Here is an 89,796-nt window from a genome sequence, read left to right on the forward strand (position 1 = left end):
CTTTGCAGTCTAGGAAGGACGAGTACCGGAGCGGAGCGAATTTGAGATTCGTGAGCACCGGCACGCAGGACTGACACAGAATGCGAGGGTTTGTCTACACGCTGAAAGGTTCCTCTCCATGGAGGAACCTTTTCATGTTATAGGATAATTGCCGCAAACCATCCGAATAGGACAAGCGGAATATTATAAAAGACGAATGTTGGGACACAAGTACCCCAAATATGGTGATGCTGTCCATCCATATTCAGCCCAGATGTCGGTCCAAGCGTACTGTCACTTGCAGGTGAACCTGCATCCCCAACAGCCGCAGCTGAACCAATGATTGCAATGGTTGCCATTGGACTAAATCCTAAGTGTAAACAAAGTGGAACAAAGATGGTCGTAATAATCGGGATCGTTGCAAATGATGACCCGATCCCCATTGTCACAAGCATTCCAACCAGTAGCATTAAAATCGCCGCTACACTTTGACTGTTTCCGATGAACTGAGAAGAAGCTTTAACTAGTTCTTCAATATCTCCTGTTTTCGTTAATACGTTGGCAAATCCTGCCGCTACAAGCATCACAAAACCGATAAATGCCATCATATTCATTCCAGAAGTAATAAGCGCATCTGCTTCATCACGTTTCATCATCCCTGTGACAAACAGAACAAGAAGTCCTGCCAGTGCACCAAAAATCATTCCTTCGACTCCAAGGCTTTGAGATAAATAGAGCTGGACGATGAGTGAGACAAGGATCGCAAGCCCAGCAAAGAACAAGCTCTTTTTCGTGTAAGCTGATTTTTCTACATCCGTAATGTCACGATTCTCATATGCTTTTGGCTTACGATACACAAAAAGTGAAACGATTAACCCAAGAACCATGCCCCCTACAGGAATCAGCATCGCATACGGAATGTCTGCTAAGTTCACTGTCAAACCCGCTTCCTTCATGTTGTCACGAAGCATCCCATGGAAAATCTGTCCAAAACCGACTGGAAGTAAAATATATGGTGCAGTGAGTCCGAAGGTCATGACGCATGCTAGCAGTCTGCGGTCAATCTGAAGCTCGTTAAACACCTTTAATAATGGCGGGATCAAGACCGGAATAAAGGCAATGTGAACAGGAACGACGTTTTGTGAAAAACAGGATACGATCAAAATGACAAGAATGATGAGCACTTTTGATAATGTTTTTCTTCTTGAGTCGCCTTCTTTTCCTAGAAGTTTCACTGCTCCTTCGACCATGGCATCTGGAAGACCCGTTTTCGTCAGCGCCGCTGCAAAGGCTCCTAAAAGCGCATAACTAATCGCCACTGTCGCATTTCCACCGAGCCCGTCAGTAAAGGCTTCAACCGTTCCTCCAAGACCTAATCCGCCTACAAGGCCACCCGCTAAAGCGCCAAGTGCCAGCGCAATAACCACATTGACTCGCAGCAAGCTTAATATCAACATTAAAATAACCGCTATAACAACTGCATTCATGGTGAAACCTCCGAAATCCTTTAGTTTACTAATGTAGTAGATAATTAAAGTACCAACGTATGTTACCATAGAAAAAAAACTTCGTCAAATGGCGTATGTCCTACATAAAAAAAGCCCCGCCATCTGGCAGAGCCCTATCCTTTATTTCTTTGCTTCGAATCGTTCCACAAATGTCGCCAATGATCTCACCATCACGCCTGTTGCCCCTGTTGGCCCAAAGCATGAAGGTTTTTCTGTTGTCGCTGTACCTGCAATATCTAAGTGAACCCAAGGGGTTTCCTCAGCGAATTCACCAATGAAAGCACCTGCCATGATCGCATGACCATCTCGGCCTGGAGAGTTATTGAGATCAGCCATTTTGCTGTTTCGTACTCGTTTTTTATCTTTTTCAGTGATCGGCAGCTGCCAAATCATTTCACCGCATTCTTCTGATGCTTCTTTAAACTGGGCATACAGTTCATCGTTATTGGTCATGACACCTGTTGTCTCATTTCCAAGCGCCACAACGACCCCGCCTGTTAATGTTGCAATGTCTACAAGAACAGAGGCACCATGCTGCTTCGCATACGTTACCCCATCTGCTAAGACGAGGCGGCCTTCTGCATCGGTGTTGAGTACTTCGATTGTTTTACCGCTCAGTGACACAATCACATCATCCGGCTTCATTGCGTCTGCCGAGATCATATTATCTGTTGAGGCAATGACAGCAATCACATTTTGCTCTGGGCGAAGCTCACCGATGATTTCCATCGCGCCTAAAACAGAGGCTGAGCCGCCCATATCCGTTTTCATGCCCACCATACCTGCTCTTGGCTTTAATGAATATCCACCTGTATCATACGTGATGCCTTTACCGACAAGACCGATGACATCTGTCCATTCTTCCTTGCCTTGGTATTTCAACACAATGAGCTTTGGTGGTTCTGTTGAGCCTCTATTGACGGCTAAAATACCGCCCATCCCAAGCTCTTCCATTTGTTCTTTATCTAAAATTTCAATCTCAAATTCGTATTTATACGCAAGCTCTGCCGCATAGGAAGCAAGATCAGAGGATGTCAGCATGTTCGGCGGCATATTCACAAGAGTGCGGGCCGAATTCACTGACTGTCCGTAGACTTCGCCTACTTTCAGACTTGCCTGAATTTCAGCTGTGTCATGATCCGTCGTTGCATAGACAAACTCGATAAAGCGATCAGGTTCATTCGTTTTATGTTTAAAATCTTGTAATTCATATGTAGCTAAGAGGCAGCTTTCAGAAAGGGCATGGGCTGCATCATGCACAGGCAGATCCTTTCCTACGAACGTATCAAGCAAGACCGAAACCGCTTGCTTTTTATCTTGATGAAGCTTTTTAAATAAATGCGCAAAGACTTCTTTTGCCTCTTCAAACGTGTAATCTGATTCCTTCCCAAGCCCGACAAAATAAATGCGTTTGATGCCTGTTTCAGGGGACGGGAAAAACTTCGAAAGCTGATTCCTTTTGGATGAAATATCGCCTTCTTTTAATAACTCAGTGATTCTTCCTTCAAGTAATTCATCTATTTCTTTTGCTTTTCCTGATAATTGGCTCTTTTGAAAAAGTCCGATGGCCAGTGTATCTTTATGTTTCAATTCATTTGTCGAGAAAAACATATTTATCACACGCTCCTTCAATGAACTCCATTTTTCACATTGGAACTTTTATTATATCAAAATTTGCGTGCCTATACGATCATTGCCAGCCTGCCTTCTCTTGAATGAGCATTTATATTTTGACACGCGGAAGGGCATCATGAGAAAGTAACGGCGATCGATAGCAGTCTGTCCATGTTCTCCTCGTTCCACATCTACTTTCTTTAATGTTATAATGAACATGGACTTGGCAACATTTCTTACTGCTATTATTTTTTTCATCTTACTAGGGGTAAACAGACAATCATTTCGCACGATATTTTTTCTTACAGAGAGGATGTTTCTTGTTCATGAGCGTACTGACGAATTTTCCGCTGCTTGCCAGCCTTGCAGCCATCTTTTTTGCACAATTTGTAAAAGTACCCATTCAATTTATCATTTCTAGACGCCTAGATTGGTCGCTCATTACAAGCACAGGCGGAATGCCAAGTTCACACTCCGCAGCAGTAACAGCACTCTCAACAGCAGTTGCTTTAGAGCACGGGCTAGGAACATCTATTTTTGCCATTTCCGCCATCTTTGCTATTATTACGATGTTTGATGCGACGGGTGTTCGCAGACAGGCAGGAGAACAGGCGACTGTTCTCAACAAACTGGTGACAGATTTCAACCATTTTGTTGCCGAAGCAAAGAATTTCCCAAGTGCGGAAGAAAAAGAGAAGCAAAAGAAATTGAAAGAGCTTCTTGGGCATAAGCCGATTGAAGTCTTCTTCGGCGGCTTAACAGGGATCTTGCTGACACTCATCTTAGATTATTACTTCATGTAGAAGCGAAAAAGCTTTGGACCTCAAATGGCCCAAAGCTTTTTTATTCTTTATTGGCTTGAAACTGCTGCCGGAAAACTTGCATCGATTCCGCTTCATTCAGCTGATTTAAGTCTTTTTCTGTTAAAGTCCCTTCGCCCTTTTTGATAATATAGACATCCAGCACTTTTTTACCCCATTCTCTATATACATCATCAACGGTTTCATAGTATAAATCAAGCTTATGACCTTTAATGGCTTTACCTGTATCTGCTACCACACCGTAGCCATAGTTTGGGATAAACAGCACGGTTCCAATTGGAAAGACAGATGGGTCCGCTGCCACTGTTGAATATAAATCACGTTTCACTTTGACGCCTGAATATGTAATGCCATATGCATGATGTTCCTTCGTTTTACCTGTTGATTCCACACCTGCTGTATAGCCTGTGGCAACGACCTTTTGCTTTGGATAGTCATTCCAATTAAACGCTTCTTCGAGAGAAGCAGCTCGCAAGTCATCGCTTTTGACCGCCATCGTTTGCCTTTTTTGATGTTGAAAAAAAGAAGATACTTGCGTGCCTACATCGGTCTCTTTCACCCATGCAGCTAGATCACTTGGTTCTACACCAGATATGCCCGTGAAGCTCGTCATCAATGCAAGCATAAAAAGGACTGTCATGAACAATCGTTTCATCCATGTTTTCATCTCTATTTGTCACTCCTCTACCCATCTATTTGTTTCCAAACCAAATGGAAACTATGCAAAGGAAAAACAAAAAAACCCACTTGCGTGTAAACAAGTGAGTTAAAACATTTGATACCCTCTTTTTCGAAGTGCATTGATGACAAAACCTGATGTAATGGCACCAATTAAGCCGCTTAATAAAATGATGATATCTGCCGCAGCGAGTGAGACGATGCGGTCTCCTATCCCTGAAAAGGCGATGCCAGGCTCTCTTACATATGTCACCATCTTTTGATTATTGATAATGAAAAGGCATACAATTGGATATAAAATTGCCATAATCCATGACATTCTTAGCAGCATATTCAGCAAAAAGCCAATGCCGAAAAATAACACGAAAAATAAAATAACTGAAATGATAACAACTGGTAAACTGATCACTTCATCTCCACCCCCAAATATCCCATCATTAGTTTAACTTGGAAATAGAGATGAAGTCAATCAATGGAAAAAGCAGATAGATTAATGCTTCTTTCCTGTCCCTTTACATTCCTCACATGTTTCAGAGCCGCCGAGCAGTAGCTGAAAATATCCTTTTCCTGAACAATATTGACAGGCTGACGTCTTTTCTTTTGTTTGTGCCTTCATATGGCTCACCCCTTAGTCTAAATTTTCTGATAATTTATCATAACACATTTTTCTGTCCAGTACCAAGTGAGAAAATATTCCGTATTTCATAAAAAAACGTGTATCACGAGGATACACGTTTTCGTCTATTACGATTTAGAAGAACTTGAACTTTCCTTTTTTCAGAACAAGTCCTGGTCCGCCAACCATGAATAAAGAACGGTTGTCGATGATTTTCTTCATTGCAGAAGCTTTTGTCCCTTGAAGTTTTTTACCAAATGCAACACCTACAGCGTCGTGTTCACCAAGAGATGCAACTGTTCCTTTGATGTCTGGCTTAAAGCTTTCAAGTGTTCCACCTTTTACTAGTGCTGCAAGGTTTTTCGCTACTGTCTCACCTTGCTGCATTGCAATTTGTGCTGTTGGTGGGTATGGACGGTTGATTTCTTCATTGATGATCAATGAGCAGTCACCAATGATGAATACATCTTCATTCTCTGGTACACGAAGATCTGGAGAAACTTTTACGCGACCGCGCATGTTTTCAAATCCAGCTTCTTCAACGATAGGGTTACCGCGTACACCTGCAGCCCAAACAACGGTTTCAGCTTTGATTTCTTCCGTATCATCGTCTTTTCCAACAATGATGCCTTCAGGCGTACATTCTTTGATCGCTGTACCGATTTTGAACTCAACACCTTTACCTTGAAGGTAGTTCATCGCATAGTCGATCAATTCAGGATCGAATCCTGGCAGAGCTGTTGGCGCAGCTTCTACACAGATAATACGTACGTCTTTTTGATCAATATCATATTCTTTGCACAGCTCTGGCACACGGTTTCCAAGCTCACCAAGGAACTCAATACCTGTGAAGCCCGCACCGCCGACAACGATTGTCAGACGCTCTGGACGCTTTTCAGCTTCAGTGTTATACGTCGCAAATTGAAGCTCAATGTGCTCACGAAGCTGACGAGCAGAGTTGATGTTAGAGATGGAGAATGCATATTCTTTCAGTCCTGCGATGCCAAATGTTTCAGGAACAGCACCAAGCGCGACAACAAGGTAGTCGTAAGAAAGTTCGCCATCTGATGTCACAACTTTCTTTGCTTCCTTATCAATGCTTTCAACTGTTGCTTGTACAAAGTTGACACGGGAACTGTTAATCACATCTTTGATTTGATAACGACAGCGGTCATGATGAAGTGTACCTGCACTTGCTTCATGTAGCCATGTCGTTTCGTAATGATAATTATGCTTGTTCACAAGAGTAATGTCCGCATCATTTGTGCCAAGCTGTTTTGTTAATCTTGTTACAGTCATTAATCCGCCATAACCTGCACCTAATACAACGATTTTCGGTTTATTCACTGGAATCACATCCACCTTTTTTAAATTTGCTGTAAAACGGATAAAGAATTACATATCGTTATTCTCAACCGCTTTCCGGCATTTTATGAAATTTAAACAAAAAAATATGTATGTGAAAATCTGAACTTTCACCTACAAAAAACGAAAGCATTTGACCGTATCCGACAAAAATTCATAAAAAATTAATATTTAGTTCCCTTAACAATAATAGCGAGTTCTGCTCCTTTTTTCAAGGCTTTAAACTGAAAATCCTTATGATAAACGGTCTTTCTCACTTTTTCCTCTTTTTCAAAGCACCGGCATCAAAAAACGACAAGTTTTTCAAAACAAGTCAGACGACGATATGTGGTATGATATGATATAGTGATAACAATTTTCATTTGGGAGGATTAAAGGAATGCAAGAAGATTCTAAGGTATATGACATTACCGTTATCGGGGGCGGCCCAGTTGGGTTGTTTACTGCATTTTACGGAGGCATGAGACAGGCAAGTGTGAAAATCATTGAAAGCCTTCCTCAGCTCGGCGGTCAACTATCCGCTCTTTACCCTGAAAAATACATTTATGATGTGGCAGGTTTTCCAAAAATCCGCGCACAAGAATTAGTTGATAACTTAAAGGAACAAATGGATAAATTTGAACAAACCATTTGCTTAGAACAAGCTGTTGAAACGGTTGAAAAGCAGGCAGATGGTATTTTTAAACTTGTCACAAATCAAGAGGTTCATTATTCTAAAACGATCATCATTACAGCTGGCAACGGTGCATTCCAACCGAGAAAGCTTGAACTTGATGCAGCAGAATCATTTGAAGGCAGCAACCTGCATTACTTCATTAATGACTTGAACCAATTTGCCGGCAGACGTGTCGCTGTTCTTGGCGGTGGAGACTCTGCGGTGGACTGGGCACTGATGCTTGAGCCAATTGCAAAAGAAGTATCCATTATTCACCGCCGCGATAAATTCCGCGCGCATGAGCACAGTGTAGAAAACCTGCACAACTCGAAAGTCAATGTGCTGACACCATTTGTGCCTACTGAACTCATTGGTGAAGACCGCATTGAACAAATTGTGCTTGAAGAAGTCAAAGGCGACAAAAAGCAAGTACTTGATGTGGACGATGTGATCGTCAACTTCGGTTTTGTTTCCTCCCTTGGACCAATCAAACAATGGGGCCTTGAAATCGAAAAGAACTCCATCGTCGTCAAATCCACAATGGAAACAAACATCGAAGGCTTCTATGCAGCAGGAGACATCTGTACGTATGAAGGAAAAGTCAAATTGATTGCCAGCGGATTTGGTGAAGCACCAACTGCTGTCAACAACGCAAAAGCATACATGGACCCAAAAGCCCGTGTACAGCCTCTTCACTCCACAAGCTTATTTGAAAACAAATAAGGACGGATTAAAAAAAGGAGTTCCACCAGCGGAACTCCTTTTACGTTTATTTAAAAACCCCAATATAGGCATTCGCCATCCCAAGTACCATTGCAGCAAGCAGCACCACAACAATCCCTGCCACAACCAAAATCACCCGATCCTTCACACGTTCCTTTTTCGGAAGCGGCTTGTCTATCCCGCAAGATGGACACGTTTTTGAACGATACGGAATCAGTTCATGACAGTTCCTGCAATTGATTTGTTCACTCAATCCTCAGCAACCTCTTTTCTGACTACAGTTTATGTTTGATTCTCATGATACTCTTTTCAAGTGGAAATAGCCAGTTGTGAGAGCAAGCTGTAACAAAATTGAGCGATTTGCAAGGTCAGGGGTTTTCGATAGTATTTCAAAAGAAACAGAATAAGCCTCCTCGATCACTTTGTTTAACAAAAACAAACGAACAAGTAGGCTTATCTTTATTCATGATCTCATGATTAACACTCTTCCGGCGAACCGGTATTCGTGGCTGTTCTGAAAGAAGAACCACATCCACATGACGCAATGGCGTTCGGATTGTCGATGGTGAAGCCGCCGCCCATTAGTGATTGTTTGAAATCAATGATGGTTCCGTTCATGATATCAAGGCTTTCAGAGTCGACAAGAACTTGGATCCCGTGCTGTTCAAACTGTGTGTCTTTCTCCGAGACTTCATGGTCAAAGCCCATGCCGTACGAAAGACCGCTGCAGCCGCCGCCTTTTACGCCCACTCTTAGGAACGCATTTTCTTCTTCATGCTCTTTCATCATATCTTTAATCTGCAGTGCAGCAGCTTCTGTAATGGTTACTGGTGTACTCATGATCATCCCTCCTTTTGACTGGATGTTTCTTTTCAATTATAAACATGATGGTGCCTTTTCTCAAATAAATGGTTTAGAGATAAAATGTTCCGTCACAAATGGTTTCAGCAGGTCCTGTCATGAGCACATGCCCATTGTCTTTCCAGCGAATGATGAGATCTCCACCTGCTAAATGAACCGTCATGTCCGTTTCTTTTTTCGCATGTCCATTTATAATGGTTGATACGGCCGCAGCACAAGCCCCTGTGCCACAGGCTTGTGTAATTCCAGATCCTCTTTCCCACACACGAAAATGCAGCTCCGTTTCACTGACGATTTCAACAAATTCCACATTGACGCCCTCTGGGAACGTCTCGTGCTTTTCAATGATCGGTCCAAGTGTATCGAGCGGAGCTTTCTCAATGTCCTCTAAATTAAAAACGATGTGCGGGTTACCCATTGAAACGGCCGTTCCATTTAAAGTCGCGGTGCCAAAATCAAGCGGCTCATTGATCGTTGTGCTGCCTGGCTCGCCCAGCATTGGCATCGCTTCTTTTTCGAAACGTGGTTTTCCCATATCTACTGTGACTAACTGAACGTGATCATCTTTGATATGGACAGTAGCTTCAACGAGTCCTGACAATGTCTCAATCTGGAACGTCGTGTCTGTCACAATCTGATGCTCATACACATATTTTGCGACGCAGCGCAGCCCGTTACCGCAGTTTTTCCCCTCTGATCCATCATTGTTGAAAATACGCATTTTCACAGGTGCAACATCTGATGGGCAAATGAGAATCATCCCGTCAGAACCGATTCCTGTATAAACAGAAGAAACACGGATCGCCATCTCTGATAGCTGCTCTTCTGGAAGCTGTTCCTTCATCTGATTGACGTAAATATAATTATTTCCTAGTCCGTGCATTTTCGTGAATTGAAATGATGTCATGAGCTTCCTCCATAAATGTTGTTTCTTATAGTATAAAAGGAGTCGATTCAGGAGACAATCTTATCATCCCCCGTTTTTCATACATAGAAGCTCTTTGCTGCCATGGCAAAGGGCTTTTATTATGCATATGCCTCTTTTTCAATCGTGTGATGCTTCATTTTGATGATATTTTATTAGCATAACATATTGGATGCGCTTTCTATTCATTCTCCTTAAAAATGGAAGCTGAAAAGTGTAAAAAAATGCACCTCATGACCCATGTGGTGCACCTAAAACATCTCATTTTCCTCTATAAAAGCATAAATACGCTCGACTAGCTGCTCTGCATTTTCTCCTGAAACAAATTCTCCATTCACAAGTGCGAATGGGGAGTCCATGCATTTGCCGCAGTAGCTTAAACAGCCGTATTCCATTACGTCTAGGTTTGGGTCTTTTTCAAGCTTCTCTTTTGCTTCTTGCGACCCTTGTGCAAGATTGCTTACACAAAATTCGATCAGTGGGAACACTTTGCTTCACCTCACATTGCTTTACCATCCTACCGAAATTCCTTCTATTAGTCAAAACATGAGCTCCACCTGTATCGTTACGCCTATTCCTCGTAAAATGTTTTACTATTTAGGACTAACTAATGAATATGTAGGTTATTTTGAAACAATTATTGTGGTTTCACAGTAAATTCGATATAATTTTATTTGGTATTTTAACTTAAAGTTTTTTAGTATAAGTGTTTTTCAATGTCTAGGGGGAAAAGGAGAATCGTCATGAAAAATTTAGTCTTGATCGGCGGAGGTTACGGGAATATGCGGGTTCTCCACCGCTTATTGCCAAATCAATTACCTGATGATGTTACTATCACATTAATTGATCGAAATCCTTACCACTGTTTAAAAACAGAATATTATGCACTTGCTGCTGGAACGATCTCTGATCATCACATTCGAGTATCTTTTCCAGAGCATCCGAAGCTGGATATTCAATATGGGGAAGTAGAAAAAGTTGATATTGAAAACAAACAGATCTTATTCAGCGACCGTGAACCCATTCCATATGATGACACGGTGATTGGACTCGGCTGTGAGGACAAGTATCATCATGTCCCTGGTGCAAAAGAACATACATACAGCATTCAAACCATTGATCAATCAAGGCATACGTATAACAAATTAAACAATTTGAGTGCGGGCGCAACGGTTGGCATTGTCGGGGCTGGACTTAGCGGGGTAGAGCTAGCCAGTGAACTGCGAGAAAGCCGCACCGATTTAAACATTATTCTTTTTGATCGTGGAGAACTGATTCTATCAAGCTTCCCAAAAAGATTAAGTTTATATGTGCAAAAGTGGTTTGAAGAAAATGATGTACAGATCATTAACTGCGCCAATATTACGAAGGTTGAAGAAGGCGTTGTTTACAACCATGACGACGCAATTGAAGCAGAAGTCATTGTGTGGACAGCAGGCATTCAGCCAAGCAAAGTGATAAGAGACATGGATGTTGAAAAAGACGCACAAGGCCGCGTCGTATTAACTCCTCATCACAATCTCCCTGAAGATGAGCATGTATATGTCGTGGGTGATTGCGCAAGCTTGCCGCATGCCCCAAGTGCACAGCTTGCCGAGGCGCAGGCAGAACAAATTGTCCAATCTCTACAAAAACGCTGGAAAAACGAGCCGCTTCCTGAGGCTTATCCTCAGTTTAAGCTAAAAGGGGTACTAGGCTCTTTAGGGAAAAAAGCCGGCTTTGGCTTAGTTGCGGATCGTCCACTTGTTGGCCGTGTGCCAAGACTCCTAAAATCTGGACTTCTTTGGATGTACAAGCATCACAATGGCTAAGCTCATGTGATTTTTTTCTCAAAGCTCCTTTCTTGAAGAAGGAGCTTTTTTCTATGAAACGGCATGTGCCGATGGATTGGTCAATTTGATCGGAGCAAGGGCAAGTATGCAGTCTTTACGAAAAGTTCTCATTGTCTTCTTCGATAAACAATACGCTTGTATGAGCTGTTCCGTTTGACGGTGTACAATGATTTTTCGCTTTGTGCACTCTCCGTTTTTCTTCATATAAATCATGTCAATCGGTATTTGCTGATGAAGAGATTGTTTCAGTAAATAATTCATGATGCTCACACTCCTTTTATTCCATTATATACGAACGAACGTTCTTTTTCAACATAAAAAGGAACACTTGTTCTATTTATTTTCTCAAAAAAAGAACAGCTTATTCACTGCTCTCTTTGTACCCGTATTTCTCCATTTCTTGATAAATGTCTTTTAATTTCGGATTGCCCTCTCCAACAATTTGATCCTCCACTAGGACAAGTGGATAAAAGAATTCATCATCAAGAATTCGTTCACACAATTCCTTTTGGCGTTCGTTTTCTGGCGGGTGCTCAATATCAATATATGTGATGCGAAACGGCTGATTCGGATATTTTCGTTTTAACGCTGCATCTAACCACTCAAATGTATCTTTTGAAGAAGGCAGATTCACGCAGCTAGCACACAGGACATCTCTTCCATATACATAAAGATCAACGGTTTGGTTCATTTGACAAGCCCCCTATTCTCCTTTATTTTAGCTGAATTTTCTGTATGAAAAAAGTCAAAATCACTTTTTGTTTCAAGGTGAGATTGTGCTATAATGAGAAGGAAACTTTGAAACCAATCAATAGATTTTTATCGTCCAGATGAATATAATGGTGATATGTTGTGAAAGGAGCGATTATATCTAATGACTGAAGTCGAAATGAAAGACCAAGTACAGGAAGTACTGGACAAACTTCGTCCATTTCTATTACGTGATGGTGGAGACTGTGAGCTTGTAGACATTGAAGATGGCATTGTCAAATTACGTCTTCTTGGTGCTTGCGGCAGCTGCCCAAGTTCAACCATTACACTGAAAGCCGGTATTGAGCGCGCATTATTAGAAGAAGTGCCTGGCGTTGTAGAAGTTGAACAGGTTTTCTAATTCATATATGACATGAAAACGACCCAAATCGGGTCGTTTTTTTCATTAGGATAACTTTTCTTTAAACCATTCTTGAATAAAGGTCAGTCTTTGAATGCGCTGTCCCGGGTGGCCGCTTCTGGATAAATCATGAGATGCCTTCGGGAATTTGACCAATCTTGTGTCTTTCCCAAGCTCCTTCAATGCCACAAAAAGCTGCTCTGCTTGATCGACTGGACAGCGATAATCTTCATCGCTGTGCAAGATGAGAAGCGGCGTGTTCACCTGTTTCACATATTTAAGCGGCGAACGATCCCATAGCTTATCAACCGAATCATAAATATCCCCATCAATCTGCCACCTTGTAAAGAAATAGCCGATATCACTGATACCATAAAAGCTAATCCAGTTCGAGATGGATCGCTGTGTGACGGCTGCACGAAAGCGGTCTGTCTGTCCCACAATCCAGTTGGTCATAAAACCCCCATAGCTGCCGCCGGTCACTCCGAGTCTCGTTTCATCAAGAAAATCATAGGCTTTTAGCACATGATCAACAGCCAGCATGACATCCTCATAATCAACATCACCATAGCTGCCTCTCACACGGTCGGTAAACATCTGTCCGTACCCATGACTGCCATGAGGATTGACATACACAACGGCAAAGCCTTCAGAGGCGAGCATTTGAAATTCATGAAAATACGTTTGACCATACATCGCATGCGGTCCGCCATGAATCTCTAGAATAAGCGGATATTTCTTCCCGTCTTCCATCTGGGAAGGCTTCATGAACCACCCATGTACATCGTCGCCCTCTTTCGACTGAAGCGAAAATGGCTCCGGTACTGAGAGGACATGCTCCTTGAGAAAGGTAGCATGCTCGAATGTGATTTGCTTTAGTGATGTTTCCCCTAATGTCAGCTCATACAGCTCACTTGGTGTGACGGGTGACAGCCGGCTCAGCAGCAATTTTGATTCATCTGGATGAAGGCTGAAGTTCGTAATATGTTCTGCCTCTAGTCGAACAGGGTAGGCTAAACCTTCAATGGAAAAATAATAAATTCCTGTACTTCCTTGATCAGAGACAAGCGCATAAAACCCTTGACTATCTTTTGTCCATTGGGGAAGCTGATTGGCTTCACCCATGACACTATCCCCTGCCATACAGTTGCCCACATACATATCGAGCATTTCTGATAGCTGGATGGCCCTTTCTTCCTTCAGGTCATACAGCCATAATGATGGGAAAGTTGCATTTTGAAATTCGCGCTCATGTCCAATGACCAAAAGGCTTTCTCCATTTGGAGAAAAAGATACGCTTGAGTAGGCGCCGGTTGATTGTGTGATTTTGCTTGATGTACCATCCTCTAATGAGAGAAGACACACATCACTTATATAAGGTATCTGAGGATTTGTTTGAATATAGGCGAGCCATTTTCCGCACGGAGAGACCACATGATTTATATGATGATGCTGCTGGCTTGTAACAGGCTGTACCTCGCCTGAACGGACATCCACTTGAACGATCTGCGTCAAACGCCCATCTAAAAATCCTCTTCCATCTGCCTTATAAGTCAACTCATCATATACTGCCGGAGCAAAGTCATCTCGCTCCTCCTTTTTTTCATCATGAACAGATTCTGTTTGTTTTAATGACACACCCGCATAAAGGAAAGTTCCATCTGGTGAAAATACAGGATGAGATACCCCGTAAGGAATATTCGTTAAGGTACGCACGCCGCCTCCTTGACTCTGCATGAGTGCCAGCTGAGGAACTTCCTTTGGCTTTTGCAACATAAAGGCAAGCTGCTTACCGTCTTTTGACCAAACAGGATGATGGTGCTTTCCATCCTCAAATGTCCATTGAGACAGCTCATCTGTCTCTTCATCTCGAACCCATAAATGGATATTGTAATCATCCTTTTTCTCATTCACAGTGACTTTTGTAAAGACCGCCCTTTTTCCATCTGGCGAATAGACCGGATGAGAAACAGAAACAATCTTCGTTATATCTTCAGCAGTTATCAATTTCTTCATGAATGTATCTCCCCCTTTTATGTATAAAAAATAGTTCGATCCTCTAAATAATAATCCCTGCTTCTGCCCTTAAAAACAAGTATAAAAAAGAACGTGCGTATTCACCGCACGTTCCAGATTGTTGACAAATGGCTAAAATGATCTTTATTTTAGCCATTTGTCTTCTTTTCAGCGTGATAGAAAGCCCTTGAAGTCTAGGAAGGACGAGTACCGGAGCGGAGCGAATTTGAGATTCGTGAGCACCGGCACGCAGGACTGACACAGAATGCGAGGGTTTGTCTACACGCTGGAACGTGCGTATTCACCGCACGTTCTACACTTGATTGACAGGATGATGTTCGACGACGACACCTTCTACTGGAACCGTCAGCAAATCTACTTCGCAATGAGGGAAATTTTGAGCAAGCTGCTCTTTCAGCGCGTCTCCCTTCCCTTTTTCAACTAAGGTAAGGATCGTCGGCCCGGCACCGCTTAAAGCTGTTCCATACGCTCCTTTTAATGAAGCGACATGCTCCACCTTCGACAGCTCTGGGACAAGCATGGTGCGATAAGGCTGATGAAACAAATCTTTATTCATCATTTCCCCTACAAGCGGCCAGTTCTGCGTCATTAAGGCGGCGACAAGGACGTTACTCACCGCACTCGCACTAACGGCATGCTTATAGGAAAGATCCTCTGGCAGGACATCACGGGCATCCTTTGTTAACACTTCATAAAAAGGAATTACGACCACTACATCTATGTCCACATGCTGCACTTTGACGGCATGTGTCTTTTCTTCTTCATGAAGACCGATGAGTAAACCACCAAATAGCGAAGCACCAGCATTATCTGGATGACCCTCTACCTCACTTGCAAAAAAGAGCTTCTGATCATCTGACAAATTTAATTCAAGCAGCTGATTGGCAAGCTCAATGGCGGCCACGATGGCGGCTGCACTGCTGCCTAGCCCCCGAGCCAATGGAATATCACTCCACACTTTGACATGAACAGGCGGGAGTGTTTTTCCAAAGTCATCTGCGACCTTTTTGGCTGTTTGATAAATCAGATTGTCGGTGCCTGATGGAATACCAGACACGACATCTGTTTCTGCTTCAAACAGCCAGCTATCATGGCCATAGACCGATAGCTTTAAGTAGCGGCTGAGCGCCATTCCGACTGAATCAAAGCCTGGTCCTAAGTTGGCAGTGCTTCCCGGTACTGTGATTGAAAAAAGCATGGAGGCTTCACTCATACGCGTGCGGCCTTTTCTAAATGTTCGAGAATTTGATCTTCATCTGCATCGAGTGTGACCGGTTTGATGTGTGAAATATCAATCGCCGTATTCGGATCTTTCAACCCGTTTCCTGTTAATACAGCGACCACTTTACTGCCTGGCTTGATTTCTCCAGATTTCACCTGCTTTAGTACGCCCGCAATGGACGCACATGATCCTGGCTCTGCAAACACCCCTTCTTCACGTGCAATCAATTGATACGCATGAAGAATTTCCTCGTCTGTCACTTCATCAATTTTTCCGTTTGATTCATCGGCGGCTGCCACAGCTTGCTTCCAGCTTGCTGGATTTCCGATACGAATGGCTGTTGCTACTGTTTCTGGCTGCTCAATTACTTCATTTCGAACGATCGCTGCTGCACCTTCTGCTTCAAAACCGCGCATCACAGGCAGCCCAGTACCTTTTTGCTCATGATATTCTTTGAACCCTTTCCAGTAGGCTGTGATATTCCCTGCATTTCCAACAGGAATCGCCAGTACGTCTGGCGCAGAGCCTAGCTGTTCACAGATTTCAAATGCCGCTGTCTTTTGTCCTTCAATTCGGTAAGGATTAACGGAGTTAACGAGTGCAATCGGCGCTTTTTCACAGATGCTGCGGACAATTTTAAGCGCATCATCAAAGTTGCCGTCAATGGCAATGATCTCTGCTCCGTACATCACAGCCTGCGCAAGCTTACCGAAGGCAATTTTCCCATCTGGAATGATGACAATACATTTCATATCAGCGCGAGCCGCATAAGCCGCAGCGGCTGCAGAGGTATTTCCTGTCGAAGCACACATGATCGTATCATTGCCTTCTTCTTTTGCCTTTGCGACTGCCATGACCATTCCTCGATCTTTAAAAGAGCCCGTTGGATTGACGCCCTCTGTTTTCACATGCAGCTCAATCCCTAGCTTTTCTGAAAGCTTGGCGAGGTGGATCAGCGGTGTATTCCCCTCATTTAATGTTAGTTTTGGTGTATGTTCGTTTACTGGTAAGAATTCTTGGAATTCTTCAATGAGTCCATTCCACTTCATCAGCTTAAACCGTTCCCTTCTACTCGGTACGTGCTCTTCACCTGAACCACCACGTCGAGATCGTTTAATTTTTGCAGGATATTTGAGAAATCTTCTTCTGAAGTCTGATGTGTAATAATCACAATTTCAGCCAGCTCATCATGCCCTTTCACAGGAAGCTGAAGGATCTTTTCAAAGCTGATGCCTCTTTCAGAAAAAATAGATGTAATCCGGGAGAATGCCCCGACTTGATCTCTAACATGGATTCTTAAGAATTGCTGAGCAAATACTTCAGATGATGATTTGATTTTCTTCTCAAATTGCGCCGCGATAAATCCGCTTCCGTTCACGCCAAGACGCATATTTTTCATCACTGCGACTAAGTCAGATACAACAGCTGTTGCCGTTGGCAGACTTCCTGCTCCAGGTCCGTAAAACATCGTTTCTCCCACAGCACTTCCGTAGACATACACAGCATTGAATTCATTGTTGACGGATGATAGTGGATGATGATCAGGGAGTAAAGTTGGCTGTACACTGACCTCCACTTTCTCTCCGTCTCTTTGGGCAATACCGATCAGCTTCATTGTATAGCCAAATCGTTTGCTGAAATTAATGTCCTCATCAGAGATTTCAGAGATGCCTTTGACCTTCACATCTTCTAAATCAACATTCATCGAAAAGCCAAGTCTTGCAAGAATGGCCATTTTCCTTGCCGCATCCAGTCCTTCTACATCAGCTGTTGGATCTGCTTCTGCAAAGCCGAGATCTTGCGCTTCTTTTAATACATCTTCATATGCGCTTTTATTGACATTCATTTTCGTTAAAATAAAATTCGTTGTGCCGTTCACGATACCCATCATCTTTGTGATTCGATCAGAGGCTAATCCTTCCTCCAGTGTACGAAGAATCGGAATTCCTCCGGCGACACTTGCTTCATAATAAAGATCACAGCCATTTTCTTTCGCAACATGCAAAAGCTCCGTTCCGTAAAGTGCCATTAAATCTTTATTGGCTGTAATGACATGTTTCTTCTCGTTTAACGCATCTATTAAATATTGTTTTGTATCTTCAATGCCGCCCATCACTTCAATAATGACGTCGACCTCTGGATCTCTAATTACATCGTATACTTCAGTTGTGAAGACCTCTCTTGCTACATCCACATCTCTTTTTTTGTCGGGATTGCTCACAAGCACTTTTTGTATTAATACGGGACAGCCGATCTGGTGCATTAATTTATCCTGATGATCTTGAATAATCTTAACGACACCGCTCCCCACTGTTCCTAATCCTAATAGTCCAACTCGAATTGCCTTCACCTGAAATTCCACCTTTCTCCGTAAATGTCCTCTCTAAAAAGACATTTGTTAACCTAACACAGACATTCAATGTACACACATTATAAAGGGGTATCCTCATTTTGACAAGGTAATAAAATATGAGAATGTAAGAATGAAACCGCTTAACAGCTATTTATATCAAGATTCTATATTTTCAAAATATTTTTGCGAGAAAAGCTCCCGAAAGTCGGGAAGCCTTAACATTATGGATGAACCGGCGTTTTGGCCTGCTGATCTTGTAAGACAAGCGCGATATTTTCAGCACATAAATGCATCATCGTTTTTCTCGTTTCAACACTTGCGCTTCCGATATGAGGAAGAACCGTCACGTTAGGTAATGTCGTTAACGGATGAGCCGGGCTGACAGGCTCCTGACTATATACATCGAGGCCTGCTCCTGCAATTTTCCCTGTTGTGACAGCCTTATATAAAGCATCCTCATTCACCGTCTGCCCTCTTGATACGTTGATAAAGTAAGCCGTGTTCTTCATCTGATCAAAAGCTTTCTCATTAAACATTTCTTTCGTTTCCGGGGTTAAAGGGGTCAGACAGACGATGAAATCAGACTGTGTGAGCAGTTCATCAAAGGTGGCATAGGTCACACCTAACTGCGCTTCTGCCTCTGGCTTTCTTGAACGGTTATGGTAAAGCACCTTCATATCAAAGCCCGCTGCCCGCTTGGCAAGTGCTGTTCCAATACTGCCCATTCCGACAATTCCAAGGGTTTTGTGATGAACATCGGCGCCGGCAAGAAGAAGCGGTCCCCAGCCTGTCCATTTTCCTTCTTTAATCCAATCACTCGCCTCAACAATCCGTCTAGCTGATGCCATCAGCAGGGCAAAGGCTAAATCAGCTGTGGATTCTGTTAATACGTCTGGTGTATTACACACTGTGATACCATGTTTTTTAGCTGCTCCAAGATCAATATTGTCATAGCCAACAGCAAGGTTCGCCACCACTTTTACATTCGGGGCATTTGATAAAAGTGCCTCGTCCACTTGATCTGACAGCATTGTGAGAAGCCCATCAGCCTTAGCAGATTGTTTTTCTAACTCTTCTCTTGGACATGGCTCCTCCTCGCTCGGCCACATCTCAATATGAGCGACTTCTTTTAATGGTGTAAGTGCTGCTTCATCCAGCTTTCTTGTGATATAGACATAAGGTTTCGTCAAGAAGAACACTCCTTTGGTTGATTTCTTTAAGCATAACGAAAAACGCCTCAAGAGAAAAGAGACGTTTCGTCTGTTCACTGAAACTTCAAATCAGCGGATGGTTGAATCCATCCAACAGCCGGAATGAGGCTCCCGCCGCTTCGCATGGCACTCATCTCTTGAAAGACCTTCAGAAAGTATTCATAGCGGTTGGCATCATTTAAGACGTAATCTAACCGCTCTTCATAATATGATTTTTCATTCTCTCCAGACATGTAGTAGCCTTCCACAATTTCAAAATAATGAAGCGGGAACAAAAGGCGGCTGTATAACAATCGCTTTGAAAAGGATGAAAGGGGTGTCACCTGCTCATATTGCTGCAGAAAGGAAAATCCTTCTTCAATTAAATCTTCCTTATGCTGTACAAAGGTTTCTCTTAAGTATTCGGCAATGTCCCGGGTTGGATGATCAAAGACCCAATCAACAGGTAAACGAAGCGGCTGCTCATGTGGCCATGTCTTACGTGAAAAGCGCTGATGACAAACAGTGCCTGAGTCACATTCTCTCGGTTCATCATCAAGCTCTGTATCAACTAAATATTGAATGGCATTTTCCGTTAACCCAAGATAATACGGAAAAGATTCAATGAATTTTTTTTCAAACCGTTCAAGCGGTTTTTGATGCATTTGCTGCATCCAAAAGCCTTCAAGCTGATCTAACCGTTTTGCCCATAATTCCTTCCAGGCTCCCACCCGTTTTGTTTCAGACACCTCATAAGGAAACCCTCTTCCCCTTACATGAAAGGCCGCCAGCTCTGACGCATGTTGAAACGAGCGGCTTGTAATCGGCGGTGCTGCCTTGAATAAGGCGTACAGCTCCTTTCCATGAGTAAAGGTCGGTTTCTCTTCATTCGTTAATTCAAACACAGCGACGTATGGGTCACCGTCATTCAGTAAATACTGACTAATATGATAAAGCTCTGTGAGTTCTTCTTCTCGCAAATGAGACACAGGAACAATGAGGAAGAGAGCCTTCGCCGTTTGAAAGCTCTGATAGCTGCCATATGGCATCAATTGACGAACATCAATACCAAATGTGTGATAAATGGTTTCTTTCATGTTTTCACCTGCATTCATATGATCAGTCCTTTATCATATCGTAGTCGCAGGTTGAGGGATTTATGAATACAATTTACTATCCGAAGCTTTTTCACACGTTGTGGACAAATTACGAGGATTGGGTGAGGAATACATGCCGCATCATCATGAGATGAACGAAGTAGAAAAAACAGCAAGACGCCGTTTACAAGAGCGAGGCGTAACCATTCAAGATATAGCAGACCTTGTCTACTTTTTACAGGAAAAGTATCATCCTGGCTTAGACATGACAGAGTGCATCCACAATGTGGAGCGTGTCATCGCAAAACGTGAAGTCCAAAATGCCATTTTAACAGGCGTTGAACTAGATGTTCTAGCGGAACAAAAGAAGCTGACCGAGCCTCTGCAATCGATTCTTGAAACAGACGAAAGCCTGTATGGCGTCGATGAAATTTTGTCCTTTGCCATCGTCAATATTTATGGATCGATCGGCTTTACGAATTACGGATATATCGATAAAGAAAAACCAGGAATCCTTGGAAAACTGAACGATAAATCCACAGGCAAGTGCCATACTTTTTTAGATGACATTGTTGGCGCCATTGCTGCGGCAGCATCAAGCAGGCTGGCGCATAGTTCGAGAAATGCGGAATAAACCAAAAAAGAGGACGCGCGCGTAACGCTTGTCCTCTTTTTTTATGATCATCGCTCGATCCACTCGGATAAAGAATCAATGACATAGGTTGGCTGTTTGTCATACTGCTGAAGCAGCTCTTTTGTTGTCACGCCTGTATGAACGAGCAATGTATCCATTCCTGCATTCATCCCTGCCATAATATCGGTATCATAGTTATCACCGACCATGAGCGTCTCAGACACATCTGTCCCGAGCACCCGCATGGCTTGTTCCATGATGATCGATTCTGGCTTTCCAATAAACGTTGGCTGGACCGTTGTGGTGACTGTCAGCACAGACGTTAAAGAACCGTTCCCTGGCAACAGCCCTCTTTCTGTTGGAATGGCAATATCGCCATTTGTTGAGACAAATTGTGCTCCTTGACGAATGGCAATTGCACCTACTGCTAATTTTTCATAAGTAATGCCTCGATCAATTCCAACAACAACGAAATCAGCGTCTTCCTGACCAAACGTCAGCCCTTTTTCTTCAATGGCCTGCCTGATTCCTTCTTCGCCGATGACGTAAACAGACGCATCTTTCTTTTGTTCCGCAATATAGTTTGCCGTCGCCATACTTGTTGTAAAGACTTGTTCTTCCGTTGCTGGAATATCGAAAGAAACAAGTTTCTCCGCTACCTGCTTCGGGGTGCGTGAAGAGTTATTTGTGACAAACAAATAAGGGATGTTCAACTCATTTAACTTTTGAACAAATTGACCCGCCTCTTCAATCTTTTCTGTTCCTTTATACATCGTCCCATCTAAATCAATTAAATAGCCTTTGTATTTCATGATGCTCACAACTCCAATGGTTTATTTAAACGCTGATACTGGTCCAAGCTCCTGCTCCAAATAGGTACGGATTCTGTTTGGAAATACTTGAAGCGCCTGTTCTACCTCACTGATCACCTGCAATAAGTCGTGATGATCCACTTCCTGATATTGCTGAACAAGCGTTTTGCGGCACGAGACAAGCTTTTTCAGCTGGCTGCCTTCCACTTCTGGTACGACCTTTTCATCGACAAGAATATCCATGATGTCATCATAGCTTCCTGGATCACGCATAATAAAGCCATCAATCATGTCATTCCCCGTATCAAGAATACATTCGACGAGCAGATGAACGATTCGTTCCAGCGCTTTTTTCTCTAGAGGACTTGTCCATGTTTGATGACTGCGCATCAAATCATATTGCTCCTCGAAAAAACGTAATGTCTCTTCAATCTTCTTTCTGTCTACGAAATACATCATGACGCTCCCCTTTGCGTTATTTTCTCATTCGTTTTAAGACAAAATAGGCACAGCCAAAATTACAGTATTCATAAATGTATTCATCGAGTGTGCTGATTTTTGTATCAAATGTGGCCTTTTGGTTTTGGTCATCAAAGAACCCTTTCAGCCTAAGCTGATTGTAGCCCCAATCTCCCACAATATAATCATACTTATTTAAAATATCTGAGTACCTTGCTTTAAACGCTTCCTCATCAAAGCCGTCTTTGATATCTCTCACAAGATCAAAGGTAGCATTCTGAATAACGATCATCTTCTCACCTCTTTTTAAACGATCCATCTTTAATGATAATTCATTGGAAGAACTCCATCAATTGCTAAAGCATGTTTTTTCCGTTTTAGCCGAAGCTAAAGAAAAAAGGAGGTCACATTTATGATGAAACAACTGACAGCCACTATTCTCCTCTGCATGCTTTTAGGCGGATGCGGCTTTCAATCAGGTATGAACAGGCAGGTGGATGAAGATTCTTCAAGTAAAACCATCCGGCTGTCTGATCGTCATGAAGGAAATAATTCCAACATGCCAGAAGCAGACACAAACAGAGCAGGATATGTTCGTTATCAGCGGCAGCAAGTAACGGATCAGAAAGAAAAGACACCTGCTTTAAATCGTGAGCACCTTGCCCACGTCATTACAAGTTTAGCTGTACAGCTGCCAAACATCAAAGATGCAGCGACTCTTGTCACAGATGAGGATGCACTGATTGTGTATCGAACAGGAAACAAAAACCGAGATGAATCAGCCGATCAAGTGAAGAAAACGGCGGTTTCCGTTCTCCCTCGTTATTATCATGTATACGTCTCTGATAACCCAGAGCACTTTCAATCCATTGCCAATTTTTCACGTCTTCAAACCAATTCACGTGATTTTGATCAAATTTTAACAAAAACGATTCAACAAATGAAATATTCCCCTCAAGGTGGGGATATTTCAAATCAAGAAGATGCAAATGGCATGACAAATTCCGACCGCACCATGAGAAGAAACGCCCCTTACGGCCAAAATTAATACGAGAAAAAACGCCAGAAAGCTCTGGCGTTTTCTTTGTTATGCTTGCGCCTGACGCTTTTTAGACGCTTCGTTTACTTGTTCGTCTGCATGGTAGGAAGAGCGGACAAGCGGCCCAGCTTCACAATGGCTAAAGCCTTTTGACATGGCAATTTCCTTCAGCTCTGCAAACTCATCTGGATGGTAGTATTTTTGAACTTTCAAATGCTTTTTCGAAGGCTGTAAATACTGACCAATCGCCATGATGTCGACGTGATTGGCAAGAAGATCATCCATGACTTCAATGATTTCTTCCTTCGTTTCACCGAGTCCAATCATAATGCTTGATTTCGTTGGAATGTCAGGCTGCATTTCTTTTGCACGACGCAAGAATTCTAATGAACGATCATATGTCGCACGTGCACGAACCCTCGGTGTTAACCTGCGTACTGTTTCAATATTGTGATTTAAAATGTCAGGTCGTGTATCCATCAACGTTTTCAAGTTATCATCATTGCCACCCATATCTGAAGGGAGAACTTCAATTGTGGTGAATGGGCTTTTCCTTCTAATGGCACGCACTGTTTCAGCAAATACGCCTGCTCCGCCATCTTTTTGGTCATCCCTTGCAACCGCTGTTATAACAGCGTGCTTTAAATTCATCAAAGCCACTGAATCTGCAACGCGTTCCGGTTCTTGCAGGTCAAGCTCAGTTGGAAGTCCAGTTTTCACCGCACAGAAACGGCATGCGCGCGTACAAACAGATCCAAGGATCATAAATGTAGCGGTTCTTCTAACTGCCCAGCATTCATGAATATTCGGACATTTCGCTTCCTCACAAACGGTATTCAGGTTGTTTTCCCGCATCATTTTTTTCAAACCGGTATAGTTTTCATTTGTATTCAGCTTAATTTTAAGCCAGTCCGGTTTTCTTACGTGCTCTTCCTTCTTTGCCAATTCCATCATCTCCATATGAATTCGTTAAAGGTGCATATACAAAAATCTTCCTGCTATATACGATGGATGCAGCCAGAAGCTGCAAAAAATTGAATCTTCGGCCTAAAGCCTTTTCTTTAGACACTTTAACATAGTACAGATTGAACAACAAGGGAATGAGCTGCAAAAATACCCAAAAGGCTCCTAAAAAAACAGAAGAAAATTACTAACATTTTCTTCTTATGAAATATAGCGATCTACCCACACTATACATTAGAAGATGATGCTCGAAGAAAGGAGATGGACGTTTGTGAAAGTGGTTTTAGCCATCATCATCGCTCTTTCAATAATACCTTTACCTATTCATGCAGAAGGGGCGAGCAAGCAGCCAGATGAGTTGAAGCAGCGAATGGCACTATACGAAAAAGTCGCCATCACGACACAGGTTCCATGGTATGTACTTGCTGCGGTAGATCAGTATGAACACAATATTCGAAAAAGCAGAAAAGATTTACCGAAACAAAAAGGCGTCATTGGCATCTACATTCCCCGGGAAATGTGGATCGGACCAGAAAACCCGAATAAGCAGGATACCTCCCCCTTAAGCATTAAAGTGTTTGACGGCATTGGGCTTGATGGAAATGGGGATGGTAAAGCTGAAATCGATAATGATGAAGATGTACTGTTCACGTTTGCTCAATACTTGCTTTACTACGGCAGCACCATTGACCAATTAAAAATTGCCTTATGGGACTATTATGGACGTGATCAAACCGTTGGAATCATTTCATCTTTTATGAAGCTCTATAAGCACTATGGCCATCTTGACCTCGGAAAGCATGCGTTTCCTCTTCCGGTCGGAGCTGACTACAGCTACAGGAGTACATGGGGTGATGCGAGAGGCTTTGGAGGGAGAAGAATCCATGAGGGCACTGATTTATTTGCCCATTATGGTCTTCCTGTTCGTGCGACATCATATGGCATTATTGAAATGAAAGGCTGGAACCGCTTTGGCGGCTGGCGGATAGGCATTCGAGATATTCACAATCATTATCATTATTTCGCTCACTTAAATGGATTTGCAAAAGGACTCAAGACAGGCCAAATTGTTGAACCTGGACAGGTTATTGGGTCTGTCGGAAGCTCCGGTTATGGCCCTCCCGGCACAGCAGGAAAGTTTCCTCCACACCTTCATTATGGGATGTATAAGGACAACGGACGAACCGAATGGTCATTTGATCCATACCCTCACCTGCGAGCGTGGGAAAGAGCCGAGCGGAAAAGCAAATCATAACAAACAGCCCAATTCTTTCATTGGGCTGTTAATCTTCTTTCTCCTTTTTCTCTGGCAAAACAATCGATGGAGCACCGGAATTTGTCCCGCTGCCATTATAATAATCTGGCACGTCCCCTTGAACGGCTTGTATGGAGACAGGAACAGAATTTTTGACGACGATGGTTTCAGATGCAAACGGAATGATGACTCTCACCTTCACCTCGATCAGAACACTAATATCAATCAAGGCATTGTTAATGCCATAAGGCTTAATGTTTTTTTCAACGTCCGTATGCGGATCACCAATGACACTAAATCGTACAGGCACTTTTGGTCCTAGGTTTGCGATCAGTGCATTTCCAGACGCTTGCCCAAGTGGAATATTGTATATAATGCCGTCATGGCCATCCGTTTGATCTTTTAATGCCTCTTTCGCTTCCTTTTGAAAATTCCCCTTTTCGATGTCCTCTAAATTTTTTTGAAGATGACGTGACAGGTCAGCCATTGCTTTCGATGTTGCTTGCGCATTGAAATCGATGGTCGTTACTTTACCGTTCTCACTTGTATTCATGACCACCATATCCTTCATATTCTCCTGATCGTCTGCAAAATCTTGAACAGAATATTGAATGAGATGATTGGCTATTCGCTCTGTTTCTAGTTCAGCAATGTGAATCAGGGTTGGTTTAATAGAACGGTTAATGAAAAATAGACTAATGACAGTTGAGAGCACAAAAAATAATATGGCAAGCAGCATCACGTAACGAAACGGCAAAGGGCCCTTTTTGTAGGGGCGATAACGGCGGTTCATTCTCAATAAAAAATCCCCCCTTCTCCATTACAAGTGTATGCAGACAGGCGGGGGGATAGGAATCATCTCTTCATTTTATTTCACCATTTTTAATAATGCGTCTCTGCCGATTGTTCCAGCTGGAATGCCCAGCGCTTCAGCGGCGTATGTCACAGATTCTAAAGGCGCATCGAGCAATTGCTCGATGGTTCTCACACCGACCGCTCTTCCTGCGATGATTCCTCTATCTGCAAGCTTTTCATTTAAGAGCCCGACATCAAGTGCACCGCACATAATATAACCATGCTCGTTTGTCACTGCCATAAAATTGGTCTTCGGCAGTTTGACGGTGACGGCTGTAAAGGAATGGCCATCAATTGTAATCGGTGTTAAATTCACCAAATCCCTTCACTCCTCTCACCCACAATCTATGTGAAGAGAGGGCGAGTGTTGTTAGGCTGAAGCGGATTTCATCTTGCTTCCTTTAAGCGCCAGCTCAGCACATCACGTAAAAATTCCGGCATGAAATAGTCAATATGTTCATGGTCACGTATATGAGGAAACAGGGAGCCGAGTGTATACATATCTACTGTGCCAATCGTATATGAATCATCCTCTTTGATTAATTGACCATGGACAAAGACTTCTTTCACCCGTTTGTTTTCGCCTTCTTCTAATGTATAGGTGAGTCCGCTGTATAGCATTTTCCCCATCAATTCACCTCTAAAGCCGAAGCCTTTGATGCGCAGCTGTTCCATTTTTTCTTCACATGCCCGCTGAACGGTTTCTAGCAGCTGTTTACCGGTAAGCGTCACTCGAATTGGATTAATTGGATGCGGACATATCCGGTGGATCTCTTCTCTTGTCACGGCCCCAGCCTCTAATGAATCAAGCACCATGCCTGCATTCATCATGCCGATATCTGCCCCGCACCAATCTTTAATGGCATCTGTTAACAGCTGAGGAAGCGGAGATTCATCGAACCATTTTGTTTCAAGCTTCGTCTCGATCGTCGCCACTTTTTCCTGCATCAGTGATTTTGCTCTTCTTTCAGCTTGCTGTAAGGTGGTGATGGCTTCATCCGATTCACTTATGAGCTGGTCCACTGATTGCACTGTCGCCTTTTTCTCTATGAGCTCGTTGCGCGTTGTGTCAATGGTCAGCTCTACACAGCCAATGTAATGCCCATACTTTTCAGCACATGCAAGCAGCACACCATTGTCCATCTCACCATGTTCTAAAAGATGATGCGTGTGCGCGCCTAAGATGATGTCAATTTCGGGAAAATCTTGGGCTACCTCCCGATCATGGATGATACCAAGATGGGAAAGGAGCACAATCACATCAGCCTGTCCCTTCACTTCCTGCAGCATGTCCCGTATGCTGTCAAACGGGTCTGTAATGTCCCAGCCCAGCTTTTCATATACAGGTGTATAAGCAATCGTTACCCCTAAGAGGCATATCTTCAGTCCATTTTTCATTGTGATCATATGATAAGGCTTTGCCCACGATGGTCTTTTGCCTTTCTCAAATAAATTAGACAAAATCACTGAAAATTGAGCCTCTTTGTATAATTGATCCAGTTGATCATGAGGCAGCGTAATGCCCTCATTATTCCCAATCGTGACCCCATCATAGCCGAGCTGATCGAGGAGCTTGACGTTTACCTTTCCATAATCAGCTTCTGACACTAGGTTCACTCGGTCCATATGGTCGCCAATATCAAACAAAAGCATCTCATCGTGAACTTGACGCTTTTCTTCAATATAAGCGGCGATTTTTGGCCAGTTCTCAAAGTGGCTGTGCAAGTCGTTTGTATGATATAATCATAGCTTCTGCAGCATGTTGATCTCTCCCTCAAGTTGTCACTGAACCGTTTCATTCAGCTTGAAAGCCGCAGCTCTCATTTAACTAAAAAAATCTAACTGCTTCGGGGATAAGCTTGAATAGGTAATATCCAGCAAATCAATCATTTGCTGGCCATTCGCCGCTGCATCTCCGCCGGAGTTATTATTAAACACAACATATACATCTTTCGATTGCTGATGCAGGATGTCGAGATTCTTTTTCCATTCCTTTAATTCAGCTTCATTATATAAATATAAGTAACGCACTTCTCGCCAATTCTCATGGTCTGCCGGGTGAAGCCAGCCCTGTTTATTTCTTCCGTGAAAACGGACCAATGTTTTATCACGGTGTGTGGCTTGTATGACTGGCGGAATGGACCCTTCTCCGACTTGTGGTTCATCACAGACGGAATGAATCCACCCTTCTTTCTCCATAAAGGACAAGGTTTGCTTATAAAATTCGTTTGAAAACCATGTCCGGTTTCGGAATTCGAGGGCACACGGAATGTCACCCATCTTTTCCTTACACCATCTTAAATATTGGACATGCTCTTTTTTACAATCAAACCATGGTGGAAATTGAAACAGGACCATGGCCAGTTTCCCTTCTCGAATGAGCGGAGTCAATGAGAGGATAAAAGCGTCAAACATTTCTTCCTTCGAAGCAAAAGGAATCTCGCCTCTTTGATGTCCGGTCATTCCTTGGTATGCTTTCACGACAAATTGAAAGGTGTCCGGTGTGTCCTTTATCCACTTTTCATGATTGCGCTCAGGCTGAACAGCATAAAAGCTTGCATCCAGTTCCACAATAGGGAACGTTGACGCGTAGTGAAACAGCTTTTGAGAGCTTCCTATTTTCGGCGGGTAAAGACTGTCATGATCCCCCCAGCCAGTTAATCCGATATAAATCATGTATCTCACCTCTTGCCACTTATGGGTATAGGCGGCTTTCCCACATCAAAGCCTTTGTCTCTTGGGATACCCATATTTCTGAAAGAAATTCTTCTGTCTACAACATATCACATTTGCCCGTAATTCTGAATGAAGATGACTGTTGGCACGCGATTGTGTCCTATCCACCCTGTTTGCTTGTGATATTAGTTGACAACTTTCTATGTAAAATGATTTTAGCTGATAACATAATGCATATCAGAGATGTTAACAGCGCTTGTCCATTTTTTTATTCATCTTCACCAACAGCTTTGGCTCTTAATAAAGGAGATGGAGTGGATATGAACATGGCCAATCATCATTTTGAAGCATTACAAAAAATGACCCAAAGGATTCACAGACCTGTCTATTTACTGAACCGGTATGGACAGATTCTCTACACCTCGCACACAATGATGACAAGCCCAGAATTGATTCAAGTCCTCCATTTTTTTCAGAGCACGACAAGCCATTATTTTTCTATGGTACATGGTAAGCAAACCTTTTCCGTCTTTCCCATTTATATCACCGAACATACATGTGATTATTTAGTGGTCCTTTCCTTCATTCCACCACAGGAAAAAGAACTGCATGTGATGATTGAACACGCTGTAAATGAATTGTCAATTGCACGAATGAGGCAACATGCCATCGAACAAACGGCCAAGCGGGCCCGAAATGAAGGGTTTCGCAGATGGATAGAAGGTGCAGTGTCTTCCGAGCAAGACGTTGTCCGACTTGCACAGACGTTTGGATTAAGCACAGGGAGCACCTATTTATGTATGGTCTGTCAGTTTGATCAGAGTAGTGATTCCACATGTTTGATTGAGCAGCAAATCGTTTTAGATCAAGTGGTTGATTTGCTTGAATGCGCACTTCCAAGCTGTCCATTTCCCGCCTTTCTTTTTGTCAAAGCGGATATGGGCATTCTATTGATGGAAGAGACAGGCAGCTGGTCTGAGGTAAGCGACATGCTCATCTCTTTTTTAAAACAATTGCAGCTGCTCGTGAAAAAACATATGAATGACACCATTTCCTTTGGTGTGAGCCTGACGGGACACCTCATCACCCATCTGATTGAAGGTTACAGCGAAGCATTCGATGCTCTTCAAGCAGGCCGGCTCTCATCGCGCACTGAATACATTCAGTTCTATCAGGCAAAGGATGTGCCAGATTTACTGAAGCTGATTCCAAGAAAGGATTTAGTCACGTTCCACCAACTGCACCTTCACCCATTATATGAACCATCACTAGTCGACCAAAGCCTCCTCCACACCTTATCTGTGTATTTAGAGACACATTGCCACATTTCAGAAACAGCCAAGCGTTTGTATGTTCATCGCAACACTGTCATTTATCGACTGGAGAAGTGCGAGGAATTGCTTCGAATCAGCTTAAAAGACCCTGACGCAACACTGCGGCTCCGCTTAGCTTTACGCATTCAAATGCATTTCTCATCCCATTCTTATTGAATCTTTTTTTCTAGAACTTCATATAGTTTGGAGGAGAAAAAGTGAGACTTGAGGAGTGGTGACAAATGGAAGGTATCTGATCCATACGGCAGTATAGAGGTCGAGATTGATATTACCATTGTGAAAAATGCCAATCAACCATTTTTTACACAAAATGTATAATGCAGTATTTCATTAACAACTTTTTAAAGGTTGAAAAGATCTAAATCTATTGTTTTCCTCTCCTCTAATTTTCACCTAGATAACATGTATACTATTTCTAGTTGGAATTTTTCTAAATAGATTTCATTCATTAAAAAAAGACTGTAGATCAACTACAATCTTCTTGGCATCGCGTGAGTATGCTCTACTTTTTTCGCCCATATGATAGACGCTATGAAACTGGCGCAAAGCACAAGTGTCCCAAACATAAAAGGAAGCTCAATATTCACATCAAATAAAATTCCCGCAAGGCTTGGTCCGACGATGTTGGCAAGACTCATAAAGGATGTATTGAGACCGCCTGCTAACCCTTGCTGATTCCCGGCCATTTTGGACAACAATGTATTGAGGGCTGGACGAACAAAAGAGGTAGCCGACAAAAATAAAATCGAACCTGTAAAAATCCACCAAAAAGACGGCGCAAAACGGCAGGCGATCAGCATGATAGCTGCACCTAGCAGCGCATAACGCACGACACGCATCTCACCAAATCGTTTCACACAGGTATTCACTAACGCACCTTGGACAAGTACTCCGGCAAGTCCGGCCACCGTAATGACAAATGCAATATCCTTCGGTGTAAATCCGTGTTTTTGGTCTACATATAAACCGAAAATCGATTCAAAATGAATGATTCCAAAATTGAGGACAAAGGCCAATATAAACAAAAAGCCATAGGATGTCTTTAAAGCTTGAGTCATCTGCACTAAAGGATTGAAATGAATGTCTTTGTTCAACCGCGCTTCTTCCTGCTTTTCCTTTGTTAGTGTTTCAGGTAAAAACAGGATGGATAACAGGGTAGATAGTGCTGCAAAAGAACCTGCGATGAGAAAAGGAAAAGCGATCCCGAACTCAACCAAATATCCGCCTACGCCCGGTCCAATGACAAAACCTAGTGTCATCGCTGCACTAAATAGGCCCATCCCTTTCCCCCGGTCCTTTTCACTTGTAATATCAGCGATGTATGCAAACATGGCCGGCATCAGCAAAGCTCCTGCAGCCCCGCCTAAAAACCGAGACACAAACAGCATCCAAAGCTGATCGGCAAACGCAAAAATAAATTGGGCAATGGTAAAGCCAGCAATCCCGGCAATAATCAATTTTCTCCGTCCAAATCGATCGGTCAGTACGCCGGCGATCGGTGATAACGCAAATTGTGTCAGACCCGTTGCAGCAACGAGAAAACCAAGTGTTTTTCCTGTTGCCCCAAAGGCTTCAATGTAACTCGGCATGACAGGAACAATGAGGCCAAAGCCAAGCATGGCAATAAATATATTGAGCATCAAAATATATAATCTGCCCATTTTCTTCATATCAAAAAACCTCTTTCTGCAAATAAATGAAAATGATGACAAAAACGATAAGAACTTCTCCAGTATAGCGATACCGCCGCCTATAAGTCTAGTTTTTCAAAAATTAGTGTTCTTTTCCAAATAAAAAATACCCGCAGATTGCGAGTATGAGAAATCACTTTATTCAGCTTGTTCATAGATAGAAAGAGCCGCCTGTAGTCCAGCTCCGCATGTAATGGCCGCGCCGTATTTGATCAACATCGCTTCAAGTCCTGCTAAAACAAACAGGACATTTTCCTTTCGGCAGCTATAGCCCATTGTGCCGATTCTCCATATACGCCCCGCAAGCGGTCCAAATGAACTCGCAATTTCAATCCCAAAATGATGGAGCAGATCGGCACGTACCGCTTCGCCATCAATACCATTTGGAATCAGAACACATGTCACAACCGGCATTTTACAACTCGGATCGCCAAACAATTCAAGCCCCATCGCTTCAAGACCTTTCATCAAGGCTTTCTCATGATATGCGTGACGCTGAAAACGTTCAGCCAGCCCTTCTTCCAGCACAAGGCGAACCCCTTCTCTGAGTGCATAAAGCATAGTTGTCGCTTCCGTATGATGATTTAATCGTCTTGGACTCCAATAATCCTGGAGCTGGCTCAGATCAAAATAATTGCTTTTGATTGGAGAAATATCTATCTGTTCTTGCAGTTCGTCCTGTGTCGCAATGCCTTTTTCTACTTTCTTTCTCGATTCAACGACAGCCGCCACCCGGTCATTATATGTGATAGGTGACATGCCTGATGGAACAGACAAGCATTTCTGTGTGCCGCCAATTGCCGCATCAATCTTCCATTCGTCCACTTTGACCTCGACACCGCCAATTGTTGCCACAGCGTCTACAATGAACAGAGCATCAAGTGCTCGGCACGCTTCACCAATTTGCTGCAATGGCTGCAATCTCCCTGTGGATGTTTCACCGTGGACCATCGCGACGATTTTAGGCTTGACCTGATTCATTTCAGCGATGATGTCGCCAGGATCAAAAACCGTTCCCCATTCACATTCCATTGTATGTACCTCAGCACCGTAGCGCTGTCCTATTTCAATGAGCAAATGACCGAAGCGGCCAAAGACAGGAACAAGCATAATGTCTCCAGGCTCGATCACACTGGCAAGCACAGCTTCAAGCCCTGAACGGGACGTACCATCAATTGGATAAGCCCATTCATTTTCTGTTTGAAAAAGAGACCGCAATAAGGTCATGGTTTCATTCATAATCTGTGTAAATGCAGGGTCAAATTGACCAAGAATCGGTGTACTCATCACGCGGAGCACTCTCGGGTCTACTTCAACAGGTCCTGGTGTCATAATGGTTCTCGAAGGTGTTTGCAGTTCTTTCACGTTATCCATCCTCTCCCTTGCTGTCCATCCTTATAAGCCCACTTATACAGCAATGCTTCTAAAATAGCAATCTCTTTTCCCACGAATTGATTACATAAAATTTACGATAAATCCATTTATTTCTTCATAACAATATGATAGAAATAAAGAGAATACATTCTCTATCAAGGAGGAAATAGAATGAAAAAAACATTATTTGGAACCGTGGCCGCCGGGATCATGATTTTCGGCACACTAGCCACTCCGCTGCCTCCAGCTGCGAATGCTCAAGGCTTCTCTCTAAATGAACCGAGCCAAACGATCACCTTTTCCCCGTTACAGCTTCAAAACGAAACATCTACACAACAAGCGCAAACTAACGCCACAAGCCAAATCAATTCCTATTATCAATCTGCTAATGGCAAATCAGGACCCGCTCTTAAGAAAGCTTTACACGATATTATTGATGATCATACGCAGCTATCCTACAGTGAGGTATGGAATGCATTAAAGAAAACGGATGAAGATCCAAATCAGCCAAACAATGTTCTTTTGCTTTATAGCGGAGTCTCCCGCTCAAAGCAAGCGAGTGGTGGAAATGTCGGCCAGTGGAATCGAGAGCATGTGTGGGCAAAGTCTCATGGCAATTTTGGGACAAGCCAAGGACCTGGGACAGATCTCCATCACCTTCGTGCGACAGATGTGCAAACGAATAGCACACGCGGAAATTTAGATTTCGACATGGGCGGAAATGAATACAAAGGAGCGCCTGGCAACTTCTACGATAGCGACTCTTTCGAACCTCACAGCCGGGTCAAAGGGGATGTGGCGAGAATGCTCTTTTATATGGCGGTTCGATACGAAGGCGATGACCGCTTTCCAGATTTAGAATTGAACAACAAAGTGAATAATAGAAGCGCCCCTCTTCACGGCAAAATGTCCGTGCTTCTAAAATGGCACAAGCAAGATCCAGTCGATCAAATCGAACGGAATCGCAACGAGACCATTTATCAAATATATCAGCACAACCGCAACCCTTTCATCGATCACCCTGAATGGGCAAGCGCGATTTGGGAATAAAACGAAAAGGCACTGCTACGAGCAAGCAGTGCCTTTGTTTTTTTCAAGCGGGCAGACGAGACAATAATCGAGACTCTCCGATTTTTTCTCAAGCTGATAATACATACAGCAAGTCTTCCGTTTGGATGTTTCAAGTAAACTGTCATCTAAGTTTAAGCTGTGCTGAAATGGATTTTGCTGAGCTCCAAATACTTCCCCAGCCGCTTGCTTCAGAAAAAGATAATCCTCCTGAACGCGCTGTTTCACCGCAGTCTCTTCTACTTCCCGCATCATGCTGCGGTAAAGAGAGTTGATACGAACCGCTACATTCTCCCACAAAATAGTATATGGAAGTCTTGATGTGCGGTTCAGCACGTCTAAAAGAGGTGTGACACACTGCGTAAACAGCGTGCGTACAACCTGCTCTCTCCATTCATGACGATCTCCATCCAGTTGAACAAATGAACATAGCGTTTCATCAAGCGCGATTTTCCGATCCTCTCTAAATGCACAGGCCGCTGGTGAAAACTGATAGACGCCATCATACATTGTCATCAAGTACAAAGTGGAACTAACAGCTAAGTATGCATAGCGCTTTGAAAACATAGAGGCCGCCACTGCTAGATTTGGTGCGTGCATGGCTGACTTTTCAGCTTCCAATAAACGCTTGACGGATTCTTCTGAAAAAAGCGCACCAAGTGTGCGATCAGATGTCATTGCTCCCTTTGTGATGTGTACCCCGAAATCAAGTAATTCTCTCTCAACCCACTCTGGCCTCATATCAAAACCCCTCTTTCGTTTATCGATTTCGCTGTTGATATAACAAATAGATAAAGAACGGTGCACCTATTGCCGCCGTGAATACACCTGCTGGTACATCTAACGGTAGAAAAGCAGTTCTTGCAACAAGATCTGCCAGCATCACGAGAATACTTCCAACAAGCGCAGAGGCTGGGACAAGCGCAATGAAGGAACGGCCGATGATCATCCTTGCGACATGCGGCGCCATGAGTCCGACAAATTCAATGCCGCCTGCAAATGCCACCGCAATACCAGCTAATGTCACACTCATCAGCAAGAAGAATAACCGCTTGGCCTGTACCTTTACCCCAAGACCTGTTGCAAGATCATCCCCAAGCTCCTTCACATTCATCGTTCTTGCTAACACCATGACGATCGGTAAAATGATCATCACCCAAGGAAGCATCGTGGTGACGTCCTTCATCGTAGAACCATATAAACTGCCCGTCAGCCATATGTATGACTTTGTCGTTGTCATCGTATCGCTGAGAACAAGCGTAAACGTCACACACGCCTTCATAATGGCGGAAATACCGATTCCCATCAGGACAAGCGTGATGGGTTTGACCCCTTTTTTCCATGAAAGCAAGTAGATCAAACACGATACCGCAAAAGCACCTGCAATGGCCCATAATGACTGATAAGCAATTGGCACGGTGCCCATCCAAAAGACGATGAACATAATCGCACCAAACGAAGCACCACTCGTAATTCCAATGATGTCAGGTGATGCAAGCGGATTACGAATTAACCCTTGTAAAATGAGCCCCGATACCGCTAGTGCCGCCCCCACTAAGACAGCAAGCAGCGTTCTTGGGATTCTCAGCGTATTTAATACAAAGGTATTTCCCTCTCCCTGCCCGATTAAATGAAGCAGCACATCCATCGGCTGAATGAATCGGCTGCCCATACAGAGACTAAGAATAAATAAGCCAAAGGCAATAGCCGTCAATAAAAGTAAAATGAGAAAAGTCCGCTTTGAAAATTGAAATGAAATGCGTCCACCCTTTGAACGCACAGTATATGTTTTAGCCACCTGTCTTCAACCCCTTGCGCACGAGATAAACAAATAGAGGAGCTCCTGCTACCGCCGTCATGACACCAATCGGCACTTCCTGCGGCATGATCAGAAAACGAGCCGCAAGATCTGCGACAAGTAAAAGCGACGCCCCCACGACGGCACAATACGGCAGTACCCAGCGGTGGTCAGGTCCGACAAGCTTTTTCACAATATGTGGCACAAGAAAACCAACAAAACCAATCGAGCCTGCAACAGCAACGGAACCTCCTGCTAAAAACACGACCAGCACCCCCATCGTGATTTTCAGCAGCAGCGTACGCTGACCGAGCCCTTTGGCAATATCATCTCCCGACAAAAGAACATTGATCGAGCGACCAAGAAGCAGTGCCACAACAGTAGCACCTACAATATAGGGCAAAACAGGAAGCAGCATATCAATACTTCTTCCTGACACCGAACCAGCCATCCAAAACAGGATACTTTGAATCGACTGTTCATTCACGATTAAAAGACCTTGAGTAAAGGATGCAAACAATGCGGATATGGCAGCACCTGCGAGCACAATTTTAACCGGCGTCAGTCCATCTCTCCCAATGGAGCCCAATAGAAAAACGAGCATCCCTGCAATCGCAGCGCCTAAAAAAGCTGTCCACATATAGCCTGTTAACGACTCTGTTGAAAAGAAAACAATCGAAATCACGATAAAAAATAGTCCACCCGCATTAATTCCTAATAAATCAGGCGCAGCAAGCGGATTTCTCGTCAATGCCTGCATCAGTGCACCTGAAATGGCTAGACTTGATCCAACGACTGCTGCAATTAAAGCTCTTGATAATCTGGATGTCATGACAATCACACTGTTTGGATCCGATTCATCAAAATGAAGAAAAGCATGGATGGTGGCTTTGAAGGAAATCGAGGTTTGCCCAAGGGAAATACTGAGCATAAAAAAGACCAACATCAATACGATGAATCCAGCAAATAGCAGTGCCTTACTCGAATCCTTTTTTAATAAACTTCTCATCTGATTCCCGCTTTCAATCTGTTATGGAAAAAGGAGAAAATGGTGTTTTCACATTTTCTCCTCTGGTATGTCTTATTTATCAATTCCTAGACGATCGTAAATATCATCAAGCATCATATTTGCAGCAATGATACCGCCAGCCATGTTCCAAGTGATTTCATCGACTTTATGCACTTGTTTCGCTTTCACTGCGTCAAGCTGCTTCCATAAAGGATGACTTGTCCACTCTTTATATGCTTTTTCAACCGCTTTATCCTGATCATCCATGAAGTAATAGATCACATCTGCATCCATTTGCGGAATGCTCTCTTTGTCTGTAAGTGTAATGATGTCTTGCTTTTTATCTTTGACATTCTTAGGTCCCTCAAAGCCTAGCTCTGTTAAAATCGACCCTGCGAATCCAGTTTGATAGATTCTAGCATGATCTGCACGGAAGTTCACTACAGATACACTCATTGGCCAGTTTTTGATGTCTTTTTTCGCTTTTTCTTTGAAGTCAGCGACACGGTCATCCCACTTCGTTAACAATTCTTTTGATTTGTCTTGCTGATTTAACGCTTCGCCCATCAATTTCACTGTATCTTTAAATGTGAACACTGTTTCTGTTGCAACAGTTGGAGCGATTTCTTTCAGCTGATCAAAAATTTGCTCGTGGCGAACTTTTGATGCAATGATCAAATCTGGTTTTAGCTTTTCAATTTCCTCTAAGTTTGGCTGTGTTTCCTGCCCAACAATTTTAACATCCTTTAAATCATCTCTTAAATATTTATAAGTAGGTGTTTCAAGCCATGATTCTACAACACCAACTGGTTTAATGCCCATAGCGACTGCTGCATCAGTTGCTCCTTGGTACAGCGTCACCACACGTTTAGGCGACCCTTTTATTTCAGTTGAACCGATAGCGCTTTCAACGGTTCTCGTTTTCTCTTTACTATCTGACTTGCCTTCACCGCTATTATTCCCGCAAGCCGCAAGCAAAACGATGGAGAGCACAACTAACAACGACCAAAAAGATTTTCTGAACATGTACCTCACCTATCCATTCTATATGTAGTCATATCGTTTGATAACGATTCTCATTATCACAATTTGATTTTATCATAGAAAAAGATGGTGTCAATGTCAAATATGAAAATAACAGATGATGATCTCCCAAACACATCATTACAAATTATGGGAAAATACAATACTTTTGTCTCTTTTTTATCGCATCCTATTTTCCTATAATGAAGTTGCAAGAAAATACAGATTTTGGAAAGAAAATGTTCGTAATGAAATGGAAAAAAACAATGACTGGTGTCGCTCTTTCTTTTGGGTTACTTCTTTCTTCGTATGTTCCAACAGCTAGCGCTACTTCAACAACAGACAGTACAACAGATGGCGTTGCACGTACAAGTGCTTATGTCACATCCTGCCCTGATGAAATTTTAAGGAAATTCCGAAAATCAAACAAGCCTTACTTATGTATGTACTCCGACACAGCTATTTTTGCAAACTCTTTCACAGATGCAAGCGGAGTGAAATGGTATTTTAAAGGCAGCTCTGGACTCTATGCTTATTACGAGGGCTAAAGTATCATCCATAAAGTAAAAACACCGATAAGGGAATGTTGTGATCTTTAGCAACGTTTCTTATATCGGTGTTTCTTTTAGGTAAGAATTAGATAGGTCATTCACAATGAATTAAGTAATATCCCGCTCCCGCAAAGGAAAGGTCTTGCTTTGAATAATAGCGACAATTTGTTTTAACGCTTTTTTTGCTTCGGAAAACGGGAAATACGTGATTCATTTTCGGATATTCATAATAATGATGCTCACGAATTCTTTCTCCCAGATGCTCGTAAATTCAACAGCACGTAAATATCCTTGCACAGGGAACCAGTGTGAACGAGAAGAGGCATTGTTCGGTAGGATGAATTTCTGTTTTACATATGAATTGAGAACCAGCAAAAAAGACGAACGGTAACCATTCGTCTTCTTTCCTCACTTCACTTCCTCATGGTCTTGAGCAGAATGTCTTTTATTGGCGATAAAGAGTGCACACGTCATGGCTAGAATGGTCAGCGCCCACCAGAACGTCGATACAGCCTCTTCATGATCGATGATGATCAAACGGATGACGGCTGTGATTCCAATATAAATAAAATAGCGAAGCGGAAAATGAAAGTTTGATTTAAAGTACTTAATAATTAAGGCAATAAACTCAAAGTACATAAAGAAGATCAGCAGCTCACCAAGCATTTCATAATAGCTTTCTCCTTTGTTGGCCACATTCTTGTAGACGAATTGGACAATATACCAAGTTTCACTAATTAAGAGGACGCTTAATGCAATGGCCAGAAAGAATAGACAGATATTCAGAAGACCTTGCAAGAGATCGGGTACCTTTTGGAAGTTGTTGAATCGTTTCATTAGATTGTCTCTCCATTCCATGTTATTCATTTGTCGTCTATATTTTGATGTGCCAAAATCGCAGCACGATATAGTAAACAGCGTTCTTTTCTATCTGTTCAAACTGCCCGTGCATGCGGGACATCATTCGTTTCATGCTTCGTTCACCAAGTCCAGTGCTTTCCTGTGTGCCATTTGTCTCTTTTATCGCATTGCTCACATGAATCTCAAAGACTTCTTGATCGGATAAAAACGTGAGATTGATGTCTTTTTTCGGATCGGCGTATTTCAGTATGTTGGACATCAGATTATCAAACACTCGGCCAAGTTCCTCGACATTCACGTTAATATAGCTGTCAGGCAGCTCTCCTAAAAGATGAACCTTGAATGTCTCTTGCTGCAAGATCGCCACCTGATCTGATAAGAGATCATAAATCACCTCTTTGACTGCAACGGTCTCAAGCTCAGGTTCATGTTCTTTATCAAGCAGAAAATAGGCAAACAGATTGTCAGACAGATTTTTCAATTGCAGTGCTTTTCCATAGGCATTGGCTATATAGTCATCTTTGCGGGTGTCCTGTCCATCCTCCTCTTTTTTCGCAAACTCCAGATTCATCATCAGCGACGTCAGCGGTGTACGCATGTCATGCGACATTTCGGTGACCAAACTGCGGCTCTCTTCCTGCAGCTCGTCGATGGCTTGAAGCTTGTCTAGAAAAGCTTTTCGCAGATCCTCAATGCTCTTTGCAATCATGGCTAATTCATCATGACCCTTTACAGTTATCTCGTAGTCCAACTCGCCGCCTTCAAGAATATGAATTTCTTGATGGATCGTTTGCAGGTAGCGTAGACTTTTGCGAATGCCAAGTAGAACAATGATGAGAAAAATGAGCGTCGCACCGAGCAGCTCTAGTGTAAAGGCAAGATCGTGATATCGAGATGAGTAGAAGCCGTCCACCATGACACGGCCTTCACCGTCGCTGAACTGAACCGGATACGAATGCTGCTGAGCGTACTGCGTCACTTTTTCTTTTCCATATGCCGATTCATCGGCAGCGGAGTAAATGGAATCATATTGCAGCACTTGATCCTTGAAGATGGTGAGATTAATGTAATTTTCTTTTTTCACCCACTCACCAAACGCTTTTCGGTCTGTTGAAGACAGATCATGCTCTGACACGTAGCCACTGAATTTTTGAATGTACCTGGCTGACTCCTCCTCGTAATACTCATCCGAACTCAAATATCCATCGATCAGATCATTGGTGATTTTTTGCAGTGTCAAAAAGACAATCCCACTCACGACCGCAGCTGTCAAAATCAGCAGTGCCAGCTTTTTGGCTAGCGTATATTTACGATGTGCCAAACCGATATCCTCTCCCCCATTCCGTTTTGATATACACGGGACGAGCCGGGTCGTCTTCAATTTTGGCACGCAGCTTTCGAATATGCACCATTACCGTATTGTTGGAACAATAAAAATAAGGCTGTCCCCACACACTCTCATAAATATTTTGGGCGGAAAATATTTTGTTTCGTCTGCTCATGAGCAGCTTCAAAATGCGATATTCTAGATCAGACAACTTAATCTGCTGACTTTCTTTCCATACTTCGTTAAATTCTTCGCTCACCCTCAGCTTGCCCCCAACGAGAAAGGTCTCTTCCTGTTCCTTCTTTTCCTGGTAGATTGTATATCTGCGTAATTGAGCAATCACTCTAGCATGAAGCTCCTCTTCTGAGAAGGGCTTTGTCATATAATCATCCCCGCCAGCAAGTAATCCTTCGGTTTTATCGAATGTACTTGATTTGGCTGTCAGAAATAGAATGGGGACGTTAGAGGAGGCTCTCATCTGCTGGCACGTTTCGATGCCTGAGATGCCTGGCATCATCACATCCAACATCACCAAATCGAGCGAATCGTTCACAAGCTTTAATGCTTGCTCGCCATTCATCGCTCTTAGCACCTCATATCCTGCGCGTGTAAGGGATTCCTGCAAAAGGTCTCCAATATCCTGATCATCCTCTACGACTAATATTCGATGGGTCATGTCTCTCTCACCTCATGATACGTGAATTTCTTATGTCTTTACTATATATCATCTAACAACGTGAAAAGAATACGGTATAAATCTTAACAGGATATGAAAGTGAAGGTCTGCCATCAATTTGTCACATTCATTTCCCAAAATTTGCTTCTTCATAAATTGTTAAGAATTGGTCTTTATATTAATTCATTGTAAGGATCAATGATTAGATCCGAATCACATCTATTATAACAGGAAAAGGAGCATGGATATGAATGCAAACAAAGTAGCACACGCGATGAATTTGAAGGATCGAGTTCATTTCTTAGACATCGTAAGAGGATTCGCCTTAATGGGAATTATTCTGGTCAATTACTTTTTGATCGTGGATTCTGCGAAGGGATTCGATATGGAGTCAAATGATGTCTTTCACAATGTGGTGAATTGGTTTGCCTCAGGGAAATTCATTACGTTGTTTTCCTTCCTATTCGGGGTTGGTTTTATGATTTTTATGGATCGAGCTGCTCAGAAGGTGGACAGCCCAAACAAGCTGTTTGCCCGCAGGTTAACCATTCTCTTAGGGTTTGGCCTTCTGCATTTAACTTTTGTTTGGATTGGTGATATTTTGGCCTATTATGCAGTCACTGGCTTTTTATTGCTTTTCTTTTACAAACGCACAGCCAAAACCATCCGAAACTGGCTGATCACACTCTTTGTGATTCAATTGCTCACACCCTTTTTCACGATGCTGCTTAATACCATCAGTACAGGATCATCAGGCAAGCCCGATTTTGCTGATTTCGAGCTGAACAGCCACAACAGTCTGAATTATTTAGCATCCATCGGAGACAGGTGGGCTGATATGGTGACGATGGCTTCCAGTTCATTTTTCACTGTCTATTCTATGTTCTTCATATTTTTACTTGGTGTGTATTTTTTGAAAATGGAGTTTTTCAAAAACATGGAGGCGAAAAAAGCAATTTGGAATCGCATTTGGATCATTTGTACAATCGCTTTTCTCATCACCCAAGGCAGTACGATCATGACGGCGGTCAATCCTTTTGAAAATACGCCATGGATGAACATTGTCTCTGCCCTTGAACAAAACGGGGGATTAACTGGCAGTATGTTCTATATGAGTACACTTGCGATGCTGTTTCTGCACGTGCCTCAGCTGCGAGGTGCTTTAATGGTCTTTACCAAAGTCGGACGGATGTCACTGACCTGTTATTTGCTTCACTCGATCATTGGAACCATGCTATTTCTGAAGTACGGAGCCGGGCTTGTCGATCATCTTCAGCCTGCGGGTACGTTCATGATTGGACTGGGTGTCTATGCCTTTCTAGTGCTCTTCAGTACGCTATGGTTAAAACGGTTTAAATATGGACCGATGGAGTTTATTTGGCGGCAGCTGACGTATGGGAAGGTACATGATAAACCGAAAACAAATACATTCCATGCGGCGAAATAATAGAAAAAAGGGCGAATTCCTGCAGTTCGCCTTTTTTGTATTATGTTAAGTTTTAGTCATTCAGATACTATCAGTTCAACACTTCAATACTGATCAATCATTTCTTGCAATTGAGTCAAATAACTCTTTTTTAATTCATCTGGGTATTCAATTTTCACATGTTTCCCAAATGAGATCAAAAGTGAGTCATATACGATAATTCCTCTTGGTTGTACCCACCCACAATATAAGGCGTGTCATCAACGATCTCCAGTCTCATATTAGGATAATGATTCTTCAGAAATTTTTCTTTTCCTTGTTGTGTTAATCGACATTTAAATGAAATATCATGAAAGTTTTTTTCGTATTCGAGTTGCAGTTCTTTTAACTCTTCTTTAGTCAATGTATCTGTCGTTTCTTCTTCAACCATCATTTCAGTCATACAATCACATCTATAAATGCCCCATTTTTTATGTTGAACATCATATGCGTTAGAAAACCAAATGCCATTTCGATAAAATAACTCAAAAAATTGTAGCCTGATTCGTTTATTTTCATGCTGAGTGTAAGTCATCTTCACGATTTGATCTTTCATCATCGCCTGTAAAATCAATTCCAAATGATTTTGTTCACTAACTGGTGCGACATTATAGTAATGAATCACATTCAAAGTCTCCGTAATCGTTTGCTTTCTCTCATCAGACATTGTGGCAAACAGCTTTTGCCGAATTTGTGAGTAGGATTTTCTAAATGGTGTTGCTGACACCAGGTCTAGCGCTTTAAGCGCGAAAAAAATAGCTTGAACTTCATCAGTATTGAAATAAATAGGAACCAATGGAGATTGATTCACTAGCCGATATCCTCCATGTCTGCCATTTTCAACGTAAAAAGCTAAGCCCATGGACTCCAGCTCTTCCATATCTCTCAGAGCTGTGCGTTTAGATATACCAAATTCCGTTTCTAAATCCTTTAACTGAAATGAGTATTTATCACTTAAAAAAATAAGCTCTTGGTTTAATCGTTCTGATTTTTTCATTTGTTTCCCCTCTTAAAAAGGTGACTTCTATTGTCACCTTTATCATTTATACTCAGCTTATCAAAAGAAAAGGAGCATGTATATGCAAACATTCATCATTAACGCGCACCCTGATTTCACTCATCGAGAAAGTTATTCAAACAAGCTGCAAACACTATTTCTAAAACAGTTTAAAGAAAAATTCCCTCATGAAGAACCAACAATTTTACATTTACATCAAACTGAAATTCCTCGTATCGAAAAAGACCAGCTGCTACGTATTTGGGATAAGCAAGCATCTGAACAAACATTAACAGCTGCCGAACAAAAAATCGTTGCTGCTTCATCCGCTTTATTGGCTCAATTCAAAGCACATCATCGAATCGTGATTGTATCACCTGTTCATAATTTTAATGTGACGTCACGTATGAAAGATTATATAGATAATATCTTGATTGCTAGAGAAACATTCAAATATACAGAAAATGGTTCAGTTGGGCTGATGACTGACGATTATCGTGTACTTTTGCTTCAAGCAAGCGGCTCAATTTTCACAAATAACGATCGATACACACCTCTGGAATTTTCACATTACTACCTAAAAGAAATATTCCAAAACTTGATGGGCTTTCAACAATTTCATATTGTCCGAGCACAAGGAACAGCGATTTTAGAAGAAGAAACGATCTTGACATCTGCAGCTGACGATTTGTCTAAAGCTTTTGATGCGTTTTACTCGCATGGCGGGATGTGAGCAAAACAAAAAGACCAAAAACGTTGATATCATGTTTTTGGTCTTTTATTATTAACCGATTGAACCTTCCATTATCAAACTTGATTAATATTGTTCGAAATGGCATGAACTAATATAACAATCAAACTGGTCTAACCTTTGATATATCCATTTTTAAAAATATTTAAATATGACTTGTAACGCTTTTGACATACGAATTTGCATATGCAGATGCCGCATAAAATAGTGCTAATTAAAACGCACTTTTATATATAAACTAAAGAAAACGGAAATAAAGAAATTTTTAAAAGCCAAAAAGAGCCACGAATTAAATCCTTTGCTCTTTTTTAAGACTATTATTTACCTAAAAGACGGATAAATTTACTCAGTTCTTCTTTGGCTTCATCTGTTGTCCCTTCCAGCTCATTCATTAACCCAAACAAATTATCATATGAACTCGCAATTTCCGCTTTAACTTCTGCCAACTCTTGAGCCACTTGTGAAAGTGGAATTACTTCTTCTTCTTCAAACGTATCGACATAACGTGGAATGTTTAAATTGTAATCATTTTCTTTTATTTCATCCAAAGATGCCACATGAGCATATTTTTCAACGTCTTTACGGTTACTGTATGTTTCAATAATTTTGTCGATGTTTTCAGGAGAGAGTTTGTTTTGGTTCTTTCCTTTTACAAACTCATTTGAAGCATCGATAAACAAAATATCTTTATTCTTACGAGCTTCACGACCTTTGAATACCAAGACACAGGTTGGGATGCTTGTGCCATAAAACAAGTTAGCGGGCAATCCAATAACAGTATCTAATAGATTATTATCTATGATATTTTTGCGGATTTTACCTTCAGAAGCACCTCGAAATAGTACCCCATGTGGCAATACGATAGCCATTGTTCCAGTTTTGTCTAAATGATAAAGTCCATGCAGTACAAAAGCATAATCTGCCTTAGATGCAGGTGCTACACCGTAACCCTTGAAACGTGTATCTTTTTCTCGATCAACGTCTTTTGTATCCCATTTATGAGAGTATGGGGGATTTGATACGACGGCGTCGAACTTCAAAGGAATTTGTGTTCCATCTTTTTCAGCAAATGGCCAGTCAGCATCCAGTGTGTCTGCACGTTTCAACTCCATATTGCGATAATTTACCCCATGCATCATCAAGTTCATGCGGGCTAAGTTATAAGTCGTCGTATTCAACTCTTGCCCGTAAAACTCAACGCTTCCTTCTTCATCACCATTTGGTAATTCTTTTTGGACTGTTAGAAGAAGTGAACCCGATCCCATTGTAGGGTCATAAACACGGAATTGACCGTCAGTTCCATCTGCATCATTCGTAACAATTTTCGCTAGGATTTGACTAACTTCATGAGGTGTATAAAATTCCCCTCCTTTTTTACCAGCATTTGCAGCAAATTGTCCAATCAAGTATTCATAAACGTCACCCAAAATGTCGTGCCCTGAATCGTCTTTGAAAGTGAACTCGTTAATTATCAACACGATATCATTCAAAGCCTTTGCACGTTCGTTTGTACTTGAACCTAGACGTGTGTCTCCAAGGTTAACATCTGAAAATACATTAGCAAAATCAGCTTCGGCAATCGCGTTACGTTTTGCATTTGTATTGAATGAGTCAAACATATCTTGGAAGTCACTAGCTTTGATTTTATGATTTTCAATTTTTGATACGATTTTGTCCCAAGTGTAGGCAGGATCAATCCCATATCCAATACCTTTACTAATTTCTTCAAGGTAATCTTCTTTTTCAGTCTCATCTGTCACTTCGTAGAACTCTTCCAAACCATTGATTTTTAAGTATTCATCTTGATTTTCCGATAAGTAGCGATAGAACATAAATGGTAAAATATAGTTCTTATACTCACTTGCATCCATTGTCCCACGCAGTTTGTTAGCCATTCCCCATAGTTTTGATGTAATATCTTTTGCACTACTCATTTGTGTAATCTCCTTTTCTTATATAAACATTTGTTGAAGCAGTGATTTCTTCAAATTTTTAAGCGAATTTAAATTACGTTGATGAAAGATGATAAGGTTGTCTATGTTCTTAAAGAAAGAACCAATTTTCTCTTGCTCTGCTCTGTCAACTGGAAACTTGATTATATACTTCAATACGTCAGATGGTGTAATACGCTTTTGACTGTTTGATGTACCAGATGAAATTGACTCTAAATCTCTTGTTGTCTTATCCGATAGCATTAGCTGTTCCAAAAATGCCAAGTCGATTTCAGTTGAAGTGAATGGCATGAACTCACTTGATGCAACAGCATTGCTAGGGGCATCCTCCACAAACCAAATTCGTTTCTGACGAACATTAAGCTTATTAATTAGCAACACATCTCCTGAAATTTTGAGACGCATACTCTGCATAGAGTCGCCAAAAACAGTTTCAGGGTTTCGTCCGTTGTCATATGAAGGCATACTATATTCAACAAATGAAGCACGGGGAGTTGCTTGTGGGTCAACACTTGTTCTTACAAAATCACCAACCTTTGACAAAGAATGCTGTTCCCAAGCATCCGCAAATCCTGCAAAGCGAATTTCAGGAACATTGGCTCCATCTTTCGGAAACATTTTTTGCAGTAGACTCTTTTTCATATCCTTCAGCAGTTCCAACTTACGCTGATGAAGGGTGATAGTTTCGTCAAGTTGTTTGAAAAATGAACCGATTTTTTGTTGTTCGTCTAATTCAACAGGAACCATTATTTTCTTGTTCACCAATTCTTCTTTTGTAATTCCTTTGATTGATGTACCTTGAACTGCGTGTAACTCGCTTTGTAATTTCTTATACAGCGAATAAACTCCAAACCATTCATTCACTTTCATTTTAGTGATCGAAAGAAAATCTTGGCTAGTAGCGTATTCAAACTGCATAAATGCTAGTTTTCCAACACCTACCCGTGTAACAATCGCGATAGAATTTGCTGGTACTAATTTTGCAGCAGAATTTTTTAAGCCTATTTTAGTAATTTTCTTTTTTGCCTGAATATCTGATACCTGATGTTCAGCCAAATCGGATGACTGTATCCACGGCAAGTTACCGCCCCAATATTCATCAACAGAAGTCTTTGGAGTCCCTCCACCATACGCCTCTTCAGCAAAGTCCGAAACACTTCGCTGTTCCCAACCATCAGTAAATCCTGCGAATCTAATTTGAGGTAATCTTATTATTTTATCGCTCATTACCGTTCTCCTTTTTTCCTAGTTTGCATAATGTGATCGCTTGACTATTCCCCCTTCTTAATTTCGTCGGCCATTTCGTAAAATGCTTTACGAAATTCAATTCGATACCGAACCCAACTTAAGGCTGCAATCTCTTCAACTGCAATTTCTTTATAATCAGCCCTTGCGTCATTCAAGATTGCGGTTAACTCCCCTTGTTTATCCATATCCTCTTGACCTAATCGGTGTTTCTTAATCAAGTTTTCAAGTTCCTTAGGTTTTGTGCTGTTATCAAGTCCCCAAGTCCGGATGAAGTTCGTTACAAGTTGGATATTCGTATCCTTTTGTGCTTGATCCATTGCTTGGTTCATTTTCTCAACACTTCGTGGTGCTGGATAATGATCAAATTCAAACTCTTTCGAGAAAATCTTAGATACAAAATGACTCACCTTAGATTTTTCTTTTTCATTGTCAGACTTGGCGATTTCAAGATGGATTTCATCACGTGTATTTTCCGCTTTCGACATTTCGTTTGCATGAACTTCGTCAGCCATCTGGGCGATCAACTCAATCAAATAATCGTAGTTGATGGTCACATCGTGAATATGAACCATCGAGAGATTGACTTGCGAAATATCAATGTCTTCTCGCTTTGCACGTCGTTCTTTCAACTCACCAACAATGACAGTTGTTAAAATAACTTCCTGCTCTTCAGTAATACCTAGACGTTCATAGAACTCTTCAGGATTATCATAGGCGGATATAGGATTTTTGTCATCGTCTTCGGTATATTGTTTCAACTGACTTAACAAACGATTATACTCTTTCAGATTCTCAAAGACTTCATCCTGTGCTTTTTCACTTGGTGGTAATTGTACAAAATCGTCTGTGAGTGTGGAAAGCTTCTTGATGACTTCTTGCATCTCAGCTTGGACCTTGCTAAATGGTTTAGAAGTGATACCAGACTCTTCGTTGCCTTTCTTCAATTCTTCAAGTGGAAGCTGTTCGTCGGCAGATGCACGATTTGAATAAACAGCAAAAGCCTTATTCATTTCATACTCGTTTTGCTCCGGCCAACGATAATTCACGACATTTCCCCATGGCTTTTCGACAGCGTTATGTATTCTATTTGTACGTGAGTATGCTTGAATCAAGTTCCCACCCTTAAGCGTTCGATCAATATAGAGCGTATTCATCTCAGGCGCATCAAAACCGGTCAAAAGTTGATCCACAACGATGACTAAATCTAAATAGTTACCATCATCAGCTGTCTTGTTCAAACGTCTTGCTAAGTCTTCTGTATAGGCTTTCACTGTCGTCATATCAAAAGCTGTGCCAAACGTTGCGTTATAGGCTTTGATAGCTCTGTGCAAGTTCTCGTTCGTTTTCAGTTGATGAATACTATTGGATGTATCTGCCGAGAAACTCACCGCAACTTTTAATCGTTGATCTGCTGGACGATTCGCATTCTCTTCAGCAAACTTATCGAAATATTCCATCGCTCTTGGTGTACTTGGTTTATTACCACCAACGTGAACTGTAAACAAGGCATTATATTGACGCTCATTTGAACGTTTCTTCCAGTTATCGAAGATGTCTTTCACTACTAACTTCACATGTTCTGGACTATAGTCGTAAACACTACCACGAACATTATCATCAATATCATCTTCGGTGGGATCTTCGGGAGCTTCGATTGTTTCCTTAAATTCAACGTTAAACCCTAACACATTTTTATCTGCAATTGCTTCTTTAATGGTATATGCATGTAATAGTTCACCAAAGATTTCTCGTGTTTCCGGGAATTTTGGTGTACCAGTATAACCAATCCAAGCAGAATTAGGAATTGCTTTTCGAATCGTTTCAAGCATCCCTTCATTTTCAGTACCACTGCCAGTTGATCGGTGGGCTTCATCCACGATAAAAAGAATATTTTCATTAAGTGGCTTGAAGCTGTCTCGCGCTACATAACGCGACATTTTTTGGATACTCGTTACAATGATGTTCTTATCGCTTTTCTTCGTTAGTTTGCGATGAAGATCTGAGATATTGGCTGTGTCACTAACGACACCAGTTTTCCCTTCAAAACCAGCAACAGGATCATAGGCTTTATAAGCATCAGCTGTTTGGTTGGTAAGTGCGATCCGGTCAACCAAGAAGATCACTTTATCTACATTTGATAGACGGCTTGCAAGCCACGCTGTCTTAAAACTTGTGATTGTTTTACCTGAGCCTGTCGTGTGCCAAATGTATCCTAATTTACCACCATCATATTTAAAGTCAAACTTTCTAACTTTATCAAGTACACGCTTTGTGGCATAGACTTGATAGGGACGCATGACTTTGATACTTTCTTTGTTTTTTGTACCATCTAGTACCATGTAACGTGTTGCCAAATCATGAGCCATTGGAATGGACAACACTTTATCCGCAAATGTCTTCCATGATCGAATAGGGCGAGCATCATCTTCGTTTTGCCAGTTGAAAGCAAAAGCTCGGTTAAAGTTTTCGAGTGGGGTATTTGCCATATAACGAATATCAAACGGTGTCATCGCGATTAAAATCTGCAAAGTTGAAAAGATACCGCTGAATTGTTTTTCAGCTATATACTGTTCCATCTGATTTAAAGATTCCGTAGCGCTATGAAGTGCTTTCTTTAATTCAATTTGAATAATCGGCAAACCATTAATGAGCAAAGTCACATCAAACCTACGAGTCGTTTTACCATCAACAACTTTTGGCCGTTTAATTTGATTCACTACTTGATAAACGGTATTCCCGCCACCGACTTGGGCTTGGTCGAATACTGTCAAGAACACATGCCTACCATTATCAAGATCAACTTCAATTTCAGAAACACCATTAACACCATACAAAAACTGTCCTGCCTGGTAAGGTGATTCAATACTCGTGATGATTTTCTTCACCTGATTAAATTCAGTAACAGACAAGGGTTCATCTAATCGAGCGCTATTGTTTTGTTCTAAGATTATTTTAAAGTTATCCCAAAGTTGTTCAGTTGTTTTAATGTTTTTTTTGTATTCCCATTGTTTTACTCCACCGATTTTGGTCAAATAATCGATCACTTCATTTTCAAATGCTAATTCCGATTGACTCTTCATTTCATTACTCCCCCTTTAATGTTTCTTCTATTACCGAGCTCGTAAACTGCCCTATCAAGTCTGCGTATTGGCTTAACTTATTTTGTAGCTTCATTGTTTCTACGTATATAGTGCCTATTTTCTTCTGTTCCTCGATCGGAACAACTGGAACGATCATTTCCCCAAGGGCACGAAGCGGAATTCTTAGAATAGGGCCACTACCCTGTGACCCCCTTTCTTTTTGCTGCCTCACATCTTTATGAGCATTAAACAAGTAAAGAAAATACCTCTTATCAAGTTGTTCGCTATCAAACTCTATTTTCGTAAAGTTGAGGGACAACACTTTACCAACATTATTTTCACCGACAATTGTGGCTAGCTGCAATGAGTTACTGATAACAACATCACCTTCATTTAACGATAGGTTACTCTGAAATAAAGGTTTAGCCTTCTCTTCAACAGCTACGGCCTCACGATGATAATCAGCTTCAAAAGACGCTTGGTCATAATACTTTATTTCTTGAGTTTCAAATTGCTTTTGTGTTCTTGTTGGATTAATACCGGGAACGAATGTTACGAATTCATTTAATTTTCTTTTCTCCAAATAAATCGCCCCTAATCACATATATGATTTTTTGAAATATCTTTATATTACAAATTAAAACACACAGAGGTTGTTTCGTCAACGACAATATGAAATATTTCTATATTACATATTATCGTTTTTGAAAAAATATCTAGAGAACCATACCATAAGCGATTTTAACATTTCTATAATTTTCTATTTTTTTATATGTTTGTGACTGGTGTGCTTAAGGAATCATCTCCAGACAGAGTAATATGTACAAATATAAAGGCACACATGATTTAACCTACACATGCGCAATACTGCTTCTTTAATGTGGTTGTGGGGCATAAATCGATTAAAACAACAGAGGACATTTATCTAGATATTACTGAAAAATAAAAGAAGACGAACTTCAAAAGTTCGCCTTCTACACTATTCAAACCCTTGTAAATAAAGGTTTTTAAATTTTAACCAATTGAACCTTCCATTTCAAACTTAATCAGACGGTTCATTTCAACGGCGTATTCCATTGGCAGTTCTTTTGTGAATGGCTCGATGAAGCCCATGACGATCATTTCTGTTGCTTCTTCTTCAGAAATTCCGCGGCTCATCAAGTAGAATAGCTGCTCTTCTGATACTTTTGATACCTTCGCTTCGTGCTCTAATGAAATGTTGTCGTTTAAGATTTCATTGTAAGGGATCGTATCAGATGTTGATTTGTTATCCATGATGAGTGTGTCACACTCGATGTTTGAGCGTGCGCCCTCTGCTTTGCGTCCGAAGTGAACGATTCCGCGGTATGTGACTTTACCGCCTTGTTTCGAAATCGATTTCGATACGATCGTTGAAGATGTGTTTGGTGCAAGGTGAATCATTTTCGCACCTGCATCTTGGTGCTGACCTTTACCTGCTAGGGCAATACTTAATGTCATACCACGAGCGCCTTCACCTTTTAGGATGACTGCTGGATATTTCATTGTCAGCTTAGAACCGATGTTTCCATCAATCCATTCCATTGTCGCATTTTCTTCACATACCGTACGTTTTGTCACAAGGTTGAAGACGTTGTTTGCCCAGTTTTGAATCGTTGTATAACGGCAGTAGCCGCCTTTTTTCACGATGATTTCAACAACCGCACTATGAAGTGAATTTGTTGTGTAAACTGGTGCTGTACAGCCTTCTACGTAATGAACATGCGCGCCTTCGTCCACGATGATGAGTGTACGCTCGAACTGACCCATGTTTTCAGAGTTGATACGGAAGTATGCTTGAAGTGGTGTATCTACTTTTACGCCCTTTGGTACGTAGATAAATGAACCACCAGACCATACAGCCGAGTTGAGCGCAGCAAATTTATTGTCCGTCGGCGGAATGACTTTTGCCCAGTGCTCACGGAAGATGTCTTCGTTCTCTTTTAATGCGCTGTCTGTATCTTTAAACACAATCCCTAGGTCTTCAAGGTCTTGCTTCATATTGTGGTACACAACTTCAGATTCATACTGAGCAGATACACCTGCTAAATACTTTTGCTCTGCTTCTGGGATTCCAAGCTTATCAAAGGTTTGTTTGATTTCTTCTGGTACTTCATCCCAAGAACGCTCAGAACGCTCTGATGGCTTTACGTAGTACGTAATTTCATCAAAGTTTAATGCATTTAAATCTCCGCCCCATTGTGGCATCGGCATGTTGTAAAAGTGCTCAAGAGATTTCAAACGGAAGTCGAGCATCCACTGAGGCTCTTCTTTCATACGAGAAATTTCTTCAACGATTTCTTTTGTCAGTCCGCGCTCTGAACGGAAAATGGAAACGTCTTTATCAGAAAAGCCGTATTTATATTCACCAACATCTGGCATTTTTTTAGCCATCCATTTTCACTCCAATCTTATGATTTGCCGTTTTCTTCGGCAGATGCGCCTTTTTCAAGCGCCTTCCAGGATAGTGTTGCACATTTGATGCGCGCTGGGAATTTTGCCACTCCCTGCAGCGCCTCAATGTCACCAAGATCAATGGAATCGTCGTATTCTTTTCCTTGCATCATATCGGAGAAAATCTGAGACATTTTCAAAGCTGTTTCAATATCTTTCCCTTTAATCGCCTGCGTCATCATAGAGGCAGATGCCATAGAAATAGAGCATCCTTCTCCTTCAAATTTCGCATCAGTGACTTTTTGGTCTTCGATTTTCATCGTTAGACGAATGCGGTCACCACACGTTGGGTTGTTCATATCGACGACAATGCTGTCGTTTAACACACCTTTGTTTCTCGGATTTTTATAATGATCCATAATCACTTGTCTGTACAGTGTGTCTAAGTTTACATTAAAAGACATTCGTAAAATACTCCTTTGTCTTACGGAGCGCTGCGATGAGCTCGTCAATCTCTTCTTCTGTATTGTACAGATAGAAGCTTGCTCTTGCAGTCGCTGATACACCAAGCCATTTCATAAGCGGCTGTGCACAGTGATGTCCAGCACGAATGGCGACACCTTCCGTATCCAGAACAGTTGACGCATCATGCGGATGGACGTCGTCTAAGTTAAACGTCACAAGTCCAGCCCGGTGCTGCGGTCCATAAACAGTCGCACCTTCAAGCTCCTTAAAGCGCTCAAGCGCATAAGTGGCAAGCTGATGCTCATAGCGGCTGACTTCCTCCATCCCGATGTCATTTAAGAAATCAATCGCTTTTCCTAGTCCAACTGCTCCTGCAATAATCGGTGTTCCCGCTTCAAATTTCCACGGCAGCTCTTTCCAAGTGGAATCATACAGATCCACAAAGTCGATCATTTCACCGCCAAACTCAGCAGGCTCCATATTATTCAAAAGGTCCTTCTTCCCGTAAAGCACACCGATACCAGTCGGTCCACACATTTTATGCCCAGAGAATGCGAAAAAGTCACAATCTAGATCCTGAACATCAATTTGCATGTGCGGGGTGCTTTGCGCACCATCGACGACAATGATTGCACCATGATCGTGCGCAATTTTGGCGATTTCTTTAATCGGGTTGATGGTTCCTAATACGTTTGAGACGTGTGTGACAGCGACGATTTTCGTTTGATGTGTGATCGTTTGCTTCACATCTTCAAGCGATAGCGTGCCGTCTTCCTGTAACGGAATATATTTCAATGTGGCGCCAGTTGCTTTTGCTGCTTGCTGCCAAGGGATGATATTCGCATGGTGCTCCATGTGCGTAATGACAATCTCATCGCCTTCTTTGAGGTTTGCTCTAGCATAGCTGATCGCCACTGTGTTTAACGCCGTTGTTGTACCTCTAGTAAAAATAATTTCTTGGACAGATGAAGCACGGATGAATGCACGAACTTTCTCTCTCGCACCCTCGTATGCGTCCGTTGCTTTTGTGCCAAGGGTATGAACACCCCGGTGGACGTTCGAGTTGTAAGACCGGTAATACTCATTCATTGCATCAATGACCACTCTTGGTTTTTGAGAAGTTGCTGCACTGTCCAAATACACCAAATCATGTCCGTTCACTTGCTGATGAAGGATTGGAAATTGCTCACGAACGTCTTTGATATTCATTATTTTACTTTCCTTTCAATCACAGAAACGAGCTGCTTTTTAACTCCTTCAATCGGCAGTTCTTTGACAACTGGATTTAAGAAGCCATAAATGACAAGTCTTTCTGCATCTTCTTTGGAAATCCCGCGGCTCATGAGGTAATACAATTGAATTGGATCTACACGCCCAACAGAAGCAGCGTGCCCTGCTGTTACATCATCTTCATCAATTAATAGAATTGGGTTTGCGTCACCGCGTGCTTTCTCACTCAGCATGAGGACACGTGATTCCTGCTCTGCATTTGCCTTCGTTGCGCCATGCTCAATTTTACCGATTCCGTTAAAGATAGAGGATGCTTGATCCTTCATGACACCATGCTTCAAGATATACCCTTCAGAGTTTTTACCGAAGTGGATGATGCTTGTTGTAAAGTTTTCCGTTTGATTGCCCCTGCCGACAACAACTGATTTCGTATCACCGAATGTACCGTCGCCCATGAGCTTTGTGATGTTTTCAGACACTACGTCTCCATCATTCATCAGGCCAAGCGCCCATTCGATTTTACTGTCACGGCCATTTGCCATACCGCGTCTGTTCACATACACTGTGACACCTTCTGCAAGGTTATCTACTGCTCCGTATGTGACGCGAGCGTTTGCTCCTGTGAATACTTCAGAAACGATGTTGAAGATCGCTTCTTCCGGCTTTGCAATACTAATGTAGTTTTCTACATATGTGACAGCACTATGATCGTCCGCTACGACGATGACATGATTGAACAAAGTCGTTTCGTCATTTTCATGAAGGTAGACTGCTTGAATTGGTGCTTCAAGCTCCACATTTTTCGGTACATAGAGGAAAGCTCCGCCATTGACTAAAGCAGCATGTAAAGCTGTTAGTTTATGCTCATCTACTTTCACTCCATCAGTCATGAAGTATTTCTGCACTAGATCTCCATGTTCGCGGATCGCTGTATGAATATCAGTGAAGATCACACCTTTGTCTTTTGCTTCAGCTGAAAGAGACAAGTATGCTGGCGTTTGATCACGCTGAATGTAGACCGTCTTGTCTGTGTCATCTAGATCAATCAGCGATTTCACTTCTTCTGGAAGCTCTTCTAGTGATCCAAATGGCGCACTTTCGACTGTATGCTGTTTGAAATTGGTTAAATTCCATTTTGAAATGTTCGTTTTGTCAGGCTTTGGCATTGGGAGATCTTCTGCTTTTTCAAGAGCCTGTAAGCGAAGGGAACTCATCCATGCCGGTTCCTGATGCTTCTCGGAGAAGCTTTTGACATAATCTTGATCTACTGATAATTTCGTTTCTAATGTCATCAATAATCCTCCTAACGCTTACGCTTCTTGACCAACAGTTTCGTCTTCAATTCCTAACTCTTTTTTAATCCAGTCATAGCCTTCTGCTTCTAAACGCTGCGCTAGCTCTGGTCCGCCAGATTTCACGATACGTCCTTGCATCATCACATGGACATGATCTGGTGTGATGTAGTTCAGCAGACGCTGATAGTGAGTAATCATTAAGCAGCCGAAACTTTCGCCGCGCATTTTATTAATTCCTTTAGAAACCACTTTCAGGGCATCGATATCAAGTCCAGAATCGATTTCGTCAAGGATGGCGATCTTTGGTTCAATCATCATCAATTGAAGAATTTCGTTACGTTTTTTCTCCCCGCCTGAGAAACCTTCGTTAAGGTAGCGCTGCGCCATGTCTGGGTCCATTTCAAGGAACTCCATGTTTTCGTCCATTTTGCGGATGAATTTCATAAGTGAGATTTCTTCGCCTTCTTCTCTGCGTGCGTTAATGGCAGAACGAAGGAAGTCCGCATTTGTGACACCACTGATTTCAGATGGGTATTGCATGGCAAGGAAAAGACCCGCTTGTGCGCGCTCATCTACTTCCATTTCAAGTACATCTTCGCCATCAAACAAAATGCTGCCTTTTGTTACTTCATATTTCGGGTGACCCATAATTGCAGCAGATAACGTAGATTTACCTGTACCGTTTGGTCCCATTACTGCGTGGAATTCTCCACCTTTTATCTCGAGGTTTACACCCTTTAAGATTTCTTTCCCTTCAATCTCAACGTGCAAGTCCTTAATTGTTAATGTCGAAGCAGTCATATATCGATACCTCCAAAATAATCATTATTCTCAATTTATTCTCATTCTAATTTTATAACAAATTAAAACTGAATACAACACATTCACGATATGCGTGAGAGGATGCTCTCAAAATTCTAACAAAAAATGCAGGTGGATAAAAGGATTTATGTCAAAAAGACTGTTTCCATAAAGAAAGGACGGGAAACTGTTCTCCCCGCCCCTTAGCTATCAATAGCCTCGTATATTCATTTTTGCAAGCTGCCTTTTCTCATCTCGATAGGACTGCTCTCGTTTATATTCCACTTTCATCCGTAAGTCATGGTCTCTTTCATACTCTGCATAGCTCATGCCATGAGATTTATGCATGGCCTTTTCCATCTCGGCGGTATAATCCAATCCCAGTGTACTCTGGTCCGAACAAATAATAAACCATTCCCTTCTTTTAGTGTAGCTTTATTATATCAAAGGCATGCTGCTTCACTCAAAAGGGGTATAACGCGTTATGCTGGCATATTTTCTCACACACTCGGATGAGAAGCACTCAACTCTCCGAGATGGAAAGATACCATGTTTTTCTTCTATTAATGAGTACGTCCTCCAAATTCATCAATACATTGCTGTACGACAGTGATTCCTTGGCTAAGGGCTGCCCCGCCTCCGAACGCTGACGCCACACTGACGACCTCTAGCAAATTCTCTTCTGTCGCCCCTTGATCGAGCGCTCCCTTTGTATGATAAATCATGCAGTATTCATCCTGTGCATGAATACTGATGCCAAGGGCAATCATTTGTTTTTCTTTTTGCGTTAATGAATCGCTCTGGAAGCACTGCTCTGTAAATTCATTGAATTTCTTCCCAAACACCGGCATTTTCTTCTGAAATTCACCCATTGCGGTTTTATAATCAGTTAGTGATTGCTGCATGGATCCGCTCATATGCTGTTCGTTCATCTTGTTTCCATCCCTTCAGGTCATTTGTACGTTTTTATTATGAGCGAGATTTGAAAAAATACACAAAAAACCTCGCTTTGATGTAAGCGAGGTTTCAGATTGTTGACAAAGGGCTAAAATGATCTTTATTTTAGCCCTTTGTCTTCTTTTCAGCGTGATAGAAAACCTTTGCAGTCTAGGAAGGACGAGTACTGGAGCGGAGCGAATTTGACATTCGTGAGCACCGGCACGCAGGACTGACACCGAATGCGAGGGTTTGTCTACATGCTGAAAACCTCGCTTTGATGAAAGCGAGGTTTTGTAGCGTATTATTCAGATACAGGCAGAACTGCACCGTCATATTTTTTGTCGATAAATTCTTTGATTTTATCAGAGTGAAGAACTTCCATTAACGTCTTGATCTTATCTGATTTTTCTTCACCTTTGCGAACAGCCACGATGTTTGCATATGGGTTGTTCTTCGTTTGCTCAAGTTCGATTGAATCATTTTTCGGATTCAATTTATTTTGAATCGCATAGTTGACGTTAATAAACACGGCATCGCCTTCACTGTTTTCATAAGCTTTCGCTGTTAGTTCAGGAGCGATTTTTTTGAACTTTAGGTTCTTCGGGTTTTCTTTAATGTTCTTCACTGTTGCGTTGATTGTATCTACTTTTGGATCAAGCTTGATGACACCAGCATTTTGCAGAAGAGCAAGCATACGGCCTTGTTCAGCTACGTTGTTTGTCATGATGATCGTTCCGCCGTTTGGAATATCTTTCACTGATTTGTATTTCTTAGAGTAGATACCGAAAGGCTCTAGGTGAACCGCACCAGCACTTACCAGGTTATAATCTTTGTTAGATTTATTTTCTTCGTTCAAGTAAGGAATATGTTGGAAAAAGTTCGCATCCACTTCTTTTTCAGCTAAAGCTTTGTTGTACATTTTATAATCGCTAAGCACTTTCACTTTTAAATCGTAGCCTTTTTCTTTTAGAAGTGGTTTTGCTTCTTCAAGAATCTCGGCATGTGGTGTTTTTGAAGCCGCAACCGTGATGGTTTTGCTTTCGCTTACGTTATTAGATGAACCGCATGCAGCTAAAATGCCTGCAAATGCTAGAAATAGTGCACTTAAAATCAATTTCTTCATGAATAAATCCTCCCTTAACGTTTATCAATTTTATTTGTAATCAAATCACCGATTATTTGAATAATAAAGACGATGATGAGAATAAACACAGTGGCTACTAGTGTGACATCTGTATTACCAGATTGGTATCCTTCCACATAGGCAAGGTCACCAAGTCCACCTGCTCCAATTGCACCTGCGATCGCAGTAGAGCCAATAAGAGCAATGGCTGTCACGGTAATGCCTGAAATAAGGGCTGGCAGTGATTCTGGCAGCAATACTTTGAAAATAATCGTAGACGTTTTAGCTCCCATGGATCGTGCTGCTTCAATGACTCCTTTGTCTACTTCTCGCAGTGCAATTTCGACAAGACGTGCATAGAAAGGAGCTGACCCAATGACAAGCGCAGGCAGCGCTGCATTTGGACCTAAAATAGTGCCCATTATTAATTTTGTAAACCCTAATAAAAGAATGATTAAAATGATAAAAGGAATCGATCTGAAAATGTTGACGACTGCCCCAATAACGGTGTTAATCGGTTTATTTTCCCAAAGACCGCCTTTACTAGTCAGAAAGAGCAATAGTCCAAGGATGATACCAATAATAAAAGCAAATGCTAGTGAAATGAGTGTCATGTACACCGTTTCACCCGTTGCATTCCAAATGACATCTAGATCAACGTTCGGAAACCATTTCTCAAACATGTGTCATCACCTCAATTTCAACCTGTTTGCTTTGGATATAGGCGATGGCTTTTTCAACCTCGGTCTCTTCTCCATTAATATGGATAAAGAGTGTTCCAAACGCGCCTTCCTGCGTTTGAGAAATCTTTCCTTGAAGGATGTTCACATCGACCTCAAAAGATCGAACGATTTCAGTGATCAGCGGCTGCTCGGCAGAATCGCCGATAAAGGACAACCGTACCACCTGACCCTCTTTTACTCGCTCTAAGACGTGTTCGATTGTTTCTTTCGCTTCCTCTGGTTCAGCAAGCTGTTTCACAAATCGCTTCGTCATTTCTTCCTTCGGTTGTCTGAAGACACGTAATACTTCGCCTTCTTCGACAATGCGTCCATTCTCCATCACTGCCACACGATGACAGATTTTGCGAATGACGTGCATTTCGTGTGTGATGAGCACAATTGTCAGCCCTAATCGTTTATTGATATCGGCCAAAAGATCAAGGATGGAATCTGTTGTTTGCGGATCAAGTGCAGATGTAGCTTCGTCACATAGAAGAACCTTTGGATCATTGGCTAATGCTCTCGCAATTCCCACACGCTGCTTTTGTCCACCGCTTAGCTGAGAAGGATAAGCATTTTCTTTCCCTTCTAAACCGACCAATTTAATTAGTTCATTTGCACGGGCTCTCCGTTTTGACGTCGGAACACCTGCAATTTCGAGCGGGAACATAATATTTTGTCTTACCGTTCTTGACCAAAGTAGGTTAAAGTGCTGAAAGATCATGCTGATTTCCTGTCTTGCTTTACGAAGTTTCGCATTCGATACTTCATTGATCCGATTGCCTGCCACTTCAACAATTCCTTCTGTTGGCAGCTCCAGACCGTTTAATAGGCGAATAAGAGAGCTTTTGCCCGCGCCGCTATACCCGATAATTCCGAATATTTCACCTTTATCAATATCCAAGTTGACGTCTTTCACTGCGTCAACATTTCCGCTTTTTGAGTAGTACGTTTTTGATACATTCTGTAAATGGATCACAGTCTGCTCACCTGCTTTCTTGCTGAATCTATAGATTGCCATCACATACGTTCATTTATTCTTCGTGCTGTCATGACTCTAGCCTGCTGCTAAGTCAGTAAAAAAGACCTAACTGCAACGCAAGCAGAAAGGCCTTTTATTTCAAATACGCCTTTCTCTCATCTTTCAAAGCGTTGCGGCTTTGAGTGAATTGGCACCAATTTCAGCTATGCTGACGGTTGCCGGGTTTCATAGGGCACGTCCCTCCACCTCTCTTAATAAGAGAAAATATGTTGTTTTATGTGATGTTCATGTTTTTACTAACGTAGAATATCATGCTACCCGAGATATGTCAACGCTGTAAATCGCTAATTTCCAAGTAAACGACTACGTTATCATTTTCCGAAAAAAACCGTTCGTCAGCCAAAGCACAGCCTCTAGTCTGAGAAGCGCGCGGAATGAGCCTTTGACTTTGACTTGTCCCCTGCTGATAAGCTGCTGCAAGGACATGTCTCCATCTAATAATTGTAGAATTTCTTTCCTCTCACCATAGAAGATGAGATCCGATAACTCAATTGCAGGCAGTTTCTTCACTTCACCACGTTCATCCACAATCAATGTACAAGAGTCAGTTTCCGCCTCAAATGTAATCTTCAAGGATGATGAGGAGAGCAGCGGCTTTAACAATAATCGCTGCCCAGCGTTTCCGTGGGTTTTCACTTTTTCCACATGTATAACCTCCCTGTCATTTGGTTATACATAACATTTCTCTACAAACATCGGCTTGTCCTTTATAAATAGCTCGACAAATTTTCAAATGAATTGCTTGAAATATGACAAAAAACCGCTTTATTTAGCGGTTTCAATCATTTCATGAAGATATGGAACTGAGTGAAAGGCGTAGCCTTTTTGCACAATCTCACCTTTTTTAAACAGTAGAAAGCAAGGTACACTTTCGATTTCAAATGCTTTCGCAAAGCCTGGTGAGTAGTTTAAATTGTTCTCGTAAAATGGAACATCCGGCTGCATGGCATCTACGACTGTCAGCATTTTCTTTGCCAGCTGGCATGTTCCGCAAAACGGTGTATATAAGTACAAAAGAAATAAATCGTCCTCTATCTCCTTCAATTCATGCTCTTCAATCTCTTTCATATACGTCCACCCTCATAAATATTTCGAATGAACATCAATGTTTGCAGCTAATAGGATAGATGCAATGTGGGCTGACGGTGAAGCGGCCACTTCTCGGTACGTTCTGTCGACAAACAGATGAAGTGCTTCAGGGAATTCTTTTCGAAATTGCTTCCGCAGTTTGTCGCCAGCATCGTCACTGTCTGCTAATATGTAAACGTCTTTTCCGAATAAATCGTCCACGAGCTGATCCAGCTTCGATGTACTGATCGTACCATTGGTGCAAATGATGGTAACAGGTTCACTAATGACTTCTTTTAGCTTTTGTTTGTCTGATTTACCTTCTACAATGATGACCTTTTCTATCTCGACGTTCATCACGATCACCCGGCCCTTTTGACGTTGATTCACTTCTTCCTTAGATTACAATCTTTTATCCAGGTTGTAAAGATTAGGCACTTGATCATCAAAAAGACTGCAGCTATGCTCACTGCAGCCTTATCTGTAATTAGCACCAGCCATTTTCATCGTCACAGTCTACATATTGTTCTGTCCCGTGGGTCAATGTATCTGACAGACGATAAAAACGATTTTGATCATAGGAATAACCCGATTTTAACTCATATTGATTTTCACTAATCATCGTGCCAATCTCTTCATTTTGATGATAAAGCACCATGCCGCTTTCTTTGAATCGCCCAGTGACATGCTCTGTTATATCCACCTGTTCTTTTTGAAAAGACAAATTGGACACCCCCCATAAAGGTAGAGTGTCCAATTTCACATGAATTAGTCTTCTTTTGTCATTTCTTCGTATTGCTCAGCTGTCATTAAGTTCTCGATTTCAGACGCATCAGCTGGCTCTACAACAATCATCCATGCTTTTTCGTATGGAGAGTCGTTGACGAACTCTGGGCTGTCATCCAGCTCATCGTTTACTTCAACGATTGTGCCGTTGATCGGTGCGTAAAGTTCAGAAACAGTTTTGACTGATTCTACACTTCCGAAAGGCTCGTCCGCTGTGATTTTGTCTCCTACTTCAGGAAGCTCAACGAACACGATATCGCCTAGCTCAGATTGAGCAAAATGCGTAATACCGATACGCACCTTATCTCCTTCTACTTTGACCCATTCATGTTCTTCTGAATAACGTAAATCTTTTGGTGTGCTCATTCAATACCCCTCCAGTCTTTTCTTTCCGTCTATATTGAAGATACCACAATCTGAATGAAAGTTACATCATTTCCAGACGCTTTTAAATGTATCTTCATTAAATCCAACTGTCACTCGTTTGCCGTCTGTTGTAATTGGACGCTTAATCAGCATTCCGTTAGACGCAAGTAATTCGAGCTGCTCGTCCTCTGACATTGCAGGAAGTTGATCTTTCAGCTGCAGCTCTCTGTATTTCTGTCCGCTTGTATTAAAGAATTTCTTCAGCTCTAAACCGCTCTTTTCGTAAAGTGCTTTTAGGGTTTCTTTATCAGGCGTCTCTTCGACGATATGTATGCTGTTGATGTCTTTATTGTGTTCTTCCAGCCACTTTTTTGCTTTTCGGCATGTACCGCAAGATGGGTATTCGTAAAAATCTAAAGCCACCATTTTCACCTCCTGCAAATTGTGACAACATTTTATCACAAAATATTTTAAAAACCTAAATGTATGCTTACAAAAAGGTGCGGAGTACACTCCACACCTTTCGAACCGTTTTTACACGATATATTTCTCTGCTTCAAAGATTCGTTTCGCCACCTCACGCTTTTTAGCAATGACATTGATCGGCGTGAATCTTGTCAGTTTACGAAGGGCTGACAGACTCATACGGAGTGAATCTCCTTCTTCCATCGCGATCAATGATTCTTTTGCGTGGGCTTCAATCTTTAAAAAGGCTTCCTGCATGAAAATTTGTGTGTAGGCGAGCTTTTGAGCGTTCTTTTCTGGGCCTGATGCAGCGATGGCTTTTTCTGTACGCAGGATCGCCGATTCAGCAGCAAACAGTTCATTGACGATATCTGCTATGTTCACAAGGATTTCTTGCTCTTTGTCTAATGCTTTCCCATATTTCATCGCTGCCATGCCTGCCACCATCAAGGCGATCTTTTTCGCATGGACGAGCAAATATTTTTCTTGATCGAGCGGCTGATCACCTGGTTCTTCCGGCATCATCATCATCAGCTCTTCCTGCAAGGTTTGCGCTTTTTGAAGAAGAGGAAGCTCCCCTTTCATCGCTTTCTTCAAGAATGTGCCTGGTACAAGTAAACGGTTAATTTCGTTCGTTCCTTCAAAAATACGGTTAATTCGTGAGTCACGATAGGCTCTTTCGACTTCGTATTCTTGCATGAAACCATATCCGCCATGAATCTGCACACCTTCATCCACAATGTAATCGAGTGTTTCAGAGCCAAGCACTTTACAAAGAGAGCATTCAATTGCATATTCTGCAATGGATTGCGCAATTTGTTTCCCGTCCTTTTGCTCTTCTTCACTTAATAGACCCATCCGCTGTTCAAATAGCCCCACTGTGCGGTAAACAGCACTTTCCATGGCATAGAGCTTTGCTGACATGTTAGCTGCTTTTTCACCAATTAAGCTAAATTGAGAAATCGGTGTTTTGAACTGCTTACGCTGGTTCGCATATTCTGCTGATAATTGAATGACCCGTTTTGACGCACCGATTGTGCCGACTGCCAGCTTATAGCGTCCGATATTCAAAATGTTAAAGGCAATGACATGGCCTCTGCCTGCTTCACCAAGTAAATTCTCTTTTGGCACTTCGGCATCTTCTAGAATTAACGTTCTCGTCGATGATCCTTTAATGCCCATCTTTTTCTCTTCAGGCCCAGTTTTGACACCTGGAAAATCCTTTTCTACGATAAAAGCAGAGAAGTGTTCACCGTCAATCTTCGCATACACAACAAAGACATCTGCAAATGCGGAGTTCGTGATCCACTGCTTTTCCCCATTGAGGACATAATGTGTTCCAGCTTCATTCAGGACCGCGGTTGTTTTTGCCCCAAGTGCGTCAGAGCCTGAACCTGGCTCCGTTAGTGCGTACGCCGCAATGGTTTCTCCAGAGGCGAGTCCTGGCAGGTACGTTTCCTTTTGCGTTTGATTTCCGAACAGCACGATCGGCAGAGAACCAATGCCAACATGAGCACCATAGGAAAGTGAGAAGCTACCTGCTCTGGCGAATTTTTCAGTAATGATGGCTGAACTGATTTTATCTAACCCGAGTCCACCAAATTCCTCAGGAACGTCCGCTCCAAGCAGTCCAAGCTCTCCAGCCTTTTTTAGAAGCCTGACAGAATGCTCGAATTCATGATTTTCAATTTGATCTATATGCGGGACAACATCTTGTAAAATGTAATCCTCTGTTGTTTTCCCGATCATTTGATGTTCATCAGAGAAATCCTCTGGCGTAAAGATATGCTCATAATTCGTCTCATCAATTAAAAAACTGCCACCCTTTTTCACATCTTCCATTGCTTTCATCCTGTTCTCCCCCTTTAGATCAATTCAAAAATGCCCGCTGCTCCCATGCCCCCACCGATGCACATCGTCACAATGCCAAATTGCTCGTTTCGTCGTTTCATTTCATGAATGAGTGACAGCGTTAGTTTCGTTCCTGTACAGCCGAGCGGATGTCCTAGCGCAATTGCCCCGCCATTGACATTCACCTTCTCTTCATCGATCCCTAAATGACGAATGACTTGAATGGCCTGAGACGCAAACGCTTCGTTTAATTCAAACAGCCCAATGTCCTTCAGCTCAAGCCCAGCGATTTTTAGCGCACGCGGAATCGCTTCAACCGGACCAATTCCCATCACCTCAGGCGGTACACCGCCAACAGCAAACGCTCTAAACTTAGCAAGTGGCTGAAGTGAAAGAGAGGATGCTTTCGCGCGATCCATCATCATCACACACGCCGCGCCATCACTTGTTTGTGAGGAGTTTCCTGCGGTCACCGTTCCTTTTGTTGAGAAAGCAGGTCGTAAGGTTGAGAGAATCTCCTCTGTAGTGCCCGCTCTCACACCTTCATCCTGTGAGAACGTAAATGGATGTTCTTCTAATTGATACTGCTCTCCTACCCGTCTTTCTGTCACATCAACGGGAACAATTTCATCTGAAAATTTCCCCTCCTGCAATGCCTTTGCTGCCTTTTGATGGCTTCTCACCGCAAAAGCATCTTGATCTTGCCGTGTGACCTGATACTTTTGCGCCACTTGCTCCGCTGTATGCCCCATGCTCATATAGTATTCAGGCGCTTGCTCTGCCAAAAGAGCGTTTGGACGAATGGAGTGACCCATCATTGGGACCTGCGACATCGATTCGACGCCTCCGGCTAAAATGGTTTCTGCCTGCCCCAGCATAATCCGTTCACCAGCGTAAGCGATAGACTGAAGACCAGACGAACAGTAGCGGTTAATGGTGATGGCAGGTACGGTATAAGGCAGCCCAGCTAATGCCCCAATATTCCGGGCCACATTTAACCCTTGCTCTGCTTCTGGCGTCGCACATCCGATAATCAAATCATCGATCTGTCCGTCGTAATCACCGGCACGCTTTAGCGTTTCTTTTACACACAATGCGCCCATATCATCAGGTCTGACATGTTTTAATGATCCTTTTTTGGCTTTCCCTACTGGTGTTCTTGCGCCAGCTACAATCACTGCTTCTCTCATTTTGACTCCCCCCTAGTTACGTAAAGGTTTTCCTTTAACGAGCATGTGCTGCATGCGTGCCTGTGATTTCACTTCTCCTACAAGACTTAAAAAGGCTTCCCTTTCAAGCTCTAATAAGTATTGTTCATCCACCTCTGTACCAAATGACAATTTGCCGCCAGAAATGACATGGGCTAGTTTTTTCGCAATGGTCATGTCATGGTCTGAAATGTATCCAGACAATCTCATATTTTCAGCAGCCAGCACCATCGCTGCGTATCCTGTTTCCCCCATAACGGGCACCTTTTGCTTAAGCGGCGCACGATAACCCGCTTCATCAAGAGAAAGAACGAGTTGTTTCGCATCATGGATTAAATGATCACCATTCATGCTGATACGGTCATTCACGCGGAGCATCTTCATATCACGCGCTTCCTCTGCTGATGTAGATACCTTTGCCATCGCAATGGCTTCAAAGGTTTGCAGTGTAGCATCTTGTATCGCAGTTGCAGAAGGCTTTCCCGCTCCTTGCAGATGGCGAATATAGAGTTCTTTGTTTCCGCCTCCGCCTGGTATCAGTCCGACCCCCGCTTCCACAAGTCCCATATACGTTTCACTGGACGCTTGGATAGCGGCTGCCGGAAGACAAAGCTCAGTCCCTCCGCCAAGCGTCATGCCAAACGGTGCAGCAACAATTGGTCGGTCACTATACTTCACCTTCATCATCGCCTGCTGGAACCTGCGAATAACAAAATCAATTTCAAAGAAGTTGTCGTCCTGTGCTTCCATTAAAATTAGGGCAAGATTGGCACCAACACAGAAGTTCTTTCCTTGGTTACCGATGACAAGCCCTTTATAATTCTTTTCCGTTTCATCTACAGCACGATTGATCATATCAATGACATCAAGCCCAATTGCATTGCTTTTCGAATGGAATTCAAGTAAGGCAACATCATCACCGATATCGATCAAGCTCGCACCCGTATTTTTGAAAATGACATCGTGTTTCTTTTTCAATCTAGCTAACGAAATATTTTTGTCGTTCCCTTCTTCCTGTTCATAAGCGCCTTTTTGATAAAATGCACGCTCTCCTTCGGCATTTTCTTGATAGAACGTGTCATGTCCTTCTGAAAGCATATCTTGCACCCACGACGGGATGCTATGCCCTTCTGCTTCCATTCGGTTGACGGCTTTGTTCACACCAATCGCATCCCACAGCTCGAATGGACCATGCTGCCAGCCAAATCCCCATTTCATGGCGTTATCGATGGACTGAATATCATCCGCAATGTCGCCTTTTAGATGAGCTGAATAAAGAAGCACAGGTGCTGTCATATTCCAGAGCAATTGCCCAGCACGCCCGTCTTGATAAATAAGCGCTTTCAATTTCGCTTTTGTTCCCTTTTGCTGCTTGGCAATGTCAATGCCCGGGTCCTTCAGCTTCGTCCGTTCTCCGTATGTGAGTGTCACAGGATCAAGCTCTAAAATGGTCTTCCCGTTTTTTTGGTAGAACCCTTGCCCTGCTTTACTGCCAATCCACCCTTTTTCGAGCATTCTTTCAATAAACTCAGGCAGCTGGAAAATATCCTTCTCCTTTCCTTCTACCTGTTCATACACATTGCGGGCTACATGAGAAAATGTGTCGAGTCCGACCACATCAAGTGTACGGAAGGTTGCACTTTTCGGTCTGCCTATGAGTGGCCCTGTGACAGAATCCACTTCTCCGATTGTATATTTGTTCTCAAGCATTTCTCGCACTGTGACAAGAAGTCCATAAGTCCCAATGCGGTTGGCAATAAAGTTCGGCGTATCTTTCGCTTCGACAACGCCCTTGCCGAGTACATCCTCACCAAATGTTTTCATATATGAAAGTACTTCTGGATCTGTTTCTTGAATAGGAATGATTTCTAAGAGCTTTAAATAACGGGCTGGGTTAAAAAAATGAGTGCCTAAGAAGTGGCGTTTAAAATCATCTGATCGGCCTTCTGTCATTTTTTCAACAGAAATACCGGATGTATTACTTGATACGATGCTGCCTTCTTTGCGGTGTTCGTCGATGAGAGAGAATACGTGTTGTTTAATGCTGAGCTTTTCAGTGACGACTTCGATGATCCAGTCAGCGTCATGTAATAAGGAAAGGTGATCTGTGAGATTTCCTGGTGTGATGTATGATAGGTTTTTCGCTGAAGTAAGAGGTGCTGGCTTTTGCTTTAACAATTTTTTCATCGCTTCTTGACTTAATCTATTTCGAACACTAGGGTGATCTAGCGTTCGCTTTTTTGCCGTTTCTTCCTTTGTCAGTTCATTTGGCACAATATCTAGCAATGTTACTGGTATCCCGATATTGGCTAGATGTGCAGCAATGCCTGAGCCCATGACACCTGAACCAATGACAGCCGCCTTGCGAATATGTTTGCACATAAATATCCCCCTAAACATTTTGAATGAACAGTCATTCATTTTTTGTCCAAAAAAAAGCAATACCTCTTTCTTTATCTTAAAAGATTTTCCGAAACAGTTCAATAGCAGATTTCAAAAATTTACACATTCTCATGTGCCTGACTTTACAGCGTATGAATTAAAGACGAGAGGGAATTGTAAGAATGGAGGTGATGTCCACATGTCTCGTTTGAAGAAAAACCCATCGAAAGCAGGCGTAAGTGCTGCAAGTGTAAAAGGAAACGCAGGTCCATCACAGGAAGCAGACCTAGGCGGAAAAAAGACCAGTCAAAATCAGCAATATAAAAAGAATCAGTAAAGAAACAAAATCGTAAGGAGGAACACATCTTGAACAATCAGCAAATGAATATGCCCCCACAGGTCATTTCAGTAAAGGATTCTTTGTACTTAGAGGATATGCTGAACTGGAATTTGATTGCCATGAAAAAAGCTCATTTTATGGCCGAGCATTGTCAGGACCAAACATTGAAACAAGAATTAAATCAAGTTGGCCAAATGCACCATCAGCATTACACACAAATTCTTCAGCATTTAGGCAGCTCAGGGCAAGGCCAGTCTACTGGCTTTATGCAATAGGAGGAAAATAACATGGAACAGCAAAACCAACAAAAAATCGGGAATCCACAAACCCCGGTTCCCACGACAACAAACATGAATGATCGTGATTTTGTCACGGTTCTCTTGTCGACTGAAAAATATATGACAAGCGGATACAACACAGCACTCAATGAATTCAGTCATGAATCTCTTTACCAAGATATTCAGCGAATTGCGCTCGAAACACAGAAAACACAAAGACATTTATATGATGTCATGTTCAGATATGGCTGGTATTCTGTTGAAGCGGCTGACCAGCAAAAGCTACAGCAGGCACACCAGAAATTCCAGCAAACACTGACAGATCAATCTCCATACGGATCATCACAGATGTCATAAAGAGAAAAACTGCCAGTATGATGCTGGCAGTTTTTTAGCGGTCTTTTTTGGCTCGATGAGCTTCATTCAGTTGTTTGATCCGCTGAATGGTTTCTTTGATCTCTTCTTTTGCCTCTGGATACGTTTCGTTAAAATGCTTTGCTAAAGGCGGCATGCTTTTGGCAATATGCGAGTAGATCACCCACTGTTTCACATCTTTTTTCAGTGCTTCGGTCGTTTCACCAAGCAGCAGTTCTGTATATTTATCAAGCAAGCCTTCAAGCTTTTCGTCTAATTCATTTCCCATTCATTTTCCGCTCCCTTTTTCAGAAAAAAGCCTGACTCTGTGAGTGACAGATGTCAGGCTTTTGACATACGATTATCTTGCAGCAAGAAATGTCTCGGCTTGCGCTTGTTGCACAATACAGCGTCCTCTGCCATGCGGAATACATAATGGTGTTCCGAATAAAGGATCTGTTGTCACTTGGCAATTCATATCAAAGACATTTTTCACGAGATCACAATTAATGACGGTTTCCGGTCTACCTTCTGCATAAATCGTCTTGTCTTTAATCGCTACAAGATGATGAGCATATCTGCATGCGAGATTGAGGTCATGAAGAACCATCACAATCGTGCGCTGCTCTTTTTCATTTAAGTCAAAAAGAAGGTCAAGGATTTCAATTTGATGCGTCATGTCTAAATACGTCGTTGGTTCATCTAACAAGATAATATCCGTCTCCTGCGCTAACGTCATCGCAATCCATGCACGCTGCCTTTGTCCACCTGATAATGAATCAACCGTTCGATCAGCGAGGTCTTCCATTTTTGTTGACTTCAGTGCGCGATTCACCGCTTCTTCGTCTTGCTTCGACCACTGCTTCAGCCAATTTTGATAAGGATATCTCCCTTGCTTCACTAGCTGATGCACGGTTAATCCTTCTGGTGCTTCTGGCCCTTGTGGAAGAATGGCGAGCTGTTTCGCTACTTCCTTTGTTGGTAATTTTGCAATGGAATGACCTTCAAGCAGGACAGAACCGCCCATTGGCTTCATGAGACGGGCCAAAGAGCGAAGTAGCGTGGATTTACCGCATCCATTGCTGCCAATAAATACTGTGATTTCACCCTTAGGGATTGATACATTTAGTTCATCTATGATCATTGTTTCTCCGTAGCCTAAGCTTAAACCTTCAGTAGAAATGGCACTCATTCCGCTCAAACGCTCCTTTTCTCATGCAAATTTTTTATATTGAATATCGTCTATGTTAGACGGAAAAGATGACTTATCTCAATTTAGTGTATCAGATTTAAGTGATCTTGAAAATCATTTTCAATTAAAAAATGAGAAAGTCTCGTTTACTTCTTCTTTTGGAATGTACGTTTTGTCCCATCTTCGAGCTTTATATCGACCTGAATCCGCTGATAATCGTCATCTAAATTAAAAGCAGCTAATAGTTCATTTACATACGCTTCATTCATCTTTGCGCTAGGAATAGACATATCATTTAGCTTCATCTTCATCTCTCGCAAAGCTTCTTCTCCTTCATAGCGGACACCATTCATATGGTCTCGAATGAGCGCTTCTTCTTTGCCGCTCGCCTGACGGTAGGTGGCTTCGTATAATTCACTTTTATGTCCATATTGTACATGCAGGTGCAGATGCTGAAATGGCAGTTCCTTCATTTGAACAGCTGACAAACTCTCTGCTTCTGCTTCATTTGTATGCTGTAACGGTTCGATTGATTGACAGCCGGACAGCATAAAGAGCAGCACTCCTAGTCCCGCCTTCTTCCAACACATCATGTGTTTCCTCCTATTTCACATCATCGTTTTTTATTCTTCTCCAAGCTTCTTTTCGTTATTCAACTAAACAGTGTGTTATGGTAAATGAAAACAAAAAATATACGTCAAAAGGAGAACCGGATGATGAAAAAAACAGCCATTGTGACTGGTGCCAATAGCGGCTTTGGAAAACTTATCACGATGCGCCTCGCTAAGCAAGGCTATACAGTGATTGCTGGTGTCAGGCAGGACGCCAATGCCAAAAAGCTCGCCGAAGAAATGAAGCAAGCCTCTTTATCCGAATCTATACATATTGAAGCATTAGATGTGGCTGACACGCAGTCGATTCAAGCATTTAAGAAAAAACTGGATGCCTATGCACCCATTACCCTGCTCGTGAACAATGCAGGGACCGCCTATGCTGGCTTTGCTGAAGAGGTACCTATTGACACGTACCGCCAGCAGTTCGAGGTGAATGTCTTTGGTGTGATGGAAATGACACAAGCGGTTCTTCCGTTTATGACAAGCGGTGCAAAGATATTCAATATGAGCAGCATCAGCGGATTAATGGGAATGCCCGCACTTTCTCCATATGTATCCTCCAAGTTTGCTTTGGAGGGCTATACAGAGAGCTTGCGCATTGAACTGGCCTCGTTCGGTATACAGGCGGCCTTGATCGAGCCGGGCTCTTTCCAAACAAATATTTGGAACACCTCCATGAACGAACAGATGATTCAGCCAGCGGAAAATTCTAAATACACAAGCATCTATCAAAAGATGATGGGTTATATCGATGCCCAGAAATCAAACTACGGAAATCCTCGTGAAGTCGCGGAGCTCGTTGTCACACTTGCAGAAAAGAAACAGCTGAAACAGCTAAGATATCTTGTTGGGAAAGGCGTTAGACTTTCATTTACAGCAAAGCAGCTCTTGCCTTGGAACTTGTGGGAAAAAATCATCTTACGTACACTCTCATCAAAAAAATAAGCACAAAAAAACAGGTGGGCCTTTCATCCACCTGTTTTCATTTATTCAGTTTCAGACTGCCCAAGGGTAATATCTAGATTTTTATTCTTCCCTTCACGAATGACGGTCATTGTGGTTTTATCGCCAATCTTTGTTTCTTTGTAAAGAATTTCTTTCAGCTGAGAGCTGTTCGCCACGTCTTTTCCTTTAAACTTGATGATCACATCTCCAGATTTCAAGCCTGCCTTTTGTGCAGGAGATCCTTTTGATACATCTTTTACGTAAATGCCTTTGCCGATTTGTTTATCAAATAATCCGAGCGTATTTTCCTGATACGTTTCAGGCACTTGCTCAAGGTCAATCATTTGTACGCCAAGATAGGGACGTTCGACTTTTCCATTTTTCAATAACTCATCTACAATCGGTTTCACATCGTTACTTGGGATCGCGAAGCCGAGTGATTCCACACCGCTTTCGCTAATTTTCAAGCTGTTGATACCAATGACTTGACCATTGGTATTGATCAGTGGACCTCCACTGTTCCCTGGGTTGATCGCTGCATCTGTTTGCAGCACATTCATCTCAACAGTACCAGATGATGTATTCGCTTCAACGGTACGGTCAACACCACTAATAATCCCTTCTGTCACAGTACCTGAGAACTGCGCACCGAGCGGATTTCCAATGGCGATTACTTTGTCTCCAGCACGAAGCTTAGAAGAATCACCAAAGCTTGCCACTTTATCAATACCGTCAGCGTTAATCTCGACAACGGCTAAATCAGTCATGACGTCACTGCCGACTAGCTTCGCTTCTTTTGTTTTCCCATCATAAAGCGTGACCTTTAATTTATTGGCACCCTCGACTACGTGGTTATTTGTAATAATGTACGCCTTCTTGCCATCCTTTTTAAAGATGACACCGGAACCCGTTCCAGCTTCTGCTTCTGTTGAATCACCGCTAAGACCGAACGAATTTTGTGTAGATTGATAGTTTGAAACCCCTACAATGGTCGGCTCTAAATCTTCTACCATATCAGCTACATTCGTGGCATTGGTGATTTGTTTTGTTGAGAAATTATCAGAGGTTGCCGGTTCACTTGACGCTGTTTGGGTTTGAGTGTTTGCGGCTGTATCCTGTGACTGCGGCAAAAGCGGCGTAATGCCAAGCACAAGACCTCCGCCAATAATCCCCCCAAGAATCGGGCTCAGCCATGCAGCCTTCCGTTTTTTCTCTTTTTTAGAAGCACGGTCATCCATCATTTGAGGAGATCTGTTTGTCACATTCTCCTGAGATGCAGATGTTTCGTTTTCATGTTGGTGAAAAACGAGTTCTTTCTCTTTTTGTGGTTCGTCTATTTGTTTTTCATTCTCTTGATGTGTTTCTTCTTGATGTGCGTCTTCTTGATGATTCATCTTTTTCTCTTCATCTTCTTTTCGGAAATCCATCGCTTGCACTCCTTTGCATCATTTTCATGACATGCTTCATTCATATGTGTAGATAGGACTCATGTCCTCTTAATGGCAAGATCATTGAAAATACTTTATGGCAATATGTCAAATTATATAATACTTATTCATAGAAAAAAAGCAAGGTGCGCACATTGGTGAAAAGCACCTATTCTTCAGCCTTTTGTCTATGCCCTTTTTTCCCTTGAGCTTATCATAATCAAACATTATGGGATAATGATGAGAAGAATATGTGAAATTGTGAAAAAAGCGTGTGATTGTTGACATGCCGCCTTTGTATCCCGTTATAATGACGTTGAGAGGATGTGGAAGACTTTGTCGTACACCATTTATTTAGTGGAAGATGAACAAAACTTAAATGAACTTTTAACCAAATATTTAGAAAGTGAAAATTGGAATGTCTCCTCTTTTTTAACCGGAGAAGCGGCACGTGAGGCAATGAACAAGCCGCCGCATCTATGGATCTTAGATATCATGCTGCCTGATACGGACGGCTACACACTCATTAAAGAAATCAAAGCTGCATCACCTGACGTACCGGTCATTTTCATTTCAGCTCGTGATGCAGATATTGATCGTGTCCTCGGCTTAGAGCTAGGGAGCAGTGATTACATTGCGAAACCATTTCTTCCGCGGGAGCTGATTATCCGGGTGCAAAAGCTGCTGGAGCTTGTGTATAAAAACAGTGGTGCCCCGCAGCAGCAAAGTATCACACCCGTTTCCTCCTATGTCATTCATGAGGATATAAGAGAGGTGTATGAAGGAGATCAGCTCATTAACTTAACTTCTAAGGAATTTGACTTGCTGCTCTTATTTACACATCATCAAGGACATGCTTTTTCCAGAGAAGATATACTCGTCAAGATTTGGGGACACGATTACTTCGGGACAGATCGTGTTGTCGATGACCTTGTCAGACGGCTGCGCAAAAAAATGCCTGATTTAAAAGTCGAGACCATCTATGGATTTGGCTATAGGATGCTAAAGGGATGAAGAACAAACCACTCGCTTTTCAAATTTGGGTCGTGATCTCCGGCATTTTGCTGACGATTTCGATTGTCCTGATCATTTTATTTTCAAACACATTACGCAACTTCTTCACGAATGAAATTTATAAAAATATCGAAAATGAGCAGCAAGTGCTGACAGAATACCCGTTGAACCGAGACGGCTCGCCAAAGTCGACACCAGAAAATCGCTCGGTTCAGCACATTCTGATCCCGTCTGATGAATTAAACCAAATGGCACAGTTTTTCCCGCATGCGTTTATTGAGAAGGTCCAATCCTTTGTGAAAAAACAAAAAAGCGCAACAAAACGCTATTCTGAAGAGGTCAATGGCCAGCATATCTTTTTTGTGATCAAAAAGGTATCAACAGGCAATACACAATATATTCTCCTGTCCTATGCACCAGACTCTTATCGAGACGACTTGTCCTTTACGCTGTTTAAACAGCTGATATTGATCTTAGGCACCGTTATTTTACTGAGCTGGATTCCATCTATTTGGCTTGCCCGCTACTTATCGCGTCCGATCGTTGCGTTTGAAAAGCACGTGAAGCGGATTGCACAAGAGGACTGGGACGACCCTGTGATCGTTGACCGGCAAGATGAGATCGGCAAGCTCGGTCACACCATTGAAGAAATGAGACAAAAACTCATTCAAAAGGATGAAACGGAACGAACACTTTTGCAAAATATATCACATGATTTAAAGACACCTGTCATGGTCATCCGCGGCTATACGCAGTCCATTAAAGATGGTATTTTTCCTAAGGGAGATCTTGAACAAACGGTGGAAGTCATTGAAGGTGAAGCAGAAAAGCTTGAGAAGAAAATCAAGGATTTGCTGTACTTAACAAAGCTTGATTATTTATCAAATCAACACCCCGCACATTCTTCCTTCCTCGTGAGTAATACGATGCTGGAAGTGGTCGACCGAATACGCTGGTCGAAAAATGAATTGCAGTGGAACGTGGACTTAGATGATGAGGCTACACTTGAAGGCGATCCAGAACAATGGAGCAAATTATTTGAAAATGTACTAGAAAACCAACTTCGCTACGCGAAAAGTAAAATTGATATTCATATGAAGCAGGAAGAGGATCAAATCCGCATTGTTATTCGGAATGACGGTCCTCCAATTGAAGAACATATGCTATCCAACCTATACGAACCTTTTAGTAAGGGAAAAAAGGGCGAATTCGGTATTGGGTTAAGCATTGTCAAACGAATCCTTTCAATGCATCAAGCGTCCATATCTATTGAAAATGATGATCTAGGTGTACGTTATACGATCACTGTTCCAAAGAAGAGACTGTAGGTTTTAGACCGCAGTCTTTTTTAGATGAATGAATACCCATTGAAATCACGGTATGTGGCTTTAATCTTCTTACCAGCTTGATACATCCATTTCTTTTCAATTGTGGTTTCTTTCGGCATTTTGACTTTTTCTACTTGAATCCCTTTTGTTCGCAAGCGTCTAATCATATCATCGATTTCTCTCATGGAACATCATCCTTTCACATATTTTGACCAGTTGGTCACCTTACTTTATAATATAAAGAATTACACTGTAAAAAACAAGTTACAATCTGATTAATTTTTGAAAAGTTTCGTCGTTTATGACCGATAAGTCACATCTCTTTGCGCACGTTTCCTCAGACATTTGTCTCTCGGTAAGAAAGGATGACATTCATATTGAAAAAGAAAGAAAAAATGATCATTGAGGCCGGCATGAAATTATTTGCCAGCAAAGGCTACAATACAACGTCTGTTCAGGAAATTGCGGATGAATGCCATATGTCAAAGGGTGCTTTTTATCTTTATTTTAAATCAAAGGAAGCACTGCTCATTTCGATCTTGCATTACTATTACGATAAGGTATTTACCCGGATTCATGAGGTTCAAACAGAGGGCGGCACACCAAAAGAAGCCTACCGCAAACAGCTCACTGTCTATTACGATAATATTTTGCAGCAAAAAGATTTTATTAAAATGCAGCTGAGCGATCGAGCTCTTCCATTGAATGAAGAAACGCAGCAGCTCGCAAAACAAATTAGGCTTGCAACCATCCAGCTTCACATTGATAACATTAAACAGGTGTATGGTGACGCAGCGATTCCTTATATGGCTGATCTTTGTTTGACGATCGAGGGCATGAGTCACGTTTATTTTGAGCTTGCGATTTTATATGATTTTCAGCTAGAGGCTGAAGAGCTTGCCACAACCATGATTCACCGTATCGATGATTTGATGGGCGGCATGATGAAGCGAAACGATAGTCCGCTCATTTCCGTAGATCAAGCGAGTGATTGGTTTGGTCCTATTTATGAACGGTCATTCGACCCGCTGACAGAATCTCTGTTAAAAGAATTAAGAGAGCTTGCAGAAGAACACTATGAAGTGAAAGACGAGCCTGATTTATTTGAAGCTCTCGGCATTTTAGAAAATGAGTTCAATAAACAAAAACCAAGACAAGTCATCCTGAAAGGCATGCTGTATCAACTGAAATTGCACGTGCCGCTCCAATCCATATCTGAGTCACTTTTGCGCATTTTGAAAGAGGATCATTTATAAAACCTAGGCAGCCCCTAGGTTTTAATTTTGTTCACCATATCTTTAAATTTAAAAAACCAGGGGCAGCCGCCCCTGGTTTCTTATTTTGCTTTCGGTGTCACCATTTCCTCTGGTTTCACAAATTGCTCAAACTGCTCTTCTGTTAAGAGCTCTAATTGAAGTGCCGCTTCTTTTAATGTTAATCCTTCTTTGTGAGCAAGCTTGGCAATTTTCGCTGCATTTTCATACCCGATGTGCGGGTTAAGTGCCGTCACAAGCATCAATGAATTATTCAGGTTTTTCTCGATTGTTTCTAGGTTTGGTTCGATTCCAATTGCACATTTGTCATGGAATGAGTTCATGCCGTCAGCCAGTAACTCAACTGATTGCAGGAAGTTATAGATGATGACCGGCTTAAATACGTTGAGCTCAAAGTTTCCTTGGCTTGCTGCAAAGCCGATTGTTGCATCATTTCCCATGATTTGCGCAGCAATCATTGTTAAAGCTTCACTTTGGGTTGGGTTGACTTTTCCTGGCATAATAGAGCTTCCTGGCTCATTTTCAGGAATGATTAATTCGCCAATTCCGCAGCGAGGACCACTTGCAAGCCATCTCACATCATTGGCAATTTTCATTAAATCAGCCGCAAGTGCTTTTAGGGCACCGTGTGCATACGTAATTTCATCATGGCTTGTCAGCGCATGGAATTTGTTTGGTGAAGAATTGAAGGTTTGACCTGTCAGCTGGCTGATTTCTTCAGCGACATATTGTCCAAACTCAGGATGTGCGTTAATCCCTGTACCAACAGCGGTTCCGCCAATCGCGAGCTCTCTCATTTTCTCAGTTGATTCTAGAATCATTTCTTTCGAACGATCCAGCATGTAAACCCAGCCGCTAATTTCTTGACCAACTGTAAGCGGTGTTGCATCTTGCAGGTGCGTACGACCGATTTTGACGATCTCTTGATACGCCTTTGCTTTTTCATCAAGTGTTGCTCTTAGCTGGTCAATAGCAGGTACTAATTTTTTGTATACAGCTAAAACAGCTGCCACGTGCATAGCCGTTGGAAATGTATCGTTTGAGCTTTGGCTGCGGTTCACGTCATCATTCGGATGAATGCTGAACTCACTATTTTTATCTTTCAAATAAGCAGTTGCTCTATTTGCAACGACTTCGTTCATGTTCATGTTACTTTGCGTTCCACTACCTGTCTGCCAAACAACAAGCGGGAAATGCTCGTCATACTTTCCGCGGATGATGTCATCACATACAGCAGCAATCGCTTCTGCTTTTTCACTTTCAAGGTTACCAAGACGTTCGTTGGCAATCGCTGTGCTACGTTTCAAAATTGCAAACGCATTCACAACTTCCTTTGGCATTTTCTCAGAACCGATTTTGAAATTTTCTTTGCTTCGTTGTGTTTGTGCCCCCCAGAACTTGTCCTTTGGCACCTTGATTTCGCCCATTGTATCTTTTTCGATTCTAAATTCCGTCATTATGTATCCCTCCATAGCTTCATCACTCAACTCTATTCTATACAAAAAACGAAAATCCTTTAAGCGTTTTCAATTAAAATTTTATCTTTATTTTAATTTTAGTTCAATATAAACGCGAACATCTTTTGAATATTTGTATTTTGGGTTCGTTTTTCCGTAATCTTTTGACGTATATGTCACCTCATAATGCTTGTCAAACGACTGTAGAATACGGTCGATCTCCTCTTTTGTTCCTGCTAAACGAATTTGTGCCATCTTGTTTCCTCCAAAACCCTCATTCTTTCTTTTACCACAAAATAATGTAACACAGAATATTGTTTTTTCAAGCAGGTAATGCTAAGAAAAAGATGTTAAGGCGGGTGATCCTTTTGAATCAGACTCCATTGAAAGAGCACTTATACGATAATCTCTCTGTCATTCTCCCGCAGTTAAAGGAAATGGACGATTTGATCCATGAGAAAAAAACATTACCTCACGGACAGGTTGTTTACTATTTATACATTAAAGAAATGAACGACACCATGCAGATTCAAACCTTCTTAAAGCTGCTGCTGCAAGATCATGAGTCTCTAACAAAAGAGAAGCTGGAATCCAATTTATCAATGATGACAACTCGTTCGGTGAAGACCTCTGAAGAATTGGTCGGTGCCATTTTTCAAGGGCATTGTGTGGTGTTAATCAATGGATTTCAGCACGCTTATATTTTAGAAACGAACGGAACGAAGAAACGTAGTTTAGGCGATTCTACATCTGAAACAGTGGTGAGAGGGCCAAAAATTGGCTTTATTGAAGATTTAGACACGAACTTAGCTCTCGTAAGACAGCGCTTGAAAAACCCTGATCTCAAAACAGTCGACATGAAGATCGGGCAAAAGAAATACACCCAAGTGACCATCATGTACATTGACGGTACTGTTGACACTTCTGTTTTAAAAGAGGTTAAAAAACGGCTCAAACAAGTCACCATTGATGATATACAAGACTCTGGCGTCCTTGAGGAGCTCATTGAAGACAATGTGTATTCTCCTTTTCCGCAAATTCAAAACACAGAACGGCCGGATAAAGTCGCGTCTGCTTTAAATAATGGTCGTGTCGCCATTTTTGTCGATCATTCACCTTTTGTGTTAATTGTGCCTGCTTCCCTCGCTACGATCATGCAATCACCTGATGATTATTATGAAAGATGGATCGCTGCCTCTCTCATTCGTTTGCTGCGTTTTACTTCCATCTTTCTTACGTTATTTTTATCTGCCATTTATATTGCTCTTGTGTCCTTCCATCAAGGTCTTTTGCCTACACCGTTAGCCATTTCCATCTCAAGCACAAGAGAAAATGTCCCCTTTCCACCTATTGTGGAAGCTCTCATCATGGAGATGACCATTGAGCTGTTACGGGAAGCTGGCTTGAGGCTGCCAAATCCGCTTGGTCAAACGATCGGACTTGTTGGGGGGGTTGTGATTGGACAGGCTGCCGTTCAAGCTCATATTGTTAGCTCGATCATGGTGATTATTGTCAGTGTCATCGCACTTGCATCCTTTACCGTTCCTCAATACGGGATGGGCATGTCATTTCGCGTGCTCCGCTTTGTGTCCATGTTTACTGCAGCTACATTTGGTTTATATGGGATTGTACTGTTTATGCTCGTACTACTTACACATTTGACTAGACAAAAAAGCTTTGGCACCCCATACTTCTCACCAGATTTTGTGTTCAGCTATAAAAACGAAGACAATTCCATCATTCGATTGCCTTTGAAAAACCAAAAGAAAGGAGAACGACATGGTCAATCATAAAGAGTCGATCACAAGCTATCAGGCAAGTGCCATTATTACGAATACCACTTTAGGCGCAAGTATGATGATTCTGCCAAGATCAATGGCTCAGGCTGCGCCTACACCTGACGGCTGGATTGCACTCTTATTGATGAGTGCCATTTACATTGTGTTTATTTTTGCGAATGTGCTCATGATGAAAAAGCTTCCCTTCTCCTCTTATTATGACTATACAAACGAAGGGCTTGGGAAATGGATTGGCGGCCTCGCCAACCTTTTGATCATTATTTATTTTCTTGGCGTCGCCAGCTATGAAGTAAGGGCCATGTCGGAGATGGTCAAATTCTTCCTGCTTCAAAACACGCCGACAGCCGTGACAATGATCAGCTTTATTTTGGTCGGCCTTTATCTCGTGATTGGCGGCATTGGTGATTTTGCCAGACTATGTCCTTTTATTCTCATTGTTACACTCATCATCTTATTTATTGCCTACGGACTCAGTGTACAAGAATTTAAGTTAGATAATCTCCGTCCAGTTTTAGGAGAAGGCTTCTCTCCTGTCTTCAATTCCTTCAATGCTTCGGCCATTTCGTTTGTCGGCATTGAAATGATGCTGTTTATGCCTGCCTATATGAATACTCAAAAACACACCTTTGCTTATGGAACAGTCGGCTTTTTGATTCCTGCGATCATTTATATTTTCACCTATATTCTTGTGGTTGGTGCGCTGACTGTAAAAGAAACGGCTACTTTGACTTGGCCGACCATTGCATTGTTTCAATCATTTGATATTCAGGGGATTTTTATCGAACGAATAGAATCCTTTTTGCTGATCGTATGGCTTGTCCAGCTTTATACAAGCTTTGTAGGGTATACATTTTTTGCTGCAATAGGTGTATCCAAGCTGACCAAACTTCCTAAAAAAGTCGTGGTCGCCTTGATGGGAATTGTCATCTTCTCTGCCGCTTTATTTCCAAAGGATGTTGATACAGTGCGTGATTATTTAACCTATGTGAACAACCTATTTTTCCTTTTATTCGGCATATTACCGTTTCTCTTATTCATCCTTGTGTTTTTCAAAAGGAGGCGGAAAGCAGCATGAAAAAGAAAGCCGCTCTTGCTTTCCTGGCGCTTATTCTATTAAGTGGATGCTGGGATAGTACAAATATTGAGGAGCTCAACATGGCAATTGGGTTTGCTGTAGATAAAGGAGATCACGGACATAAGCTAAAGCTGTCTATGCAAGTTCTGGTTCCACAAAAAATTGATCAAGAAACGAGCGTGAAAGACCCGACGAAGATCATTGAAACAAGCGGAGATTCCATACACCAAATTTTCCGCACAACTGCCCTGAAGAGTCATCGTATTTTCGCACAGCAGCTTCGAATTTATTTATTTTCTCAGGAACTCATCAATGAAAATAACTTCGATCTTGTGATCAATCAATTTATTCGAGACAATGAAACACGGAGAGGGAGTCTTGTCTTCATGACCTCAGAGAAGCCTGGAGACATGCTGAGAATCAGTGATGCCGGGCAGCCAGCTTCATCCACCCTATACGACATTTCAGGGAATACAAAAACGACCATTCGTATGTTCAAGCCGGTCTCGTTAGGAGATATTTCTTCTGCCATGCAAAACAACGTATCCTTTGCGCTTCCGAAAGTCAGTGTCGATCAGGGCAAATTAATATTGGACGGTGCCTCTATTATTAAAAATAGACGATTTCTCACCAACATCTCTCCGTTAGCGGTGCAGTCTTGTAACTTGTTGACTGGGGACGCAAAAGGCGGAGTCATTGAATTTGAATATGATCAAAGCATCTATTCTTTTGAGATTTTTAAACTTAAGCATAACATCGAGACCCATAAAACAGCCAATGGCAGATATCAATTTGATGTGTCAGTGGAGATTGATGGAAGATTGTCTGAGGATTGGAATAAGCGAGAGAACGCATTTAATGAAAAGTATCTTCAAGAGATTGAGGATGTCGTGGCACGCCGGTTAGAAAAAAACGTGAACAATTTCGTTGAGGAATTACAGAACGAGATCAAAGCAGATATTTGTGGATTTTATCAAAAAGCGAGTATTGCATACCCGAAGGACTTTCGAAAAGAAGCGAAGCATTGGGATGAGATTTTTAGTGAATCGGATATTCGTTACAAGGCAAATGTGAAAATCCGTGACTTCGGGACTAAGGGCGCAACACAATCCTTATAGAGTATGTTAAAATGGTAAGAAAAAAAGGGTGTCAATCATGAAACGAGCTTTACTTTCGGCCGGCATTCTATTTTTGATTCTAGGAATACTTCTGTTAATCGTTGTATTCATGCAGTCAAAAGAAGATTTCTTCATTGAAGCCGACAGCTTTTCGAGCACATTTTTGATCGTGATTTATTATGGACAAACCCCTGCGCTCCTTCTGATTGGAGGCGGATTATTCGTCGGACTTTCACAGATCATTGATTTGCAGGAGAAAAAAGCAGCAGTGGCAAAGGAGAGCGTAAAGCTATTATCCGAAATGAAGAAAACACTGGAAGACAAATCGGCCGAGGAGCAAGAGGCTTTTCCAGTTCCTGAGCTCCATCAACTATCCGAACGTCCGATCACAGGACAGAAGGACTAATTTACGCATGTTCTAGCAGCTTTCATTTGAAAGCTGTTTTTTTATTGAATCAGCTTATGGCGATGTGCATACACAGCCGCTTGTGTGCGATCTTCTACATCGAGTTTTGAAAGAATGTTAGTAATATGCGTCTTCACCGTTTTAATTGTAATAAATAATTCCTCGGCAATAACCTTATTCGATTTTCCATCCGCAATCAGCTTCAATATTTCCATTTCCCTTGCTGTTAATGTATCGTGCAGGATTGACCCATTTGATGAATGACGGAGTTTATTCATGACCTTTCCAGCCACTTTTGATTCAAGTCTTGGTTCGCCGATACTCGCAGACTTAATGGCATCAGCAATTTCTCCTGCCTTGGATGTCTTTAGTAAGTAGCTCAAAGCACCAGCCTCAATGACTGGATAGACTTTATCATCATCAATAAAGCTCGTCAGAACGATAATTTTGGCATCTTCGATTTCCTGACAAATTCTTTTCGTTGCTTCGATACCATCCATTCCTTCCATCACAAGATCCATTAAAATCACATCTGGCTTTAGTTCAACCGCTAGCTCTACACCTTTTTGTCCATCTGACGCTTCACCGATGACTTCAATATCAGCCTGTGCCTCTAAAAAGGCGGCAAGCCCCATTCTCACCATTTCGTGATCGTCGATTAAAAGCACTCGAATCATCGAACGTTCTCTCCTTTTCCTTCATCAAAAATGGGAACCTTCACATCAATTTGTGTTCCTTTTCCCTCAAATGACATAATCTCTGCGACACCGCCCACTTCACTTGTTCTTTCTCGAATCGATTCAAGCCCGTAGGAGGCCGTCTTCACATGATCCGTTTGAAAACCGATACCGTTGTCGATGATCTTCAGCTGCACTTGCCGATTTCTAATGAGCAGACGCACGGTTACCTTTGTCGCCTTTGCATGACGAAACACATTTGAAAGGGCTTCTTGCACAATTCGGAATAGGTGGTCTTCCACCCCTTTAGATAACGGGACATCATCTTCGATTTCCCAATCAATATCAATCGGCTGCTTTGCCTGGAATTCATTTAGCAGTTCAATCAAGCCTTTTTTCAAGTCTTTTCCTTCAAGCGTGATCGGCCTTAGATGCAGAAGTAGTGCGCGCATCTCATTTTGTGCATCGCCAGCCATTCGTTCGACAAGACGCATTTGCTTTAAAATCTTTTCATCCTGTTCCTTCATTCCTTCAAGAATGGCAGAGGTCATCATGGAAATCGCAAATAACTGCTGGCTGACCGCATCATGCAGCTCACGCGCTAAACGCTGACGCTCTCCTGAGACAACCGATTTCTTCATTTGAACCTGCCATTCAGCCCGTTCATTTGAGAGCTTTTGTAAGGAGGCAACTTGCCCCTCAATCCGTTTCGCCATCTCATTTAATTGATCGGCCGCTAAGCCAATTTCATCGTCACCTAGAGACGGCAGCCTATACGCAAAGTTCCCATTTTCAAACTTCAAAATCGACTCCACAAGCTGATCCAGCCGTTTCTTATGCTGATAGCCAAACACATGCCCGGCAGAAACGCCAATGACAAGACTAATGATGAGTAAAATACAAAAAAACGGGATGCCGAACCACCGCGTAGACAGCAGGATCATGGGGTCAAGCTGATAATAAAAAAACATCGGCAGCGTCGTCATGATGACAACACCGAGCGAGATCCCAACTGCGAGACGAACAGATTGCCACTGGATGCCTAAATGCAGTTTCCTCATAAGTACCTCACATCCACATCCCCAATCAGTAGAGAAATGGAGATTTTCACTTTTCGCTTACTCTCATCGTAATCATTGGTCATCACATACACCTTACTGCCGAACCCGCTTCTTTTTTCATCAATGATTTTCATATCACCAATGGCAGCTGAAGCACTCACACATACTTCAATATCCTGCGGTACGTAAATATCCACATCTCCAATAAGTCCACTGATGACGATGGTGCTTTCTTCTTCCGCGATGATGGCCTTTGATAAGTCGATTTTGACATCACCAATAAAGCCCGAAATCGTCAAATCACTTAATTGAAACGGCTTTTTCATCAGTCTGACTTCACCGATAAAAAAGTCATGCTCTTTGTGCGGCTTTGTCTGGCTTTTTGTTTTCTTTTGGTCGCTCTTTTTTTCAAGATTGACTTTCAGTGAATGCTTTTTCTCGTCTGCTGTTTCCTTTTTATCGACATCAAAAACGGGTTTGTTCTTCAATAAGCGATAACCAGCATAGATCAAAAAGGCAGCAAATAAATATCCTGTTAAACTAAAAGTGATATTTAGCAGAAACTTCAAGAAGAGAAAGCCGGCAAAAATATAGGAAACTGAACCGAGCCAACGTTTGGATCGTGAGTGCAGCCAATATCCAGCTAGAGCAAAGAACACAGGCCAAAACAGATCTGCTCCGATCCCAATAATTTTGAGAAATAGATTAATACCAAAAATCACAACAATGATACCTAAAATTTGATTTCTTGAAAAACGCAGTTGACTCGCCTCCTTCCTTTCTTACGTTCATTACCGTAGTTTTAGGCTGCCACTTGTCATCTCAATATCAACTAAGTGTGTCCCTTTTCCCCGCGTACCTGTAAAGTCTCGACCTTCATTATCGGCTTGATCAAAGTTATACGAATGATCGACGCTTCCACTTGTTTTTTTCACTTGAACTTTGAAGTCTCCATCATCTGGCAAATTGAATTTCGCACTGCCTGATGTCATATGAAAGAAGACAGGTGAATCTATTGTATCAAAACTTGCCGTCAATCTACCGCTTGTCATGCTCAATTGCAGCTCCCCTTTGACATCTTTAATATCGGCACGGCCCGAAGTTGCACCAATGTCACTATCCTCCGCATTGATATGAGACACTGAGAGTCTGCCGGATGTAGCTTTGATTTCCACACGTTTTGCTGAGAAATTCTCGGCTGTGAGGTTACCGCTCGTTGATTTGAGCGTCACATCTTGAAGAGACAGCTTCCCTTCGCCATCTACCTCACTCACACCACTTCCACCCGTAATCTTCACATTTTTATGATAATTTGTTGGAATCTTCACTAAGAGTTCTCCTTTTTCAAATGAAGAGAAAAACAAGAACCCTTTATTTTCAGCACGGATTTTGAATGTACCGCCTGTTTGTTCCGCATACATCTTTCCTTTTCCATTGACAACAGACACGGAAATATCAGAACGATTTTCAGGCTCCACCTTTACGCGAAATTGAGAAAGAGAGATATCTAAATGATCAACCTCATCTTTTTTCGCTGAAGCTGATGTCACCGCTTTTTCACGGGAAAAACTCAAATGAAAGAGATCTCCATTTTTGAAAAGCATCCCAATTATTAAAAACACTCCTACAAGTATACAAATTAGACCGATTAACCGCTTCATTCATATCATCCCTTTATCTTTTGACCTTTTTATTATAAGGAAAAGTGAAACAGAAAGAAATCAAATATCGGAAGAAAAAGCCTGCATTTCTTCCGACTTGACACATCTTCCTTATTTTGCTTTCTGCTGTTCAGGCTTCTTCTCCAGCTTGAGCTTCTGCCATTCTTTTTCAACCTCATCGGCATAATCTAGATGAGCATACGCACCTTGCTCTGCAAATTGTGCATAGCTGCCTGCTTTTGTCTCCATTTCTTCTATACGATTCTCCATTCGAAGAAATTCCTTATATGCACTTTCACTGTCTACTTTATTTATAGATTCGTTCATATGCTGCTTTGCCTGTGCGGCATTTGCTCTTGCAATGAGTGCTTGCTTCTTGTCTTTAATATCACGCAGCTTCGTTTCTAAATGCTGCAATTGTTCTTTCAGCTCTTTCAATTGTTTCACAGATTGCTGGTAGGCATCCTGATACTCCTTATGCTTTTCTTCAAAATACTTCATTTCAGTGAGCGCTTTTCGTGCAAGCTCTTCTTCTCCCGCATGAAATGCCAGCTCAGCCTGCTTCTTTCGCTTATCAGCAAATGCTTCTGTCTCATCTGCTTGACGCAGGAAGCCTTGCTGAATCGTTTGCTGTTTGATGATCGCATGTTTCGCTTTGGCAATATCGTCCTCCATATCACGAACGTATTGATTCAGCATCACACGTGGATTCTCCAGTTTATCTAAGCCTTCATTGACGGTTGCAACAAACATATCTCTTACTCTTCTTAATACCATTTAATATTCCTCCCTTTATTTTTTCTTTAAAAAGTCTTCCCATTCTTGATCAAATGACGTATGGATGGGTTCTTCCATGTTCGGTGCCGCACCCGGCTCCCCATATGATCTGCCTGATGATTCTTTAGCTGATTCACCATTTACCATCGTCCAGCCAAAATAGAGAAGTGCTCCAGCAAATGCGATTCCGAGTAAAAATGGCAGAGATTGCATAACGAGCAGCACACCGATGACAGCTAGAATGACACCTGCGGTTTTACTGCCTTTATCATATTTTTTACACCTACATAGATGAGCCACGCCCCAATAAGAGTTGGGATCAGCCCTCCTAGTGAACCACCAAAGAAGATGGATAAACCGACAAACATAAGAATCGAACCGATGATTGTTTTACTTGTTATTTTCATCTTCATGCCTCCTTTCTTGCTCCTTGCTTTTACTATAGTCAAAAAAGAAAGCTAGCAAAACGTGTCGCAGATTGATCTTTGATTGCGACCAGAGTCGTAACTATGCTCAGACTAAGCGTTAGAATCCAACAAAAAAGCACTCTTCTGATTCGAAGAGTGCTTCCCTTTATTTAGAACGAAACACGTCTGCACTTCGTTCATATTCAACATCCGTTTCACCGATCCGATGATTGACGATACGTGCGGCTGCAAACAAATAGTCAGAAAGACGGTTCACATATGTGAGCGTAACTGCTGGAATCTCCTCCTGCTTCGCCAGCGTCACAATATGCCGCTCTGCTCTTCTGACGACTGTCCGCGCTACATGCAAGAAAGCAGCGCCTTCCTGGCCACCCGGTAAAATAAACTTGGTAAGCGGTGAGGCTTCCTCTACATACACATCCATTCTTTGCTCAAGGAATGCCACCGATTTTTCTGTTAATTTACCTTCTTTACACGGCTTCAATGCTGCCAAATCGCCGCCGCAGTCAAAAAGCTCATGCTGAATGACGATCAGCTCTGACAAGATATCTTGAAACAATTCGCCATGCTGCCGTAAATTTGCATGCGCAAGTCCAATGAAGCTATTCGCCTCATCTAACGTACCGTACGCTTCTACTCTCATGTCATCTTTATCGGCTCTTCCACCAATCAAGCCTGTTTGGCCTTGATCCCCGGTTTTTGTATAAAGTTTCATCGGTTTTCCCCCTGTCTATCGCTTTGTCCTCTTAGTATACCCTGAAGTGAATAGGATGTATTTGTTTTACTGAAACACTGTGATTTTCATGTTCTGTCGATTTGAATACGAAACGAAAAAAAAGTGAACGAGTCCGTTCACTCAGGCTGTCGAGAAAATCTCGACAGCTTTATTTTTTTCCTTAAAATTTACATCTCCTCATTTTATAATAGAGAA

Annotated in this window: 95 protein-coding genes, 2 pseudogenes and 1 riboswitch; of the genes and pseudogenes, 23 read left to right on the plus strand and 74 right to left on the minus strand. The window is 42.0% G+C overall.

All coding sequences use genetic code 11. From position 1 onward, the window contains the following. Positions 1–137: 137 nt before the first annotated feature. Positions 138–1,466, minus strand: coding sequence for a Na+/H+ antiporter family protein (locus R0K30_RS15565; protein ID WP_099727064.1), 1,329 nt, complete (start codon positions 1,464–1,466; stop codon positions 138–140). A 141-nt stretch (positions 1,467–1,607) separates the two neighbouring features. Beyond that, a complete protein-coding gene (locus R0K30_RS15570) occupies positions 1,608–3,098 on the minus strand; it encodes a leucyl aminopeptidase (RefSeq protein WP_249704920.1) in 1,491 nt (496 codons plus the stop codon). A 329-nt stretch (positions 3,099–3,427) separates the two neighbouring features. Between R0K30_RS15570 and R0K30_RS15575 the strand changes: the two genes are divergently transcribed. After that, positions 3,428–3,904 (plus strand): divergent PAP2 family protein, encoded by a 477-nt coding sequence (locus R0K30_RS15575; RefSeq protein ID WP_099681780.1) that lies wholly within the window; start codon positions 3,428–3,430, stop codon positions 3,902–3,904. A 40-nt stretch (positions 3,905–3,944) separates the two neighbouring features. On the opposite strand, the gene R0K30_RS15580 is transcribed toward R0K30_RS15575, so the two are convergent. The 4 genes from R0K30_RS15580 to R0K30_RS15595 form a co-directional block, all read right to left on the minus strand. After that, positions 3,945–4,589 carry a 3D domain-containing protein gene (locus tag R0K30_RS15580; RefSeq protein WP_099727062.1) on the minus strand — a complete coding sequence of 215 codons (645 nt, stop codon included), beginning with the start codon at positions 4,587–4,589 and terminating at the stop codon, positions 3,945–3,947. 99 nt (positions 4,590–4,688) lie between these two features. Next, positions 4,689–5,009 carry a YuiB family protein gene (locus R0K30_RS15585; RefSeq protein WP_099727061.1) on the minus strand — a complete coding sequence of 107 codons (321 nt, stop codon included), beginning with the start codon at positions 5,007–5,009 and terminating at the stop codon, positions 4,689–4,691. An 81-nt stretch (positions 5,010–5,090) separates the two neighbouring features. Then, a complete protein-coding gene (locus R0K30_RS15590) occupies positions 5,091–5,216 on the minus strand; it encodes a YuiA family protein (protein ID WP_180275503.1) in 126 nt (41 codons plus the stop codon). 135 nt (positions 5,217–5,351) lie between these two features. Next, entirely contained in the window at positions 5,352–6,569 is a 1,218-nt protein-coding gene (locus R0K30_RS15595; protein ID WP_367308127.1) for an NAD(P)/FAD-dependent oxidoreductase, read from the minus strand. Positions 6,570–6,960: 391 nt separating this feature from the next. Between R0K30_RS15595 and yumC the strand changes: the two genes are divergently transcribed. Beyond that, positions 6,961–7,959 carry a ferredoxin--NADP reductase 2 gene (gene yumC / locus R0K30_RS15600; RefSeq protein ID WP_099727059.1) on the plus strand — a complete coding sequence of 333 codons (999 nt, stop codon included), beginning with the start codon at positions 6,961–6,963 and terminating at the stop codon, positions 7,957–7,959. Positions 7,960–8,005: 46 nt separating this feature from the next. Here the strand turns inward: yumC and R0K30_RS15605 are convergent, their stop codons facing one another. From R0K30_RS15605 to R0K30_RS15620, 4 genes are all read right to left on the minus strand, one after another. Further along, on the minus strand, positions 8,006–8,212 hold the full coding sequence (locus R0K30_RS15605; RefSeq protein ID WP_099727058.1) for a hypothetical protein: 207 nt from the start codon (positions 8,210–8,212) through the stop codon (positions 8,006–8,008). Between the two features lie 224 nt (positions 8,213–8,436). Continuing rightward, positions 8,437–8,799 (minus strand): iron-sulfur cluster insertion protein ErpA, encoded by a 363-nt coding sequence (erpA, locus tag R0K30_RS15610; protein WP_099727057.1) that lies wholly within the window; start codon positions 8,797–8,799, stop codon positions 8,437–8,439. A 73-nt stretch (positions 8,800–8,872) separates the two neighbouring features. Then, entirely contained in the window at positions 8,873–9,727 is an 855-nt protein-coding gene (gene dapF, locus R0K30_RS15615; RefSeq protein ID WP_256498993.1) for a diaminopimelate epimerase, read from the minus strand. 269 nt (positions 9,728–9,996) lie between these two features. Beyond that, positions 9,997–10,233 carry a YuzB family protein gene (locus R0K30_RS15620; protein ID WP_230030790.1) on the minus strand — a complete coding sequence of 79 codons (237 nt, stop codon included), beginning with the start codon at positions 10,231–10,233 and terminating at the stop codon, positions 9,997–9,999. A gap of 255 nt (positions 10,234–10,488) precedes the next feature. Between R0K30_RS15620 and R0K30_RS15625 the strand changes: the two genes are divergently transcribed. Further along, the gene (locus tag R0K30_RS15625) at positions 10,489–11,556 is read left to right on the plus strand and encodes an NAD(P)/FAD-dependent oxidoreductase (RefSeq protein ID WP_099727054.1); all 1,068 of its coding nucleotides are present in this window, start codon (positions 10,489–10,491) and stop codon (positions 11,554–11,556) included. A 51-nt stretch (positions 11,557–11,607) separates the two neighbouring features. On the opposite strand, the gene R0K30_RS15630 is transcribed toward R0K30_RS15625, so the two are convergent. Next, positions 11,608–11,838 carry a WYL domain-containing protein gene (locus R0K30_RS15630; RefSeq protein ID WP_099727053.1) on the minus strand — a complete coding sequence of 77 codons (231 nt, stop codon included), beginning with the start codon at positions 11,836–11,838 and terminating at the stop codon, positions 11,608–11,610. 100 nt (positions 11,839–11,938) lie between these two features. Beyond that, positions 11,939–12,268, minus strand: coding sequence for a YuzD family protein (locus R0K30_RS15635; RefSeq protein WP_099727052.1), 330 nt, complete (start codon positions 12,266–12,268; stop codon positions 11,939–11,941). Positions 12,269–12,388: 120 nt separating this feature from the next. Between R0K30_RS15635 and R0K30_RS15640 the strand changes: the two are divergent. Then, positions 12,389–12,688: pseudogene (locus R0K30_RS15640) on the plus strand (NifU family protein). A gap of 45 nt (positions 12,689–12,733) precedes the next feature. Here R0K30_RS15640 and R0K30_RS15645 read toward each other — a convergent pair. The 6 genes from R0K30_RS15645 to yutH form a co-directional block, all read right to left on the minus strand. After that, positions 12,734–14,704 carry a S9 family peptidase gene (locus R0K30_RS15645; RefSeq protein ID WP_256498994.1) on the minus strand — a complete coding sequence of 657 codons (1,971 nt, stop codon included), beginning with the start codon at positions 14,702–14,704 and terminating at the stop codon, positions 12,734–12,736. Between the two features lie 313 nt (positions 14,705–15,017). After that, complete coding sequence (gene thrB / locus R0K30_RS15650; RefSeq protein ID WP_099727050.1) at positions 15,018–15,938, minus strand: homoserine kinase; 921 nt, start codon at positions 15,936–15,938, stop codon at positions 15,018–15,020. Further along, positions 15,935–16,996 (minus strand): threonine synthase, encoded by a 1,062-nt coding sequence (thrC, locus tag R0K30_RS15655; protein ID WP_230030786.1) that lies wholly within the window; start codon positions 16,994–16,996, stop codon positions 15,935–15,937. Before thrC ends, thrB begins: the two co-directional genes overlap by 4 nt. Then, positions 16,996–18,297 (minus strand): homoserine dehydrogenase, encoded by a 1,302-nt coding sequence (locus R0K30_RS15660; RefSeq protein ID WP_099727048.1) that lies wholly within the window; start codon positions 18,295–18,297, stop codon positions 16,996–16,998. The genes thrC and R0K30_RS15660 overlap by 1 nt, the downstream gene beginning before the upstream one ends. Positions 18,298–18,521: 224 nt before the next feature. Beyond that, positions 18,522–19,490 carry a 2-hydroxyacid dehydrogenase gene (locus tag R0K30_RS15665; protein ID WP_410611594.1) on the minus strand — a complete coding sequence of 323 codons (969 nt, stop codon included), beginning with the start codon at positions 19,488–19,490 and terminating at the stop codon, positions 18,522–18,524. Positions 19,491–19,564: 74 nt separating this feature from the next. Further along, positions 19,565–20,605 carry a spore coat putative kinase YutH gene (yutH, locus tag R0K30_RS15670; RefSeq protein ID WP_410611596.1) on the minus strand — a complete coding sequence of 347 codons (1,041 nt, stop codon included), beginning with the start codon at positions 20,603–20,605 and terminating at the stop codon, positions 19,565–19,567. 115 nt (positions 20,606–20,720) lie between these two features. Here yutH and R0K30_RS15675 point away from each other — a divergent pair, with 115 nt between their 5' ends. Next, positions 20,721–21,221, plus strand: a complete 501-nt coding sequence (locus R0K30_RS15675; RefSeq protein WP_099727045.1) for a phosphatidylglycerophosphatase A family protein — start codon at positions 20,721–20,723, stop codon at positions 21,219–21,221. Positions 21,222–21,268: 47 nt separating this feature from the next. Here R0K30_RS15675 and R0K30_RS15680 read toward each other — a convergent pair whose 3' ends face one another. From R0K30_RS15680 to R0K30_RS15690, 3 genes are read right to left on the minus strand one after another with little or no spacing between them, the layout of a single operon-like run. Further along, complete coding sequence (locus tag R0K30_RS15680; protein WP_230030878.1) at positions 21,269–22,036, minus strand: TIGR01457 family HAD-type hydrolase; 768 nt, start codon at positions 22,034–22,036, stop codon at positions 21,269–21,271. Positions 22,037–22,054: 18 nt separating this feature from the next. Continuing rightward, on the minus strand, positions 22,055–22,489 hold the full coding sequence (locus R0K30_RS15685) for a DUF86 domain-containing protein (RefSeq protein WP_099727044.1): 435 nt from the start codon (positions 22,487–22,489) through the stop codon (positions 22,055–22,057). 19 nt (positions 22,490–22,508) lie between these two features. Further along, positions 22,509–22,784, minus strand: coding sequence for a YutD family protein (locus tag R0K30_RS15690; RefSeq protein WP_099727043.1), 276 nt, complete (start codon positions 22,782–22,784; stop codon positions 22,509–22,511). Between the two features lie 120 nt (positions 22,785–22,904). Here R0K30_RS15690 and R0K30_RS15695 point away from each other — a divergent pair, with 120 nt between their 5' ends. Further along, positions 22,905–23,540 carry a YhcN/YlaJ family sporulation lipoprotein gene (locus R0K30_RS15695; RefSeq protein ID WP_099727042.1) on the plus strand — a complete coding sequence of 212 codons (636 nt, stop codon included), beginning with the start codon at positions 22,905–22,907 and terminating at the stop codon, positions 23,538–23,540. 39 nt (positions 23,541–23,579) lie between these two features. Here R0K30_RS15695 and lipA read toward each other — a convergent pair whose 3' ends face one another. Next, entirely contained in the window at positions 23,580–24,476 is an 897-nt protein-coding gene (gene lipA / locus R0K30_RS15700; protein ID WP_099727041.1) for a lipoyl synthase, read from the minus strand. 289 nt (positions 24,477–24,765) lie between these two features. On the opposite strand from lipA, the gene R0K30_RS15705 reads away from it, so the two are divergent. Beyond that, positions 24,766–25,749 carry a M23 family metallopeptidase gene (locus tag R0K30_RS15705; protein ID WP_099727039.1) on the plus strand — a complete coding sequence of 328 codons (984 nt, stop codon included), beginning with the start codon at positions 24,766–24,768 and terminating at the stop codon, positions 25,747–25,749. A 28-nt stretch (positions 25,750–25,777) separates the two neighbouring features. On the opposite strand, the gene yunB is transcribed toward R0K30_RS15705, so the two are convergent. The 4 genes and pseudogenes from yunB to R0K30_RS15725 form a co-directional block, all read right to left on the minus strand. Then, entirely contained in the window at positions 25,778–26,542 is a 765-nt protein-coding gene (yunB, locus tag R0K30_RS15710; protein WP_230030877.1) for a sporulation protein YunB, read from the minus strand. A gap of 75 nt (positions 26,543–26,617) precedes the next feature. Beyond that, entirely contained in the window at positions 26,618–26,923 is a 306-nt protein-coding gene (locus tag R0K30_RS15715) for a YunC family protein (RefSeq protein ID WP_034317038.1), read from the minus strand. 68 nt (positions 26,924–26,991) lie between these two features. Continuing rightward, a pseudogene (locus R0K30_RS15720) lies at positions 26,992–28,365 on the minus strand (bifunctional metallophosphatase/5'-nucleotidase). 63 nt (positions 28,366–28,428) lie between these two features. Then, positions 28,429–29,280 carry a DUF72 domain-containing protein gene (locus R0K30_RS15725; protein ID WP_410611601.1) on the minus strand — a complete coding sequence of 284 codons (852 nt, stop codon included), beginning with the start codon at positions 29,278–29,280 and terminating at the stop codon, positions 28,429–28,431. Between the two features lie 320 nt (positions 29,281–29,600). On the opposite strand from R0K30_RS15725, the gene R0K30_RS15730 reads away from it, so the two are divergent. Next, positions 29,601–30,770 carry a PucR family transcriptional regulator gene (locus tag R0K30_RS15730; RefSeq protein WP_410611603.1) on the plus strand — a complete coding sequence of 390 codons (1,170 nt, stop codon included), beginning with the start codon at positions 29,601–29,603 and terminating at the stop codon, positions 30,768–30,770. Positions 30,771–31,084: 314 nt separating this feature from the next. Here R0K30_RS15730 and R0K30_RS15735 read toward each other — a convergent pair whose 3' ends face one another. After that, a complete protein-coding gene (locus R0K30_RS15735) occupies positions 31,085–32,284 on the minus strand; it encodes an MFS transporter (RefSeq protein WP_327925422.1) in 1,200 nt (399 codons plus the stop codon). Positions 32,285–32,443: 159 nt separating this feature from the next. Beyond that, positions 32,444–33,679 carry a pyridoxal-phosphate-dependent aminotransferase family protein gene (locus tag R0K30_RS15740; RefSeq protein WP_410611606.1) on the minus strand — a complete coding sequence of 412 codons (1,236 nt, stop codon included), beginning with the start codon at positions 33,677–33,679 and terminating at the stop codon, positions 32,444–32,446. A 171-nt stretch (positions 33,680–33,850) separates the two neighbouring features. On the opposite strand from R0K30_RS15740, the gene R0K30_RS15745 reads away from it, so the two are divergent. Beyond that, complete coding sequence (locus tag R0K30_RS15745; protein ID WP_099727032.1) at positions 33,851–34,729, plus strand: endonuclease I family protein; 879 nt, start codon at positions 33,851–33,853, stop codon at positions 34,727–34,729. Positions 34,730–34,744: 15 nt separating this feature from the next. Here the strand turns inward: R0K30_RS15745 and R0K30_RS15750 are convergent, their stop codons facing one another. The 4 genes from R0K30_RS15750 to R0K30_RS15765 form a co-directional block, all read right to left on the minus strand. Further along, on the minus strand, positions 34,745–35,488 hold the full coding sequence (locus R0K30_RS15750; RefSeq protein ID WP_410611617.1) for an IucA/IucC family C-terminal-domain containing protein: 744 nt from the start codon (positions 35,486–35,488) through the stop codon (positions 34,745–34,747). 19 nt (positions 35,489–35,507) lie between these two features. Continuing rightward, the gene (locus R0K30_RS15755; protein ID WP_410611619.1) at positions 35,508–36,545 is read right to left on the minus strand and encodes a FecCD family ABC transporter permease; all 1,038 of its coding nucleotides are present in this window, start codon (positions 36,543–36,545) and stop codon (positions 35,508–35,510) included. After that, positions 36,538–37,554 carry a FecCD family ABC transporter permease gene (locus tag R0K30_RS15760; protein WP_099727029.1) on the minus strand — a complete coding sequence of 339 codons (1,017 nt, stop codon included), beginning with the start codon at positions 37,552–37,554 and terminating at the stop codon, positions 36,538–36,540. The genes R0K30_RS15755 and R0K30_RS15760 overlap by 8 nt, the downstream gene beginning before the upstream one ends. A 72-nt stretch (positions 37,555–37,626) precedes the next feature. After that, entirely contained in the window at positions 37,627–38,580 is a 954-nt protein-coding gene (locus R0K30_RS15765) for an ABC transporter substrate-binding protein (protein ID WP_230030778.1), read from the minus strand. A 245-nt stretch (positions 38,581–38,825) separates the two neighbouring features. Here R0K30_RS15765 and R0K30_RS15770 point away from each other — a divergent pair, with 245 nt between their 5' ends. After that, complete coding sequence (locus tag R0K30_RS15770) at positions 38,826–39,125, plus strand: LCI fold-containing protein (RefSeq protein ID WP_099727027.1); 300 nt, start codon at positions 38,826–38,828, stop codon at positions 39,123–39,125. Between the two features lie 411 nt (positions 39,126–39,536). Here the strand turns inward: R0K30_RS15770 and psiE are convergent, their stop codons facing one another. The 3 genes from psiE to R0K30_RS15785 are packed head-to-tail and all read right to left on the minus strand — an operon-like array spanning position 39,537 to position 41,992. Beyond that, the gene (psiE, locus tag R0K30_RS15775; RefSeq protein ID WP_099727026.1) at positions 39,537–39,965 is read right to left on the minus strand and encodes a phosphate-starvation-inducible protein PsiE; all 429 of its coding nucleotides are present in this window, start codon (positions 39,963–39,965) and stop codon (positions 39,537–39,539) included. Between the two features lie 37 nt (positions 39,966–40,002). After that, positions 40,003–41,310 (minus strand): HAMP domain-containing sensor histidine kinase, encoded by a 1,308-nt coding sequence (locus R0K30_RS15780; protein WP_410611624.1) that lies wholly within the window; start codon positions 41,308–41,310, stop codon positions 40,003–40,005. After that, positions 41,297–41,992: a response regulator transcription factor gene (locus R0K30_RS15785; protein ID WP_099727024.1), complete on the minus strand. Its 696-nt coding sequence runs from the start codon at positions 41,990–41,992 to the stop codon at positions 41,297–41,299. The genes R0K30_RS15780 and R0K30_RS15785 overlap by 14 nt, the downstream gene beginning before the upstream one ends. A 247-nt stretch (positions 41,993–42,239) precedes the next feature. On the opposite strand from R0K30_RS15785, the gene R0K30_RS15790 reads away from it, so the two are divergent. Then, a complete protein-coding gene (locus R0K30_RS15790; protein WP_410611627.1) occupies positions 42,240–43,439 on the plus strand; it encodes a DUF418 domain-containing protein in 1,200 nt (399 codons plus the stop codon). Between the two features lie 175 nt (positions 43,440–43,614). Here the strand turns inward: R0K30_RS15790 and R0K30_RS15795 are convergent, their stop codons facing one another. After that, positions 43,615–44,454, minus strand: coding sequence for a helix-turn-helix transcriptional regulator (locus R0K30_RS15795; protein ID WP_410611629.1), 840 nt, complete (start codon positions 44,452–44,454; stop codon positions 43,615–43,617). Between the two features lie 82 nt (positions 44,455–44,536). On the opposite strand from R0K30_RS15795, the gene R0K30_RS15800 reads away from it, so the two are divergent. Beyond that, the gene (locus R0K30_RS15800; protein WP_410611631.1) at positions 44,537–45,187 is read left to right on the plus strand and encodes an FMN-dependent NADH-azoreductase; all 651 of its coding nucleotides are present in this window, start codon (positions 44,537–44,539) and stop codon (positions 45,185–45,187) included. Between the two features lie 335 nt (positions 45,188–45,522). On the opposite strand, the gene R0K30_RS15805 is transcribed toward R0K30_RS15800, so the two are convergent. The 23 genes from R0K30_RS15805 to R0K30_RS15915 all read right to left on the minus strand — a co-directional run bounded on the left by R0K30_RS15805 (position 45,523) and on the right by R0K30_RS15915 (position 69,640). Beyond that, positions 45,523–47,139: a type I restriction-modification system subunit M gene (locus R0K30_RS15805; protein WP_410611633.1), complete on the minus strand. Its 1,617-nt coding sequence runs from the start codon at positions 47,137–47,139 to the stop codon at positions 45,523–45,525. 18 nt (positions 47,140–47,157) lie between these two features. Next, on the minus strand, positions 47,158–48,384 hold the full coding sequence (locus R0K30_RS15810; protein ID WP_410611635.1) for a restriction endonuclease subunit S: 1,227 nt from the start codon (positions 48,382–48,384) through the stop codon (positions 47,158–47,160). 44 nt (positions 48,385–48,428) lie between these two features. After that, a complete protein-coding gene (locus tag R0K30_RS15815) occupies positions 48,429–51,485 on the minus strand; it encodes a type I restriction endonuclease subunit R (protein ID WP_410611637.1) in 3,057 nt (1,018 codons plus the stop codon). A gap of 4 nt (positions 51,486–51,489) precedes the next feature. Beyond that, positions 51,490–52,068 carry a restriction endonuclease subunit S gene (locus tag R0K30_RS15820; RefSeq protein ID WP_148959702.1) on the minus strand — a complete coding sequence of 193 codons (579 nt, stop codon included), beginning with the start codon at positions 52,066–52,068 and terminating at the stop codon, positions 51,490–51,492. A 431-nt stretch (positions 52,069–52,499) separates the two neighbouring features. Beyond that, entirely contained in the window at positions 52,500–53,897 is a 1,398-nt protein-coding gene (gene sufB, locus R0K30_RS15825; RefSeq protein WP_007500362.1) for a Fe-S cluster assembly protein SufB, read from the minus strand. Positions 53,898–53,914: 17 nt separating this feature from the next. Next, a complete protein-coding gene (sufU, locus tag R0K30_RS15830) occupies positions 53,915–54,361 on the minus strand; it encodes a Fe-S cluster assembly sulfur transfer protein SufU (protein ID WP_249704889.1) in 447 nt (148 codons plus the stop codon). After that, on the minus strand, positions 54,351–55,571 hold the full coding sequence (locus tag R0K30_RS15835; protein WP_003213010.1) for a cysteine desulfurase: 1,221 nt from the start codon (positions 55,569–55,571) through the stop codon (positions 54,351–54,353). The genes sufU and R0K30_RS15835 overlap by 11 nt, the downstream gene beginning before the upstream one ends. Further along, a complete protein-coding gene (gene sufD, locus R0K30_RS15840) occupies positions 55,571–56,884 on the minus strand; it encodes a Fe-S cluster assembly protein SufD (protein ID WP_230030770.1) in 1,314 nt (437 codons plus the stop codon). The genes R0K30_RS15835 and sufD overlap by 1 nt, the downstream gene beginning before the upstream one ends. An 18-nt stretch (positions 56,885–56,902) precedes the next feature. After that, complete coding sequence (gene sufC, locus R0K30_RS15845; protein ID WP_099727012.1) at positions 56,903–57,688, minus strand: Fe-S cluster assembly ATPase SufC; 786 nt, start codon at positions 57,686–57,688, stop codon at positions 56,903–56,905. Between the two features lie 210 nt (positions 57,689–57,898). Beyond that, the gene (locus R0K30_RS15850) at positions 57,899–58,036 is read right to left on the minus strand and encodes a YuzK family famiily protein (protein WP_167331417.1); all 138 of its coding nucleotides are present in this window, start codon (positions 58,034–58,036) and stop codon (positions 57,899–57,901) included. A gap of 215 nt (positions 58,037–58,251) precedes the next feature. Beyond that, positions 58,252–58,620, minus strand: a complete 369-nt coding sequence (locus R0K30_RS15855; RefSeq protein ID WP_410611643.1) for a carboxymuconolactone decarboxylase family protein — start codon at positions 58,618–58,620, stop codon at positions 58,252–58,254. 308 nt (positions 58,621–58,928) lie between these two features. Further along, positions 58,929–59,750, minus strand: coding sequence for a methionine ABC transporter substrate-binding lipoprotein MetQ (gene metQ / locus R0K30_RS15860; protein ID WP_410611645.1), 822 nt, complete (start codon positions 59,748–59,750; stop codon positions 58,929–58,931). 14 nt (positions 59,751–59,764) lie between these two features. Further along, positions 59,765–60,433: a methionine ABC transporter permease gene (locus tag R0K30_RS15865; protein WP_099727008.1), complete on the minus strand. Its 669-nt coding sequence runs from the start codon at positions 60,431–60,433 to the stop codon at positions 59,765–59,767. Further along, the gene (locus tag R0K30_RS15870) at positions 60,426–61,451 is read right to left on the minus strand and encodes a methionine ABC transporter ATP-binding protein (RefSeq protein ID WP_099727007.1); all 1,026 of its coding nucleotides are present in this window, start codon (positions 61,449–61,451) and stop codon (positions 60,426–60,428) included. The genes R0K30_RS15865 and R0K30_RS15870 overlap by 8 nt, the downstream gene beginning before the upstream one ends. Before the next feature lie 155 nt (positions 61,452–61,606). Then, positions 61,607–61,715: riboswitch (SAM riboswitch) on the minus strand. Between the two features lie 102 nt (positions 61,716–61,817). Then, positions 61,818–62,159: an SCP2 sterol-binding domain-containing protein gene (locus tag R0K30_RS15875; protein ID WP_099727006.1), complete on the minus strand. Its 342-nt coding sequence runs from the start codon at positions 62,157–62,159 to the stop codon at positions 61,818–61,820. 120 nt (positions 62,160–62,279) lie between these two features. Further along, the gene (locus R0K30_RS15880) at positions 62,280–62,582 is read right to left on the minus strand and encodes a thioredoxin family protein (protein WP_099727005.1); all 303 of its coding nucleotides are present in this window, start codon (positions 62,580–62,582) and stop codon (positions 62,280–62,282) included. Positions 62,583–62,594: 12 nt separating this feature from the next. Further along, positions 62,595–62,939, minus strand: a complete 345-nt coding sequence (locus R0K30_RS15885; protein ID WP_008347035.1) for a toprim domain-containing protein — start codon at positions 62,937–62,939, stop codon at positions 62,595–62,597. A gap of 130 nt (positions 62,940–63,069) precedes the next feature. After that, a complete protein-coding gene (locus R0K30_RS15890) occupies positions 63,070–63,306 on the minus strand; it encodes a YusG family protein (RefSeq protein ID WP_034316955.1) in 237 nt (78 codons plus the stop codon). 44 nt (positions 63,307–63,350) lie between these two features. Next, entirely contained in the window at positions 63,351–63,734 is a 384-nt protein-coding gene (gene gcvH / locus R0K30_RS15895; RefSeq protein WP_008347039.1) for a glycine cleavage system protein GcvH, read from the minus strand. A gap of 66 nt (positions 63,735–63,800) precedes the next feature. Next, positions 63,801–64,157, minus strand: coding sequence for an arsenate reductase family protein (locus tag R0K30_RS15900; RefSeq protein WP_034317446.1), 357 nt, complete (start codon positions 64,155–64,157; stop codon positions 63,801–63,803). 111 nt (positions 64,158–64,268) lie between these two features. After that, positions 64,269–66,050 (minus strand): acyl-CoA dehydrogenase family protein, encoded by a 1,782-nt coding sequence (locus R0K30_RS15905; protein ID WP_410611653.1) that lies wholly within the window; start codon positions 66,048–66,050, stop codon positions 64,269–64,271. 14 nt (positions 66,051–66,064) lie between these two features. Beyond that, entirely contained in the window at positions 66,065–67,240 is a 1,176-nt protein-coding gene (locus tag R0K30_RS15910) for an acetyl-CoA C-acetyltransferase (protein WP_099727003.1), read from the minus strand. A gap of 12 nt (positions 67,241–67,252) precedes the next feature. Beyond that, on the minus strand, positions 67,253–69,640 hold the full coding sequence (locus R0K30_RS15915) for a 3-hydroxyacyl-CoA dehydrogenase/enoyl-CoA hydratase family protein (protein ID WP_410611655.1): 2,388 nt from the start codon (positions 69,638–69,640) through the stop codon (positions 67,253–67,255). 199 nt (positions 69,641–69,839) lie between these two features. Here R0K30_RS15915 and R0K30_RS15920 point away from each other — a divergent pair, with 199 nt between their 5' ends. From R0K30_RS15920 to R0K30_RS15930, 3 genes are read left to right on the plus strand one after another with little or no spacing between them, the layout of a single operon-like run. Further along, positions 69,840–69,977, plus strand: a complete 138-nt coding sequence (locus R0K30_RS15920) for a YuzL family protein (protein WP_003212904.1) — start codon at positions 69,840–69,842, stop codon at positions 69,975–69,977. Between the two features lie 26 nt (positions 69,978–70,003). Continuing rightward, positions 70,004–70,255, plus strand: coding sequence for a hypothetical protein (locus tag R0K30_RS15925; RefSeq protein ID WP_223249598.1), 252 nt, complete (start codon positions 70,004–70,006; stop codon positions 70,253–70,255). A 12-nt stretch (positions 70,256–70,267) separates the two neighbouring features. Then, positions 70,268–70,615: a spore coat protein gene (locus tag R0K30_RS15930; RefSeq protein WP_410611658.1), complete on the plus strand. Its 348-nt coding sequence runs from the start codon at positions 70,268–70,270 to the stop codon at positions 70,613–70,615. A gap of 34 nt (positions 70,616–70,649) precedes the next feature. Here the strand turns inward: R0K30_RS15930 and R0K30_RS15935 are convergent, their stop codons facing one another. From R0K30_RS15935 to R0K30_RS15945, 3 genes are all read right to left on the minus strand, one after another. After that, entirely contained in the window at positions 70,650–70,901 is a 252-nt protein-coding gene (locus tag R0K30_RS15935) for a YusU family protein (protein WP_249704895.1), read from the minus strand. 72 nt (positions 70,902–70,973) lie between these two features. Next, entirely contained in the window at positions 70,974–71,804 is an 831-nt protein-coding gene (locus R0K30_RS15940) for an ABC transporter ATP-binding protein (protein WP_003213584.1), read from the minus strand. 146 nt (positions 71,805–71,950) lie between these two features. Then, complete coding sequence (locus R0K30_RS15945; RefSeq protein WP_180275502.1) at positions 71,951–72,394, minus strand: YusW family protein; 444 nt, start codon at positions 72,392–72,394, stop codon at positions 71,951–71,953. Positions 72,395–72,520: 126 nt separating this feature from the next. On the opposite strand from R0K30_RS15945, the gene R0K30_RS15950 reads away from it, so the two are divergent. Continuing rightward, entirely contained in the window at positions 72,521–73,363 is an 843-nt protein-coding gene (locus R0K30_RS15950) for an oxidoreductase (protein ID WP_410611660.1), read from the plus strand. A 41-nt stretch (positions 73,364–73,404) separates the two neighbouring features. Here the strand turns inward: R0K30_RS15950 and R0K30_RS15955 are convergent, their stop codons facing one another. Then, positions 73,405–74,790 carry a S1C family serine protease gene (locus R0K30_RS15955; RefSeq protein WP_230030761.1) on the minus strand — a complete coding sequence of 462 codons (1,386 nt, stop codon included), beginning with the start codon at positions 74,788–74,790 and terminating at the stop codon, positions 73,405–73,407. Between the two features lie 336 nt (positions 74,791–75,126). Between R0K30_RS15955 and R0K30_RS15960 the strand changes: the two genes are divergently transcribed. Both R0K30_RS15960 and R0K30_RS15965 read left to right on the plus strand, forming a co-directional pair. After that, on the plus strand, positions 75,127–75,804 hold the full coding sequence (locus R0K30_RS15960; RefSeq protein WP_099726996.1) for a response regulator transcription factor: 678 nt from the start codon (positions 75,127–75,129) through the stop codon (positions 75,802–75,804). Continuing rightward, a complete protein-coding gene (locus R0K30_RS15965; protein ID WP_099726995.1) occupies positions 75,801–77,132 on the plus strand; it encodes a HAMP domain-containing sensor histidine kinase in 1,332 nt (443 codons plus the stop codon). The genes R0K30_RS15960 and R0K30_RS15965 overlap by 4 nt, the downstream gene beginning before the upstream one ends. A gap of 20 nt (positions 77,133–77,152) precedes the next feature. On the opposite strand, the gene spxO is transcribed toward R0K30_RS15965, so the two are convergent. Next, entirely contained in the window at positions 77,153–77,317 is a 165-nt protein-coding gene (gene spxO, locus R0K30_RS15970; RefSeq protein WP_003212782.1) for an anti-adapter protein SpxO, read from the minus strand. Between the two features lie 192 nt (positions 77,318–77,509). Here spxO and R0K30_RS15975 point away from each other — a divergent pair, with 192 nt between their 5' ends. Beyond that, positions 77,510–78,388, plus strand: coding sequence for a TetR/AcrR family transcriptional regulator (locus R0K30_RS15975; RefSeq protein ID WP_256499005.1), 879 nt, complete (start codon positions 77,510–77,512; stop codon positions 78,386–78,388). 80 nt (positions 78,389–78,468) lie between these two features. Here R0K30_RS15975 and fumC read toward each other — a convergent pair whose 3' ends face one another. Then, positions 78,469–79,863 carry a class II fumarate hydratase gene (gene fumC / locus R0K30_RS15980; RefSeq protein WP_099726993.1) on the minus strand — a complete coding sequence of 465 codons (1,395 nt, stop codon included), beginning with the start codon at positions 79,861–79,863 and terminating at the stop codon, positions 78,469–78,471. 87 nt (positions 79,864–79,950) lie between these two features. Then, positions 79,951–80,118: a YvzF family protein gene (locus tag R0K30_RS15985; RefSeq protein ID WP_003213147.1), complete on the minus strand. Its 168-nt coding sequence runs from the start codon at positions 80,116–80,118 to the stop codon at positions 79,951–79,953. 113 nt (positions 80,119–80,231) lie between these two features. On the opposite strand from R0K30_RS15985, the gene R0K30_RS15990 reads away from it, so the two are divergent. Genes R0K30_RS15990 through R0K30_RS16005 form a run of 4 tightly spaced genes read left to right on the plus strand, consistent with a single transcriptional unit; the run spans position 80,232 to position 84,261 of the window. After that, positions 80,232–81,656 carry a spore germination protein gene (locus tag R0K30_RS15990; protein ID WP_099726991.1) on the plus strand — a complete coding sequence of 475 codons (1,425 nt, stop codon included), beginning with the start codon at positions 80,232–80,234 and terminating at the stop codon, positions 81,654–81,656. Then, on the plus strand, positions 81,643–82,737 hold the full coding sequence (locus R0K30_RS15995; RefSeq protein WP_410611666.1) for a GerAB/ArcD/ProY family transporter: 1,095 nt from the start codon (positions 81,643–81,645) through the stop codon (positions 82,735–82,737). The genes R0K30_RS15990 and R0K30_RS15995 overlap by 14 nt, the downstream gene beginning before the upstream one ends. After that, a complete protein-coding gene (locus R0K30_RS16000; RefSeq protein WP_099726989.1) occupies positions 82,734–83,855 on the plus strand; it encodes a Ger(x)C family spore germination protein in 1,122 nt (373 codons plus the stop codon). The genes R0K30_RS15995 and R0K30_RS16000 overlap by 4 nt, the downstream gene beginning before the upstream one ends. 37 nt (positions 83,856–83,892) lie before the next feature. Beyond that, positions 83,893–84,261 (plus strand): hypothetical protein, encoded by a 369-nt coding sequence (locus tag R0K30_RS16005; RefSeq protein ID WP_099726988.1) that lies wholly within the window; start codon positions 83,893–83,895, stop codon positions 84,259–84,261. A 41-nt stretch (positions 84,262–84,302) separates the two neighbouring features. Here the strand turns inward: R0K30_RS16005 and liaR are convergent, their stop codons facing one another. The 8 genes from liaR to R0K30_RS16045 all read right to left on the minus strand — a co-directional run bounded on the left by liaR (position 84,303) and on the right by R0K30_RS16045 (position 89,580). Beyond that, positions 84,303–84,938, minus strand: a complete 636-nt coding sequence (gene liaR / locus R0K30_RS16010; protein ID WP_410611668.1) for a two-component system response regulator LiaR — start codon at positions 84,936–84,938, stop codon at positions 84,303–84,305. Further along, positions 84,935–85,999 carry a two-component system sensor histidine kinase LiaS gene (liaS, locus tag R0K30_RS16015; protein WP_099726986.1) on the minus strand — a complete coding sequence of 355 codons (1,065 nt, stop codon included), beginning with the start codon at positions 85,997–85,999 and terminating at the stop codon, positions 84,935–84,937. Before liaS ends, liaR begins: the two co-directional genes overlap by 4 nt. Beyond that, complete coding sequence (gene liaF / locus R0K30_RS16020) at positions 85,996–86,760, minus strand: cell wall-active antibiotics response protein LiaF (protein ID WP_230030875.1); 765 nt, start codon at positions 86,758–86,760, stop codon at positions 85,996–85,998. The genes liaS and liaF overlap by 4 nt, the downstream gene beginning before the upstream one ends. Before the next feature lie 30 nt (positions 86,761–86,790). Continuing rightward, complete coding sequence (liaG, locus tag R0K30_RS16025) at positions 86,791–87,660, minus strand: LiaG family protein (RefSeq protein WP_099726984.1); 870 nt, start codon at positions 87,658–87,660, stop codon at positions 86,791–86,793. A gap of 111 nt (positions 87,661–87,771) precedes the next feature. After that, positions 87,772–88,437: a stress responsive protein LiaH gene (liaH, locus tag R0K30_RS16030; protein WP_230030756.1), complete on the minus strand. Its 666-nt coding sequence runs from the start codon at positions 88,435–88,437 to the stop codon at positions 87,772–87,774. A 15-nt stretch (positions 88,438–88,452) separates the two neighbouring features. Continuing rightward, positions 88,453–88,662, minus strand: a complete 210-nt coding sequence (locus R0K30_RS16035; protein WP_410611671.1) for a hypothetical protein — start codon at positions 88,660–88,662, stop codon at positions 88,453–88,455. Positions 88,663–88,673: 11 nt separating this feature from the next. Then, complete coding sequence (locus R0K30_RS16040; RefSeq protein WP_410611673.1) at positions 88,674–88,844, minus strand: hypothetical protein; 171 nt, start codon at positions 88,842–88,844, stop codon at positions 88,674–88,676. Positions 88,845–89,010: 166 nt separating this feature from the next. Then, the gene (locus R0K30_RS16045) at positions 89,011–89,580 is read right to left on the minus strand and encodes a cob(I)yrinic acid a,c-diamide adenosyltransferase (RefSeq protein WP_410611677.1); all 570 of its coding nucleotides are present in this window, start codon (positions 89,578–89,580) and stop codon (positions 89,011–89,013) included. Positions 89,581–89,796: the final 216 nt, after the last annotated feature.

This window comes from Bacillus sp. SIMBA_154, from assembly GCF_046536015.1.
Taxonomy (GTDB): domain Bacteria; phylum Bacillota; class Bacilli; order Bacillales; family Bacillaceae; genus Bacillus; species Bacillus pumilus_P.

Excerpts from the sequence above, each read along its gene's own strand:
- R0K30_RS15565 (WP_099727064.1), bottom strand. The coding sequence starts at position 1,466 with ATGAATGCAGTTGTTATAGCGGTTATTTTAATGTTGATATTAAGCTTG.
- R0K30_RS15570 (WP_249704920.1), bottom strand. The coding sequence starts at position 3,098 with ATGTTTTTCTCGACAAATGAATTGAAACATAAAGATACACTGGCCATC.
- R0K30_RS15575 (WP_099681780.1), top strand. The coding sequence starts at position 3,428 with ATGAGCGTACTGACGAATTTTCCGCTGCTTGCCAGCCTTGCAGCCATC.
- R0K30_RS15580 (WP_099727062.1), bottom strand. The coding sequence starts at position 4,589 with ATGAAAACATGGATGAAACGATTGTTCATGACAGTCCTTTTTATGCTT.
- R0K30_RS15590 (WP_180275503.1), bottom strand. The coding sequence starts at position 5,216 with ATGAAGGCACAAACAAAAGAAAAGACGTCAGCCTGTCAATATTGTTCA.
- yumC (WP_099727059.1), top strand. The coding sequence starts at position 6,961 with ATGCAAGAAGATTCTAAGGTATATGACATTACCGTTATCGGGGGCGGC.
- erpA (WP_099727057.1), bottom strand. The coding sequence starts at position 8,799 with ATGAGTACACCAGTAACCATTACAGAAGCTGCTGCACTGCAGATTAAA.
- dapF (WP_256498993.1), bottom strand. The coding sequence starts at position 9,727 with ATGACATCATTTCAATTCACGAAAATGCACGGACTAGGAAATAATTAT.
- R0K30_RS15625 (WP_099727054.1), top strand. The coding sequence starts at position 10,489 with ATGAAAAATTTAGTCTTGATCGGCGGAGGTTACGGGAATATGCGGGTT.
- R0K30_RS15630 (WP_099727053.1), bottom strand. The coding sequence starts at position 11,838 with ATGAATTATTTACTGAAACAATCTCTTCATCAGCAAATACCGATTGAC.
- R0K30_RS15635 (WP_099727052.1), bottom strand. The coding sequence starts at position 12,268 with ATGAACCAAACCGTTGATCTTTATGTATATGGAAGAGATGTCCTGTGT.
- R0K30_RS15645 (WP_256498994.1), bottom strand. The coding sequence starts at position 14,704 with ATGAAGAAATTGATAACTGCTGAAGATATAACGAAGATTGTTTCTGTT.
- thrB (WP_099727050.1), bottom strand. The coding sequence starts at position 15,938 with ATGAGTGAAGCCTCCATGCTTTTTTCAATCACAGTACCGGGAAGCACT.
- thrC (WP_230030786.1), bottom strand. The coding sequence starts at position 16,996 with ATGAAGTGGAATGGACTCATTGAAGAATTCCAAGAATTCTTACCAGTA.
- yutH (WP_410611596.1), bottom strand. The coding sequence starts at position 20,605 with ATGAATGCAGGTGAAAACATGAAAGAAACCATTTATCACACATTTGGT.
- R0K30_RS15675 (WP_099727045.1), top strand. The coding sequence starts at position 20,721 with ATGCCGCATCATCATGAGATGAACGAAGTAGAAAAAACAGCAAGACGC.
- R0K30_RS15685 (WP_099727044.1), bottom strand. The coding sequence starts at position 22,489 with ATGTATTTCGTAGACAGAAAGAAGATTGAAGAGACATTACGTTTTTTC.
- R0K30_RS15690 (WP_099727043.1), bottom strand. The coding sequence starts at position 22,784 with ATGATCGTTATTCAGAATGCTACCTTTGATCTTGTGAGAGATATCAAA.
- R0K30_RS15695 (WP_099727042.1), top strand. The coding sequence starts at position 22,905 with ATGATGAAACAACTGACAGCCACTATTCTCCTCTGCATGCTTTTAGGC.
- yunB (WP_230030877.1), bottom strand. The coding sequence starts at position 26,542 with ATGAACCGCCGTTATCGCCCCTACAAAAAGGGCCCTTTGCCGTTTCGT.
- R0K30_RS15725 (WP_410611601.1), bottom strand. The coding sequence starts at position 29,280 with ATGATTTATATCGGATTAACTGGCTGGGGGGATCATGACAGTCTTTAC.
- R0K30_RS15730 (WP_410611603.1), top strand. The coding sequence starts at position 29,601 with ATGAACATGGCCAATCATCATTTTGAAGCATTACAAAAAATGACCCAA.
- R0K30_RS15735 (WP_327925422.1), bottom strand. The coding sequence starts at position 32,284 with ATGAAGAAAATGGGCAGATTATATATTTTGATGCTCAATATATTTATT.
- R0K30_RS15740 (WP_410611606.1), bottom strand. The coding sequence starts at position 33,679 with ATGGATAACGTGAAAGAACTGCAAACACCTTCGAGAACCATTATGACA.
- R0K30_RS15745 (WP_099727032.1), top strand. The coding sequence starts at position 33,851 with ATGAAAAAAACATTATTTGGAACCGTGGCCGCCGGGATCATGATTTTC.
- R0K30_RS15750 (WP_410611617.1), bottom strand. The coding sequence starts at position 35,488 with ATGAGGCCAGAGTGGGTTGAGAGAGAATTACTTGATTTCGGGGTACAC.
- R0K30_RS15760 (WP_099727029.1), bottom strand. The coding sequence starts at position 37,554 with ATGAGAAGTTTATTAAAAAAGGATTCGAGTAAGGCACTGCTATTTGCT.
- R0K30_RS15765 (WP_230030778.1), bottom strand. The coding sequence starts at position 38,580 with ATGTTCAGAAAATCTTTTTGGTCGTTGTTAGTTGTGCTCTCCATCGTT.
- R0K30_RS15770 (WP_099727027.1), top strand. The coding sequence starts at position 38,826 with ATGAAATGGAAAAAAACAATGACTGGTGTCGCTCTTTCTTTTGGGTTA.
- psiE (WP_099727026.1), bottom strand. The coding sequence starts at position 39,965 with ATGAAACGATTCAACAACTTCCAAAAGGTACCCGATCTCTTGCAAGGT.
- R0K30_RS15785 (WP_099727024.1), bottom strand. The coding sequence starts at position 41,992 with ATGACCCATCGAATATTAGTCGTAGAGGATGATCAGGATATTGGAGAC.
- R0K30_RS15790 (WP_410611627.1), top strand. The coding sequence starts at position 42,240 with ATGAATGCAAACAAAGTAGCACACGCGATGAATTTGAAGGATCGAGTT.
- R0K30_RS15795 (WP_410611629.1), bottom strand. The coding sequence starts at position 44,454 with ATGAAAAAATCAGAACGATTAAACCAAGAGCTTATTTTTTTAAGTGAT.
- R0K30_RS15800 (WP_410611631.1), top strand. The coding sequence starts at position 44,537 with ATGCAAACATTCATCATTAACGCGCACCCTGATTTCACTCATCGAGAA.
- R0K30_RS15805 (WP_410611633.1), bottom strand. The coding sequence starts at position 47,139 with ATGAGTAGTGCAAAAGATATTACATCAAAACTATGGGGAATGGCTAAC.
- R0K30_RS15810 (WP_410611635.1), bottom strand. The coding sequence starts at position 48,384 with ATGAGCGATAAAATAATAAGATTACCTCAAATTAGATTCGCAGGATTT.
- R0K30_RS15815 (WP_410611637.1), bottom strand. The coding sequence starts at position 51,485 with ATGAAGAGTCAATCGGAATTAGCATTTGAAAATGAAGTGATCGATTAT.
- sufB (WP_007500362.1), bottom strand. The coding sequence starts at position 53,897 with ATGGCTAAAAAAATGCCAGATGTTGGTGAATATAAATACGGCTTTTCT.
- sufU (WP_249704889.1), bottom strand. The coding sequence starts at position 54,361 with ATGTCTTTTAATGTAAACTTAGACACACTGTACAGACAAGTGATTATG.
- R0K30_RS15835 (WP_003213010.1), bottom strand. The coding sequence starts at position 55,571 with ATGAATATCAAAGACGTTCGTGAGCAATTTCCAATCCTTCATCAGCAA.
- sufD (WP_230030770.1), bottom strand. The coding sequence starts at position 56,884 with ATGACATTAGAAACGAAATTATCAGTAGATCAAGATTATGTCAAAAGC.
- sufC (WP_099727012.1), bottom strand. The coding sequence starts at position 57,688 with ATGACTGCTTCGACATTAACAATTAAGGACTTGCACGTTGAGATTGAA.
- R0K30_RS15850 (WP_167331417.1), bottom strand. The coding sequence starts at position 58,036 with ATGCATAAATCTCATGGCATGAGCTATGCAGAGTATGAAAGAGACCAT.
- R0K30_RS15855 (WP_410611643.1), bottom strand. The coding sequence starts at position 58,620 with ATGAACGAACAGCATATGAGCGGATCCATGCAGCAATCACTAACTGAT.
- metQ (WP_410611645.1), bottom strand. The coding sequence starts at position 59,750 with ATGAAGAAATTGATTTTAAGTGCACTATTTCTAGCATTTGCAGGCATT.
- R0K30_RS15865 (WP_099727008.1), bottom strand. The coding sequence starts at position 60,433 with ATGTTTGAGAAATGGTTTCCGAACGTTGATCTAGATGTCATTTGGAAT.
- R0K30_RS15880 (WP_099727005.1), bottom strand. The coding sequence starts at position 62,582 with ATGAAAGAGATTGAAGAGCATGAATTGAAGGAGATAGAGGACGATTTA.
- R0K30_RS15885 (WP_008347035.1), bottom strand. The coding sequence starts at position 62,939 with ATGAACGTCGAGATAGAAAAGGTCATCATTGTAGAAGGTAAATCAGAC.
- gcvH (WP_008347039.1), bottom strand. The coding sequence starts at position 63,734 with ATGAGCACACCAAAAGATTTACGTTATTCAGAAGAACATGAATGGGTC.
- R0K30_RS15905 (WP_410611653.1), bottom strand. The coding sequence starts at position 66,050 with ATGAAAGCAATGGAAGATGTGAAAAAGGGTGGCAGTTTTTTAATTGAT.
- R0K30_RS15910 (WP_099727003.1), bottom strand. The coding sequence starts at position 67,240 with ATGAGAGAAGCAGTGATTGTAGCTGGCGCAAGAACACCAGTAGGGAAA.
- R0K30_RS15915 (WP_410611655.1), bottom strand. The coding sequence starts at position 69,640 with ATGTGCAAACATATTCGCAAGGCGGCTGTCATTGGTTCAGGTGTCATG.
- R0K30_RS15920 (WP_003212904.1), top strand. The coding sequence starts at position 69,840 with ATGTCTCGTTTGAAGAAAAACCCATCGAAAGCAGGCGTAAGTGCTGCA.
- R0K30_RS15930 (WP_410611658.1), top strand. The coding sequence starts at position 70,268 with ATGGAACAGCAAAACCAACAAAAAATCGGGAATCCACAAACCCCGGTT.
- R0K30_RS15935 (WP_249704895.1), bottom strand. The coding sequence starts at position 70,901 with ATGGGAAATGAATTAGACGAAAAGCTTGAAGGCTTGCTTGATAAATAT.
- R0K30_RS15940 (WP_003213584.1), bottom strand. The coding sequence starts at position 71,804 with ATGAGTGCCATTTCTACTGAAGGTTTAAGCTTAGGCTACGGAGAAACA.
- R0K30_RS15945 (WP_180275502.1), bottom strand. The coding sequence starts at position 72,394 with ATGTGTTGGAAGAAGGCGGGACTAGGAGTGCTGCTCTTTATGCTGTCC.
- R0K30_RS15950 (WP_410611660.1), top strand. The coding sequence starts at position 72,521 with ATGAAAAAAACAGCCATTGTGACTGGTGCCAATAGCGGCTTTGGAAAA.
- R0K30_RS15955 (WP_230030761.1), bottom strand. The coding sequence starts at position 74,790 with ATGGATTTCCGAAAAGAAGATGAAGAGAAAAAGATGAATCATCAAGAA.
- R0K30_RS15965 (WP_099726995.1), top strand. The coding sequence starts at position 75,801 with ATGAAGAACAAACCACTCGCTTTTCAAATTTGGGTCGTGATCTCCGGC.
- spxO (WP_003212782.1), bottom strand. The coding sequence starts at position 77,317 with ATGAGAGAAATCGATGATATGATTAGACGCTTGCGAACAAAAGGGATT.
- fumC (WP_099726993.1), bottom strand. The coding sequence starts at position 79,863 with ATGACGGAATTTAGAATCGAAAAAGATACAATGGGCGAAATCAAGGTG.
- R0K30_RS15985 (WP_003213147.1), bottom strand. The coding sequence starts at position 80,118 with ATGGCACAAATTCGTTTAGCAGGAACAAAAGAGGAGATCGACCGTATT.
- R0K30_RS15995 (WP_410611666.1), top strand. The coding sequence starts at position 81,643 with ATGGTCAATCATAAAGAGTCGATCACAAGCTATCAGGCAAGTGCCATT.
- R0K30_RS16000 (WP_099726989.1), top strand. The coding sequence starts at position 82,734 with ATGAAAAAGAAAGCCGCTCTTGCTTTCCTGGCGCTTATTCTATTAAGT.
- R0K30_RS16005 (WP_099726988.1), top strand. The coding sequence starts at position 83,893 with ATGAAACGAGCTTTACTTTCGGCCGGCATTCTATTTTTGATTCTAGGA.
- liaR (WP_410611668.1), bottom strand. The coding sequence starts at position 84,938 with ATGATTCGAGTGCTTTTAATCGACGATCACGAAATGGTGAGAATGGGG.
- liaS (WP_099726986.1), bottom strand. The coding sequence starts at position 85,999 with ATGAGGAAACTGCATTTAGGCATCCAGTGGCAATCTGTTCGTCTCGCA.
- liaG (WP_099726984.1), bottom strand. The coding sequence starts at position 87,660 with ATGAAGCGGTTAATCGGTCTAATTTGTATACTTGTAGGAGTGTTTTTA.
- liaH (WP_230030756.1), bottom strand. The coding sequence starts at position 88,437 with ATGGTATTAAGAAGAGTAAGAGATATGTTTGTTGCAACCGTCAATGAA.
- R0K30_RS16040 (WP_410611673.1), bottom strand. The coding sequence starts at position 88,844 with ATGAAAATAACAAGTAAAACAATCATCGGTTCGATTCTTATGTTTGTC.
- R0K30_RS16045 (WP_410611677.1), bottom strand. The coding sequence starts at position 89,580 with ATGAAACTTTATACAAAAACCGGGGATCAAGGCCAAACAGGCTTGATT.